The 113,901-nt window shown below is 70.2% G+C and carries 106 protein-coding genes, 1 tRNA gene and 3 pseudogenes (2 of these 110 running past the window's edge); 47 read left to right on the top strand and 63 right to left on the bottom strand.

Going from position 1 to position 113,901, the window contains the following annotated elements; genetic code table 11:
* Positions 1-1,061, top strand: the 3' portion of a protein-coding gene (locus CSR00_RS01715) for a cytochrome P450 (RefSeq protein WP_099020656.1). The gene continues 145 nt to the left of window position 1, outside the view; 1,061 of the gene's 1,206 nt are visible here — the last part of the coding sequence; its start codon lies beyond the left edge, outside the window; its stop codon occupies positions 1,059-1,061.
* A 10-nt stretch (positions 1,062-1,071) separates the two neighbouring features.
* Here CSR00_RS01715 and CSR00_RS01710 read toward each other — a convergent pair whose 3' ends face one another.
* Positions 1,072-2,712, bottom strand: coding sequence for an FAD-binding dehydrogenase (locus tag CSR00_RS01710; RefSeq protein ID WP_099020655.1), 1,641 nt, complete (start codon positions 2,710-2,712; stop codon positions 1,072-1,074).
* Between the two features lie 82 nt (positions 2,713-2,794).
* Complete coding sequence (locus CSR00_RS01705; protein ID WP_099020654.1) at positions 2,795-3,877, bottom strand: aldo/keto reductase; 1,083 nt, start codon at positions 3,875-3,877, stop codon at positions 2,795-2,797.
* A 160-nt stretch (positions 3,878-4,037) separates the two neighbouring features.
* Here CSR00_RS01705 and CSR00_RS01700 point away from each other — a divergent pair, with 160 nt between their 5' ends.
* Entirely contained in the window at positions 4,038-4,964 is a 927-nt protein-coding gene (locus tag CSR00_RS01700) for an AraC family transcriptional regulator (RefSeq protein ID WP_099020653.1), read from the top strand.
* A 188-nt stretch (positions 4,965-5,152) separates the two neighbouring features.
* Here the strand turns inward: CSR00_RS01700 and CSR00_RS01695 are convergent, their stop codons facing one another.
* The 4 genes and pseudogenes from CSR00_RS01695 to CSR00_RS31705 all read right to left on the bottom strand — a co-directional run.
* The gene (locus CSR00_RS01695) at positions 5,153-5,725 is read right to left on the bottom strand and encodes a hypothetical protein (protein ID WP_245905771.1); all 573 of its coding nucleotides are present in this window, start codon (positions 5,723-5,725) and stop codon (positions 5,153-5,155) included.
* Between the two features lie 109 nt (positions 5,726-5,834).
* Positions 5,835-6,539 (bottom strand): DUF2334 domain-containing protein, encoded by a 705-nt coding sequence (locus CSR00_RS01690; protein WP_099020651.1) that lies wholly within the window; start codon positions 6,537-6,539, stop codon positions 5,835-5,837.
* A gap of 73 nt (positions 6,540-6,612) precedes the next feature.
* Positions 6,613-7,101, bottom strand: a complete 489-nt coding sequence (locus CSR00_RS01685; RefSeq protein ID WP_099020684.1) for a glutathione peroxidase — start codon at positions 7,099-7,101, stop codon at positions 6,613-6,615.
* Positions 7,098-7,283: pseudogene (locus tag CSR00_RS31705) on the bottom strand (hypothetical protein); the annotation flags it as partial. The pseudogene CSR00_RS31705 and the gene CSR00_RS01685, both read right to left, overlap by 4 nt.
* Here CSR00_RS31705 and CSR00_RS01675 point away from each other — a divergent pair.
* On the top strand, positions 7,222-7,614 hold the full coding sequence (locus CSR00_RS01675; RefSeq protein WP_281259654.1) for a DoxX-related protein: 393 nt from the start codon (positions 7,222-7,224) through the stop codon (positions 7,612-7,614). The pseudogene CSR00_RS31705 and the gene CSR00_RS01675 sit on opposite strands and share 62 nt — an antisense overlap.
* Here the strand turns inward: CSR00_RS01675 and CSR00_RS01670 are convergent.
* Together CSR00_RS01670 and CSR00_RS01665 are read right to left on the bottom strand one after the other, a co-directional pair.
* Complete coding sequence (locus CSR00_RS01670; RefSeq protein ID WP_099020649.1) at positions 7,552-9,693, bottom strand: S9 family peptidase; 2,142 nt, start codon at positions 9,691-9,693, stop codon at positions 7,552-7,554. The genes CSR00_RS01675 and CSR00_RS01670 overlap by 63 nt on opposite strands.
* Positions 9,690-10,583 (bottom strand): phosphoribosylaminoimidazolesuccinocarboxamide synthase, encoded by an 894-nt coding sequence (locus tag CSR00_RS01665; RefSeq protein WP_099020683.1) that lies wholly within the window; start codon positions 10,581-10,583, stop codon positions 9,690-9,692. The genes CSR00_RS01670 and CSR00_RS01665 overlap by 4 nt, the downstream gene beginning before the upstream one ends.
* Before the next feature lie 52 nt (positions 10,584-10,635).
* Here CSR00_RS01665 and CSR00_RS01660 point away from each other — a divergent pair, with 52 nt between their 5' ends.
* Together CSR00_RS01660 and CSR00_RS01655 are read left to right on the top strand one after the other, a co-directional pair.
* Positions 10,636-11,259 carry a hypothetical protein gene (locus CSR00_RS01660; RefSeq protein WP_099020648.1) on the top strand — a complete coding sequence of 208 codons (624 nt, stop codon included), beginning with the start codon at positions 10,636-10,638 and terminating at the stop codon, positions 11,257-11,259.
* Between the two features lie 87 nt (positions 11,260-11,346).
* The gene (locus CSR00_RS01655) at positions 11,347-12,189 is read left to right on the top strand and encodes a type IV toxin-antitoxin system AbiEi family antitoxin domain-containing protein (protein ID WP_099020647.1); all 843 of its coding nucleotides are present in this window, start codon (positions 11,347-11,349) and stop codon (positions 12,187-12,189) included.
* A 31-nt stretch (positions 12,190-12,220) separates the two neighbouring features.
* Here CSR00_RS01655 and CSR00_RS01650 read toward each other — a convergent pair.
* A pseudogene (locus CSR00_RS01650) lies at positions 12,221-13,455 on the bottom strand (cytochrome P450).
* The gene (gene purB / locus CSR00_RS01645) at positions 13,452-14,873 is read right to left on the bottom strand and encodes an adenylosuccinate lyase (protein ID WP_099020682.1); all 1,422 of its coding nucleotides are present in this window, start codon (positions 14,871-14,873) and stop codon (positions 13,452-13,454) included. The pseudogene CSR00_RS01650 and the gene purB overlap by 4 nt, the downstream one beginning before the upstream one ends.
* Positions 14,874-14,969: 96 nt before the next feature.
* Between purB and relZ the strand changes: the two genes are divergently transcribed.
* On the top strand, positions 14,970-16,685 hold the full coding sequence (relZ, locus tag CSR00_RS01640; protein WP_099020646.1) for a bifunctional ribonuclease/(p)ppGpp synthase: 1,716 nt from the start codon (positions 14,970-14,972) through the stop codon (positions 16,683-16,685).
* A 26-nt stretch (positions 16,686-16,711) separates the two neighbouring features.
* Here the strand turns inward: relZ and CSR00_RS01635 are convergent, their stop codons facing one another.
* Both CSR00_RS01635 and CSR00_RS01630 read right to left on the bottom strand, forming a co-directional pair.
* Positions 16,712-17,680: an SDR family NAD(P)-dependent oxidoreductase gene (locus CSR00_RS01635; RefSeq protein ID WP_328514681.1), complete on the bottom strand. Its 969-nt coding sequence runs from the start codon at positions 17,678-17,680 to the stop codon at positions 16,712-16,714.
* A 30-nt stretch (positions 17,681-17,710) separates the two neighbouring features.
* The gene (locus CSR00_RS01630) at positions 17,711-18,328 is read right to left on the bottom strand and encodes a TetR/AcrR family transcriptional regulator (protein WP_099020644.1); all 618 of its coding nucleotides are present in this window, start codon (positions 18,326-18,328) and stop codon (positions 17,711-17,713) included.
* Positions 18,329-18,451: 123 nt separating this feature from the next.
* On the opposite strand from CSR00_RS01630, the gene CSR00_RS01625 reads away from it, so the two are divergent.
* Both CSR00_RS01625 and CSR00_RS01620 read left to right on the top strand, forming a co-directional pair.
* Positions 18,452-19,351: an alpha/beta hydrolase gene (locus CSR00_RS01625; protein ID WP_099020643.1), complete on the top strand. Its 900-nt coding sequence runs from the start codon at positions 18,452-18,454 to the stop codon at positions 19,349-19,351.
* Positions 19,352-19,452: 101 nt separating this feature from the next.
* Positions 19,453-20,751: an amidohydrolase family protein gene (locus tag CSR00_RS01620; RefSeq protein ID WP_099020642.1), complete on the top strand. Its 1,299-nt coding sequence runs from the start codon at positions 19,453-19,455 to the stop codon at positions 20,749-20,751.
* A gap of 21 nt (positions 20,752-20,772) precedes the next feature.
* On the opposite strand, the gene CSR00_RS01615 is transcribed toward CSR00_RS01620, so the two are convergent.
* The 3 genes from CSR00_RS01615 to CSR00_RS01605 all read right to left on the bottom strand — a co-directional run bounded on the left by CSR00_RS01615 (position 20,773) and on the right by CSR00_RS01605 (position 24,036).
* Entirely contained in the window at positions 20,773-22,008 is a 1,236-nt protein-coding gene (locus CSR00_RS01615) for a cytochrome P450 (protein ID WP_099020641.1), read from the bottom strand.
* A gap of 73 nt (positions 22,009-22,081) precedes the next feature.
* Complete coding sequence (locus CSR00_RS01610) at positions 22,082-22,957, bottom strand: SDR family oxidoreductase (protein WP_099020640.1); 876 nt, start codon at positions 22,955-22,957, stop codon at positions 22,082-22,084.
* A 53-nt stretch (positions 22,958-23,010) separates the two neighbouring features.
* Positions 23,011-24,036 (bottom strand): LLM class F420-dependent oxidoreductase, encoded by a 1,026-nt coding sequence (locus CSR00_RS01605; RefSeq protein ID WP_099020639.1) that lies wholly within the window; start codon positions 24,034-24,036, stop codon positions 23,011-23,013.
* 102 nt (positions 24,037-24,138) lie between these two features.
* On the opposite strand from CSR00_RS01605, the gene CSR00_RS01600 reads away from it, so the two are divergent.
* Genes CSR00_RS01600 through CSR00_RS01590 form a run of 3 tightly spaced genes read left to right on the top strand, consistent with a single transcriptional unit; the run spans position 24,139 to position 26,971 of the window.
* Complete coding sequence (locus tag CSR00_RS01600; protein ID WP_099020638.1) at positions 24,139-25,653, top strand: acyl-CoA carboxylase subunit beta; 1,515 nt, start codon at positions 24,139-24,141, stop codon at positions 25,651-25,653.
* Between the two features lie 51 nt (positions 25,654-25,704).
* Positions 25,705-26,109 (top strand): lipocalin-like domain-containing protein, encoded by a 405-nt coding sequence (locus tag CSR00_RS01595; protein WP_099020637.1) that lies wholly within the window; start codon positions 25,705-25,707, stop codon positions 26,107-26,109.
* Positions 26,110-26,116: 7 nt separating this feature from the next.
* Complete coding sequence (locus CSR00_RS01590) at positions 26,117-26,971, top strand: hypothetical protein (protein WP_099020636.1); 855 nt, start codon at positions 26,117-26,119, stop codon at positions 26,969-26,971.
* 10 nt (positions 26,972-26,981) lie between these two features.
* Here CSR00_RS01590 and CSR00_RS01585 read toward each other — a convergent pair whose 3' ends face one another.
* The 3 genes from CSR00_RS01585 to CSR00_RS01575 are packed head-to-tail and all read right to left on the bottom strand — an operon-like array spanning position 26,982 to position 29,499.
* Positions 26,982-28,052 (bottom strand): TIGR03857 family LLM class F420-dependent oxidoreductase, encoded by a 1,071-nt coding sequence (locus CSR00_RS01585; protein WP_176561855.1) that lies wholly within the window; start codon positions 28,050-28,052, stop codon positions 26,982-26,984.
* Positions 28,049-28,423 carry an ester cyclase gene (locus tag CSR00_RS01580; protein WP_099020634.1) on the bottom strand — a complete coding sequence of 125 codons (375 nt, stop codon included), beginning with the start codon at positions 28,421-28,423 and terminating at the stop codon, positions 28,049-28,051. Before CSR00_RS01580 ends, CSR00_RS01585 begins: the two co-directional genes overlap by 4 nt.
* On the bottom strand, positions 28,420-29,499 hold the full coding sequence (locus CSR00_RS01575) for a phosphotransferase (RefSeq protein WP_176561854.1): 1,080 nt from the start codon (positions 29,497-29,499) through the stop codon (positions 28,420-28,422). Before CSR00_RS01575 ends, CSR00_RS01580 begins: the two co-directional genes overlap by 4 nt.
* 69 nt (positions 29,500-29,568) lie before the next feature.
* Between CSR00_RS01575 and CSR00_RS01570 the strand changes: the two genes are divergently transcribed.
* On the top strand, positions 29,569-30,183 hold the full coding sequence (locus CSR00_RS01570; protein WP_099020633.1) for a TetR/AcrR family transcriptional regulator: 615 nt from the start codon (positions 29,569-29,571) through the stop codon (positions 30,181-30,183).
* A gap of 16 nt (positions 30,184-30,199) precedes the next feature.
* Here the strand turns inward: CSR00_RS01570 and CSR00_RS01565 are convergent, their stop codons facing one another.
* The 4 genes from CSR00_RS01565 to CSR00_RS01550 are packed head-to-tail and all read right to left on the bottom strand — an operon-like array spanning position 30,200 to position 34,393.
* Positions 30,200-31,306, bottom strand: coding sequence for a PHB depolymerase family esterase (locus CSR00_RS01565; protein ID WP_099020632.1), 1,107 nt, complete (start codon positions 31,304-31,306; stop codon positions 30,200-30,202).
* A 5-nt stretch (positions 31,307-31,311) separates the two neighbouring features.
* Entirely contained in the window at positions 31,312-32,928 is a 1,617-nt protein-coding gene (locus tag CSR00_RS01560) for a flavin-containing monooxygenase (protein ID WP_099020631.1), read from the bottom strand.
* Positions 32,925-33,938, bottom strand: coding sequence for an NAD-dependent epimerase/dehydratase family protein (locus CSR00_RS01555; RefSeq protein WP_099020630.1), 1,014 nt, complete (start codon positions 33,936-33,938; stop codon positions 32,925-32,927). The genes CSR00_RS01560 and CSR00_RS01555 overlap by 4 nt, the downstream gene beginning before the upstream one ends.
* Positions 33,935-34,393 (bottom strand): nuclear transport factor 2 family protein, encoded by a 459-nt coding sequence (locus CSR00_RS01550; RefSeq protein ID WP_099020629.1) that lies wholly within the window; start codon positions 34,391-34,393, stop codon positions 33,935-33,937. Before CSR00_RS01550 ends, CSR00_RS01555 begins: the two co-directional genes overlap by 4 nt.
* Before the next feature lie 90 nt (positions 34,394-34,483).
* Between CSR00_RS01550 and CSR00_RS01545 the strand changes: the two genes are divergently transcribed.
* Positions 34,484-35,494, top strand: a complete 1,011-nt coding sequence (locus CSR00_RS01545) for an aromatic ring-hydroxylating oxygenase subunit alpha (protein WP_099020628.1) — start codon at positions 34,484-34,486, stop codon at positions 35,492-35,494.
* Complete coding sequence (locus CSR00_RS01540) at positions 35,491-36,123, top strand: cysteine hydrolase family protein (RefSeq protein ID WP_099020627.1); 633 nt, start codon at positions 35,491-35,493, stop codon at positions 36,121-36,123. The genes CSR00_RS01545 and CSR00_RS01540 overlap by 4 nt, the downstream gene beginning before the upstream one ends.
* Positions 36,124-36,144: 21 nt before the next feature.
* On the opposite strand, the gene CSR00_RS01535 is transcribed toward CSR00_RS01540, so the two are convergent.
* The 3 genes from CSR00_RS01535 to CSR00_RS01525 all read right to left on the bottom strand — a co-directional run bounded on the left by CSR00_RS01535 (position 36,145) and on the right by CSR00_RS01525 (position 41,171).
* Positions 36,145-37,350: a cytochrome P450 gene (locus CSR00_RS01535; RefSeq protein WP_099020626.1), complete on the bottom strand. Its 1,206-nt coding sequence runs from the start codon at positions 37,348-37,350 to the stop codon at positions 36,145-36,147.
* Positions 37,347-38,882 carry an aldehyde dehydrogenase family protein gene (locus CSR00_RS01530; RefSeq protein ID WP_407662389.1) on the bottom strand — a complete coding sequence of 512 codons (1,536 nt, stop codon included), beginning with the start codon at positions 38,880-38,882 and terminating at the stop codon, positions 37,347-37,349. The genes CSR00_RS01535 and CSR00_RS01530 overlap by 4 nt, the downstream gene beginning before the upstream one ends.
* Before the next feature lie 102 nt (positions 38,883-38,984).
* Positions 38,985-41,171: a molybdopterin-dependent oxidoreductase gene (locus tag CSR00_RS01525; RefSeq protein WP_099020679.1), complete on the bottom strand. Its 2,187-nt coding sequence runs from the start codon at positions 41,169-41,171 to the stop codon at positions 38,985-38,987.
* A 248-nt stretch (positions 41,172-41,419) separates the two neighbouring features.
* On the opposite strand from CSR00_RS01525, the gene CSR00_RS01520 reads away from it, so the two are divergent.
* The 4 genes from CSR00_RS01520 to CSR00_RS01505 are packed head-to-tail and all read left to right on the top strand — an operon-like array spanning position 41,420 to position 46,634.
* Positions 41,420-42,577, top strand: coding sequence for a thiolase family protein (locus tag CSR00_RS01520; protein WP_099020625.1), 1,158 nt, complete (start codon positions 41,420-41,422; stop codon positions 42,575-42,577).
* 14 nt (positions 42,578-42,591) lie between these two features.
* On the top strand, positions 42,592-43,845 hold the full coding sequence (locus CSR00_RS01515) for an amidohydrolase family protein (RefSeq protein ID WP_099020624.1): 1,254 nt from the start codon (positions 42,592-42,594) through the stop codon (positions 43,843-43,845).
* 7 nt (positions 43,846-43,852) lie between these two features.
* Entirely contained in the window at positions 43,853-45,373 is a 1,521-nt protein-coding gene (locus CSR00_RS01510) for an aldehyde dehydrogenase family protein (protein ID WP_099020623.1), read from the top strand.
* A 46-nt stretch (positions 45,374-45,419) separates the two neighbouring features.
* On the top strand, positions 45,420-46,634 hold the full coding sequence (locus tag CSR00_RS01505; RefSeq protein WP_099020678.1) for a CaiB/BaiF CoA transferase family protein: 1,215 nt from the start codon (positions 45,420-45,422) through the stop codon (positions 46,632-46,634).
* 88 nt (positions 46,635-46,722) lie between these two features.
* On the opposite strand, the gene CSR00_RS01500 is transcribed toward CSR00_RS01505, so the two are convergent.
* From CSR00_RS01500 to CSR00_RS01465, 8 genes are all read right to left on the bottom strand, one after another.
* Complete coding sequence (locus CSR00_RS01500) at positions 46,723-47,910, bottom strand: acyl-CoA dehydrogenase family protein (RefSeq protein ID WP_099020622.1); 1,188 nt, start codon at positions 47,908-47,910, stop codon at positions 46,723-46,725.
* Positions 47,911-47,924: 14 nt separating this feature from the next.
* Positions 47,925-48,992, bottom strand: coding sequence for an acyl-CoA dehydrogenase family protein (locus CSR00_RS01495; protein ID WP_099020621.1), 1,068 nt, complete (start codon positions 48,990-48,992; stop codon positions 47,925-47,927).
* Positions 48,992-49,876 (bottom strand): amidohydrolase family protein, encoded by an 885-nt coding sequence (locus tag CSR00_RS01490; protein WP_099020620.1) that lies wholly within the window; start codon positions 49,874-49,876, stop codon positions 48,992-48,994. The genes CSR00_RS01495 and CSR00_RS01490 overlap by 1 nt, the downstream gene beginning before the upstream one ends.
* Positions 49,877-49,882: 6 nt before the next feature.
* Positions 49,883-51,592 carry an acyl-CoA synthetase gene (locus CSR00_RS01485; protein ID WP_099020619.1) on the bottom strand — a complete coding sequence of 570 codons (1,710 nt, stop codon included), beginning with the start codon at positions 51,590-51,592 and terminating at the stop codon, positions 49,883-49,885.
* 66 nt (positions 51,593-51,658) lie between these two features.
* Positions 51,659-52,870, bottom strand: coding sequence for an amidohydrolase family protein (locus CSR00_RS01480; RefSeq protein WP_099020618.1), 1,212 nt, complete (start codon positions 52,868-52,870; stop codon positions 51,659-51,661).
* Between the two features lie 28 nt (positions 52,871-52,898).
* Entirely contained in the window at positions 52,899-53,765 is an 867-nt protein-coding gene (locus CSR00_RS01475; protein ID WP_099020617.1) for an enoyl-CoA hydratase, read from the bottom strand.
* A gap of 178 nt (positions 53,766-53,943) precedes the next feature.
* Entirely contained in the window at positions 53,944-54,954 is a 1,011-nt protein-coding gene (locus tag CSR00_RS01470; RefSeq protein WP_099020616.1) for a dihydrodipicolinate synthase family protein, read from the bottom strand.
* A gap of 38 nt (positions 54,955-54,992) precedes the next feature.
* On the bottom strand, positions 54,993-55,790 hold the full coding sequence (locus tag CSR00_RS01465; protein ID WP_099020615.1) for an SDR family NAD(P)-dependent oxidoreductase: 798 nt from the start codon (positions 55,788-55,790) through the stop codon (positions 54,993-54,995).
* A gap of 405 nt (positions 55,791-56,195) precedes the next feature.
* On the opposite strand from CSR00_RS01465, the gene CSR00_RS01460 reads away from it, so the two are divergent.
* A complete protein-coding gene (locus tag CSR00_RS01460) occupies positions 56,196-56,969 on the top strand; it encodes a TetR family transcriptional regulator (protein ID WP_099020677.1) in 774 nt (257 codons plus the stop codon).
* A gap of 52 nt (positions 56,970-57,021) precedes the next feature.
* Here the strand turns inward: CSR00_RS01460 and CSR00_RS01455 are convergent, their stop codons facing one another.
* Positions 57,022-57,933: an enoyl-CoA hydratase/isomerase family protein gene (locus CSR00_RS01455; protein ID WP_099020614.1), complete on the bottom strand. Its 912-nt coding sequence runs from the start codon at positions 57,931-57,933 to the stop codon at positions 57,022-57,024.
* On the bottom strand, positions 57,930-58,787 hold the full coding sequence (locus CSR00_RS01450; protein ID WP_099020613.1) for a FadR/GntR family transcriptional regulator: 858 nt from the start codon (positions 58,785-58,787) through the stop codon (positions 57,930-57,932). The genes CSR00_RS01455 and CSR00_RS01450 overlap by 4 nt, the downstream gene beginning before the upstream one ends.
* 114 nt (positions 58,788-58,901) lie before the next feature.
* Here CSR00_RS01450 and CSR00_RS01445 point away from each other — a divergent pair, with 114 nt between their 5' ends.
* The 9 genes from CSR00_RS01445 (at position 58,902) to CSR00_RS01405 (ending at position 69,218) form a co-directional block, all read left to right on the top strand.
* The gene (locus tag CSR00_RS01445) at positions 58,902-59,735 is read left to right on the top strand and encodes an enoyl-CoA hydratase/isomerase family protein (protein WP_099020612.1); all 834 of its coding nucleotides are present in this window, start codon (positions 58,902-58,904) and stop codon (positions 59,733-59,735) included.
* Positions 59,736-59,766: 31 nt separating this feature from the next.
* Positions 59,767-60,588: an enoyl-CoA hydratase/isomerase family protein gene (locus CSR00_RS01440; RefSeq protein ID WP_099020611.1), complete on the top strand. Its 822-nt coding sequence runs from the start codon at positions 59,767-59,769 to the stop codon at positions 60,586-60,588.
* A gap of 29 nt (positions 60,589-60,617) precedes the next feature.
* The gene (locus tag CSR00_RS01435) at positions 60,618-61,409 is read left to right on the top strand and encodes an enoyl-CoA hydratase/isomerase family protein (RefSeq protein ID WP_099020610.1); all 792 of its coding nucleotides are present in this window, start codon (positions 60,618-60,620) and stop codon (positions 61,407-61,409) included.
* Between the two features lie 13 nt (positions 61,410-61,422).
* Positions 61,423-62,925, top strand: coding sequence for a class I adenylate-forming enzyme family protein (locus CSR00_RS01430; protein WP_099020609.1), 1,503 nt, complete (start codon positions 61,423-61,425; stop codon positions 62,923-62,925).
* Positions 62,915-64,579, top strand: coding sequence for a class I adenylate-forming enzyme family protein (locus CSR00_RS01425; RefSeq protein WP_099020676.1), 1,665 nt, complete (start codon positions 62,915-62,917; stop codon positions 64,577-64,579). The genes CSR00_RS01430 and CSR00_RS01425 overlap by 11 nt, the downstream gene beginning before the upstream one ends.
* A gap of 106 nt (positions 64,580-64,685) precedes the next feature.
* The gene (locus CSR00_RS01420) at positions 64,686-66,203 is read left to right on the top strand and encodes a class I adenylate-forming enzyme family protein (RefSeq protein WP_245905777.1); all 1,518 of its coding nucleotides are present in this window, start codon (positions 64,686-64,688) and stop codon (positions 66,201-66,203) included.
* A complete protein-coding gene (locus CSR00_RS01415; RefSeq protein WP_099020607.1) occupies positions 66,200-67,327 on the top strand; it encodes an NDMA-dependent alcohol dehydrogenase in 1,128 nt (375 codons plus the stop codon). Before CSR00_RS01420 ends, CSR00_RS01415 begins: the two co-directional genes overlap by 4 nt.
* Positions 67,324-68,817, top strand: coding sequence for a flavin-containing monooxygenase (locus CSR00_RS01410; RefSeq protein WP_245905769.1), 1,494 nt, complete (start codon positions 67,324-67,326; stop codon positions 68,815-68,817). The genes CSR00_RS01415 and CSR00_RS01410 overlap by 4 nt, the downstream gene beginning before the upstream one ends.
* Positions 68,814-69,218, top strand: a complete 405-nt coding sequence (locus tag CSR00_RS01405; protein ID WP_099020606.1) for a PaaI family thioesterase — start codon at positions 68,814-68,816, stop codon at positions 69,216-69,218. Before CSR00_RS01410 ends, CSR00_RS01405 begins: the two co-directional genes overlap by 4 nt.
* Before the next feature lie 27 nt (positions 69,219-69,245).
* On the opposite strand, the gene CSR00_RS01400 is transcribed toward CSR00_RS01405, so the two are convergent.
* From CSR00_RS01400 to fabG, 5 genes are all read right to left on the bottom strand, one after another.
* Complete coding sequence (locus tag CSR00_RS01400; RefSeq protein WP_099020674.1) at positions 69,246-70,448, bottom strand: CaiB/BaiF CoA transferase family protein; 1,203 nt, start codon at positions 70,446-70,448, stop codon at positions 69,246-69,248.
* Positions 70,449-70,569: 121 nt separating this feature from the next.
* Complete coding sequence (locus CSR00_RS01395) at positions 70,570-71,265, bottom strand: GntR family transcriptional regulator (protein ID WP_099020605.1); 696 nt, start codon at positions 71,263-71,265, stop codon at positions 70,570-70,572.
* Positions 71,266-71,289: 24 nt separating this feature from the next.
* Complete coding sequence (locus CSR00_RS01390) at positions 71,290-72,483, bottom strand: acyl-CoA dehydrogenase family protein (protein WP_099020604.1); 1,194 nt, start codon at positions 72,481-72,483, stop codon at positions 71,290-71,292.
* Positions 72,480-73,733, bottom strand: a complete 1,254-nt coding sequence (locus tag CSR00_RS01385) for an acetyl-CoA C-acetyltransferase (protein WP_281259653.1) — start codon at positions 73,731-73,733, stop codon at positions 72,480-72,482. Before CSR00_RS01385 ends, CSR00_RS01390 begins: the two co-directional genes overlap by 4 nt.
* A complete protein-coding gene (fabG, locus tag CSR00_RS01380; protein WP_407662388.1) occupies positions 73,730-74,479 on the bottom strand; it encodes a 3-oxoacyl-ACP reductase FabG in 750 nt (249 codons plus the stop codon). The genes CSR00_RS01385 and fabG overlap by 4 nt, the downstream gene beginning before the upstream one ends.
* A 124-nt stretch (positions 74,480-74,603) precedes the next feature.
* On the opposite strand from fabG, the gene CSR00_RS01375 reads away from it, so the two are divergent.
* The 3 genes from CSR00_RS01375 to CSR00_RS01365 all read left to right on the top strand — a co-directional run bounded on the left by CSR00_RS01375 (position 74,604) and on the right by CSR00_RS01365 (position 77,307).
* Positions 74,604-75,770 carry an acyl-CoA dehydrogenase family protein gene (locus tag CSR00_RS01375; RefSeq protein WP_099020602.1) on the top strand — a complete coding sequence of 389 codons (1,167 nt, stop codon included), beginning with the start codon at positions 74,604-74,606 and terminating at the stop codon, positions 75,768-75,770.
* Between the two features lie 32 nt (positions 75,771-75,802).
* Positions 75,803-76,624 carry a mycofactocin-coupled SDR family oxidoreductase gene (locus CSR00_RS01370; RefSeq protein ID WP_099020601.1) on the top strand — a complete coding sequence of 274 codons (822 nt, stop codon included), beginning with the start codon at positions 75,803-75,805 and terminating at the stop codon, positions 76,622-76,624.
* A 113-nt stretch (positions 76,625-76,737) separates the two neighbouring features.
* Positions 76,738-77,307 carry a DM13 domain-containing protein gene (locus tag CSR00_RS01365; RefSeq protein WP_099020600.1) on the top strand — a complete coding sequence of 190 codons (570 nt, stop codon included), beginning with the start codon at positions 76,738-76,740 and terminating at the stop codon, positions 77,305-77,307.
* 4 nt (positions 77,308-77,311) lie between these two features.
* Here CSR00_RS01365 and CSR00_RS01360 read toward each other — a convergent pair whose 3' ends face one another.
* From CSR00_RS01360 to CSR00_RS01340, 5 genes are read right to left on the bottom strand one after another with little or no spacing between them, the layout of a single operon-like run.
* Positions 77,312-78,280, bottom strand: coding sequence for an alpha/beta hydrolase (locus tag CSR00_RS01360; protein ID WP_099020599.1), 969 nt, complete (start codon positions 78,278-78,280; stop codon positions 77,312-77,314).
* On the bottom strand, positions 78,277-79,632 hold the full coding sequence (locus tag CSR00_RS01355) for a flavin-containing monooxygenase (protein ID WP_099020672.1): 1,356 nt from the start codon (positions 79,630-79,632) through the stop codon (positions 78,277-78,279). Before CSR00_RS01355 ends, CSR00_RS01360 begins: the two co-directional genes overlap by 4 nt.
* Before the next feature lie 34 nt (positions 79,633-79,666).
* Positions 79,667-80,743 carry a phosphotransferase family protein gene (locus tag CSR00_RS01350; RefSeq protein ID WP_099020598.1) on the bottom strand — a complete coding sequence of 359 codons (1,077 nt, stop codon included), beginning with the start codon at positions 80,741-80,743 and terminating at the stop codon, positions 79,667-79,669.
* Positions 80,740-81,609 (bottom strand): SDR family NAD(P)-dependent oxidoreductase, encoded by an 870-nt coding sequence (locus CSR00_RS01345; protein WP_099020597.1) that lies wholly within the window; start codon positions 81,607-81,609, stop codon positions 80,740-80,742. Before CSR00_RS01345 ends, CSR00_RS01350 begins: the two co-directional genes overlap by 4 nt.
* Complete coding sequence (locus CSR00_RS01340) at positions 81,606-82,385, bottom strand: SDR family NAD(P)-dependent oxidoreductase (RefSeq protein ID WP_099020671.1); 780 nt, start codon at positions 82,383-82,385, stop codon at positions 81,606-81,608. The genes CSR00_RS01345 and CSR00_RS01340 overlap by 4 nt, the downstream gene beginning before the upstream one ends.
* Before the next feature lie 212 nt (positions 82,386-82,597).
* On the opposite strand from CSR00_RS01340, the pseudogene CSR00_RS01335 reads away from it, so the two are divergent.
* Positions 82,598-82,777: pseudogene (locus CSR00_RS01335) on the top strand ((2Fe-2S)-binding protein); the annotation flags it as partial.
* Here the strand turns inward: CSR00_RS01335 and purD are convergent.
* The 6 genes from purD to CSR00_RS01305 form a co-directional block, all read right to left on the bottom strand.
* On the bottom strand, positions 82,760-84,028 hold the full coding sequence (gene purD / locus CSR00_RS01330; protein WP_099020596.1) for a phosphoribosylamine--glycine ligase: 1,269 nt from the start codon (positions 84,026-84,028) through the stop codon (positions 82,760-82,762). The pseudogene CSR00_RS01335 and the gene purD sit on opposite strands and share 18 nt — an antisense overlap.
* A 30-nt stretch (positions 84,029-84,058) precedes the next feature.
* Positions 84,059-85,105 (bottom strand): NAD(P)H-dependent amine dehydrogenase family protein, encoded by a 1,047-nt coding sequence (locus CSR00_RS01325; protein WP_099020595.1) that lies wholly within the window; start codon positions 85,103-85,105, stop codon positions 84,059-84,061.
* Between the two features lie 30 nt (positions 85,106-85,135).
* On the bottom strand, positions 85,136-85,579 hold the full coding sequence (locus CSR00_RS01320; RefSeq protein WP_099020594.1) for a carboxymuconolactone decarboxylase family protein: 444 nt from the start codon (positions 85,577-85,579) through the stop codon (positions 85,136-85,138).
* 2 nt (positions 85,580-85,581) lie between these two features.
* Positions 85,582-86,457 (bottom strand): NAD(P)-dependent oxidoreductase, encoded by an 876-nt coding sequence (locus CSR00_RS01315; protein ID WP_407662387.1) that lies wholly within the window; start codon positions 86,455-86,457, stop codon positions 85,582-85,584.
* Positions 86,458-86,467: 10 nt separating this feature from the next.
* On the bottom strand, positions 86,468-87,220 hold the full coding sequence (locus tag CSR00_RS01310; protein ID WP_099020593.1) for an SDR family oxidoreductase: 753 nt from the start codon (positions 87,218-87,220) through the stop codon (positions 86,468-86,470).
* Positions 87,221-87,336: 116 nt separating this feature from the next.
* Positions 87,337-88,806, bottom strand: coding sequence for an aldehyde dehydrogenase (locus CSR00_RS01305; protein ID WP_099020669.1), 1,470 nt, complete (start codon positions 88,804-88,806; stop codon positions 87,337-87,339).
* Positions 88,807-89,004: 198 nt separating this feature from the next.
* Here CSR00_RS01305 and CSR00_RS01300 point away from each other — a divergent pair, with 198 nt between their 5' ends.
* The 8 genes from CSR00_RS01300 (at position 89,005) to CSR00_RS01265 (ending at position 95,617) form a co-directional block, all read left to right on the top strand.
* Positions 89,005-89,607 carry a TetR/AcrR family transcriptional regulator gene (locus CSR00_RS01300; protein WP_099020592.1) on the top strand — a complete coding sequence of 201 codons (603 nt, stop codon included), beginning with the start codon at positions 89,005-89,007 and terminating at the stop codon, positions 89,605-89,607.
* Between the two features lie 12 nt (positions 89,608-89,619).
* On the top strand, positions 89,620-90,831 hold the full coding sequence (locus tag CSR00_RS01295; RefSeq protein WP_099020591.1) for a cytochrome P450: 1,212 nt from the start codon (positions 89,620-89,622) through the stop codon (positions 90,829-90,831).
* Between the two features lie 22 nt (positions 90,832-90,853).
* On the top strand, positions 90,854-91,678 hold the full coding sequence (locus CSR00_RS01290; RefSeq protein WP_099020590.1) for an SDR family oxidoreductase: 825 nt from the start codon (positions 90,854-90,856) through the stop codon (positions 91,676-91,678).
* A gap of 29 nt (positions 91,679-91,707) precedes the next feature.
* Positions 91,708-93,063 carry a lanosterol 14-alpha demethylase gene (locus tag CSR00_RS01285; protein WP_099020589.1) on the top strand — a complete coding sequence of 452 codons (1,356 nt, stop codon included), beginning with the start codon at positions 91,708-91,710 and terminating at the stop codon, positions 93,061-93,063.
* 16 nt (positions 93,064-93,079) lie between these two features.
* The gene (locus tag CSR00_RS01280) at positions 93,080-93,286 is read left to right on the top strand and encodes a ferredoxin (RefSeq protein WP_099020588.1); all 207 of its coding nucleotides are present in this window, start codon (positions 93,080-93,082) and stop codon (positions 93,284-93,286) included.
* 24 nt (positions 93,287-93,310) lie between these two features.
* Positions 93,311-93,850, top strand: a complete 540-nt coding sequence (locus CSR00_RS01275; protein WP_099020587.1) for a nuclear transport factor 2-like protein — start codon at positions 93,311-93,313, stop codon at positions 93,848-93,850.
* 151 nt (positions 93,851-94,001) lie between these two features.
* Positions 94,002-95,129, top strand: a complete 1,128-nt coding sequence (locus tag CSR00_RS01270) for an NDMA-dependent alcohol dehydrogenase (protein ID WP_099020586.1) — start codon at positions 94,002-94,004, stop codon at positions 95,127-95,129.
* Positions 95,130-95,212: 83 nt separating this feature from the next.
* Positions 95,213-95,617 (top strand): HIT family protein, encoded by a 405-nt coding sequence (locus CSR00_RS01265; protein ID WP_099020585.1) that lies wholly within the window; start codon positions 95,213-95,215, stop codon positions 95,615-95,617.
* 62 nt (positions 95,618-95,679) lie between these two features.
* Here the strand turns inward: CSR00_RS01265 and CSR00_RS01260 are convergent, their stop codons facing one another.
* Positions 95,680-97,272 carry a sensor histidine kinase gene (locus tag CSR00_RS01260; protein ID WP_099020584.1) on the bottom strand — a complete coding sequence of 531 codons (1,593 nt, stop codon included), beginning with the start codon at positions 97,270-97,272 and terminating at the stop codon, positions 95,680-95,682.
* A gap of 14 nt (positions 97,273-97,286) precedes the next feature.
* A complete protein-coding gene (locus CSR00_RS01255; RefSeq protein ID WP_099020583.1) occupies positions 97,287-98,006 on the bottom strand; it encodes a response regulator transcription factor in 720 nt (239 codons plus the stop codon).
* A 163-nt stretch (positions 98,007-98,169) separates the two neighbouring features.
* On the opposite strand from CSR00_RS01255, the gene CSR00_RS01250 reads away from it, so the two are divergent.
* Together CSR00_RS01250 and CSR00_RS01245 are read left to right on the top strand one after the other, a co-directional pair.
* On the top strand, positions 98,170-98,925 hold the full coding sequence (locus tag CSR00_RS01250) for a hypothetical protein (RefSeq protein WP_099020582.1): 756 nt from the start codon (positions 98,170-98,172) through the stop codon (positions 98,923-98,925).
* Positions 98,926-98,964: 39 nt separating this feature from the next.
* Positions 98,965-99,039: transfer RNA gene (locus tag CSR00_RS01245), tRNA-Thr, on the top strand.
* A gap of 39 nt (positions 99,040-99,078) precedes the next feature.
* Here the strand turns inward: CSR00_RS01245 and CSR00_RS01240 are convergent.
* From CSR00_RS01240 to CSR00_RS01230, 3 genes are all read right to left on the bottom strand, one after another.
* A complete protein-coding gene (locus CSR00_RS01240; protein WP_099020581.1) occupies positions 99,079-101,655 on the bottom strand; it encodes a beta-1,3-glucanase family protein in 2,577 nt (858 codons plus the stop codon).
* 252 nt (positions 101,656-101,907) lie between these two features.
* Positions 101,908-102,798 (bottom strand): LLM class flavin-dependent oxidoreductase, encoded by an 891-nt coding sequence (locus CSR00_RS01235; RefSeq protein WP_099020580.1) that lies wholly within the window; start codon positions 102,796-102,798, stop codon positions 101,908-101,910.
* Positions 102,799-102,890: 92 nt separating this feature from the next.
* The gene (locus tag CSR00_RS01230) at positions 102,891-103,370 is read right to left on the bottom strand and encodes a MarR family winged helix-turn-helix transcriptional regulator (protein WP_245905768.1); all 480 of its coding nucleotides are present in this window, start codon (positions 103,368-103,370) and stop codon (positions 102,891-102,893) included.
* A 344-nt stretch (positions 103,371-103,714) separates the two neighbouring features.
* Here CSR00_RS01230 and CSR00_RS01220 point away from each other — a divergent pair, with 344 nt between their 5' ends.
* On the top strand, positions 103,715-104,236 hold the full coding sequence (locus CSR00_RS01220) for a hypothetical protein (protein ID WP_176561858.1): 522 nt from the start codon (positions 103,715-103,717) through the stop codon (positions 104,234-104,236).
* A gap of 119 nt (positions 104,237-104,355) precedes the next feature.
* Here the strand turns inward: CSR00_RS01220 and CSR00_RS01215 are convergent, their stop codons facing one another.
* On the bottom strand, positions 104,356-105,051 hold the full coding sequence (locus CSR00_RS01215; protein WP_099020578.1) for a M15 family metallopeptidase: 696 nt from the start codon (positions 105,049-105,051) through the stop codon (positions 104,356-104,358).
* Positions 105,052-105,107: 56 nt separating this feature from the next.
* Here CSR00_RS01215 and CSR00_RS01210 point away from each other — a divergent pair, with 56 nt between their 5' ends.
* On the top strand, positions 105,108-105,998 hold the full coding sequence (locus tag CSR00_RS01210; RefSeq protein ID WP_099020577.1) for an NAD(P)-dependent oxidoreductase: 891 nt from the start codon (positions 105,108-105,110) through the stop codon (positions 105,996-105,998).
* A 44-nt stretch (positions 105,999-106,042) separates the two neighbouring features.
* On the opposite strand, the gene CSR00_RS01205 is transcribed toward CSR00_RS01210, so the two are convergent.
* Positions 106,043-106,879, bottom strand: coding sequence for an SDR family oxidoreductase (locus CSR00_RS01205; protein ID WP_099020576.1), 837 nt, complete (start codon positions 106,877-106,879; stop codon positions 106,043-106,045).
* A gap of 73 nt (positions 106,880-106,952) precedes the next feature.
* Positions 106,953-107,888 carry an enoyl-CoA hydratase gene (locus CSR00_RS01200; RefSeq protein ID WP_099020575.1) on the bottom strand — a complete coding sequence of 312 codons (936 nt, stop codon included), beginning with the start codon at positions 107,886-107,888 and terminating at the stop codon, positions 106,953-106,955.
* A 179-nt stretch (positions 107,889-108,067) separates the two neighbouring features.
* Between CSR00_RS01200 and CSR00_RS01195 the strand changes: the two genes are divergently transcribed.
* From CSR00_RS01195 to CSR00_RS01185, 3 genes are all read left to right on the top strand, one after another.
* The gene (locus CSR00_RS01195) at positions 108,068-108,403 is read left to right on the top strand and encodes an intersectin-EH binding protein Ibp1 (RefSeq protein WP_099020574.1); all 336 of its coding nucleotides are present in this window, start codon (positions 108,068-108,070) and stop codon (positions 108,401-108,403) included.
* A gap of 182 nt (positions 108,404-108,585) precedes the next feature.
* Entirely contained in the window at positions 108,586-108,750 is a 165-nt protein-coding gene (locus CSR00_RS01190) for a hypothetical protein (RefSeq protein WP_099020573.1), read from the top strand.
* The gene (locus CSR00_RS01185; RefSeq protein ID WP_099020572.1) at positions 108,751-110,238 is read left to right on the top strand and encodes an alpha,alpha-trehalose-phosphate synthase (UDP-forming); all 1,488 of its coding nucleotides are present in this window, start codon (positions 108,751-108,753) and stop codon (positions 110,236-110,238) included.
* A gap of 7 nt (positions 110,239-110,245) precedes the next feature.
* On the opposite strand, the gene CSR00_RS01180 is transcribed toward CSR00_RS01185, so the two are convergent.
* The 4 genes in view from CSR00_RS01180 to CSR00_RS01165 are tightly spaced (each overlapping or abutting the next) and all read right to left on the bottom strand, a layout consistent with a single transcriptional unit that may run on beyond the window.
* Entirely contained in the window at positions 110,246-110,740 is a 495-nt protein-coding gene (locus CSR00_RS01180) for a mammalian cell entry protein (protein WP_099020571.1), read from the bottom strand.
* Complete coding sequence (locus tag CSR00_RS01175; protein WP_099020570.1) at positions 110,740-111,480, bottom strand: Rv1363c family protein; 741 nt, start codon at positions 111,478-111,480, stop codon at positions 110,740-110,742. Before CSR00_RS01175 ends, CSR00_RS01180 begins: the two co-directional genes overlap by 1 nt.
* Positions 111,480-113,189 carry an MCE family protein gene (locus CSR00_RS01170; RefSeq protein WP_099020569.1) on the bottom strand — a complete coding sequence of 570 codons (1,710 nt, stop codon included), beginning with the start codon at positions 113,187-113,189 and terminating at the stop codon, positions 111,480-111,482. Before CSR00_RS01170 ends, CSR00_RS01175 begins: the two co-directional genes overlap by 1 nt.
* Positions 113,189-113,901, bottom strand: the 3' portion of a protein-coding gene (locus CSR00_RS01165) for an MCE family protein (RefSeq protein WP_099020568.1). It continues 475 nt past the right edge of the window; the window shows 713 of its 1,188 coding nt (coding positions 476-1,188); its start codon lies off the right edge, out of view; the stop codon is at positions 113,189-113,191. Before CSR00_RS01165 ends, CSR00_RS01170 begins: the two co-directional genes overlap by 1 nt.

The raw sequence follows: 113,901 nt of genomic DNA, 5'->3' as shown, positions 1-113,901 counted from the left end.
GCCACGCCGATGTGGAGAAGGCGCTGGCCGACTGGCGGACCTTCTCCAGTTCGCGCAGCGACATCCTGGAGCTCGTCCAGTCCGATTTCGACATGCCCCAGGGCGTCATGATGTTCGAGGACCCGCCGGTGCACACGATGCTGCGCGGATTGATGTCACGGGTGTTCACGCCGCGCCGGATGGCCGCGATCGAGGACCAGATCCGCCGCTACTGCATCGGCTGCCTGGATCCGCACGTCGGCAGCGACGGCTTCGACATCATCGCCGAGCTGGCCTCGATGATGCCGATGCGGGTGATCGGGATGCTGCTGGGAATCCCGGAGTCCGAGCAGGTTTCGGTGCGCGATGCCAACGACGCCAACCTGCGCACCAGGCCGGGCGCGCCGATGAAGGTGGCCCGCGCCGACGCCATCGCCGACGGCAGCATCTACGCCGACTACGTGTCCTGGCGTGCCGAGAACCCGTCGGATGACCTGATGACGGCGCTGCTCAACGTCGAGTTCACCGACGAGCTCGGCGTCACCCGCACGCTGACCCGCAAAGAGGTGCTGCATTACACGCAGGTCGTCGCCGGGGCCGGCAACGAGACCACGGGCAGGCTGATCGGCTGGCTGGCCAAGGTGCTCGCCGAGCACCCCGACCAGCGCCGGGCGATCGCCGCCGACCGCTCGCTGCTCAACCGCGCGATCGACGAGACATTGCGCTACGAGCCCACCGGCCCGCACGTCGCGCGGTACATGACAACCGATTTCGAGTGTTACGGCACCACGGTGCCGGCCGGGGCCGCGATGCTGCTGCTGTTCGGCGCGGCCAACCGCGACCCCCGCCGCTACACCGACCCCGACACCTTCGACATCTTCCGCGACAACATCTCCCACGTCACGTTCGGCAAGGGCACGCACTACTGCCTGGGCGCCAATCTGGCCCGGCTGGAGGGCCGGGTCGCCCTCGACGAGCTGCTCAACCGCTGGCCGGACTGGGACATCGACCGCGACACCATGCAGCTCGCGCCGACCTCGACGGTGCGCGGCTGGGAGCGGCTGCGGCTCGTGCTGCCCTGACCGGATACGGTCAGGCGATGTCGCGGGCGGCGGCCCGGCCGGCGGCGCGCCCGGAGAAGATGCAGCCGCCGAGGAAGGTGCCCTCCAGGGCGCGGTAGCCGTGCACGCCGCCGCCGCCGAACCCGGCCACCTCACCGGCGGCGTAGAGGCCGGGCAGTGCCGACCCGTTGTCGCCGAGCACCCGGGAGTCGAGGTCGGTCTCCAAACCGCCCAACGTCTTTCGGGTCAGGATGTGCAGTTTGACGGCGATCATCGGGCCGGCCTTCGGGTCGGTCAGCCGGTGCGGAGCCACGACCCGCGCGATACGGTCGGCGAGGTAGGCCCGGGCCCCGTGGATCGCGGTGATCTGACCGTCCTTGCTGTACCGGTTGGCGACCTCCCGGTCCCGTGCGGTCACCTCGGCCTCGACCGTGGCGAAGTCCAGGGGTGCCACCTCGGGCAGCGCATTCATGCCAGCCACCAGCTCCCGCAGGGAGCCGGCGCTGACGAAGTCGATCCCGCGGTCGACGAACGCCTGCACCGGCCCCGGCGGGCCGGGCCGCACCCGGGCCAGCACCTCGCGGATGCTGCGGCCGGTCAGGTCGGGGTTCTGCTCCTGCCCGGAGAGCCCGAACTCCTTCTCGATGATGCGGGCGTTGAGGACGAACCAGGTGTAGTCGTGGCCGGAGGCGCAGATGTGTTCCAGGGTGCCCAGGGTGTCGAAGCCGGGGTAGAGCGGGCCGGGCAGGCGTTTCCCGGTGGCGTCCAGCCACAGCGACGAGGGCCCCGGCAGGATGCGGATGCCGTGGTTGGGCCAGATCGGGTCGTAGTTGGTGATGCCCTCGGTGTAGTGCCACATCCGGTCCCGGTTGATCACCCTGGCCCCGGCGGACTCGGTGATCGCGATCATCCGGCCGTCGACGTGGGCGGGCACCCCGGTGAGCAACTGGCCAGGGACCCGGCCCATCCGGGCCGGCCAGTTCTGCCGAACCAGGTCCGGGTTCCCACCGATCCCACCGCTGGTGACGATGACCGCTGAGGATCGGAATTCGAAGTCGCCCAACGTCTCCCGTGACGATGCGACGGCCCGCGCCGCCGTGGACGGGGCCAGCACCGCGCCGCGCACACCGACGACGGCACCGTCGTCGACGATCAGCTCGTCGACGCGATGACGAAACGAGAACCGCACCAGCGGGTCGTCCCGCAGGCGGCGGGCGAAGATGTCGACCAACGCCGGACCCGTACCCCAGGTGATGTGGAACCGGGGCACCGAGTTGCCGTGTCCGCGCGCGTCGTAGCCGCCGCGCTCGGCCCAGCCGACGAGCGGGAACACCTTGAGACCACGCTCACCGAGCCAGCTGCGCTTCTCGCCGGCGGCGAAGTCGACGTAGGCGTGGGCCCACTGGCGCGGCCAGTAGTCCTCCTCCCGGTCGAACCCCGCGGTGCCCAGCCAGTCCTGCAGGGCGAGTTCGTGGCTGTCGTGGATGCCCATCCGGCGCTGCTCGGGGCTGTCGACGAAGAACAGCCCCCCGAACGACCAGTAGGCCTGTCCACCCAGGTTCGCCGCGTTCTCCTGCTCGACGATCAGCACCCGCCGGCCACGTTCCACGGCCTCGCCGGCGGCGACCAGCCCGGCCAGCCCGGCCCCAACCACAATGACGTCAGCGTCCATAGCTCCTCACGCTAGCCGCAGTCGGTCGGGCGAACCCCGCGGTCCGCCGATGTGCGCGAACGGGCCGTCACCGTGCCCGGACTCAGTACACGGTGTCCCGCTGCAGCAGCGGCGGGTACACCTCGGAGGATTGCCCGTCGACCGTCGTGCCCGCGAACTGCAGCGTCGATCGGATGTCGGCGTTGACCGACGCCGGGTAGTCCAGGTCCGGGGCCGACACCGCGTCGAGCGCGCGCACCTGCGCGGCGCCGAGTGCGACGTCCAGGCCGGCGAGGTTGTCCTCGAGGTGCTGCAGCCGCCTGGCTCCCAGGATCGGCACGACCGTTCCGGGCCGGCTTCGCAGCCACGCCAGCGCGACCGCCGACGACGAGGTCTCGAGTTCGTCGGCGATGGTGGCGACGGTGTCGATGACCGCGAACTCGGCCTCGCTCGGGCCGCCGACGAAGGCCGCGCGGGCCGAATCGGTGACCATGCCGTCGCGGCGGTACTTCCCGGACAGGTAGCCGTTCTTCAGCGGGCTCCAGGGCACCAGCGCCATTCCCTGATCGAGTGCCAGCGGGGAGATTTCACCCTCGACGGTGCGAGCCAGCAGCGAATACTCGACCTGCAGGGCGATCAGCGGGGTCCACCCCTTCAGCAATGCGGTGGTCTGGGCCTGGCTGGTCACCCATGCGGGGGTGTTGGAGAACCCGATGTAGCGGATCTTCCCGGCCCGCACCAGGTCGTCGAGCGTCCGCATCGTCTCCTCGATCGGGGTGTGGCGGTCCCAGTTGTGCAGCCAGTACACGTCGAGGTGGTCGGTCCGGAGCCGGCGCAGCGACTCGTGGCACTGGGCGATGATCGCGGAGCGGCCCGCACCACCGCCGTTGGGGTCGCCCGGGAACATGTTGGCGAAGAACTTCGAGGCCAGCACGATGTGCTCGCGACGCCCGGGCCGGCGGGAGAAGAAGTCGCCGAGAATCTTCTCCGAGTGTCCGTTGGTGTAGAAATTGGCCGTGTCGATGAAGTTTCCACCGCGGTCCAGGTAGGCGTCGAGGATCCGTTCGGACTCCTCGACGGTGCACCCGGCACCGCCGGGATCTTGTCCGAAAGTCATCGCTCCGAGTGCGAACGGGCTCACCCGCAGACCCGAGCGGCCCAGCGTGCGGTAGTGATCCAATGGCATTGTGATTCTCCGATTCCGTGGTCTGTGTTGCTGTTCCATCGAATCGCCGCACGGCTCCTGGCGGTAGACCAATCCGGCCAGCCTCTTGCATAATCCTGCTCGATTCGGCTGAATACTGGTGAATCCGTGCCACGACCAGCTCCGGAGGTGTTCCGTCGCAATGGTGCACACCGCCGAGGATCTGCTGACCGAGATCCGTGACCTCATCGCCGCCCATGCCCGTCCCGATCTGCGGACACCCATCGACGGGCTGCTGCTCTCCCGCGTCGCCGTTCCCTCGGCCGGACCCGACTACTCGCTGACCGAGCCGTTGCTGGTGGTGATGGCCCAGGGCGGCAAGCGACTGATGCTCGGCGAGACGGTTCACGAGTACCGGGCCGGCCAGTGCCTGGTCGTCACGGCGAGCCTGCCGGTCACCGGCTACTACCTCGACACCGCCGCGGACACACCCGCGTTGGGGATGGCCCTGGTCCTGCACCCCGCCGCGGTGGCCGGTCTGGCACTGCGGGCCCGCCTCGCGCGCGCGCCCCGCCCGGCACCCGACCCGATGGCGATCGCGACCGCCCCCGCCGGTGCGGACCTGCTCGACGCCGTCGCGCGGATGCTGCGACTGCTCGACCGCCCGCAGGACGCGGCGGTGCTGGGACCGCTGGTCGAGCAGGAGATCCTCTGGCGGCTCATCACCGGACCGCTGGGCGGCACCGTGCGCCAGATCGGGATCGCCGACAGCAACCTCACCCACATCGACGCGGCGATCGGATGGATCCGCGACCACTACGCCGAGCCGCTCCGCATCGACGAACTCGCGCGGCTGGCCGGCATGAGCAGTTCGGCCTTCCACCGCAGGTTCCGCGCGATCACGGCGATGAGCCCGCTGCAGTTTCAGAAGCGGATCCGGCTGCAGCAGGCACGTTCGCTGCTGGTGGCCCATCCCGGGGACGTGGCCGGCGTCGGCCACTCCGTGGGCTACGACAGTCCCTCGCAGTTCAACCGCGAGTACCGCCGGCTCTTCGGCAACCCGCCGGGTCAGGACGCGTCACGACTGCGCGGAAGCGCCGAACCGCCGGAACTGGCGGCATTGGCCTGAGCCCTCCCGGGCATCGGACCTTCGGCTGCGCCTCAGGATCCGAAGGTCGGCTCCGCCTCAGGATCCGATTGTCGGCTCCGCCTCAGGAGCCCGACGTTCGGCTCCGCCTCAGGAGCCCGACGTTCGGCTCCGCCTCAGGAGCCCGACGTTCGGCTCCGCCTCACAGGAGCCCGACGTTCGGCTCCGCCTCACAGGGGCTCGACGACCAGGCGCGCGAAGGCGTGATTCGTCGACACCGACCCGTCGGGCATCGTGGCGTCGGGATCGTGCACCTGGAGGTGGATGCCGGCGACATTTCTGCCGTTCTGGTGTGCGAGGTAGTACCGGGTGCTCGCCGGGACCTCGACAATGCCGTCGAGAATGCTCGGCTGCCCGTACAACGGGTCCTGCATGGATCCGAGCAGTTCGATGCGCTCCGTGTCCACGTTCCACAGGAAGGCGTACCCGGGGGCCGAGAACGTCTGCGCCTGCTCGTCTTTGGTCAACTCGTAGCCGAATGTCGTCAGCGACCAGCCGTCGACCCGATAGGTCCCCGGCTGCAGCGTGAGATACCCCGTGGCCGTGTCGTAGTCGACGAGACCCCGGGCGTTGAGATCAACCTCGTTGAAGAGGCGGACGTTGGCGCCCGGGCGCATGGGCACGTCGTCGCGCCCGAGCTCGGTCAGCACCGCCCACGCCGGCCGGGCGGTGTCGGCGCCGCACCCGGCGGCACACAGTGCGACGACGACCAGCGCTGCGGCTGGATGCACTCTGGATGTCACGGCGTCCTCCACGGCTGGGCGAGTCGGGCCCGGGGCCCGCCGGCCGGGAGCGTCCCGGCAGCGACGGTAAGGGTAGCCGCCGACGGGGCCGGCGCTGGGGCTCAACGAGTCAGGCGGCGGATTCCAGCGCCGGTTTCGGCAACCAGCGGTACACCGTCGGAGTGCAACCGTGCAGCAACGAGAGATCGACGGCGTCGAGCACCGCCTGGCGGGGGCCGGGCTTGCCCAGCGCCCGGGCACTGACCGCGACCCGCACGATTCCACCGCGGCGGGCGGTGCGTTCGCCGGCGAGCACCAGGGTCCGGCACCACCAGGGCTCGGCGAGAAAACCCGCCCCGATGCCCAGCACCCGGGTGCGCACGCTGCTGCCGCGCACCAGGTCGGTGATCCCGGTCAGACCCGCGATCAAACGAAAACCGTTGCGGGGCAGCACGGTGACCGCGCCCGCAGAGACCGTCCACCCGGGCGCGGCGAACAGCCGGGTGCGCAGCCCGAGGTGCCCGAGCACCCGGTCGGCGGCCATCAGGCGCAGATTGGCCTCGTGTGCGGGCAGGCTGGCGAATTCGCTGCGGCGCCGTTTGGTGGCGGCCTCGTCGTAGCCGTGCAGGACGATCGCCGCACCGCCGGCGCGGCGATCGGTCAGCCAGTCCACGGTGGCATCGTCGCGGTCGAGGCGGTAGCCACCCTTGAGACGCGGGGCGATCAACAGCGACAGCGGGACCGCCCGGGACGCCAGCTCGGCAGCGAATGCGTCGACGTCGGCCACCGTCCGGTCGCTGATCCCGGACACCGAGACGATCAGTTGCCCAGCCACGCCCTCAGTGTGTCAAGCGCAGGTGTCCAGACGGTGTCGGACACCCGGACGTGCGGTGACAAGTCCCGGCGATTCAGCCGGGCAGCACCGCCTCGATGGCCGCGACCACGTCCGGTGCATCCGGCTCGGTGCGCGGGCGGAACCGCCCGACGACCCGGGCCCCGGGTGCCAGCAGGAACTTCTCGAAGTTCCACTGGATGTCCCCGGCCGCACCCTCGGCGTCGGCGGTCTTGGTCAGCTCCGCATACAGCGGGTGCCGACCGGGACCGTTGACCTCGGCCTTCTCCAGCAGCGGGAACGTGACCCCGTAGGTGGTGGAGCAGAAGGTGGCGATCTCCTCGGGGCTGCCGGGCTCCTGGCCCATGAACTGGTTGCACGGCACCCCGATCACCACGAGCCCCCGGTCCCGGTAGTCCCGGGCAAGCTGCTCGAGGGCACCGTATTGCGGTGTCAGGCCGCACTTGGAGGCGACGTTGACGAGCAGCACCGCCTTGTCGGAGTACTCCGCCAGCGAGGTGGGCTTGCCGTCCAGGGTCGTCAGGGGGATATCGGTGAGACTCACGGGCGCCACGCTAACACCGCGGCCCGCAGAGCAGGCCGCTCATTCGTCGAAGAGCATCGCCCCAGGGTTTCCGCGGCCGCGGCCGGGTCGTCGACGACGACGGCCTCGTTGAGGCACAGTGTGGCGAACCCGTGCACCAGCGACCACGCGGCCAGCCGGGCCGTGGCCGGATCGGCGCGGGCCACGCTCACCGGCATCGCGCATTTCGTCCCGCCGCGGCGGGCCGAAATGATCGCCATCGTGCCGCCCGGACTGCCGGCCCCGGCATTGCTGGTGACCGTCACCGGCGTGCTGGAACTGCTGGGCGCCGCCGGGCTGCTCTTCCCGGTGACGCGGGTCGGCGCGGCGGCGGGGCTGGCCGTGTTGCTGCTGGTGATGTTCCCCGCCAACGTGCACGCCGCGCGGATGCCCAACCCGCCGGCCTCGATGACGACGCGGCTGTGGCTGCGCTCAGCCCAGCAGGTCGCCTACCTGGCCGCTGCCGTAGTGGTCGCGGTCGGCGGTGGCCAGTAGCCAGGCGTACTGAAACGCCGTCTCCCGCCAGCGCTCGTAGCGCCCACTGATGCCTCCATGACCGGCGGCCATCTGCGTCTTCAACAGCACCGGATGACCGTCGGTCTTGGTGTGACGCAGCGCGGCAACCCATTTGGCCGGCTCGACGTAGAGCACCCGGGTGTCGTTGAGCGAGGTCATCGCCAGGATCTCCGGATAGTCGTGCGCCCCGACGTTCTCATAGGGCGAATAGGACTTCATGTAGGCATAGACCTCGCTGTCGCTCAACGGGTTTCCCCACTCGTCCCATTCGGTGATGGTCAGCGGCAACGACGGGTCCAGGATCGAGGTGAGCGGGTCCACGAAGGGCACCTGGGCCAGGATCCCGGCGAACAGATCCGGGGCCATGTTGGCCACCGCGCCCATCAGCAGACCGCCCGCGCTGCCACCGAGTGCGACGAGGTTCTGCGGCTGGGTCAGGCCCGAGTCGATCAGGTGCCCGGCGGCGGCCACGAAGTCGGTGAAGGTGTTCTTCTTCATCAACATCTTGCCGTGCTCGTACCACAGCCGCCCCAGTTCCCCGCCGCCGCGGACGTGGGCCACGGCGAACACCACCCCACGGTCCAGCAGCGACAGCCGCGCGATCGAGAACCTCGGGTCCTCGCAGGACTCGTAGGCCCCGTAGCCGTAGAGCAGCGCGGGACCGGGGTGCTCGATCCCCTTGCGGTACACCAGAGAAATCGGCACCCGCACCCCGTCGGGGGCGGTCGCCCAGTCCCGGCGCTCGACATAGTCCTCGGGCCGATAGTCGCCCAGGACCGGCTGTTCGCGCAGCAGAATCCGCTCGTTGGTGGCCAGGTCGAGGTCGTAGACCCGCGCGGGAACCACGAACGACGTCGCCGCGATCCGCAACCGGGGGGCGTCCCAGTTCGGGTTGCCGCTCAGCCCGGAGGCCATCAACTCCGAATCGAAGAAGATCTCGTGGGGCGGTTCGTAACCGCCCGTGTCGCCGATCGGCCACAGCTGGATGCGCGGCAGCGCCTCGCGGCGGTAGCTGACCACCAGATGACCGGCGAACGCGTCGACCCCCTCGAGCCGGACGTCGTCGCGGCCCGCGATCAGGGTGCGCTGAGCGCTCGGATCGGCGGCGGGCGCCTCGTTCAGCTCGAAGTTCACCGCGCCGTCGTTGTGCAGGATCAGGAACCGGTCCTCACCCCCGACGACGGCGTGCTCGACGGAGTACTCCACTCCCTCGCGCCGGGGCAGCACGCTGGTGAACTCCGCGTCCGGGTCGGTGGCGTCGGCGTAGAAGAACTCCGAGGTGATGCCCGATCCGGCCCCGATCAGCACGTAGGCGTTGCTGCGGGTGCGCCCCACCACGATCCAGAAGCGCTCGTCGGGCTCGTGGTAGACCTTCACGTCGGGAAGCCCGCTGCCCAGCCGGTGCCGCCAGACCGTGTCGGGCCGCCACGCGTCGTCGACGGTGCAGTAGTACACCGTCTCGTTGTCGGCGGCCCAGGTCACCCCCGCGCTGATACCGGCGATCTCGTCGGGATAGAGCTCGCCGGTCTGCAGGTTCTTGAACTGCAGGGTGTAGCGCTCGTCCCCGAGCACGTCGACGGAGAACGCCAGCACGCTGCCGTCGGTGCTCACCGCGGCCGCGCCGAGCGCGAAGTAGTCGTGCCCCTCGGCCAACAGGTTCTCGTCGAGCAAGACCTGCTCGCCGGGGATCTCGGTGTGCTCGTCGAGGATCGGCGGGCTCCAGTCGTCGGGATGACCGATCGGACAACGACAATGCACCGCGTACTGCTTGCCCTCGAAACTGCGCGAGTAGTACCAGTACTCGCCGCGCCGGGTCGGCACCGAGAGGTCGGTCTCCTTGGTCCTGGCCTTGATCTCGTCGAAGATGCGCTGGCGCAACGGTTCCAGGCGTGCGGTCACCGCGTCGGTGTAGGCGTTCTCGGCCTCCAGGTAGGCGATGACCTCCGGATCGGACTTGTCCCGCAACCACTCGTAGGGGTCGTTGAACACATCGCCGTGGAACTCCCTGCGGGAGTCCACCCGCTTGGCCACCGGCGGAGTCGGCTGTGGGGCGCTCACGCGGCCGGTCCGATCCAGTCGGCGAAGCGAAGACCCGAGATACGCTCGTAGGCCTCGATATAGCGGTCGCGGGTGGCGTCGACGATATCCGGCGGCAGCGGCGGCGGGGGTTGCGAACCGTGGCGGTCCCACCCCGACTCCGGTCCGGTCAGCCAGTTGCGCACGAACTGCTTGTCGTAGCTGGGCTGCACCACTCCCTGCCGATAGGAGTCGGCGGGCCAGTACCGCGACGAGTCGGGGGTGAACACCTCGTCGGCCAGCCGCAGGTTGCCGTCCGGATCGACACCGAACTCGAACTTGGTGTCGGCGATGATGATGCCCTTGGTCAGGGCGTGATCGGCGGCCTGAATGTAGGTCTGCAACGTCCGCTCCCGCAATTGATTGGCGCGCACCGGCCCGACCAGGTCGATGACGTCGTCGAAGGAGATGTTCTCGTCGTGGGCGCCGAGTTCGGCCTTGGTCGCCGGGGTGAACAGTGGCTCGGCGAACCGGCTGGCCTCCCCCAGCCCCGGCGGCAGCGCGATCCCGCACACCGAGCCGGTCTTCTCGTAGTCGATCAGCCCGGACCCCGTCAGATAGCCCCGTGCCACACACTCGACGGGCACCATCTCCAGCCTGCGCACCACCAGCGCCCGGCCGAGCACCTCGGCGGGAATGCGCGGATCGTCGGGCGGGCCGGCCAGATGGTTGGGCGCGCTGACCAGATCGAAGAAGAACACGCTCATCGCCGTCAGGATCCGGCCCTTGTCCGGGATCTCGCTGTCGAGGATGTAGTCGAAGGCCGAGATCCGGTCCGAGGCGACGAAGAGCAGATGCTCGTCGTCCACACGGTAGAGCTCGCGAACCTTGCCGCTGGCCAGGTGTTGGTAGTCAGACAGAGGGGGGCGCACCACGTCACCCTATCGACCACGGCGCCGCGCGCGGCGTGCTGGGATCGACCCCATGAGATCGAAGTTCCTGCCCTACGCCACCACCCCGCACCGGCTGCTGCTGCAGCTGCTCAGTGATGTGGCGGTAGTGGCGTGGACCGCCATCTGGGTGATGGTGGGCATGGCGGTGCACGCCGCGGTGTCGATCATTGCCGAGGTGGGCCGGCAGGTCGAGCGCGGCGCCAACGGCGTCTCCGACGGTCTGGACTCGGCCGGCAACGGCATCGACAACGTCCCGTTCATCGGTGACGACCTGCGCAAACCGCTGACCTCGGCCAGCGAGGCCGCCCTCGACATCGCCGGGGCCGGACACAACCTGGACACCACCGCCAGCTGGCTGGCCTGGGTGCTGGCCCTGGCGGTGGCCGCGCCGCCCATCCTGGCCGCCGCGATGCCCTGGTTGTTCCTGCGGATCCGGTTCTTCCGGCGCAAGTGGACCGCGATCACGCTGGCCGCCACACCGGCCGGCGAACAGCTGCTGGCCCTGCGGGCCCTGGCCAACCGCCCGCTATCCCGGCTGGCCGCGGTCAGCATCGACCCGGTCGGGGCCTGGCGGCGCGAGGACCCCATCGCGGTGCGCGGCCTGGCCACCCTCGAACTGCGCGCGGCGGGCATCGCCACCCCCTGGAAATCGTGATTTCGGTGCACTGAGTCCCGCCCAGCGGGACCAGCTGCACCGAAATCGCGGGGGAACCGGTCGTGCGGCCCGGCAGTCGAACTTGTCGTGATCGATGATTTCCTGCGGCGCCATGACGGCGTCATCACGTTGGAACAGGCGCAGCGCGCGGGCATGGACAGACGTGCGGTGCACCGCCGCGTGCAGTCGGGGCACTGGCGCCGGTGCGCGCGGGGCGTCTACTTCGTCGCCGACCGTCCCTTCACCGACTCCGCACGCGTCCGGGCGTCGGTGTGGGGCTACGGCCCGCACGCGGCGGCCAGCGGACTGTCCGCCGCCTGGTGGCACCGCCTGGTCGACCGGGCTCCCGAGATCGTCGAGGTGACGGTGCCGCGGGTGTCGACCGGCCGCCGGCACCCGGGGACGCGCACGCGACGGCGCGACCTCGGCCCGCACGACACCGTCGAGCGGCAGGGACTGCGGGTGACGTCGCTGGCACTGACCGCGGTGGAGACCCCGGCGTTCGTCATGGACCGTGCGCTGCAGCGGCACGCCGACCTGCCCGAGCTGTGGCAGGCACATCTGCGCAACAAGGGACGCTATGGGTCGCCGCGGGCGCGGATGCTGCTGCACGGCGCCGGCGACGGAGCCCGTTCGCACGCCGAGCGGCTGCTGATCACCCTGCTGAGGTCCGCCGGCATCACGGGATGGGTGGCCAATCTCGCGGTGGGCGGGTACCTGGTCGACGTCGGGTTTCCCGACCTGAAGGTGGCGCTGGAGGTCGACGGCTGGGCGTTTCACAGCGATGTCGCGGATTTCCAGAACGACCGGACCAGGCAGAACACGCTGTCACTGCTGGGCTGGCAGGTCCTGCGCTTCACCTGGTGGCATCTCACCGAGCGGCCGGACCGGGTCATCGCCGAGATCCGTCGCGTGATTTCGGTGCACTGAGTCCCGCCCAGCGGGACCAGGTGCACCGAAATCACGGGGTGAGGGTGACGTAGAGGTGTCGGATGCCGGTGTGGCGGTTGCTGCGGGCCCACTCGACGGGCGCGGCCACCTCGACCCGCCCGAACCGGTTCAGCAGCTCCTCGAAGAGCACCCGCAGCTCCAGCCGGGCCAGGTTGGCGCCCAGGCAGTAGTGCACACCCTGCCCGAACCCCAGGTGCGGGTTGGGCCGGCGGCCGACGTCGAAGCGGTCCGGGTCGGCGAACACCGCGGGGTCGCGGTTGGCCGACCCCTCCCACACCTGCACCTTCTGGCCGGCGGCGATCGTATGCCCGCCCAGCACCGTGTCGCGGGTGGCGGTGCGGCGCTTCGACGGCGAGGGCGTGGTCCAGCGGACCATCTCCTCGACGGCGGTGGGCAGCAGCGTGGGATCGGCACGCAGGGCGTCGTACTGGTCGGGGTGCTCGGCCAGCGCCAGCAGGCCCCCGGCCACGGCGTTGCGGGTGGTCTCCGCGCCCGCGGAGAACAACAGATTGAAGAACAGGTAGAGCTCCAGATCCGACAGCGTGGGCGCCTCCGGGTCGTCCACCTGCGCGTTGACCACCACCGAGAGCATGTCGTCGGTGGGCCGGTCCCGTTTGGCGGCGATCAGGTCCATGCCGTAGCCGTAGATCCGCGAACCGGCCTCCTCGACCGAGAGCCGGCTGATCGACGCCGAGCGGGAGCCGCCGAAGTCGAAGTTCGGCTCGATCGCCTCGAACAGCCAGTGCCGCTCGGTCTCGGGCACCCCAGCAGGATGCAGATCATCTGCATCGGCAGCTCGGCGGCGACGTCCACCAGGAAGTCGAAGGACCGGCCCGATCCGGCGTCGAGCAGCCGGGCGGTGCGGGCCCGCAGATCGTCCTCGACACGCCCGATCATCCGGGGGGTCAGCCCGGAACTGACCAGCCGCCGGATCAGGCCGTGCCGTGGATCGTCCATCATGTTGAGCACCTGGCCCGCGATCGGCAGGTCCTGCAGCAGGGTGCCGCCGAAGGGGCGTGACCCGCCGGTCACCGAGGAGAAGGTCTCCGGATCACGCAGCACGGCCAGGGTGTCGGCGTAGCCGGCGACGGACCAGAAACCCTCGCCGTCGGGGGTGTGCGCGGTGGGTTCGTGCCAGAACACCGGCGCCTGCGCGCGGTGCAGCGCGAACAGCTCGTGCGGGAACCCGGCGGCGAAGTTGTCGAGGTCGGTGAGGTCGACCGCGGCCAGGTTCCCGGTGGTCACAGGATCGCGCCGGGCGTGTAGCCCGCCGCCTCCGGATACTGCTCGAGGAGTTTCTGCACCGCCGCGACCACCTGGTCGACCTGGTCCCCGGCGGCCCCGGTGAACGCCTGCCTGTCGGCCAGCGCGGCCTCCAGGGCGGCGCGGTCGAGCGGCAGGCGCGGGTCGGCGGCCAGCCGGTCCAGCAGGTCGGGTTCGCGGCCCTGCTCCCGCATGGCCAGCGCGACGGCCACGGCGTGCTCCTTGATCACCTCGTGCGCGGTCTCGCGGCCCACCCCGGCGCGCACCGCGGCGATCAGGATCCGGGTGGTGGCCAGGAACGGCAGATAGCGGTCGAGCTCGCGCTGGATGACCGCCGGGTAGGCACCGAACTCGTCGAGCACCGTCAGGAAGGTCTCGGTCTGCCCGTCGATGGCGAAGAAGGCGTCCGGCAGTGCCACCCGGCGCACCACCGAGCAGAACACATCGCCCTCGTTCCACTGCGCCCCGGCCAGCTCCGCGGCCATCGAGGCGTAGCCGCGCAGCACCACCTGCAGACCGTTGACCCGCTCGCAGCTGCGGGTGTTCATCTTGTGCGGCATGGCCGAGGAACCCACCTGGCCCGGCGCGAACCCCTCGGTGACCAGCTCGTGGCCCGCCATCAGCCGCACGGTGTGCGCGAACGAGGAAGGCCCCGCGCCCAGCTGCACCAGGGCCGAGAGCACGTCGTGGTCCAGCGACCGCGGGTAGACCTGCCCGACGCTGGTGAGCACCGTCGAGAACCCCAGGAACGACGCGGTGCGGCGCTCCAGCTCGGCCAACCGGGCGGTGTCGCCGTCGAACAGGTCGAGCATGTCCTGGGCGGTACCCATCGGGCCCTTGATCCCGCGCAACGGGTAGCGGTCGAGCAGGTCGCGGACGCGCGCCAGCGCCAGCAGTGTCTCCTGGGCCGCCGAGGCGAACCGCTTGCCCAGGGTGGTGGCCTGCGCGGCGACGTTGTGGCTGCGGCCGGCCATCACCAGGTCGCGGTAGGCCGCGGCCCGGTCGGCCAGCCGGGCGGCCACCGCCACACCGTGGGCGAACACCAGCTCCAGTGACCGGCGGATCTGCAGTTGTTCGACGTTCTCGGTCAGGTCACGGCTGGTCATCCCCTTGTGGATGTGCTCGTGGCCGGCCAGCGCGTTGAACTCCTCGATGCGGGCCTTGACATCGTGGCGGGTCACCCGCTCGCGGGCGGCGATGGAGTCCAGGTCGACGTCGGAGAGCACCCGTTCGTAGTCGTCGACGGCGGCGGCGGGCACGCTGCCCACCCCCAGCTCCAGTTGGGCCCGCAGGACGGCCAGCCACAGCCGGCGCTCGGCGACGATCTTGGCCTCCGGAGACCAGATCCGGACCATCTCAGCGCTGGCGTAGCGCGCTGCCAGGACGTTGGGAATGCTCACGAACACACAGCTTACGGGCCGCCCGCGGGCGAAACGCCGGGGGAAACGGGTGGGGTGAGGACACCTGGAGCCGGTGTGTGCGCCAGAGTTGAGGCCATGTTCTTCGTCGGTGTGGACCTGGCCTGGGGGCAGCGTCGGCCCAGCGGTGTCGCCGCGGTCGACGCCGAGTCGGGCCGGCTGGTGCACGTCGGGGCCGCCGGAGACGACGACAGCATCCGGGCCGCCCTGCGCCCGTACACCGCCGAGGGGTGCCTGGTCGCCATCGACGCGCCGCTGATCGTCACCAACCCGACCGGGCAGCGGCCGGCCGAACGCGCACTCAACGCCGACTTCGGCCGGTTCCAGGCCGGGGCGCACCCGGCCAACACCGGCAAGCCCGAATTCGCCGGCACCCCACGGGCGGCGGTGCTGGCCGACGCGCTGGACCTCGACATGGATCCCGGGTCGACCGCGGCCCGCCGGGCGATCGAGGTCTACCCGCACCCGGCGACCATCGCGCTGTTCCGGCTGGGCCGCACCCTGAAATACAAGGCGAAGCCGGGACGCAGCGTCGCCCAGCTGCGTTCGGAGCTGCTGCGGCTGATGGACCTCATCGAGGGCCTGGCCACGGCGACGCCAGCGCTGCGCGTCGACGACAATCCCGACTGGCAGCGGCTGCGGGCCGGCGTGGAACGCGCCGACCGCAAGAGTGAGCTGCGCCGCGCCGAGGATCCCGTCGACGCGGTGATCTGCGCCTACGTCGCGATGTACGCCGCCGCCCGGCCCGAGGATGTGACCGTCTACGGGGACTTCCAGACCGGCTACATCGTGACCCCGACGCTGCCGGCCGATCTTCACCCGGCGCCCCCGGAGACGACGCCGGGGGCGGTGCAGGACGCCATCGCCACCTACACCGAACGCCGCCCGGCGCTCAAGCACAGCACCGAGCGCTACCTGGGCAGGGTGACCGCCCTGCTCGACGAGGCCGGCATCAACTACCTCAGTGTCACCGCGCGCACCAAGACGGTGGCGTCCTTCGCCGCCAAGGCCGAACGCATCGTCGACGGGCAGCGGCTCTACAGCGACCCCCTCTCGGAGATCACCGACCAGATCGGTCTGCGGGTGATCACCTACCTGCGCGACGACGTCGACGCGGTGGCCACCCTGCTCGGCGACGAGATGCAGTTGCTCGACGACCGGGACATGGGACTGGAGACGGCCAGCGCCGGCCGCTGGGGTTACGCCAGCCGGCATCTGCTGGTCGCCGTCGAGGGCGAGCAGCAACCGGCGTCGATTCAGGTGCGCACCATCCTGCAGCACGCCTGGGCGGAGTTCGAACACGAAATCCGGTACAAGGGTTCAATTCCCGAGGAGGACGCGCCGGACCTGGACCGGCGGTTCACGCTGGCCGCCGGTCTGCTGGAGCTGGCCGACCTGGAGTTCTCGGCGATCCGGGAACGGCTGCGGTCCTCGGCTCCGCCGGTGGACACCCGCAGCGAGGGGGAGCCCCGCATCCCGACCCCGGTGCTGGCCACGTATCTGGGCAACCGGTTCCCCGACGCCGGCTGGTCGCGCACCGACCGCTACGCGTGGATCTCCGGTCTGCTCGCCGATCTGGGGGTGCGTTCACTGGAGGAGCTGGACGCGGTGTTGGCCGGTGTCGACGCCGACGCCGTGAACGCCGCGATGGACTACCGCTTCCCGCCGGGGGCGGTGCGCCGCCTCGACGACGTACTGCTGATGGCGTTCGGGCGCCGCTACCTGGAGCTACCGGGCAACGCCCACCGAATCGGTCTGCTGCAGAACCGGCTCCAGCGCGGCTCCGGTGAATGAGCCGCATGAGCCGTGTGCGCCGGGCCTCAGCGCGGCCAGGGGTCGGGTGTGCCGGTCAGCTCCGTGACCTGCGCCAGGAACCGTGCCACCCGCTGCGGGTCCGTGCCGCGCTGCCAGCCGAAGGTCGTCGGGCGCTGGGCCCGGTCATGCCAGAAATGGCCCGGCCGAGACGGCGGGCGGGTGGCCACCAGCCAGACCGCGGTGTCCGCGCCGTCGGCGGCGTCGCGCAACAGCGGTCCGGTGACCCGGTCGAACAGGGGCAGGTACTCGGTGACGCCGGGCGTCCGGACCCAGCCGGGATGCATGCTCTCCACCCGCACGTCGGTACCGGCCAGCCGGTCGGCCCACGCGTCGGCGAGCACCACCTGCATGCGTTTGGTCCGCGCGTAGGTCCGGATCCCGCTGTAGTCCTCCCGGGATTCCAGGTCGTCGTCGACGAGCGGTGCGGTGTACATCCCGCCCGAGGACATCCAGACCACCGAGGCCCCGCCGGCGGCCCGCAGCAGCGGCAGCAGCTCCTCGGTCATCAGATGGGGTCCCAGCACGTGGGCGGCCAGTTGGGTCTCGTGGCCCTGCGCCGTCTCGGCGCGTTCCGGCGGCATCGACCCGGCATTGTGCACCAGCCCGTGCAGTGCGGGAATCCGCGACCGCAGGTCGGCCGTCCACGCCCGCACCGCGTCCAGATCGGAGACGTCGCAGATCTCCTCGACGACCTGTGCGCCGGGCAGCGCGCCGCGGATCCTGCCGGCCGAGGCGGCGACCTTCTGCGGGTTACGTCCCAGTAGATGCACGGTGGCGCCGAGCTCGGCGAAGGACCGTGCCATCGCCTCCCCGATACCCGAGGTGGCCCCGGTGACCACCACCCGCTTGCCCGCCATCGACCCCCTCCGGGGCCCCTCGGGCCACCACCGGCGGCGCAGCCGCGAACCCACCTTGGTGTAGCCGAGGAAGACCGAGCGGTCCAGAGCGGCGTCGACGAGGGTGGCAACACTCACGCCCGGGTTCATTGCCGTCCCCGGGCGGGATCAAACCCGTGCGACGCGTTCGAACGGCGCGAGCACGTCGATCACGTCGATCAGGGTGGCGCGTGCGGTGGCCCGCACACGGTCGATGTCGTCGACCAGCGCGGCCATCACCGCCCCGTCGATGGTGCAGACCAGCGCCGCGAGCATGGCGGGCCGGACCGTGCGCCCGCATCGCACCACCGCCTCACCGACCGCCTCCGCGCGTTGTTGCAGGACCCCCCGCTGGATCTCGCGCAGCTCGGGCTGGCGCGCGCACGCGATGTAGCGCTCGTAGCGCGACACGAGCTGCTCGATGCCCACGGCGCCGGGGGCACCGTCGACGAGCAGGTCGACCAACAGGTCTGCGGTGGATTCGGCGCCGCGCCGGCGTCGTGACAGCCGGGCGACCCGGCCGCGCAGCTCGGCGACCTCGCGCAGTCCGGCGTATTCGACCGCGGCCGCGATCAGTTCGTCCAGCGACGAGAAGTAGTAGGTGGTCGACGCCAGCGGCAGGCCGGCCCGGCGCGCGACGGCCCGATGCCGGACCGCCTCGAATCCGCCTTCGCACAGCAAGTCGGCGGCGGCGCTGACCAATGCGCACCGTCGCCGTTCTCCCTTCGGAGTGACTGCTGCCGTCACGATTAGTCATGCTGCCAGTCACCCCGGTCACGCTGGGCGTTTTCCGTCAAACCCGGTCCGGACCCTGGCCGCCGGGCGAGGAGCCGGCAGACCCCGGGAGGAAACCGGTGGCAAGATGACGGCATGCCCGAGCTGAGCCGACGGACCCTGCTGCGCCTGGGTGCCGGGGCGGCGGCGGGCGCCGCCGGCGCCTCGGTTCTGGGCGGGATGCTCGACGCGGGCACCCCGGCCGGCAAACCGTCGGTCGCGATGACGGGCCTCGGCGCGCCGCTGGGCCCGCCCGCACCGCTGGAGCCCGCGGCGGCCGCACCGGCCCCGACGATGGTCACCGGTTCGTTCGTCTCGGCGGCCCGCGGGGGCGTGAACACCAACTGGGCCATCGCCCGCCCGCCCGGGCAGACGGCGCCGCTGCGACCGGTGATCGCGCTGCACGGCAAGGGCAGCGACGCGGCCACCGTGATGGCCGGCGGCGTCGAGCAGGGCCTGGCGCAGGCCGTCGCGGCCGGGCTGCCCCCGTTCGCCGTGGTGGCCGTCGACGGCGGCGGCAGCTACTGGCACCAGCGCAGCTCCGGCGAGGACTCGGGCGCGATGGTGCTCGACGAGCTGATCCCGATGCTGGGCTCGCAGGGTCTGGACACCTCCCGGGTGGCGTTCCTGGGCTGGTCGATGGGTGGTTACGGCGCCCTGCTGCTCGGCGCGCGACTGGGTCCGGCGCGTACCGCCGCGATCTGCGCGGTCAGCCCCGCACTGTGGTTGTCCTCGGGCGCGACGGCGCCGGGGGCCTTCGACGGGCCCGGCGACTTCGACGCGAACAGCGTCTTCGGGCTGCCCGCGCTGGCGCAGATCCCGATCCGGATCGACTGTGGAACCTCGGACCCGTTCTACGCGGCGACCCGGGAGTTCGTCGCCCAGCTGCCCACCCCGCCGGCCGGCGGGTTCTCCCCGGGCGGGCACAACGCGTCGTTCTGGAGCGCGCAGCTGCCCGGCGAGCTCGAGTGGCTCGCCCCGCTGCTGACGGCCTGACACCTTCGGCTCGATCTGTAAACCTCGACCAGGCTTCGCGTGGTCGGCGATGTCGCTATTGTGGTGGCATACCGTTGCGCTATCGGGAGAGGATCCTCGCCGTGAACAAAGACGACATGATTTTGATCAGCGTGGATGATCACATCATCGAGCCGCCGGACATGTTCGCCAATCATCTGCCGGAGCGTTACCGCAACGAGGCGCCGCGGCTGGTGCACAACGCCGACGGCAGTGACACCTGGCAGTTCCGCGACGTGGTGATCCCCAACGTGGCGCTCAACGCGGTGGCCGGCCGGCCCAAGGAGGAGTACGGCCTGGAACCCCAGGGCCTCGACGAGATCCGCAAGGGCTGCTACGACCCGGCCGAGCGGGTCAAGGACATGTCCGCCGGCGGGGTGCTGGCGACGCTGAACTTCCCGTCGTTTCCCGGGTTCGCGGCGCGGCTGTTCGCCACCGAGGACTCCGAGTTCTCCCTGGCCCTGGTGCAGGCCTACAACGACTGGCACATCGACGAGTGGTGCGCCAGCGCGCCGGGGCGGTTCATCCCGATGGCGCTGCCGGTGATCTGGGACCCTCAGCTGTGTGCCGAGGAGGTGCGCCGGGTCGCCGACAAGGGCGTGCACGCACTGACCTTCACCGAGAACCCCGCCGCCATGGGTTACCCCAGCTTTCACGACCTGGACTTCTGGCGACCGATGTGGCAGGCGCTGGTGGACACCGAGACGGTGATGAACGTGCACATCGGCTCGTCGGGCAAGCTGGCCATCACGGCCCCGGACGCGCCGATGGACGTGATGATCACCCTGCAGCCGATGAACATCGTCCAGGCCGCCGCCGACCTGCTGTGGTCGGCGCCCATCAAGGCCTATCCCGATCTCAAGATCGCCCTGAGCGAGGGCGGCACGGGCTGGATCCCGTACTTCCTGGACCGGGTGGACCGCACCTATGAGATGCACTCGACGTGGACGCATCAGAATTTCGGCGGCAGGCTGCCCTCGGAGGTGTTCCGGGAGCACTTCATGACCTGTTTCATCTCCGATCCGGTCGGGGTCAAGAACCGCCACCTGATCGGCATCGACAACATCTGCTGGGAGATGGACTACCCGCACAGTGACTCGATGTGGCCGGGGGCGCCCGAGGAACTGTGGGCGGTGTTCGACACCTACGGGGTTCCCGACGACGAGATCAACAAGATCACCCACGAGAACGCCATGCGCTGGTATCAGTTCGACCCGTTCAAGGACGTCCCGAGGGAGCAGGCCACCGTCGGCGCCCTGCGCGGCAGCGTCACCGGCCACGATGTGTCGATCCGGGCCCTGTCCGCCCACAAGGAGCGGGCGGGCTCGGACTACACCGACTTCAAGGCCCGCCTGGACGACGCCACGGCGATGCAGCGCTGACCCGGCGGGTCCGGTGCCGGCTCAGCCGAGCCGGTACCGGATCGGCAGGTGTTTGAGACCGCCGACGAAGGTGGTCGCCATGTGCTGGGGCGCTCCGGCCGGCTGCACGGACTCCAGCCGGGGCAGCAGCTCGCTGAAGAAGCTGTTGACCTCCAGGCGCGCCAGGGCCGCCCCCAGGCAGAAGTGCACGCCGTAGCCGAAGGAGATGTGCCGGTTGGGATCCCGGCCGACGTCGAAGGTGAACGGGTCGTCGAACACCTCTTCGTCCCGGTTGCCCGACACGTAGGACAGCAGCACCGAGTCACCGGCGGGGATGCGAACCCCCCGAATCTCGTAGTCCCGCTGGGCGGTACGCATGAACTCCTTGACCGGGGTGCTCCACCGGATCATCTCCTCCACCGCCAGCGGCATCAGGCTCATGTCGGCCCGCAGCCGGGTCAGCTGGTCGGGGTGCTCCACCAGGGCGTGCATCCCCCCGGAGATACTGGCGCTGGTGGTGTCGTGGCCCGCGGCGGCGATGATCGCGTAGTAGGACACCGTGTCGATGTCGGACAGCGGCTCGCCGTTGATCCGGGCGTTGGCGATGGTCGACGCCAGATCGTCGGTCGGATGTTCGCGCCGTGACGCCGTCAGCGCGGTGAAGTACTGGAACATCTCCACCAGGGCCGTCATCTGTTCGGCGGCGTCGGCGCCCCGCTTGAACTCGTCGTCGTCGCTGCCGAACAGCTCCTGGGTCAGCTTGAGCATCAGCGCGAAGTCCGATTCCGGGACGCCCAGCAGGGTCATGATCATGTAGAGCGGATAGTTGACCGCCACCTGCTGGACGAAGTCGCACTCGGGCCCCTCGGCGGCCATCTTGTCGACGAAGATCCTGGCCAGCTCGTCGGCGCGGTCCTTCAGGGCGCGCATCGCCTTGGGGCGGAACCAGTCCGCGCCGATGGCACGCAGGTCGCGATGCTCGGGATCGTCGGTGTGGATCAGTGTGCGGATCCCCACGCCGGCCTGCGCCTCGTCGCCCGCCTTGGTCACCAGCACCGGCCTCGGCGAGTTGGTGAACACGTCGTTGGCCCGCTCGATCTCCATGATGTCGGCGTGCCTGGTGATCGCCCAGAACGGGGCGTAGTTCGGCACGTCGACGTAGGACACGGGCGCGGTGGCCCGCAGGTGGGCCAGCCCCTCGTGGAGTCGGGCCTCGTCGGTGTAGGCCTGCGGATCGGCCAGCATCGCGGCCGCCGAATCGATCGCCGGATTGCCCATGTACAGCTCCCCCTGAGGTCCGCGCCGGGTCGCCGGCGTCGTGGGTGTGGCCAACTGTATCAGTTGCGGTAAGTCACTCAGTAAGGGTCGGCGGCGCGGGCGCGGCCACCACACCGGTGGCCGACTCGGCGCGCTGGTGATAGGCGTGGCGCGCCGCGGTGTCGAAGTCCAGGAACAGCCGGTCCGAACCCATCCGGCGGTGCAGCCACCGACGCGCACGGGGCCCGAGCATCGAGAGGACCGGGGAGACGAAACGCATCGGGTAGGGCACGGCCACATGGGTTCTGGGCCGGTCGAGCACCCCGACGACCGCGCCGGCGATCACCTCCGGGGCCACCGGTCTGCTGGCCCCGGTGCTCTTCGTCCCGGCGATCAGCTCGGTCGCGGTGAAGGGTGGCATCACCACGCTGACCTCCACCCCGTGCGGGGAGAACTCGTCGGCCATGGCGGTGGACAGCCCCACGACGGCGAACTTCGTTCCCGCATAGACCACCTGACCCGGAACCGGCACCACGCCGGCCAGCGAGGCGATGTTGACGATGTGCCCGCCACGGCGGGCCACCATCTCGGGCAGCACCAGGCGCGACCCGGTCAGCACCCCGCACACGTTGACCTCGATCGCGGTGCGCACGGCCTGCTCGGACTGCTCCAGAAAGTGCCCGACGGGCATGACGCCGGCGTTGTTGACCAGTACGTCGATCCGCCCGCCACCGTCGGTGCGGGCCCGGGCGACGAACTCCGCGAACGACGCCGGATCGGTGACGTCGAGCGGATGACCCGACACCGGCCCCGCGCCGGCCAGTGATTCGACCGCGGCCTCCAGCCGCGGCACGTCCCGGTCGCCGATGACCACGCGGGCGCCGCGGGCCAGCAGCGCCCCGGCGGTGGCATATCCGATCCCCCGGGCGGCCCCGGTGATGACGACGGTCCTGCCGGCGATCCTGTCCACTGCTCTCCCTTCGGAATCCCCCGAACGCCCACCCGGCCGTCCCGGCAGCCCGCTCAACACGCGGCTCGCACCTCGGCGAGCACCGCCTCGACCACCGGCTCCGGAGTGCCGGGCGCGAACCCGGGCAGCACCCGGTCGATCACCCCGGCACAGCGCTGCCGCAGTGCGGCGCCCGCCCGCTCGACCGGAGCCACCACCGCGAAGGCCGCGAGGATCTCGTCGTCGATCAGGTCGGCCATCGCATCCCAGCGTCCCTGCAGCGACAGGGCGCGCAACTCGGGCTGCAACGCCTCCCAGCCGTGCAGTTCGAGCACCCCCCGGTAGGCCGGGGTCGAGGCGTAGAACGCGATCTGCTTGCGGAACGCCGCTGCGGCGGTGGCCATCTCACCCTCGTCGCGACCGGTCACCACGAAGACCGGACTGGACACCTCGAACTCGGCGCGGCGACGTCCGCTGCTCGCCATCCCGCGCAGCAGCGCCGGGACGGTCACCTGGTCGAGATAACGCCGGGTGGTGAAGGCGTGGACGAGCAGGCCGTCGGCACGCGCTCCGCACATCTCGGTCATCGCGGCGCCGACCGCGGCGAGGAACACCTTCGGCGGTGGGCAGCCGGTCGGCTCCGGGGTGAACATCGGGGTCATCAACGTGTGCGTGTAGAACTCGCCCCGGAAGTCGAGGCGGTCGCCGGTCTGCCAGCAGGACCAGATCTGTCTCAGCGCGGCAACGAATTCCGCCATCCGACCCACCGGGTGACTCCACGGCATACCGAATCTGTTCTCGATGTGGGCGCGAACCTGCGTGCCGAGTCCGAGGATGAATCGGCCACCGGAATACGACTGCAGATCCCAGCCGAGCTGGGCGACCGTCATGGGGTTTCGCGCGAAGGCCACCGCGATGCTGGTTCCCACCTCGATGGTGGCGGTGTGCTCGGCGGCCAGCAGCAGCGGCAGGAAGGGGTCGTGGTTGATCTCGCCGGTCCAGCACCCGTCATAACCCGCGGCCTCGTGGGAACGCGCGGTCTCGGGGACCCGGTCGAGACGGCTGGGGATCCCGCGGTCGATCTTCAGGCTCCCGACCATGCCGGGGACGCTACAGTAAGTCATTCGGTACGGTCAACGCCGCCTCGGGGACCGCGCCGGGCCGACGCTAGACTCGGCGCAGTCGATCCACCGAGGAGGCTCATGACCGAGGCCGAACGGGGCCCCGCCGGCCGGTCCGCCTGGGACGACACCCGCGCCGACCTCGAACGCCGGCGGCTTCGCGCGCGGGCGATGGGCGGCGCCGAGCGACTCGCGGCCCACCACGCCGGGGGCAAGCTGGACGCACGCACCAGGATCGGGGAACTGCTGGACGCCGGCACCTTCCGCGAGCTGGGCACCTTGACCGGCGGCGACGTGGCCGCCGACGGGATCGTCGCGGGGTCGGGTCTGATCGGCGGCAGACCCGTGATGGTCGGTGCCGAGGACTTCACCACAGTGGCGGGCACCATCGGCGCGGGCAGCAACGCCAAGCGCTACCGGCTCGCCGAACTGGCGATCCGCAACCGCATCCCGTTGGTGATGCTGCTCGAGGGGGCCGGGTTCCGGCCCGGTAAGCACGGCGGGCGCTCCCCCACCGACCTGATCGCGCAGGCGCGCTGCTCGGGACTGGTGCCGACACTCGCCGCGGTGCTCGGCCCGTCGGCCGGCCACGGCGCGCTGGTGGCACCGGTGTGCGACTTCCGGGTGATGACCAGGCGGGGCGCGATCTTCACCGCCGGCCCGCCGGTGGTCAAAGAGTCGACGGGCGAGGAGATCTCGAAGGAGGACCTGGGCGGCCCGGCCGTCGCGGTGCCCAGCGGGGTCGTGCACAACGTGGCGGCCGACGACGCGGCCGCCCTGGCCGAGATACGGCGCTACCTGTCCTACTTCCCCTCCAGCGCCTGGTCATATCCGGCACCGCGGGCGGACGGCCCGGCCACCCGAGCCCGCGCCACGCCCGAACTTCTCGAGATCGTCCCCCGCGACAACCGGCGCGTCTACGACATCCGCGCAGTGCTCGACGTCGTCTTCGACACCGCCGACTGGTTCGAGGTGCAGCCGCGCTTCGGCCGCGGGATCGTCTGCGCGCTGGCCCACCTCGGCGGCCATCCCGTGGCGGTCGTCGCCAATCAGCCGCGGGTGATGGCGGGTTCCATCGACGCCGACGCCGCCGACAAGGCCGCCCACTTCATCATGGTCGCCGACTCGTTCCATCTGCCGATCGTCTTCCTGGCCGACAACCCGGGCATGCTTCCGGGCAGCCGCTCCGAACGGGCGGGGGTGCTGCGCGCCGGCGCGCGGATGTTCGCCGCCCAGACCGCCGCCACCACCGTCAAACTGCATCTCACCCTGCGCAAGGCGTACGGATTCGGTTCCATGGTGATGTCGCTGCTCGGGTTCGACGGCCAGGTCGCCACCTTCGGCTATCCCGGTGCCACCATGGGGGCGATGAGCGCCGCGGCACTGACCCGGGCGGCACACACCGACGCCGACACCTCCGAGCAGCTCCGCGAGGCCGAACTACAGGCGTCGTTCAACTCGGCGGAGAGCCTGGGCTTCGATGAACTCATCGACCCGGCCGAGACCCGCGATGCGCTGCTCACCGCCCTGCTGCGCGGCCTCTACAGCCGCCAGGCCGCCGCCGCACCGGTCACCCGGACGGCGATCCTGCCATGAAGCCCACCCGGAGGTCACTGGTCAATGTCATCAATGTCATCAATGTCATCAATGTCATTGCTGCGTAACGCCATCCTCGGCGGCTGGCGGCTTTCGTCGTTCCACAGCCGGGACACGGCGACCGGCGAGGTCCGCCAACCGCTCGGGGCGCATCCCCGCGGTCTGATCCTCTACACCGACGACGGCTGGATGTCGGCTCAGCTGGCCCCGGACCCCGCCGGCGCCGAACTCGGCCACTACATCGCCTACGGGGGCCGCTTCCATCTCGACGAGGACGCCGCGGTGGTGCACCACCGGGTGGAAATGTCGACCATCCCGGAGCTGCTGGAAAGCCCGCAGCTGCGTGACGTCCGCGTCGAGGGCGACCGGCTGGTCCTGGCGGCGGACAGCATCTCCGACGGGGCGACCACACGCAGCACCCTGGTGTGGCGACGTGACCCGACCCGGGAGGGCTGAACGTCGCATGCCGCAGGATATCCGCAACCTCGCCGAGGATCCCGAGGCCTACGCCGCCGAGCTGCGGGCCCGCTGGGGTGGGCTGTTGAGCTACCGCTACATCGGCCGAACCTACGACTCGATGGACCTGGGTCCCACCGACGACACCGTCGCGGTCCGGCACGACATGCGCAACACCACCGGCGGGCTGCTGCTGGCGGTGCTGGGCATCGCCTCCCCCGAGGGCGGCGGGATGTCCGACCTCGAGGCCGTCCCCAACCCGGTGGTGCACTCGTGTCAGATTCTCGACCCCGGTCGCGACGTGACCCGGTTCGAGGTACGCGGGGAGACCCTCAAGCGCGGGAGGCAGATGGGCTACAGCCGCTCGGTGATCGTCGAGGCGGGGCGCCCACAGCGCGTCCTGGCCGTGACGGAGGGCCAGGGGATCAGCATCGGCACGCCACCGCGGGGGCTGCAGAAGATGCCGGTGGATCCGATCGAGGTGGTCGACTCACCCGATCTGCCGCCGCTGTGGCAGGTGTTCGGCGGTTCCCGCCGCGCGGACGGTGGCTGGGCCCTGCCCGAACTGGCGGCCGAGGTCGCCTCCCCGGACGCGGCCCTGCACATCGGGCCCCAGTTCGTCATCCTGGAGACGGCGGCACTGGACGCGGTGGCCGCCCGGACCGGCTCGGATCGCCTGCAGGGGGTGTCCTCACACGTGATGTTCATGGCCCGCGGCAAGGTGGGACCGTTCCGCACCGAGACCGATACCGTGGCGGTCGCCGACGGCGCGGCACTGGTGCGGGTGCGGCTGTTCGACGAGGGCAACGGCGACCGCGCCGTCACGGCGGGCTCCTACCAGTTCCGCACCGACCCCCGCTGAGGGGTCCGGTTCAGGCGCGGGCCCGGTACGCCGACACGATGGGTTCCAGTTCGTCGGGCGTGGCACCGTGCATGATGAGCGCATCGGCGCCGTAGTCGAATTCCTTGCGGATCCGGTCCACACACTGCCGGGCGCTCCCGGTGGCCGCGGGTTCCAGCCACTCGTCGGGGATCAGGGTGGCGATGTGCTCGATCTGATCGGCGGAGGCCTTGTGGTCGATGCCGCCCGGGATCGAGGTCACCACCGAGTCGGCCCGGAAACGCTCCAGCACAGCGGGATCCCAGCCGTTGGTGTTCACCAGCAGGTCTCCGTAGCCCTGCAGGTAGGTGGCCAGCCGGGCGACGGTCTTCTTCATCCGCAGCTCCTCGGGCAGATGGTCGCCGACGGTGGCGAAACACGACCACACCCGCACCGCTTCGGGATCGCGGCCGGCCTGCTCGGCGGCGTCCTTGACCGTCCGGACGCAGCGCTGCACCGTCTCCGGGGTGAAGTAGGTGTGCAGGATGACGTCGTCGAATGCCCGGCCGCCGAGTTTCAGGGTGTTGGGCCCGAACGCCACCAGGGCCAGCCGGATGTCCTCGTCGAAGTCGGGATCCAGGAACAGCACCGGGTACTTGCCGATGGGTCCGTCGTGGTTGAAGATCAGTTCGCCCCGCCACAGCCGCCGCATGACCTGCGCGAAATCCTCCATCTCCGCGGTCGTCACCGCCGGGATCCCGAAGGCCGAGTACATCGCCGCGACACCGCGCCCGATCCCGAGGGTGAACCGGCCGCCGGAGAGCCGGTGCATGGTGGTCGCCCAGGATCCGGTGATCAACGGGTGGCGGGTGTTGTGATTGGTGGCGGCGGTGGCGATCTGCATCCGCGTGGTGACCGCGCAAGCGGCGCCGGTCAGCGAGGACGCCTCCTTGACGTTCCACCGCTCCGAGATGAACGCCGTTCCGAAGCCGAGCTCCTCCCCACGGCGGGCCTCGTCCATCAGGGTGGCCGGCCCCGTTCCGCCCGCGCCGGCCAACAGGTAGTAGCCCAGCTCGTCCAGGGGCGCCGGCTGGGTCGCCGGCTGGGTCGTCGTATCGGTCACTGCCAGACTCCTTGCTTGTAGCCGCAATTCCAGACTTCGACGATCCGGCCGTCGACCACGCGGAAGATCTCCATGCTCGATATCGTCAACGTGTCGCCCTGCTTGGGCGTCATCGGCGACTCGTACACGATCGCCACATGCTCGCCGTCGGGTTCGGCGACCACGAGCTTGAGGTCGAAGCGGATCCGGTCGAAGAGTGCGCAGTTGTCCACCACCCGAGCGACGGCCTGCTCGTGGGTGAGCACCTGCACCTCTCCGACGTCGTGGCGAATGACGTTGTCGCCCAGTAGCTCATCGGCCAGGGCGAAGTCGCGTTCGTTCCATACCACCAGGTTGTAGAGTTCGACCACCTCACGTGCGGTGCGCGTCATCCGAAGACCTCCGGTGCGTCGATGTCGTCGATCGCGGCCACCGCGCGATCGGTCAGGGTCAGGCACAGCTCGCGGGACCGCCCGGGCAGCGCGTCCCACCCGTTGAGGATGATCACCGGCAGGTGGATCAGATACGCGACGGCGAAGCGGTAGTCCCGCCAGGCGGTGTCGAAGGGGTAGTCGGTGACCCCGCCCGCGGCCAGCAGGTCCACGTACTCGCCCACCAGCTCCTCGTCATGTCCGCGGCGGACCTCGGTCGGCAACCCCTGGCTGACCAGGTAGGCGATATCGGTGGCACCGGCGCCGCGGACGGCCATCTGGAAGTCGACGACCTTCAGGCGCCCACCCGAGAAGAACATGTTGTCGGCCCGAATGTCGCCGTGCAGCAATACCGGACGCTCCGAGAGCGCACGCAACGCCGTGGGCGCCAGCTCGGCGAACCGCTCGGCGAAGCCGGCCACCGAGGCGGGGACCGGGCCGTCGCGGTGCGCCAGGTAGACCTGCCAGCCCGGCGCGAATGCGGGCAGGAACAGCTCTCGGGCCACCGCAGAGTCGACACCGGGGAACTCCCCCGGCGCTGCGGTATCGGCGGCCCGGACCGACCAGGCGTGCAGGCCCGCCAGCTGGCCCAGACACGACCGGACCTGTCCCAGCGACAGCCCGGCGAGGTGGTCGGCGTTGTGCCAGTCCCGCAGATCCTCGAGCAGCAGCACGAAATCCTCTGTGCCGTCGGCGTCGAGCGCGGCCAGGCACCGCGCGGTGCCCAGCGGTGCGACACCGGCGACGTGACGGTAGAACGCCAGCTCCCTGCGGTAGCCGCCCAGCAGCTCCATCGCAGCCCGGGCCGCCGGTTCACCGGGCAGTTTCGCGATCACCGTCGCGGGGACACCGCCGGTTCCGGTGAGGTGCAACCGGTACAGCAGCGCCGAGAACCCGGTGTCCTCGGCGATCCGCTCGGCCGCGACCCCGGTGACCGTCGCGGCCGGCGCCGCCCCGCCGGCGCGCAGCGCCCGCGTCAGCCACGCCGGTGTCAGGTCGTCGATCCCGGACGGGATCGTCAGGCCGGCGGCGGTCATCGTCGACCTGCACCCAGGAAATTTGTCACTGAACAAATAAGCTAGTTCCCGGGTGGCTAACATGCAAGGGTGCCGTCGCCTTCCCGGGGGCTGACCCAACCTCAGCGCGTCGAGCTCTCGTCGCGGCGTTTGCTGCGGGCCGCCGCGGACCTGATCGTCGAAAAGGGCTGGGAGGCAACCACCGCTGCGGAGATCGGCCGCCGAGCCGGCTACAGCCGGGCGATGGTGCACGCCCGCTTCGGGAGCAAGGACGCCATCCTGGAGGCGTTCCTGCACGAGTACGTCAAGCGGCTCAACCCCGATCCGGACCCGGCCTCCACCGGCCTGACCCAGGTGCTGGCGCACTTCGACCGGATCGAGGAACTCCACACCGAGAACCGCGATGTCCTGCGAGCGATGTTCGTGGCGATGTTCGAGGCGGCCAAGACGTCCTCGCCGCTGCGCCGGCGGGTGCGAACCCAGCTGAGCGGCGGCGCCGAGAAGGTCGCGGCGGCACTGCGCGCCGGCATCGCCGACGGCTCGGTGCGCGCCGACGTCGACCTCGAGCCGGCCGTCAGCGAGATCACCGCCGTGGTGTTCGGGATCGCCTTCCAGTGGGTGGTGGTGCCCGGGCACGACCTGCGGAAGGAACTGCGGGCCGCGCGTGCGCGGATCGTCGCGGACTACGGGACGGGCACACCGTAAGGGGCGTGCCGGGCTCTCAGGTCCGTCCGGCGACGGTGCGCAGAAACCGCTCCGTCTCGGTGTGCACCCTGGCCGAGAGCAGGTGTCCGACGTGCCCGCCGTCGTGCCACAGCAGTTCGCCGCCCCACCGTTCGTGCAGGTCCAGCGCCGGGTTGCGCATCGCCATCTGGTCGTGCCAGGCCCCCACGATCAGGCGCCGCTGCGGCGGGGGCAGCGGCTCCACCGCCAGTGGGTCGATGACCGACGTCAGGTCGGCGACCACGTCGGAGTTGAGCACGGCCAGCACCTCGTCGGCGGCGCCGCCCCAGCGGTGCAGGTGGTTGGCGATCATCGCGTTGAGGCCGCGGATCGGGGTGTAGACCGCCACCCCCTCCAGTCCGTCCTCCAGCCCGGCGACCAGCGCAGCCACCCCGCTGCCCAGTGACAGCCCGGACAGCGCGATCGCCGTCGCCTCGGGCTGCAGCCAGCGGATCACCGCCCGCACCTCGGAGACCGCGCGCATCATGCCGGCCACGTTGGCCAGCGGGTCGGTGTCGGGATAGGTCGGCCACCACCGCCGCCGCACCCCGTGCCCCGGCTGGACGGGGAGCGCGACGTTGAAACCCAGCCGGTTGTGGATCCGGCCCACCCGGGCGACCGCGAAATCCGACAGTCCCCCCTGCCCGGCGCCGTGCACCCATACCAGCCAGGGGCGGGGGCCGTCGTCGTGGCGGACGATATGGCACACCGCGGTTGCCGGGGCGCCCAGCGGACCGAACCCCGCCGGCAGTCCCGGATCGTGCTCGAAGGTGATCTCCTCGAACGCCAACGGCCCGGCGAGGCGCCGTCGGGTAGCACCCAGCTGCAGGGGTTTCGGTGCGCTGTGGGCGCCCAGCACGCCGAGCTCGCGCAGCTCGGCGGCCACCGGGCCGTACCGGGCGATGTCGGTGTGCACCTGCGGGGGCGGCGCGGTGAGCGTCATGCCGGTGACCACCAGCTCGTCGAGGGCCACCTCACCGAGCTGGCGCAGCCCGCGCACCGACCTGCCGTCCCAGGCCGGTGTCTCCGAGAGCGCGTCCAGCGAGCGCGGCAGCACACCGCCGAGCTCGCGGGCGATCCGGCGGAAGCGGTCCTGGGCACGCACGGTTTTCAGCCTAGATCGAAGCCGGGATAGCCGGAACCGGCGACCTCGTCGCAACGCCGCCGGTACTCGGGGATGCCCGCGGTGTAGGCCATGTAGCGGCGCTTCTTGCCGGGCACGTTGGCGCCGTTGTACCAGGAGTTGCAGCTGGGATGGGCCAGCACCGTGGGCTCGACCAGTGCGGTGGTGTGCTCGATCCAGTCGCGTTGGGCCTGCGGTTGCGCCTCGATGGTGCGGTGGCCGTGCGCGCGCAGATAGCCGATGCAGTCGCCGATCCACTCCACGTGCTGTTCCATGGCGGCGATGAAGTTGGTGGCCGCCGAGGGGCTTCCGGGAGCCTGGATGATGAACAGGTTCGGGAAACCGGCGACGGCCAGACCGAGATACGAAGTCGGTCCCTCGGTGTCCCAGACCTCCCGCAGGCTCACCCCGTCGCGGCCCTTGATGTCGATGCGCGAGAGCGCCCCGGTCATGGCGTCGAACCCGGTGGCGTAGATGATCACGTCGAGTTCGTAGTCGCCCTGTTCGGTGGCGATGCCGGTCGGGGTGACCGCACGGATGGGTCCCTGCCGCAGGTCCACCAGCGTGACGTTGTCCCGATTGAACGTCTCGTAGTAGCCCTGGTCGATGATCGGGCGCTTGCACCCGAAGGGGTGGCTGGGCACCAGTGCCGCCGCGGTGTCGGGATCGTTGACGATGCGGGCCACGGCCTCCCCGTAGAGCCGGGCGGCCATCCGGTTGGCCTCGATGTCGAAGAAGACGTCGCCCCAGTTCAACGCGCCCATCACGCCGTGGGTGTCGATGGCGCGCAACTGCTCCTGCCGGGTGGCCGACGTCAGCGGTGGCGCCGTGAGCATGTCCAGCAGCACCGAGAACGCGCTCAACCGCGCGGCGCCGACGGGGTGCTCACGCTGGGCGGCGCGGATCTGCGGATAGGACGCCTTGAGCTCGTCGAGCTCGTCCTCCCCCAGTCGGCGCACCTCCCACGGCAACGTGTAGGCCGCCGACCGCTGGAACACCGTGAGCTGACCGGCTTCCCGGGCGATGACCGGGATCAGCTGCACCCCGGTGGATCCGGTGCCGATGACACCCACCCGCTTGCCGCCGAGATCGACTCCCTCCCGGGGCCAGGAGCTGGTGTACACCGAGGTGCCCTCGAAGGTGTCCATCCCCGCGATGTCGGGTTCCAGCGGAACGGACAGGATCCCCGAGGCCGCCACCACATACGACGCGACCAGCCGCTCACCGGTGTCGGTGGCCACCACCCAGGCGGCCTCGTCGGCATCGAAGGTCATCGCCTCGACCCGGGTGTCGAAGCGGATGTCGCGGCGCAGGTCCAGCCGGTCGGCGACGAAGTTCAGGTAGGCCTCGATCTCCGGCTGGGCGGGCATGGTCTCGGTCCACACCCACTCCTGCTGGATCTCCTCGGAGAAGCTGTAGGAGTACTCGATGCTCTCGATATCGCAGCGGGCCCCCGGATAGCGGTTGACCAGCCAGGTGCCCCCGACATCGTGCGCCGCCTCGACGGCGAGGACCGACACACCCAGCTCGCGCAGGCGGTGCAGCATGTAGAGCCCGGAGAAGCCCGCGCCGATGACCAGCGCGTCGAACCGGTTGTCGGTCATGTTCGCACCTCCTGACCGCGGACACGCTCGGCGTGGAACCGGGCGGCCCGCCGTATCGCCTCGGTGGCGGGCCGCGGATACCAGCCGAGCTCGCGGGTGGCCTTCCCGTGGTCGGCCGGCGAGGTCAGACGCATCAGGCGCACCACCGTGAGCAACGCCGGGATCCGGTTCGGCAGCAGCCTGCGCAGCGGCTCGACGGCATGGGCGCCGACGGACAGGGCGGCCAGCGGAACGCCCAGTCGTGGTGGTGGGGCGCCGGTTTCCCGCGCCGCGACCGAGAACAGCTCGCGATTGGACAGGAACGACTCGGACACGATGTAGCGCTCACCGACCCGCCCCTTCTCCGCGGCGAGCAGCATCGCCCGCGCGGTGTCCTCGACACCGACCACCTCGGTGCTCCACCCGCTGATGTAGGCCGGCATCCGGCCGCGCGCGGCCAGGCCGACCAGTCCACCGTGCGGGGTGGGTTGCCAGTCCCGGGGACCGTAGGGAAAGGACACGCACATCGCGACCGCGGGCAGCCCACGCTGTCGGGCATAGGACAGCACCAGGTCCTCGGCGGCCCGGCGGGACTCGATATAGGCCCCGCCCTTGTCGGCCCAGTTGAACGGGGTCTGTTCGGTGACCGCCGAGCCGTCGTCGCTGACCGCGATCGTGCCGATCGTGCTCAGGAACACGAACCGGCCCAGATCCGCGCCCACCGCGATGTCGAGCACGCGACGCAGGCCCTCGACGTTGGTCCGGAACAACGGCGTCGGGTCGGCGAGGCCGGCCCGGGCGTCGACCACGCAGTAGAAGACCGCCTCGCAGCCGGCCATGGCCCCGCGCACCGCCGCGTCGTCGAAGATGTCGCCGTAGTGGCGCTCGACGTCGAGGTCGTCGATACCGCGGGTGGAACTGGTCCTGCGCAGCAGCACCCGCACCCGGTCGCCGCGCTCGACCAGCTGCCGGGTCACGTGAGAGCCCACGAATCCACTGGCCCCCATGACCAGAACGGTCCGCGGCATCATCCGCCGCCCTTGAATCGCAGCAGGGTACGGGTCAGGTGCAGTGAGGTGATCCGCCAGCGCCCGTCGTGCTTGGCGTAGGTCTCGTGGTAGTGCCCGGCGCCGTGCACCTCGGCCCCGTCCGGGAAGACCAGCAGATCCTCCATCGCCCAGATCCCGGTGGCCGTCGTCGGCGAGGTCAGGTCGATCTCCGGGGTGTGGCAGTGGTGCATGGTCGCGGCATCGCCGATGCCGCCCAGCACCACCGGGACGAACGCGTCGAGGCCCTCCAGCGGTGGCATGGTCTGCGGGTCGGCGCCACCGGTCGAGACCGCCACGTCCAGCCGCACCACCACGTCGGGACTGAACAACGCCTTCCAGGCCTCGATGTCGCGGGTGTCGAGGAACCGGCAGTACTGCGCCTTCAACCTCCGGATCGCCTCGATCTCGTCGGCGGGACCGGTTGGTGGGATCGGCATGCTCTCCTGCTTTCGGCTGCGGTCTGGCCTCACCTGAAATAGCTACAGTAATCTATTCCGTATCAGCCCGCGAAGAAGATTGGCAACCCGATGAAAGTACCGTTCACCTGGAAGGTCACCGGCTGGTTCATGGTGGGCTGGTCCGCCGAGTTCCGGTCCGGCGACGTCAGGGCGCTCAAGTACTTCGGCGAGGATCTGGCCGCCTACCGCGACGAGTCCGGCCAGTTGCACGTCCTGGAGGCGCACTGCAAACACCTGGGTGCCCACATCGGCCACGGCGGCACGGTGGTGGGCGACTGCATCGAATGCCCGTTCCACGGCTGGCGCTGGGGACCCGACGGCACCAACCGCTACATCCCCTACCAGCCCGACCGGCCCAACCGCGGGCTGACGCTGCGGTCCTACCCCGTCGCCGAGCAGTACGGCTGCGTCTTCGTCTGGCACCAGCCCGAGGGCAAGGAACCCCAGTGGGAACTGCCCGACATCTTCTTGAAGTTCCCCCAGTTCGACACCGACCCGCACGCCTACTACCGGCCCTACCCGGAGTTCTCCAGCCGCGCCGACGCGATCCCGGTGCATCCCCAGATCGTCGCCGAGAACGGGCCCGACAGCTCGCACTTCCGCTACGTGCACGGCGCCACGGTCACACCGGTGTGCCTGCACTGGGAGAACGTCGGCGAGGAGTGGCGGTTCCTGACCGGCTGGCCCGACGCCCGCAGCGACGACCCCGACAGGATGGCGCTGCGCATCCACAGCCACTTCTCCGGGCTCGGCTTCGCGATGAGCGCGTTCGAGGGCGCCTCGAACCACCGCCTGATCTTCGCCTGCACGCCCGTCGACGACGAGGTCTCGGACATGTTCTACTCCATCTGGTGGCCCAAGGAGCCCGGTGAGACCTCCGACGTGCCGCCACCGCACGTACGCGCGCAGGTCGAGAAGCAGTTCCTCAAGACCGTGTGGGAGGACTGCGACATCTGGCGCTACCAGAAGTACGTCGAGAATCCGCCGCTGGCCAAGGTGGACGCCAAACCCTATATGGCCCTGCGGAAGTGGGCCACACAGTTCTACGAGGTTCCGCCCGTGGGCGCGGGCACGCCGTGACGGGCCTACTCGCGGACCTGGTGTCCCCCGGCCACACCGTCGTGGTCACCCAGGAGCTGCAGGGCGCGGTGGTCGGCCCGAACGCGGGCCTGGGCGCACTCGCCGAGGAGGCCCGCCGCGAGGCGCTGCCGAACATCGCCCGCCTGCTGCCCGTGGCCCGCGCCGCCGGCGTCACGGTGGTGCACTGCCTGGTGCAGCGCCGCCCCGACGGGCTGGGCTCCAACCACAACGCCCGGCTGTTCACCATGGGGCAGCGCAGCGTCGACATCTCTCCGGGCAGCGAGGGCGCCACGCTGCTGACGGAGTTCGGTCCCGAGCCCGAGGATCTCGTGCTGCACCGCTGGCACGGCCTGGGCCCGATGGGCGGCACCGACCTGGACGCCGTGCTGCGCAACCTCGGCGCCACCACCGTCGTGGCGGTCGGGGTGTCGCTGAACGTGGCGATCCCCAATCTGGTGATGGACGCCGTCAACGCCGGCTACCGGGTGGTGCTGCCGCGCGACGGCGTCGCGGGCATCCCGACCGACTACGGCGCCGCGATCATCGACAACACGCTGGCCCTGCTGGCGACGGTGACGACCACCGACGCGCTGGCCGACGTGTGGGCCGACGCTGCGCGCCGAAGGTAACCCCGAGGTTCGGGGTCCGTCCTACGGCAGCACCCGCACCGGCACGTTGCTCCATCCCGCGACGTTCTGCATGTTGACGCGCCTGCAGCCGGCCCAGTCCACCTCGTAGCGCGGCATGAAGTCCAGCATCCGGTCCAGCGCGGTCGCACTCTCCATGCGGGCCAGCGCGGCGCCCAGACAGCTGTGGATGCCGTAGCCCAGGCCCAGGTTCTGGGCCTGGGTCCGGTCCCGGTCAATGTCGAACCGGTCCGGGTCGGTCCACGCCTGAGGATCCCGATTGGCCGACCCGCCGACCAGGAAGACCGGCTTGCCCTTGGGGATCGTCACCCCGTGCAGGGTCACGTCGCGCAGGGAACACCGCACGTTGTACTGGGCCGGAGCCTCGTAGCGCAGCAGTTCCTCGACGGCCAGCGGGATCTTCCCGCGGTCCCGCTGCAGCAGCTGCCACTGATCGGGGTTGCGCGCGAACACCACCGCCGCGTTGCCGAGCAGTTTGGTGACGGTTTCGGCGCCCGCGCCGCCCAGCAACGTGGCGAACTCGGTGATCTCGACGTTGTCCAACGGCTCCATCTCGCCGTTCTCGCGTTCGATCTCCGATTCGATGAGCCGGCTCAGCAGGTCGTCTCCGAGCTCGTTGCGGCGCTTCTTGACCAGCCGGAAGTAGTAGACGGCCATGTCCACCGCCGATTTCAGGCCGGCCTCGCTCATCTCGACCTCGCCGGCGTCGCGGTGCAGCAGGTCGTCGATCCACAGCCGGATCTGCTGGTGGTCCTCGTCCGGCACACCCTGCAGCGTGGTCATCACGTCGACGGGGAACAGCGCCGAGAAGTCCTGGACGAAATCGAAACCCCCGGGGTCCACGGCCGCGAGGTGTTTGTCGATCAGCCTGGTCACCAGGGACTGGTGCGACTGGATGGCACGCGGGGTGAAGACCCGGTTCAACAGGCTGCGCATCCGCCGGTGGGCGGGGGGATCCATCGCGATGATGGAGCCGTGTTCGGTGACGTGCCCCTTGCGCACCTGGGCCAGGTCGACCCCGTAGGCCGAGGAGAAGGTCTCGTGGTCCTTGAACGCGGCCGCCACATCCTCATGGCGGGTCAGGGCATAGAAGTCGTACTCCCGGCTGTAGTAGACCGGCGCCTCCTCGCGCATCCGCCGGTACGTCTCGTAGGGACTGTTGAAGAAGTCCTCGGAGAACGGGTCGAACACCACCGTGGCCGTCGTCATGGCTTCCCCCACTTCTGCATCGGCTCTGCTCGTTTGATCCGCCGGCGGGTCCGGTTGCGGGCCAGCCGGAGCTGGGCGGCGGCGTAGAGCTTCATCGATCGGCGGAACGGTGGTGCCGCGCTGCCGGTGATGCTGAACGGCAGGTCGGATCCGACCACCGTCCGGTAGTGGGTGAAGGCGTCGAACCCGGCCTTGCCGTGGTAGGCCCCCATTCCGCTGTGGCCCACCCCGCCGAACGGCGCCGCGGAGGGAATCATCTGAGCCGCGAAGTCGTTTCGCGCCACGCCGCCGCTGCGGGTGCTGGCGACGAACCGCCGGAACGCCTCCCCGTCGGGTCCGTACCAGTAGGCCACCAGCGGCGCCGGGCGCGCGTTGACGGCACCGATCGCCTCGTCCAGCGTCGCGTAGCCCAGCACCACCAGCACCGGACCGAAGATCTCCTCCCGGGCGATCCTCATCTGCTCGGTCACCCCGCGCACAATCGTCGGGGCGATCTTGCGGGTGGCCCGGTCCGGTAGCAGCTCCCCCGCCGGGGCAACGGGTTCCACCGATGCTCCCCTGGCATGCGCGTCGTCGAGCAGGCCGAGGACCCGGTCGAAGTTCGGCTCGTTGACGCTGGAGCAGTAGTCCGGGTTGGCGACGATCGTCGGGAACATGCGGCGCAGCTCCGCGCGCGCCCGGTCCACGAAGGCGTCCAGCTGCCCCTCGGGCACCAGGACGTAGTCCGGGCACACGCACACCTGGCCCCCGTTGACCATCCGCGCCGACGCGATGCGCGCCGCGGCCCGGTCGAGCTCGGCCGGGCCCTGGCCGGGGGCGACCACCACCGGGTTCTTGCCGCCGAGCTCCAGGGTGACCGGAACCAGATGCTGCGCCGCGGCCCGCTGCACCAGCACGCCGATGTCGGGCGATCCGGTGAAGAACAGGTGGTCGAACGGCAGGGTGGCGAAGGCCGCGGCGACGTCCGGGCCCCCGGTCACCACCGCGAGTTCGGTGGGGTCGAAGAATCGCGGTGCCAGCTCCTTCATCAGCGCCGCGGTGCGGGCGGTGATCTCCGACATCTTGACCATGACGCGGTTACCGGCGGCGAACGCCGCCGCGGCCGGCAGGACGACGAGGTTGAGCGGGAAGTTCCACGGCCCGATGACGCCGACGACCCCCAGCGGGGCCGGCTCCACCACCGCCTTCAACCCGGCCAGCCGCGCCGCCGGGATCAGGGTGGTGGGCTTCATCCATTGGCCCACATGGGCTCTGGTGTGCTCGATCACCGGGATCATGCCGACGACCTCGGTGAACAGTGTCGCCGCGCGGGACCGGGTGCCGAAATCGGCCGCCATCGCCTCGACGAAGGCGTCGGTGTTGTCGAGGACCAGCGCCAGCAGCCGGTCGATGCGTTGCCGCCGCACGGCGGCGGTGGGCGGCCCGTCGGCGAGGAACGACCGCCGCTGCCGTTCCAGGAGCGCCGCCGGCTCATCGCGGGGGTCGGCCCCGGGGCCGGCGACCGCGGCGGCCTTCTCGTCCAGCGTGCCCACTCGACCCGCCTCTCTGCCTTGTCGCGCACCGTTCGGCACGGCCAACGGTAATGGTTACAGTAGTATAGTCAGACGGCGCCCGCGGGGCGCACCCCGCGTTGGTCACGCCGGTGCGACGCTGACCGGAACCCCGGTCAGCCAGGCCATCCCGGCCAGCGCCTCCAGGTCCCGGGGATCGCTGGACGTCAGCCGGTTGACGTTCACGCCGCCGGCCTTGTTGGCCAGCCGCCACCCGCCGGTGCCGCCGTGGCCCCAGCCGTGCGGGACCGCGACGGTGCCGCGCATCAGCCCGTCGGTCAGGGTGACCGGGATGTCGATGGATCCCGCCGGGGAACTGATCCGGACGGTGTCCCCGTCGGCGATGTGCAGTTCGGCGGCGTCCTCGGCGTGCATCAACGCGCCGTGGGTGGTGTCACCGCGCCTGAGCACGGGCTCCACCAGCGACGGGGCGTTGTGCATCCAGGAGTTCTCCGACCTCGGCTGGCGCATGCCGATCAACCGGAACGGAAACTCCGCCGGGACGGGGCGCCGTGCCACCGCGGCGATCTCGGCGGCGATCTCGTCGTGCCGCAGCCGCAGCCGCCCGCCCCGGTACACCACGATGCGATCCAGCACACCGGTGGCCACATGGTCGTCGAGCACCACGCCGTGCGGGTGCTCGTCGACCAACCGCCGGAAGTTGAGCCCGCCGCGGCGCAGCCCGAACCGGTCTCCGCCGTGCGACATCCGGATCATCAGGTCGACGAGGGGCCGCGGCCCCGCCCCCCGCAACAGCCGGCGCAGCAGCACGGCGGCACCGAACACCGCTGTGCGCGGCCCCGCCCCCCGCAACAGCCGGCGCAGCAGCACGGCGGCACCGAACACCGCTGTGCGGCGCGACATCCTGGACATCAGGTCGCCGACGATGTCCCACTCGGTGCGGACCTGACCGCGCGGGGCCACGACCGCCTCGGTGGCCTGCCGGAACGGGGTGGTCTGGAAGCTCTGGAACACCACCGGGAAATCGTCGCGTTCGTACATGGTGGTGACGGGCAGCACGTAGTCGCAGTGCGCGGTCGTCTCGTTGACGTAGAGGTCCAGACCCACCATCAGCTCGAGCCCGTCCAGGGCCGCCTCGAGCTCGTCGCCGTTGGGCACCGAGAGCACCGGGTTGCCCGCGCTGACGAACAGTGCCCGGATCTGGCCCTCCCCCGGGGTGCCGATCTCCTTGGCCATCAGCGTGGCGGGTTCGGCGCCGATGACCGATCCGAAACCGCCGACCCGGGAGCGTTTGCGTCGGTAGGTCCGCCGCATGACCGCCCCGAGTGCGGCATAGACCAGCCGCTGACCCGGGGCGCCCATCGTGGCGAAGACGCTACCCCCGGGAGTGTCCAGATTGCCGGCGACCAGATTCACCACGTCGATCAGGTAGGCCGTGAGCGTGCCGTTGCGCCCGACACAGGTGCCGAAGCGGCCGTACACCGTCGCGCGCGGTGTCCCGACCAGATCGCGGGCCAGCGTCCGCACGGTCTGCGCGGCGATCCCGGTGCGCTCTTCGGTGGCCTCGGGGGTGAACCCCGCGCACTGCACCCGCAGCCAGTCCAGACCCTCGGCCCGGGCCGCCGCCGCGGTGACGTCGACGAGGCCCTCGTCGAACATCACCTGCAGCAGCGACAGCAGCAGATAGGCGTCTCCGTCGGCGGCGATGCCCAGCCACTCGAACTGTGCGGCGGTCTCGGTCCGGCGCGGATCGACGACGACGACCCGCCCGCCACGCTTGACGATGTCGTGCATGCGGTCGCGGATCCGCGGCGTGGTCAGAAAACTTCCGTGGGAGACAACCGGATTGGAGCCGAGCATGACGAGAAGATCGGTGCGCAGCAGATCCGGGATGGGCACCGAGACGGGGGTGCCGTAGAGGAACTGGCTGGCCAGCATCCGGTTGCTGGTGTCCTGCGAGGACGCGGTGAACAGGTGCGAGCGCCGGCCAAGACCCTTGATGAAGGGAAACACGGCCATCAGATGGGCGTAGCTGAACGCCGTCGGATTGCCGAAGTACCACCCGACCGCTCCGGAGCCGCGGCGGCGGTGGATGACCGACAGCCGGTCGGCGATGTCGTCGAGGGCGGTGTCCCAGTCGACCGGCTCGAAACCCCCGGGCCCGTTCCGCAGCGGGGTGACGACCCGGTCGGGGTCGTTGACCACCTCGGCGAACGCGATGCCCTTCTGGCAGGCGAACCCGGAGGACAGCGGGTGGTCGCGGTCGGGGCGCAGCGCGGTCAGCCGACCGTCCTCGACGGTGGCGATCATGCCGCACAGCGGCTCGCAGATGCGGCAGAACGTCACCTTCTGCTCGACGGTGGACGTGGCCGGCGCCGGGCCGCTGACCTCGCCGTTCGCCTCGGTGTGAGGTGTGCCGGGCTGGGCCACGGTCCGGGCCTTCCTGTCGGTCGTCACGGGACACTAGATAAGCTACTGTAAGTGTTACGGTTGGGCGGCCGAATGGCTCGGGATTCGACACAGGGCGTCCGTACGGGGGCCACGAAAGAAGGGGTGCAGTGAACACCGCAGTCAACGACGTGGCCATCATCGGTGTGGGCCTCCACCCGTTCGGGCGGTTCGAGGGCAAGTCGGCCATGCAGATGGGCGTCGACGCCATCTTCGCGGCCGTGGCCGACGCGGGGGTGCAGTGGGGCGACATCCAGGCGGCCACCGGCGGGAGCTGGACGGTGGCCAACCCCGACGCGATCGTCGGCATGGTGGGTCTGTCGGGCATCCCGTTCACCAACGTGTTTAACGCCTGCGCGACCGCCGCCAGCGCCGCCAAGGCGTGCGCCGACGGAATCAGGTTGGGCGACTACGACATCGGCATCGCCGTGGGGCTCGACAAACACCCCAAGGGCGCCTTCACCGAGGATCCCGCGCTGGTCGGGATGCCCCGCTGGTACGCCGAGAACGGCCAGTACCTCACCACGAAGTTCTTCGGCATGAAGGCCAACCGCTACCTGCACGACCACGGTATCTCGCAGGCCACGCTGGCCAAGGTCGCCGCCAAGAACTTCCGCAACGGCGCGCTGAACCCGAACGCGTTCCGGCGCAAGCCGATCGGCGAGGAGGAGATCCTCAACTCGGCGATGCTGAACTATCCGCTGACCCAGTACATGTTCTGCGCCCCGGACGAGGGCGCGGCGGCGGTGGTGATGTGCCGGGCCGACATCGCCCACCGCTACACCGACAAGCCGGTGTATCTGCGGGCGGTCGAGGTGCGCACCCGCAGCTACGGCGCCTACGAGGTCAACACCACCTTCGCTCCCGTCGACGAGGACGTCGCCCCCACCGTGTACGCCGCGCGCGCCGCGTTCGAGAGGGCCGGCATCGAGCCCTCGGACGTCGACGTCATCCAGCTCCAGGACACCGACGCCGGAGCCGAGATCATCCACATGGCCGAGTGCGGCTTCTGCGACCACGGCGACCAGGAGAAACTGCTGGCCGACGGCGCCACCGAGATCGGCGGGCCGATGCCGGTCAACACCGACGGCGGGCTGATCGCCAACGGCGAGCCCATCGGCGCCTCGGGGCTGCGGCAGATCCACGAAATCGTCCGGCAGTTGCGCGGACAGGCCGGTGACCGCCAGGTGCCCGGCGAGCCCAAGGTCGGTTTCACCCAGCTCTACGGAGCACCGGGCACCGCCGCCGCCAGCATTCTGACCACCTGAACGAGGAGCCAGTCATGACCCCGACCGCGTCCGACGGCGCCTTCCGCGACGCCCCGATCTTCGACGCCGACCAGCACATGTACGAGACGGTCGACGCGCTGACGAAGTACCTGCCCGAGCGCTACCGCCGCGCGGTGCAGTACGCGCAGATCGGCCGGCAGACCCGCATCGTGATCAACAACAAGGTCACCGACTTCATCCCCAACCCGACGTTCGAACGTGTCGCGGCTCCCGGTGCGCACGAGAAGTTCTTCGCCGGGGAGAACACCGAGGGCCTGACGCTGCGCGAGATGCAGGGGGCCCCGATCGATGCGCCCGCCGCCACCCGCAACCCCGAGGACCGGGTCGCCGAGCTCGACCGCCAGGGCGTGGTGGAGGCCCTGAACTATCCGACGCTGGCCAGCCTGGTGGAGCACTCCAGCGCCGACGACCCCCAGCTGACGCTGGCCATCATCCACGCGCTGAACCAGTGGATGGCCGAACACTGGACCTACGACTACGCCGGGCGGGTGTTCTCCACCCCAATCCTCAACCTGTCCGAGGTCGACGCCGCCCAGCGTGAACTGGAGTACATCCTCGACCACGGCGCCCGGGTGGCGCTGATCAAACCCGGGCCGGTCAACGGTGTGCAGGGCTGGCGTTCACCGGCGCTGGGCGAGTTCGACCCGTTCTGGCGCGACGTCGAGGCCGCGGGGCTGCCGATCGTGCTGCACGCCAGCTATCCCCCGCTCGACGACTACGTGGGCCGGTGGGAGCCGCCGCACACCCAGAACTTCATGGCGATGAGCGCCTTCCGGTGGATGGTGCTGGGCCACCGCGAGATCGCCGACATGATCACCAGCCTGATCTGCCACGGCACCCTGACCCGGTTCCCGAAGCTGCGCATCGCCAGCGTCGAGAACGGCAGTTCGTGGATCTTCCCGCTGTTCAACGACTTCGAGGATCTGGCCAAGAAGATGCCGCAGAACTTCCCGGAGCACCCCCACGAGGTGTTCCGCCGCAACATCTGGGTCAGCCCGTTCTGGGAAGGCTGCGTCTCGGACGTGGTGAACACCGTGGGCTGGGACAAGGTGATGTTCGGCTCGGACTACCCGCACCCGGAGGGGCTGGCCGAGCCGAAGGGGTTCTGGAAGTACGCCGAGGGCATGGACGTGCGGCGCACCTACGACTTCATGGGCGACAACGCCCGCCGGTTCATGGGGCTGCCGATCGCCAACCCCGACCCGGACGCCGTCAATCCGCCCCAGCTGGTCGCCCCGGGGAGCTGACACCACCATGACCGACACCGACACCGACACCCAGACCGACACCGGACCGGCCGCCGACGCGGGCACCGGAATCCTCGCCGGCGAGCAGCGGATGCTCATCGACGGCGAACTGCGCCACACCGGCAGTGGCGCCCTGTTCGACGTCGTGCACCCGGGCAACGAGCAGGTCATCGGGCAGGCCACCGACGGCACCGTCGCCGACATGGAGCAGGCCATCGGCGCGGCACGGCGCGCCTTCGACACCGGCCGGTGGGCCACCGACGTGGAGTTCCGCCACCACTGCCTGATGCAGCTGCACGCGGCACTGGACCGGCACAAGGAGCGGCTGCGGCGCATCGTGGTCAGCGAGGTCGGCTGCCCGGTCAGTGTCACCGGCAGTCAGGTCGAGGACCCCATCGACGAGGTGCGGCACTGGGCGCAGTACGGCCTGGACTTCGCCTACCTGCAGGACACCGGCGTCCACAAGGCCGTCATGGGCACCGCCCGGCGCACGCTGCAGTTCGACCCGGTGGGCGTCGTCGGGGCGATCACCCCGTGGAACGTGCCGCTGTATCTCAACATCGCCGAGAGCACCCCGGCGTTGATGGCCGGGAACACGGTGGTGCTCAAGCCCGCGCAGCTCACCCCGTGGTCGGGCACCGAGCTGGGCCGCATCGTCGCCGAGGAGACCGACATCCCCGCCGGGGTGTTCAACGTGGTGTGCTCCAACGCCAACGAGGTGGGCGCGGCACTGTCGGCCGATCCGCGCGTGGACATGGTGACGTTCACCGGGTCGACGGCCACCGGGCGCGCCATCCTGGCCGCGGCGGCTCCGACGGTGAAGAAGACGATGATGGAGCTCGGCGGGAAGTCGGCCCACGTGGTGCTCGACGACGCCAAGCTGGAGAAGTGCCTGCCGATGGCGGCGATGGTCGCCTGCGTCATGTCCGGGCAGGCCTGCATCATGGCCAGCCGGATCCTGCTGCCCCGCAGCCGCTACGACGAGGGCATCGACATCCTCAGGGCCGCCATGGAGGCCACCCCGGTCGGCGACCCGTGGGATCCCGGCGTCATGCAGGGTCCGCAGATCAGCGAGACGCAGCGGCAGAAGGTGCTGGGGCTCGTCGCGTCGGGAATCGAGTCGGGCGCGCGGCTGGTCACCGGCGGCGGCATCCCGGAGAACCTGCCCGTCGGCTACTTCACCCAGCCCACCCTGCTGGCCGACGTCGACCCCGACTCCCGGATCGCCCAGGAGGAGATCTTCGGGCCGGTGCTGACCGTGATCCCCTACGACACCGACGACGAGGCCGTGGCGATCGCCAACAACTCCATCTACGGGTTGTCCGGTGAGGTCAGCAGCGCCGACCCGGACCGGGCGTTCGGAATCGCCCGCCGGCTGCGCACCGGTAACGTGACAGTCAACGGCCGCAGCCACTTCGGCATCACCAGCCCGTTCGGCGGCACCAAGCAGAGCGGGCTCGGCCGGCGCAACGGTGACGAGGGTTTCAGGGAGTACCTGGAACTCAAGACCATCGGGCACCCGGGCTGACCCTGCCCGGACCCGGCGACAGGAGAGGATCGACGTGTTCAAGCCGATGCAGGGAGTCCGGGTTCTGGAGGTTGCACAGTTCACCTTCGTGCCCGCAGCGGGCGCCATTCTCGCCGATTGGGGCGCCGACGTCATCAAGGTCGAACATCCGGTGCGCGGAGACACCCAGCGCGGCTTCATCAACATGGGCGGATTCCAGCTCGATCCCGACCGGCACCCGCTGATCGAGCATCCCAACCGCGGCAAGCGCAGCGTGGGAATCGACGTGTCGACCCCCGGCGGCCAGGAGATGCTCTACGAGCTCGCCAAGACCGCCGACGTCTTCCTGACCAATTACATGCCGGCCCAACGGCAGAAGAACAAGTTCGATCTCGAGCACATCCGGGCGGCCAATCCCGACATCATCTATGCCCGCGGCAGCGCCTACGGCGACAAGGGCCCGGAACGCAACACCGGCGGTTTCGACGGCACCGCCTTCTGGACCCGCAGCGGCATCGGCCACGCGCTGACCCCGGAGGAGCTCGGTGGGGCACTCTCGCAGGGCATCCCGGCCTTCGGCGACTCGATCGGCGGGATGAACATCGCCGGGGGCATCTCGGCGGCCCTGTTCCACCGGGAGCGCACCGGCGAGACCGCCGAGATCGACGTCTCGCTGCTGAGCACCGCGTGGTGGGCCGCCGGCGCCAGCGTCACCCAGGGCATGGAGACCGGCGAGACCATGCGTTCGCAGATGCCGAACGCGTCGGGCCCGTCGGTCAACCCGTTCATGGCCAACTACGAGACCTCCGACGGCGGCACCATCAACCTGTGCATCGTCAGCCCGACCGGCTACATCCGGGACACCTTCGAGCATCTGGGCCTGCCCGAACTGGCCGACGACCCCCGGTTCTCCGACGTGATGCCGCTGATCGAGAACGCCACCGAGGGCGGGGCACTGATCGCCGAGGCGATCCGCAGCAAGCCGTTCGAGTACTGGCGCCAGCACCTCAAGACGATGCGGGGCCAGTGGGCGCCGTTCCAGAGCCTGATGGACCTGAGCACCGACGAACAGGCGATCGCCAACGACATGATCGTCGAGGTCGAGGCCGCCGACGGGGGCGAGCCGTTCAAGGTGGTGCGCGGGCCGGTGCAGTTCAACCACGAGGCGCTGGAGACCACCCGGGCGCCGCAGGCCTCCGAGCACACCGAGCTGGTGTTGATGGAGCTCGGCATCGACTGGGACCGGATCGAGGAGCTGAAGAAGACCGGCGCCATCGCCTGACGCCGGCGACTCCCGCGCCGAGACTGCATCTTGTGAACGCTCCACTTGCGCGTTGCGTGCAGAAGATGCAGTTTCGGCGGGAAGGCGACTACTTGTTGGCCGGGGCGGCGTAGGCGGGCTTACCCAGCCCCAGGACGTGCTGGGCGATCATGTTCCGGAACACCTCCAGGGTGCCCCCGTAGATCCCGGCCAGCGGCGCGAAGCGGTACAGGTACTCCGAGGCGCCGTCGTCGGCGGCACCGTCGGTCTCGATCGGCAGCACCGAGGCCGGCCCGGCGATGTCCATCAGGTCCGCGCTGATGTCGCGCATGGTCTGCGCCTGCGAGACCCGGCCGAAGATGCTCGGCGTGGACAGGGCGGCCTCCAGCCGCGCGGTGCTGCGCCCGAGCCGATAGGCCACCGAACCGTCATCGACCGGCCGCCGGCCGTCGGGCCCGGGCCGGGCGACCCGGGCCGCCACGGCGTCGACGGCCGCGGACATGAACCCGGCCTGGTGGGCCATGATGGTCACGTCCTGCAGCCCGTCGGGCGCCGAGGCCACCGCGCCGTGCTCGGCGTCCAGCGGGCCGCGCAGCACCGTCCAGCCGCCGTTGACCTCCCCGAGCAGGTACTTGTCGTCGACCCGCACATCGCTGTAGTAGACGATGTTGGTCCGGTCCCCGTCGACGGTGCGGATACCCTGGATCTCGATTCCCGGCAGGTCCAACGGCACCAGGAACATGCTCAGGCTCTTGTGTTTGCGCGCGCCCGGATCGGTGTTGGTGATGAGGAAGACGTACTGGCAGTTGTGCGCACCCGTGGTGAACATCTTCGAGCCGTTGATCACCCACTGGTCGCCGTCGCGCACGGCCCTGGTCTTGCAGGTGGCGATGTCCGAGCCGCCCTCGGGTTCGGTGTAGCCCAGACACATCCGGACATGCCCGCTGAAGACCTTCGGCAGCACCTCGTCCACCAGCTCGGGCTTCCCGAACGCCGCCACCGCCCGCGCCACCATCGAGGTGGTCCCCCACGTCACCCACGGGACGTGCACGCGCCGCTTCTCCAGCTCCCAGATGCGGCGCCGGACCCGGGTGAAGCCGCCCTCGGACTCCGGCCTCCACTCCTTCTCCAGATAGCCCGCGGCGCCGATCGCCAGGTGCACACCCTCGTCGAAGTTGTCGCCGGTGTCGCGGTCACGGCGACGGACCTCGTCGGTCACGTGTTCGGCGAGGAAGTCCCGCACCTCGGTCAGGAATGCCCGGTCATCGTCGTCCAGGTCTACCAGGGTGAAATCCATTGTGGGAAATTCCTTTACACCGTCTCGGCGACGGACTCGGGGGTGTGCGCGCCCTCGCGCCGGGCGACGATCTCGGCGATGTGCTTGGCGGTGAGCCCGGGATCGCCCCCGGCCAGCGCCCAACCACGGGCGCGCACGAGATAGGCGGTCGCCGCGGCCTCGGTGGACACCCCCAGACCGCCCTGCACGTGCACCGCCATCGTGGCCGCCTTCGGCGCCTCCTCGGCCATGAACACGAACGCACAGCCCGGCAGTTCGGGCCGCTCCTCGGGCTCGTTGTCGAGGAACCAGGCCGCGCGCCGGGCCAGGTTGCGCCCGCCCTGCACGACGATGGCCATGTTCGCCAGCGGGTGGGAGATCGCCTGCAGCGTGGAGATCGGGACACCGAGGGTGTAGCGGGTCTTGGCGAACTCCGCGGCGATGGTCATCGTCTGCTCGACCAGACCGCACAGCGCGGCGGCCGTGAGCACCTGCCACTCGTCGAGGGCGCGCCGGTAGGCCGCGAGCGCATCCGGGCCCGAACCGAGGACCGTGCGGGTGTCGGCGGACGCCGGATCCACCCACCCCATGGGCAGTTGACCGAGGTTGGCCACCCGTGCGGGCCTGGTGGCGTAGGTCAGCAGGACGACGTCCGCACCGTCACACACGACGATCCCGTCGGCGATCGACGCCGACCCGACGAGCCGGGGGCCGGCCTGAGCCTGCGGGGACGCATCCAGGGCCAGGAGACGACTGCCCTCGATCACGTCCGACTCGACGACACCCAGGCGCTCGGCCAGCCGTGCGGCGCAGACGTGATCGATCCACGGCACCGGAGCCAGGGCGCGGCCCAGTTCCTCGGCGACGAGCACCAGGTCCACCAGTGTCGCCCCGTCGCCGCCGGCCTGCTCACCCACCGCCATCGACGTGGCACCCATGGCGCACAGGCGTTCCCACAGGCTCTTGTCGAACCCGGTCTCCTGGGCGGCCCACACCGTCTCGATCGGGCAGTGCGCCTCCAGCAGCTGACGGTAGGCGGCCTGCAGGTCGGTGTGGTCCTCGGTCAGGCTGTAGTCCAGCCGGCGCAACTCGTAACGATCCATCACCGCTCCTGATCTCGGTCGGACTGTCCGCCGAAGAAGAACTCGTCGGCATTGTGGTACAGATAGCTTTCCAGCGCCTCGGCGGGCAGGTCGAGAGCCTTGGCCTCCGGCACCACCCGATGCTGGCGCAGCACCGGCCAGTCGGAGGCGAAGATGATCTTCTTGGGCCCACGGGTCCGCATGTAGTGCAGCAGGGCGTCCGGCAACCGCTTCGGCGACCATGCCGAGGTCATCAACCGCAGGTTCCGGTATTTGATCAACATCCGGATCGCGATGTCCCACCAGGGATCCGCGCCGTGAATCATGCACAGTTTGAGCTCGGGGAAACGTACGCACACCCGGTCCAGGTGGATCGGGTTCTGCACCTCACCGGGGATCGGGGGCCCCGGGATCCCGGTGTTGACGCACAGCGGCAGCTCGATCTCGGCGCACTTGGCGTACAGCGGGTAGTAGACCGCGTCGCTGGGCGGGTACTGGCCGTCGGCCCAGAAGCTGGGCCCGACCACCGCGTAGGCCACCGGCAGGTCGGCCACCGTCGCGGACAGCTCCCGCAGCGAGGCCACCGGGCGCAGCAGGTTGACCCCGCCCATCGCGAGCGCGAAGCGGTCGGGGCGGGCCTCGACGAACTTGCGGGCCGTGACCGACGGCTTGGCCAGGTTGTCCATCAGGATGGCCTTGGCCACACCGTGCTCGTCCATCTCGTCGAGCAACTCGGACAGGTCCACCGGGTCGAACATCGACTTGGGGCCCTTGAAGTAGTCGTCGCGGACCTTCGTCATGAACTGGGGCTGGTGTTCGGTCTCGCCGAAGTGCACGTTGACCAGGCAGTCGATCACCGGTGGTGCCGCAGACGACGCTGCAGCTGGGGTCTCGGGTCGGGTCATCTGGGCCTATCCTCGGCTTCCCTCGGCGCCGGCGACGTCCCGGATTGTGGAGACATGCTGCGCCGCTTGCTGTTTTGCCCATCGGTAGTCGGCCTTCCCGTTGCCCAGCCGGCGTACCCGGTCGACGACGATGAAGGCCTTGGGCACCTTGAAACCCGCCAGGTCCGCCGCGCAGTGGGCATGCAGGGCATCGGCGAGCTCACCGCGCTCCTCGGCGCCGTCGCGCAGCGCGATCAGGGCCACCACCTCCTGCCCCCAACGCTCGCTGTCGCGGCCGACCACCAGGGCATCGGTCACGGCCGGGTGCGCACGCAGCACCTCCTCGACCTCCTCGACGAAGACCTTCTCCCCGCCGGTGTTGATGACCAGCGAGTCCCGGCCGAACAACCGCAGTGTCCCGTCGGCGTCCACCGCGGCCCGGTCGCCGGAGATCACCACCCGCCGTCCCTGTACCACCGGGAAGGTCTTGACGGTCGCGGCCCTGTCTTCGAAGTAGCCCAGGGGGATGCGACCGGAGCGGGCCACCCAGCCCACCTCGTCGTCTCCCGCGGCGAGGAAACGACTGTAGTCCTCGGAGAGCACCAGGCCGCCGGCACGGAAGGTGAACGTGTCGGCGTGGGTGCCGCGCTGGCTGTGGCCGAAGCCCATGTTGCCCGTCTCCGAGGAGCCGAACCCGTTGATCAGCGTGATGTGCGGGAGGTACTCCAGCAACGCCCGCTGATGCTTGAGATTGGTGGCCGCCCCACCGGTTCCGATGGCGAACAGCGACGACAGGTCGTAGCTGCGCCGGCTCAGTTCCTCGACCAGCGGCGCCGCGTAGGCGTCGCCGACCATCGTCATCAGTCCGACCTTCTCGCGCTCGGCGGTCTCGAGCACCGCGGCCGGGTCGAACCCGCGCATCGTGTCGTAGAGCACGACGGTCTGGCCGGACAGGATCGCCGAGAACGCCGTCCACAGGCCGGCGGCGTGCATGAGCGGGGAGACGGCGAACCAGGGTGGGCCGGCATTGGCGACCTTGTCGTGGATCTGTCCGGCGTGCTCGTGGTCGTCGCCGTTCATCGACGCCACGTACATGTCGGACTGCCGCCACAGCACGCCCTTGGGGCGGCCGGTGGTGCCGCCGGTACAGATCATCAGCAGGTCGTCCGGCGAGGGGACACTGCGATAGTCGCTGAGATAGTCGTTGCCATCGACGTTGCCATCGACGTTGCCATCGTCGTTGCCACCCTGCGCGAGCGCCTCGTCGAGGGTGACCGCGCCGGCCAGCTCGGGATAGTCGCTGCCGTCGTCGACGGACACCAGCAGTTCAGCACCCTCGCTGGGCAGCACGTCGGCGAATTTCGCCCCCAGGGAGCGGTGGTAGATGATGCCCCGCGGCCTGACGTAGGCCAGCAATTCGGCGACCTCGCGCGGCGTGTAGTGGTGGTTGACGTTGACCGGCACCACGCGCGCCTTCAAACAGCCGATGACCATGTCCGGGTACAGGTCGTTGTGCATGATCAGGGCCACGCGGTCCTGGCCGCATTCCCAGTTGCCGAGCTCGTCACGTTCGGTATGCGCCCCGAAACCCCGGCCCGCCAGGTAGTTCGACAGCCGGCGGGTTCGTTCGGCGGACTCGGCGAATGTGCTGCGGCGGTCCCCGCACACCGTCATCACCCGGTCGGGCACGGCCTCGGCGACGGCGTCGAGTACCGCCCCGATCGTCCACTCGCTCATCGGCAGACCCCGGCGGGCCCGGCGCCCGGGACCGTCGCGCGGTGATGCCACGTCACGGTGCGCCGCCTACACCGCTGCGTGGACGTTGACGCCCAGCAGATCGAGTGCGTTGTCGCGCATCACCTTTCGGGTGTCCTCGGCACTGAACTCGGGAAACTGAGGAATGTCGGCGGTGAAACTCATCGGGTCCGCCAGGCCCTCGCCGTGCGGCCAGTCGGAGCCGAACAGGATCTTGTCGACGCCGATGGTGTCCGCCAGTTGTTTGACGTCGTCCTCGTAGTACGGCGCGATCCAGACGTTGTTCCTGAGCTGCTCCACCGGGTCTTCCTTGAAATGGTAGGGAGCGTTGTTGGCGGACTTCCGGAGCCGCTTGATCAGCCGGTAGACGAAATACGAGCCGTTCTCGATGCTGGCGACCTTCAGCTTCGGGTGCCGGGTGAACACCTGGTGCACGATCATCGAGGCCATGGTGTCGTGGATCGCGCGATCGTCCATCAGCACCATGTCGAGCGGATCCCGCTTGCCGAACCCCTTGAACACCCCGCTGCCGCCCCACAGTGCCGGGACCGCCATGTATCCCGAGTCCGACAGGTGGAAGACGACCGGGATGCCGGCCTCGGCCAGCCGCGCCCACACCGGGTCGTGCAGCGGGTCGCCCAGCGACCGCGGCCTGACCGCACCCGGCACCGGCGCGGGCCGCACGCACACCAGCTTCGCGTCCCGGGCCAGGACGAATTCGACCTCCTCGACCGCCTTGTCCGGGTCGGCCAGCGAGATGATGGGGGCGGACAGGATCCGATGGTCCGGCCGGTCGAAACCCCAGTCCTCGTCGAGCCACAGGTTGAAGGCGTGCACCGCGGCCATCGTCGCCTCGATGTCATGCTTGAGCCCCTCTTCGACGCCACAGGCGAAGGTGGGCAGCATGAAGACCGTTTCGAGGTTCTGCTTGTCCAGGATCTGCACGCGGGCATCCCGGTTCTGGTATTCGGGATGGTCGGCGAGCCGGTCCACCTTCATCAGGGAGGCCGGATCGACACCCTCGGGAATCTCGCCGCGGAACAACAGATCCAGACAGCCCGGCTCGATGATCGGGTCGAAGGTCGGGTTGGGGATGAAGTGGTTGACCACGCCACCGAACACCGCGAGCGTGCGCCTGCCGTCCTGCACCATCTGCACACCGCGACTGCGGAATTCCTTGGGCTGGTGGCGGGTGAAGGCGTCGACGGGTTCGTAGTAGTGGTTGTCGACGTCGATCGCCCGATAATCCAGTTTCGTCATGATGGGACGTCCTCTCGGTCCTGTGCGGTCAGCTCTGTTCGCCGTGCGAAGTCAGCGGCGGGAAGTTCGGTGCGCGCTTCTCGAAGAAGGCCGTGATGCCCTCGATGAAGTCGGGGCGGGTCATCGACTCGTGCATCAACTTCTCGGCCCTGGTGCTGGTCTCGACGATCGGCAGGCCGGCGTCGGCATAGAGCTGGCGCTTCATCACGGCCAGGGAGCTGGGTGCGCAGTTGCGGGCCATGTCCTCGGCGTAGGCCAGGGTCCGCTCCATCAGCTGTTCACCGGGTACCACTTCTTTGACCAGGCCGAGTTCGGCGGCCTCCTCGGCGAAGAAGGTGCGTCCCGACAGCAGCAGGTCCGTGGCGGCCCCCCAGCCGGCCAGTCGCGGCAGAATCCAGGAGATGCCGTACTCGGCGATCAGGCCTCGCCGAGCGAACGAGGTGGTGAATTTCGCTCCGGCCGCGGCGAAGCGGATGTCGGCCATCAGGGCCTGCGACAGCCCCATCCCGGCGATCGAGCCGTTGATCGCCGCGATCACCGGCTTGGACAGCTGGGTCAGGAAGTACGGATGCTTCTCGGCCACCAGCGCGCTGACATCGGTCTTGCCGGCCGACTCCACCGTGGTGGTCGAGATCGAGTCGAGGTTGCCCATGTCGGCACCCGCGCAGAACGCCCGCCCACTGCCGGTCATCACGATGACGCGCACCGCGGGGTCGGCCTCGGCGGCCTCGACGCAGCGGTAGAAGCCGGTGGCCAGCGCCCCACCCCAGGCGTTCATCCGCTCCGGGCGGTTGAACGTGATGACCGCGACGCCGGAGTCCCGGACCTCGTAGAGCACCGCGCCGCCGGACGCGCCGGACTGCTCGGCGACCGCGCTGTCGTCGGCGACGCTCATCGGGCCTGTCCCCCTTCATCTGCGTACCGGCCCCGCTCGGCGCCGGCGGACCGCAGGATCGACGTTGCTGTCCACGTGCGTTCCCAGTGCTGTTCCAGGTACATACTGTATACCTATCGGTACTGCATTCCGCAACGCGTCCGCCGACGCCCGCCGGGGACGGTGAAGACCTGATCAGCTAGCACTTTTCGACCAGCCCGAGCCGCGTGTAGGCGGCCTCGATCTGCGCCTTCGCCGCGTCGGGCAGCAGCGCCTGCGGAGGACGGGAATGCGGGTAGTCGCCGATGGGCAGTCCCAGCACCGACGCGGCGTGCTTGAAGGCCGCTCCCCAGTGCGTGAAGTAGTCGGACCGGCCCGGGTAGCACACGAACCACGAGCCCATGTCGGACTCGAACCGGTCCATCCCGGACTCGGCCGCGTAGTCCATCGCCTCGACGAGCTTGTCGTTGTAGACCAGTTCCCAGTATTCGCTCACGATCCGCCGCTGCGGGGTCTCGTGCAGGTAACCGACGGTGCCCAGCTGCGCCGGGCACACGATCCCGGCGCGCAGCCACCCCGCCCGGTAGACCGTCAGGTCGCACTCCCAGATGACCAGCCCGGGGGCCAGCGCGTGCAGGGCCCGGCTGTTGCGCGGCCGGAACGCCCCCTCCTTGGTGGCACACACCGCCGGGATCTCGTCATAGATCCGTGCGCTCTCGGCCGCACTGAGCACGTAGCCCGACGACGGCGAATTGAACATGCCCAACGCGATGTCGGTGCGCTCGGCGACATGGGCGAAGTAGCGCAGCACCCCTTCCCCGCCGTGGGTCTCCATCATCGGTGTCTGGATGTAGGCGATGTCGGCGCCGGACTGCTCGGCGTGGCGGGTCAGCTCCACACAGTCCTTGACCGACGTCGCCGCGGTGCACGCCTGGACCACCAGGTCCGGGTTGTGTGCGCGACCGACCTCGATCGCCAACTCCAGCAGCCGTTTCCGCTCGTCGATCGTCAGGGACCAGAACTCGGCGACCCCGCTGGTGCACCACAGCATTGGGTGGCCCAGATCGGCGACACAGTAGCGAACCAGTTCGGTGTAGGCGTCCCAGTCGATGTCGTCGCCGCCGGGGCCCGAGAACGGGGTGTACAGCGAATCGCCGATGCCCCGCAACGCACTCCGCGCCCAGGACCGGGCCTGCTGTGCCGTCGCCACGATGGTGCTCCTCTCGCCGGGCGAACGTGAGCCGAGACTCAGGTGAAGTCGGTGCCGCCGTCGACGTTGACGTTGGCACCGGTCATGTAGGAGTTGCGCCGCGACGCCAGGAAGGCCACGACCGGCCCGATCTCCTCGGGCAGCCCGGCCCTCGGGAGGTGCGCGGGGTGGCCGAAGTGCTCGGTGATGGCCTCCATCAACCGATAGGGGTCCTCGGCGTCGACCCCCACCGACCGGGCCCAGCCGACCAGGGCCTCGGAGGCCACGCTGCCCGGTGAGATCACGTTGACCAGAATCTCGTCGGGCGCCAGGGCCAGCGCCAGGTTCTTCGACACGCTGACCACCATCGCCTTGGCGGCGGTGTACGCGGCCAGGGTGACCCCCTGGCGTTGGGTGGAGGCGGCCGAGAAGTTCACGATCCGCGCCCACCGCGCGTGGCGCAGTAGCGGCAGCGCGGCGCGCACGCAGTGCACCATCGTCATGGCTCCGCCGCCGACGGCCAGGTGCCACTGTTCGTCGTCGAGGTCCTCGAAGCGGCCCTGGACGCTGGGACCGACGGCGTTGACCAGAATGTTGAGTTCGCCACCCCAACGCCGTGCCAGCCCGTCGAAGGCCTCGGCCACCTGTGTCTCGTCGGCGGCGTCGGCCACCAGCCCGACCGCGTCGGGACTGCCGCGACCGGACAGATCGGCGACCGTCTCGTCGAGCCCGGCCGCGCTGCGCGCGATCACCGCCACCCGGGCGCCGTCGTCGGCCAGGCACCGCGCGGTGGCGCGGCCCATTCCGCGGCTGCCGCCCACCACGACCGCCTTGGCGTCACCGAGCCCCAGATCCACCGCGCTACCTCCCCGCCGGTCGGGCGGCCGGGGCGACGCGGGAAAACCCACGCGGGAGTACCGTTTCGGAGCGGTACCGCGGTGTGACCTCGAGGTGTGGCACCGCCATCGCGTTCCCTTTCCCCGATCCCGCACGGGCACTCCCGGAAGTCATTACCATACCCATTACGGTAAATACCTGTCGACGGGCTCACAGCCGCCGCGTTGCTGTGGCACTCGTCTCACGGACGCACCGGGCGGCCCTACAACCGGATGGCTACCGGTAAGGTTGACCGGAACGTCCGGCGGTGACACGCGCGCTGTACACGCAGTAAGCGGGCACACTGCCGGTAGATTTCCCGGAGGGGACCGGCGCGGATCGCCGGGTCCACGGAACGCGGGAACGATTCTTTGGAGGTGCCCGTCGTGGCGAAGCAAGCGACCGCCGAGAAACGCCAACGGCGGGAGCGCGGCTCGATCAATCCCGACGACATCATCAAGGGCGCGTTCGAGCTCGCCGAACAGGTCGGCATCGACAACCTGAGCATGCCCCTGCTCGGGAAGCATCTCGGGGTGGGCGTCACCAGCATCTACTGGTACTTCCGCAAGAAGGACGACCTGCTCAACGCGATGACCGACCGCGCGCTGCGCCAGTACGTGTTCGCCACCCCGTACGTCGAGTCCCGCGACTGGCGCGAGACCCTGCGCAACCATGCCCGGATCATGCGGGAAACCTTCCTGGGCAATCCGATCCTGTGCGACCTGATCCTGATCCGCTCGGCGTTGAGCCCGCGCGCGGCCCAGCTCGGTGTGCTCGAGGTGGAGAAAGCGATCGCCAGCCTGGTCGAGGCCGGGCTGTCCCCCGAGGACGCCTTCGACACCTACTCGGCCATGTCGGTGCATGTTCGGGGATCGGTGGTGCTGCAACGGCTTTACGAGAAGAACGCCGCGGCCGACGACGGCGCGCCGGCCCTGCAGGACGCCATGGTCATCGACGCGGACAACGCCCCGCTGCTGGCACGGGTGAGCGCGGCCGGCCATCACCTCATCGCCACCGACGACGCGAATTTCGAGTTCACGCTCGAGTGCATCCTGGACAACGCCGAACGCCGGATCGGCACCGCCAAGGCGGCCGGCCGGACGGCCAGACCGCGGGCGAAGAAGACCGCCGCCAAGGCCCCGCGGTCCCCGAAGCGCTAGATTCCGCACCCGTCACCCCCCGGCCGTTCCGGGGATGCGTGCCGTCGCACACTCACTCGGGCTCCGGGACGTGGAAGTGCTCGTCACGCAGCCGGAACGCCTCCCTGGTCCCGTGCTGGGCACGGGTCTTGACGAAATTGAACTCCCCCGGGGCGAACTGCAGGTTCGTCCCGTAGGCGTGGAACAGGTAGCTGCAGACCTCCTCGCCCTGGTAGGCCTGGCTCTGCTCGACGAGCCGGAACGCCTCCTTGGCGATCACCACGCCGTCGGCGGGCATCTTGGCCGCCTTCTGGGCCCAGTAACGGGCGCGCCCCGCAACGGATCCGGGCGCACAGGTCTCGGTGAAGACCCCCAGGTGCTCGATCTCCGAGGCCTCGATGATGTCGCCGGTCAGCAGCATCCGGCGGGCCAGCACCGGACCGAGACGGTGGAAGAACATGTGCAGACTGCCCAGGGCGGGCCCCAGAAACCTGGTGGCCGGCATGCCGATTCGGGTGTCGCGCCCGATCACGGCGATGTCCGTCATCAACGCCATCTCGAAGCCGCCGCCCAGCGCGTATCCGCTCACCTCACCGACGGTGACCTTCGGAAAGCCCATCAGGTTGTGGTAGAAGCCGAACGACTTTCGGTCGACGGTGAGGCGGCGGCGCTGGCTGGGCCGGCTCTTGGCGGGCGGGCGAGTGGACTCGGCACCGTCGGCGCCGCCCTTGCGCTCACCCCCGTACCAGCCGTAGGCGTTGTTCATGTCGGCGCCCGTGCTGAACACCCCGTCGGCACCGCGCAGCAGCACCACGGTCAGATCGTCGTCCTCGGCCACCGCGTCGAGGCAGCGCGCCAGACTGTCCCGCATACTCGCGTCGTAGGAGTTGCGCTGCGCCGGGTTGTTCAGCGTGATCGTGGCGATCCGGCTGTCGCGGTCGACGTCGAAGAGCACGCGGTCGTCTGTCGTGTCCGAAGCGGTCACTGCCCGGACTCCTTTCTGTGGATGCTTCCGTTGCGGGCACCGAACCAGCGGTCGGTGTCCGATATCAGACGGGCCTCGATGGTTCGCTTCGATCCGGCGGCCAGGGTGTTGCTGCGCGCCGCCGCCAGATGGGCGCCGGCGATCCGCACCGCCCGGGCCGCGTCGCCGTCGCGGATGGCCTCCAGCAGGCGCTGATGGTCGCGCAGCGCGGCCCGTCTGGTCTGCCGGGCGAGGTGCGCGTCGGGCGGTGCCGACTCCCCGGACGGTCCGTCCGCCGGTGCCTCGCCGTCCCCCCAGACGGCCGACTCGTGGGCCGACCAGATGAGCTCCAGCGACCCGATGAGCAGGATCATCGGCTCGTTGCCGCACCGGGAGACCAGTTCCTCGTGGAATCGCCGGGCGTTGGGAACGTAGCGGGCGGCGTCGTCGAATTGTTCGGTCTGGACGGCTATCTCGGCCTCCAGGAAGGGGAGCACCTCGGTGTGCCGGTCGGTGCGCGAGGCGCACATTCCCGCACAGATCGGCTCCAGCTGGATCAGCGCCCCGCTGACGTCGGCCGGCCGGGCCCCGCGCGACTGCAGCACCATTCCGATCATGTGCGCGGTCCTGGCCGCCGACGGCGCCTGGACCACGGCCCCACCCATGTTTCCCCGCCGCACCGAGACCAGGCCGTCGGTCTCCAGGAGATGCACGGCCTCCCGCACGGCGGGCGGGCTGACCCCGAATTCGGTGAACAGGTTCTCCTGGGACGGCAGCACGTCGCCCTCCCGCAGCCGGCCGGTCAGGATGTCCTCCCGCAGGCGCGCGGCCACAATCTCGGCCACCCGGGGCTGGCGGATCCGTTGGCCGGTCACCCGTCGCGCCTCCCCTGTTCCATCGGCGGCCTTTCCTTGCTAACTTGTACAGGATAGTAACCGAAGCACGTACCGTATGGCTATCCATATCGCTCTCGAAGGGACCCGCTGCAGGTGAGTGCCGACACCGGATCCGACACCGGATCCACCGCCCCGCCCGACGGGTCGGTGACGGCGGTGCGCGACGGCGCCGTCCTGCGCATCACCCTCGATCGACCGCAGCGCCGCAATTCCCTGAGCCGGCCGATGGTGGACAGCCTGGTCCGCCTACTCACCGACGCCGCCACCGACGACACGCTGCGTGCGATCGGCATCACCGGGGCCGGTGGACACTTCTGCACCGGGGCGGACTGGGTGTCCACCAATGCGGGGGGTCAGCGCCCGCGCAGCGGCGATCTGGTTCGGCGCATTCCACTGACCGCCAACCGCGCGATCGAACTGGTGACCACCATCCACCTGCCGGTGGTGTGCACGGTCCGTGGTTGGGCGGTCGGTCTGGGCGCGAACCTGGCACTGGCGGCCGACTTCACCTTCGCCGACACCGGGGCCACCTTCTGGGAGCCGTTCCTGGACCGCGGCTTCAGCCCGGACTCGGGGGCCAGCTGGCTGTTGCCGCGGCTGGCCGGTGTGGCCCGGGCACGCCGGATGCTGCTGCTCGGCGAGAAGGTGTCCGGAACCGAGGCCGCCGAGTGGGGGCTGATCCACGCGGCGGCCTCCGCCGGGGACCTCGACGATCAGGCCGACGCCCTGTTGACCCGGCTGGCGGGCGGCCCCACCGTGGCTCTGGGCCTGGCCAAACAGGCCCTGGCCTACGGCGCGCACGCCACCCTGGCCCAGACCATGGCCCAGGAACTGTCCAACCTCGAACTGTCCTGCCGTACCGGCGATTTCAAGGAGGGCCTGGCGGCGTTCACGCAACGGCGACCGCCGGACTTCCAGGGCCGCTAGACACCGGCAGCCACCACCGAAGGGAAACCACATGTCCGCTCCGTCCGCGGGGCCGTTCGACACCATCACCTACGAGCTGGACGGCCACACGGCCACCATCACCCTCAACCGCCCCGAGGCACTGAATGCGCTCTCGCCGCACATGATCAACGAGCTGCGCGCCGCCTACGAGGAGGCCGAGAGCGACGAGAACGTCTGGCTGATGATCGTCACCGGCACCGGCCGCGCCTTCTGCACCGGAGCCGACGTCAAGGAGATCCCCGAGGACGGCAAGGTCATCTACGAGAGGCCCTACCTGTCCACCTACGACCAGTGGGAGGCACCGCAGGAGGGCACCCCGCCGTTTCGCCGGATGGCCAAGCCCGTCCTGGCCGCCATCAACGGGATCTGCTGCGGCGCCGGGCTGGACTGGGTCACCACCGGCGACATCGTGATCGCCTCGGACCGGGCCAGCTTCTTCGATCCGCACGTCAGCATCGGGCTGGTGGCCGCCCGCGAGATGGTGCGGTTGGCCCGGGCGCTGCCGCGGTCGGTGGCGCTGCGCATGGCGCTGATGGGCAAGCACGAACGGATGACTCCGCAGCGGGCCTACGAACTGGGCATGATCACCGAGGTCGTCGAACACGACCGGCTGCTCGAACGCGCACACGAGATCGCCGCCGTCGTCAACTCCAATGCGCCGCTGGCGGTCCGCGGAACCCGGCTGGCCATCCACAAGACCCTCGACCTGCCGCTGCTGGAGGGCGAGATCCTCGCCGAGACGTTCCGGGAGCGCGTGGTGCGCACCGAGGACGCCGCCGAGGGACCGCGGGCCTTCGTCGAGAAGCGCGCGCCGAACTGGCAGTGCCGCTAGGAAACCAGGGAATCGAGTAGGAAATCGCGATGACGACCAGCCCCTTCGAGACCATCCTGGTGGAGTTCGACCGTGCAAGCCACGTCGCGACCATCACCCTGAACCGGCCCGAGGCGCTCAACGCGTTCAACCGCACCATGTGCGAGGAGATGCTCGCGGCCTGGCGGATCGTCAAACACGACGAGGCCACCCACGCCGTGGTGTTGCGGGCCGCCGGAGAGCGGGCCTTCAGCGCCGGTCTGGACGTCAAGTCCGACTACGGCCAGCCCGACAACGTCTGGAACCACGAGGATCCCGGCGAGCTGCTCAGCCCCAAGTGGCAGAAGATGTGGAAGCCGGTGGTCTGCGCCGTGCAGGGCATGTGCACCGCCGGCGCGCTGTATTTCGTCAACGAGTCCGACGTGGTGGTGTGCTCGGAGGACGCCACCTTCTTCGACTCGCACGTCACCGCCGGTCTGGTCTCGGCACTCGAGCCGATCGGGTTGATGCGCCGGGTCGGCCTGGGCGAGACGCTGCGGATGGCGCTGATGGGCAACGACGAACGCGTCAGCGCCCGGACCGCGCTGCGGATCGGGCTGGTCACCGAGGTGGTGAGCACCGACGAACTGTGGTCGCGGGCCCACGAGATCGCGACCACCATCGCCGCCAAACCGCCGTCGGCGACCCAGGGCACGGTCAAGGCCATCTGGGAGTCACTGGACAAGCCCTACCGCGCGGCGCTGGACCAGGGCCTGATCTACACCCGGCTCGGCAACCCGCTGGGCAAGGCCGAGCTGGCCGCACGGCCCGCCGGCGACCGACCCGCCCCCCGCATCCGGTGAGGACGGCGCCCCGATGACCCACCCGCTGCGCCGGCGGATCGCCGCCGTGCTCGACCTGGATCCGCGGGCATCCGCCATCCAGTACGAGCACCGCTGGTCGACCTGGGGTCAGGTCGGCGAGTTCGCCCGCACGATCGCCGAGCTGGCCGCCCGGCACGGCCGCAGCGAGCACCCGCGGGTGGGCATCCTGCTGCGCAATCAGCCCGTCCACGTCGCCGCGCTACTCGGGGTGCTGTTGGCCGGCGGCACCGTCGTGGTCGTCAACCCGGCGCGCGGGGATCAGCGCACCCGGGCCGACCTCGACGCCCTGGCCCTGCCCGTCATCATCGGGCTACCCGACGACCTGGCCGCGGTGGTGACGCCCACCCCGGCCACCACCGTGATCTCGGTGACCGATCTGGACAGCGCGCCAGGGGTTCGACCCGCCGAGTCCGGCAGCCCGGACCCGGGCCGGCCGGGAGTGGCGGTGTGGATGCTCACCAGCGGCACGACCGGCCCACCCAAGCGCGTCGACCTGACCTACGACATGCTGGCCCGCAGCGTGATCGGCGCCGACCCAGCAGCCGCCCCGGACCCGACGCGGCTGCGGCACGGGGTCGCCATCGTGAACTCGCCGCTGGTGCACGTGGGCGGCGTGTTCCGGGTGCTGCTGTGCCTCGCCGAGGCGCGCCCCTTCGTCCTGCTGCCCAAGTTCGACCTGCGCCTGTGGGCCGACGCGGTGCGCGAGCACCGCCCCCGCGCGGTGTCGCTGGTGCCGGCCGCACTGCGCATGGTGCTGCACTCCGACCTCACCCGCGAGGATCTCGCCGGTGTCCGGGCGGTCACCTCCGGCACCGCCCCGCTGTCGGCCGACGACGCCGAGGCGTTCACCGAGAAGTTCGGCATCCCGGTGCTGACGTCCTACGCGGCAACCGAGTTCGGCGGTGGTGTGGCGGCCTGGACGCTGGCCGACCACCAGAAGTACTGGCAGGCCAAGCGCGGCAGCGTCGGCCGGGCCAATCCGGGAGCCCGGCTGCGGGTGGTCGACGATGCCGGCGCGCCGCTGCCCGCGGGCCGGGCCGGGCTGCTCGAGGTCAAACCCGCCCAGCTGGGCACCGACGCCGACTGGATCCGCACCACCGACCTGGCCCGACTCGACGACGACGGCTTCCTGTGGCTCCTGGGCCGGGCCGACCAGGCCATCATCCGCGGCGGGTTCAAGGTGATGCCCGACGATGTGCGCACCGCACTGGAATCGCACCCCGCGGTCCGGGGCGCCTCGGTGATCGGCCGCACCGACCCGAGGCTGGGCGAGACACCGGTGGCCGCGGTCGAACTCCGCGACGGTGCCGGCGCGGATGCCGCCGAACTGACCGAGTTTCTCCGTACCAGGCTGGCCCGCTACGAGATACCGACGGAGATCGCCGTCGTCGACGCGATCCCGCGAACTCCGTCGGGAAAGCCCGACCTGACCGCCGTACGTGAGCTGCTGGAGCAGCACCTGGCTCGCACCGCCGCGGGGGACCATGCCCCCTGACACCGCGCCCGGGCCCTTCCCCGAAACCCGGGCCGGGATCGACACCGTGCCCGCACTGCTGCGTTGGAGGCGTGAGCGCGGCGGGCATCCCCTGCTGATCTGTGACGACCAGCGGCTCGGTTACGCCGAGGCCGATCGGAGTTCGGCGGCCCTGGCGCGCACCCTGATCGGGCTGGGCGCGGGCAAGGGGACGCACGTCGGGCTGCTGTACCCCAACGGCGCCGGGTTCGTCACCGCGATGCTGGCCGCGGCGCGCATCGGCGCCGTCGTCGTCCCGTTCTCCACCTTCTCCACCGCCGCCGAGCTGCGCACCCAACTCCTCGACAGCGACGTGGAGATCATGCTCACCGCGGCGAGCTACCGGGGGCACGACTACCGGCAGAAGCTGGCCGAGGCCCTCGACGTTCCACCGGCGGACACGACCGCAACGCTGTTCACCGAGAACGCCCCCCGGTTGCGTCGGGTGCTGGTCGGCGACCGACCCGGCGGCACGCCCGAGCAGGCCGGCGACGCGGACCTGCTGACCGCGCTCGAGGACGACGTCGACCCCGGCGACACCCTGGCCGTCATCTACACCTCCGGTTCCACCGGTGCACCCAAGGGCGCGGTGCACACCCACGGCGGGTTGCTGGAACACCAGCGCAACCTCAACCGGATCCGCCGGCTCGACGCCGACGACAGGCTGTTCTGCAACTCACCGTTCTTCTGGATCGGCGGATTCGCCTTCGGCCTGCTGGCCACGATGACCGCCGGAGCCACCCTGGTGTGTTCGGTCACCACCGACGCGGGTGCGACGCTGGACCTGCTGGAACGCGAGAAGCCCACCGTCACCAACGGATTCGCCGCCGGCGTGGCGGCGCTGAGCCGCCACCCCAGCTTCCCGACGCGCGATCTGTCCTTCCTGCGCCGCGGGAATCTGTACCCGATCATGGCCCCCGACGCCCGGCCGGCGGACCCCGAGCTGCGGCACAACATGCTGGGCATGACCGAGGCCGGCAGCGTGGTGCTGCTCGACGGCGACGACACCGACCAGCCCGAGCATCGGCGCGGATCGTTCGGGCGGCCGGCCCCGGGTTTCGGGACCAAGGTCGTCGACCCCGACACCGGCGCGCCGGTGGACACCGGTGAGATCGGCGAACTGTGCCTGCGCGGGCCCTACCTCATGCAGCGCTACTACGGCCGCAGCCGCGAGGACTGCTTCGACGGCGACGGCTGGTTCCACACCGGCGACCTGGTCCGCACCGATCCCGAGGGCTTCGTGTACTTCATCACCCGGGCGGGTTCGATGATCAAGACCGCCGGAGCCAACGTCACCCCGGCCGAGGTGGCCGCCGCGCTGACCACGGTGCTCGGCGACCGCATCCACGACGCCGCGGTGCACGTGTTCGGGCTGCCCGATCCCGAGCGCGGCCAGGTGGTGGCCGCGGTGATCGCCACCGACACCGGCAGCATCATCGAGCATGGCGCCGAGAACGGCATCGGCACCAACATCGAGGCCCTCATCGACGACGGCGAGCTGCGCACCGCGCTGCGCACGCACCTGTCCGCCTACAAGGTGCCGCGGCGGTTCGCCGTGTGCCGCCACGCCGAGGTGCCGCTGCTGTCCAGCGGAAAGGTCGACCTGCCCCGGCTCGCGGAGCTCTTCGATGGCTGAGCGGTCCGTCGATCCGCACACCCCCGATGCCACGCGCGAGGACACTCCCGGGGACACCGTCGACGCCGTGCTGCGCGCCCGGGCCGCCCGGCTCGGCGACAAGACCATGGTGGTCGACCCCGAGAACACCCTGAGCTACGCCGAACTCGACCGCAGCACCCGCCGCCTGGCCACCGGCCTGCTCGCCGCCGGCATCGGCAAGGGGACGCGGGTGGGCCTGCTCATGCCCAACGGGGTCGGCTGGGTGCGCCTGGCGCTCGCGCTGACCCGGATCGGCGCGGTGCTGGTCCCGCTGAGCACGCTGCTGCGGCCCCGGGAGCTGGCCGCCCAGCTACGGGTGGCCTCGGTGCAGCACCTGATCTGCGTCGAGGAGTTCCGCGGGCATCGCTACCGTGCCGAACTGGCCGGCGAACTCGGCCGCCCGGTCCACACCGGCCGGGAGCTGCGGCTGCCCGCGCTGCCCGCCCTGCGGCGGGTCTGGACCGGCACCGGCGCACCGGACGGCGCGGCGGCACCGCCATCCGGCTCGTTGCTGACCGCGCTGTGCGCCACCGTACGGCCCGCGGACCCACTGGCGATCATGTTCACCTCCGGCAGCAGCGGCAGCCCCAAGGGCGTGTGGCACTCCCACGGCAACGCGTTGGCCGCGGTGCGCTCGGGCCTGGAGGCACGCTGCATCGACGAGGACACCAGGCTGTACCTGCCGATGCCGTTCTTCTGGGTCGGCGGTTTCGCCGCCGGTGTGCTGACGGCGCTGCTGGCCGGCGCCACGCTGGTCACCGAACCCGCACCCGGACCGGACACCACCCTGGGGCTGCTGCACCGCGAGCGGGTCAACCTGTTCCGCGGGTGGCCCGAGCAGGCCGAGGCCCTGGCGGGCCAGGCGCAGGCCAACGGGCAGGCGCTGCCCGAGCTGCGGGCCGGCAGCCTGGAGGCCGTCCTGCCGCCCGGCCGGCGGGCCCGCCCCGGCGCGCGGGCCCGGTTGTTCGGCATGACGGAGTCCTTCGGCCCCTACTGCGGCTACCGGGCCGACACCGATATGCCGACCGAAGCCTGGGGCAGTTGCGGTCAGCCGTTCCCGGGCATGCAGATCCGCATCGTCGACACCGACACCGGGGAACCCGTGGACGCGGGCACGGTCGGGATGATCCAGATCCGCGGACGCCACGTCCTGCGCGGGTTGTGCCGGCGTTCCCGCGAGCAGGTGTTCACCGCCGACGGCTTCTACCCCACGGGCGATCTCGGGCACCTCGACGCCCGGGGCTTCCTGTTCTACCACGGGCGCAGCGACGACATGTTCAAGGTCAACGGCGCCACCGTGTTCCCCGTCGAGGTGGAATCGGCGTTGCGCACCGTGCCCGGGGTCGCCGCGGTCTACGCCACCGACGTCCCCGGACCTCGTGGACCCCGCGTGGGCGCCGCCGTCGTCTGCGACCACTCCACGACCGCGGAGTCGTTGCGCACCGCCGCGCGGGAACTGTTGAGCGCATTCAAGGTTCCCGCGGTGTGGGCGCTGTTCGACGACGACGGCGCCATTCCCCGGGGCGCGACCGGCAAGGTCGACACCGCCCGGCTGCGCGCACTTCTGCTGGAGACGACCGCCGCCGAGAGGAGCCACCGATGAAGACGAAGGGCGCCCTGGTCTGGGACTTCCACCAGCCGTGGTCGATCGAGGAGATCGAGATCGGCGATCCACGCCACGGCGAGGTGTTGATCGAGCTGCAGACCGCGGGCCTGTGTCACTCCGATCACCACCTGCTCACCGGCGACATCCCGATGGCCGCCTTCCCCATCCTCGGCGGCCACGAGGGGGCCGGCGTGATCACCGAGGTCGGTCCCGGCGTCGAGGGCCTGCGGGCCGGCGACCACGTGGTGCTGTCGTTCATCCCGTCGTGCGGCCGCTGCCCGGCCTGCCAGACCGGTCTGCGCAACCTGTGCGACCTGGGGGCCGGCCTGCTCTCGGGCGCCTCGGTCTCCGACGGCTCGTTCCGGGTGCACACCGGCGGTCGCGAGGTCATTCCGATGTCCCTGCTCGGAACCTTCTCGCCCTACCTCGTCGTCCACCACACCTCGGTGGTCAAGGTCGACCCGGACATCCCGTTCGAGGTCGCCTGCATCGTGGGCTGCGGGGTGACCACCGGCTACGGCTCGGCGGTCCGCAGCGCCGGGGTCCGACCCGGCGAGGACGTCGCGATCATCGGTATCGGCGGCGTGGGAGTCGCGGCACTGCAGGGCGCGGCCATCGCCGGGGCACGCAGGATCGTCGCGGTGGACCCGGTGCCCTGGAAACGCGACCGAGCCATCACGTTCGGGGCCACCGAGGCCCACCCCGACATCGCCTCGGCACTGGCCGCGGTCGGCGAGGCCACCGGCGGTCGGATGTGCCAGAAGGTCATCGTCACCGTCGGGCGCACCGACGGGGCCGACATCGAAGCCTACCTGCAGCTGACCGCGAAAGGAGGCAGCTGCGTGATCACCGCCATGGGCGGGTTCGCCGACACCGCGGTCACGCTCAACCTGGCCGGGCTCACGCTGATGCAGAAGAACCTGCAGGGCTCCCTGTTCGGCGGCGGCAACCCGCAGTTCGACATCCCCGAGCTGCTCACGCTCTACCGGCTCGGTGAACTCAACCTCGACGACATGGTCACCCGGGAGTACCGCCTGGAGGAGATCAACGACGCCTACCGCGACATGCTGGAGGGCCGCATCCTGCGCGGTGTCATCCGCTACACCGACGCGGACCGGTGAGCACCCTGGACCGCCCCGGCCCGGCCCGCACCGTGCGGGTTGCGATCATCGGCGCGGGATTCGGCGGGCTCGGCGTGGCGATGCGGCTGCGGGCGGCCGGATTCCACGACATCACCGTCTTCGAGCGCGAGCCCGCTGTCGGTGGCACGTGGCTGGTCAACACCTATCCCGGCGCGGCCTGCGACGCCCCGTCGCACCTGTACAGCTATTCGTTCGCCCAGGACGTCGAATGGTCGCGGCGATTCGCCACGGCGGCGGAGATCCAGCGCTATCTGCACCGGTGCGTGCGGGCGTCCGGTATCGCCGAGATGATCCGGACCGGCACCGAGGTCCGTTCCGCGCACTGGGACGGCGCCGAATGGGTGATCGACCTCGCCGACGGGCGCCGTAGCCGCGCCGATGTCCTGGTGCCCGCCGTGGGCCAGCTCAGCGTCCCGGCCGTCCCCCCGATCCCCGGACTGGAATCCTTTGCGGGGCCGGCCTTCCACACCGCGCGCTGGCGCCACGACGTCGACCTGTCGGGAAAGCGGGTGGCCGTGGTCGGTACCGGGGCCAGCGCCATCCAGGTGGTGCCGGCGATCGCCCCCACCGCCGGGCACGTCGTGGTCCTGCAGCGCACGGCGCCCTACGTCTTCACCAAGGGCGACGTCGTGTACACGCCGCGAACGCACCGGCGCAACGGGCGGCTGCCGTGGCTGAAACGAGCCCAGCGGCTGGCGATCTGGTCCTACTTCGAGGCGGTCACCCTGGCCTTCACCCGCACGCCGGCCGCGTTGACGGTGTTGCGTCGCCTGCACGAGCGGATTCTGCGCCGCGAGGTCGCCGACCCGGTGCTGCGGGACCGGCTGCGGCCCCGCTCGCGTGCGGGCTGCAAGCGCATCCTCATCTCCGACGACTACTACGCGACGCTGTGCCGGCCCGACGTGAGCGTGGAGACCGGCCCCATCGAGGCGATCACGCCGAGGGGGCTCCGCGCCGGGGGCCGCGACATCCCGGTCGACGCCATCGTGTTCGGCACCGGTTTCGCGACGTCGTCGTTCGTCTCGGGCGTGGAGATCGTGGGCAGCCACGGCACCTCGCTGGCGCAGGCGTGGTCCCGGCGCGCCGGGGCGTTCCTGGGCCTGTCGGTTCCGGGGTTTCCCAACATGTTCCTCGTGTACGGCCCCAACACCAACCTGGGGTCGGGGTCGATCGTGTACATGCTCGAATCGCAGGCCGCGCACATCGTGGCCGCGGTGCGCATGCTGGCCGCCGGCGGCGCGCAGAGCCTGGAGGTGACCGAGCGGGCCTACCGGGGTTTTCAGGCCGCGTTGACCCGCCGGCAGCCACACACGGTGTGGCAGGGCTGCCGGAGCTGGTATCTGGACGAGCGGGGCCACGACACCCACAACTGGCCGTGGCTGATGAGCACCTACCGCAGACGCACCCGGCGGCTGCGCCGGTCGGACTACCGGATCACCACCGCCGCCGGCCGGGAGAGTGTGGGATGACCGCCGCGCAGAACATCTTCGAACTGTTCGACCAGATCGGCTACCGCCACACCGTCGTCAGCGACGACGAGGTGGTGGTCGAGTTGCCGGTGGCCCCGCACGCGGTCAACACCAACGGCGGACTGCAGGGCGGCCTGCTGGCCACCCTGGTCGACATCGCCGCCGGCCAGCTCGCGATCCGCCGGTTGCCTCCGGGGCACAGCGTGGTGACCTCCGATTTGAACCTGCGGTACCTGCGGCCGGTCACCGAGGGCGCGGCCCGGGCCGTCGCGCGGGTGGTGCACGCCGGCAACCGCACCCTGGTCGTGCAGGTCGAGATCACCGCGCTGCCCGGTGACCGGCTGGCCGCGATCGCCACGGTCAGCTTCGCGGTCATTCGGCGGCCGGGCGGGCGGCCCTGACCGGCCGCCGGCCCGCAGACCCGCCCCTTAGACGATGCCGCGGTCGCGCAGGCCGGCGATGTCCGGCTCGCCGTAGCCCAGTTCGCCGAGCACCTCGTCGGTGTGCTCGCCGAGCAGCGGGGCGCGGCTGCGGATGCTGCCCGGGGTCGCCGACATCCGAAACGGCGTCTCGATGATCGGAACGTCGCGCGGGGCGCCCGGGAAGGCGACGTGGCGGAGGTATCCCATCGCCCGCACGTGCGGGTCGTCGAGGACGTCCTGTGTCGAATGCATGGGCGCGGCCGGCAGTTTGGCGCCCTCCAGCAGCCCCAGCACCTCGGCCTTGGTCTTGTCGGCACACCAGTCGGCCATGATGTCGTTGAGGACGTCGCCGTGCCGCCAGCGCAGGTCGTCGTCGGCGAAGCGGGGGTCGGCGATCAGATCCTCCCGGCCCACCAGCCGGCACCAACGACGGAACATCGGAGCCCCGGCCACCTGCAGCAGCACCCATCCGTCGTCGCTGGTGCGGTAGAGGTCGCAGGGCGCCACCGAGGTGCCGCGGTTACCCATCCGAGGCTTGTCGACCCCGAGCAGTTCCCGTTCGATCAGGAAGGCATTGGACAGCATCATCGCGGTCGGCAGCAGCGCCCCCTCGACATGCTGTCCCTGCCCCGTGCGGTCACGGTGGTACAGGGCCATCATCACCCCGATGGTCAGGGTCAGCGCGGTGCCGAAATCCGCGTAGGGAACCACCGTGCGGATCGGCTGCTCCGGCAGGCCCTGACGGTAGGTGGCACCGGACATCACCTGCCCCGCACCGTCGAAACCGATCCTGCCGCTATAGGGCCCGCCCTCGCCGTAGGCGGTCGCGCTGGCCAGGATGATGTCGGGCTTGACGGCGCGCAGGCTCTCGTAGTCCAGTCCGCTGGCCCGCATGCCGGCGGCGGGCATGTTGGCGACGACGATGTCGGAGCGGGCGACCAACCGCCTGGTGATCTCGGCGCCCTCCGGCGTGGTCGAGTCCAGGGTCAGCGAGCGCTTGTTACGGTTGCACTGCAGAAAGGTTCCGCCCTCACCCCCGGCGGTCACCGACTGCACCCAGCGGTCCTCCCCGCCCTCCCGTTTCTCCACGCGCAACACGTCGGCCCCCATGTCGGCCAGCAGGGCGCTGCACCACGGTGCCGCGATGAACCGGCCGTAGTCGAGCACCCGCACCCCGTCGAGGACGCCCCCGGTCGCCGGTCCGGTCACGGTCCGACCGGTCCCGTGTGTCCGGTCGTCCACCGGAGGATGCCCATCGCCATTCCCGACCTCCCAAATACCGTCGCACTTACAGTACAAGTGTCGGTAGCCGCGCGCGGGTTCGGGTGGGTCACCGCGCCCGAGGACGGCCCGGGGCGGCCTCGATGACCCCGCGGGAGACCAGGTGCGCGATCAGCGGGTCCGCACCGGCGGCCAGGTGTTGCGACATCGCGGCCCTGGCCATCTCCTCGTCCCCCTTGGCCAGCGCCGCGAGCACCCGGCGGTGGTCGCGCGTCGACTTCGCCGGCCACCCGGTGATGGTGGGAAACACCGATTCCGGCGCGTACCGGGTGATCTGGGACATCAGCTGGGCCAGTTTGGGCGAATCCGCGGCCACGTTGATGGCCCGGTGGAACTCGTGGTTGAGCCGCACCACCAGCTCCTCGTCGTCGCCGGCGTAGGCCTTCTCCAGGCGCGCCTGCAGCTCGCGCAGCTCGGCCAGCTGATCCGCGCTGATGGCGGCCGCGGCGCGGGCGGCCAGTTCGCCACCGATGTGCGCCTGGACGTCGGAGACATCGGCGATGTCGCGCCGCGTCACCGGGAGCACGACGAACCCGCGGCGCGGCTGCTGGGCCAGGAGCCCCTCGGCCCGCAGCTCGAACAGCGCCTCGCGCACCGGGGTGACGCTGATGCCCAGTTCGGCCGCCAGCTGGTCCAGCCGGATGTAGCGGCCCGCGGTGTAGACGCCGTCGAAGATCCGCCGGCGCACCAGGCGTGCGACGTCCTCGGACAGCTGCGGCCGGGCGGCGAAGTCTGCTGTGGTCATCGGCGGACGGTCAATCGCTCGGCGCTAGATCCGGTACTCGGCCAGCAGCCGCCGGGAGATGATCTGCTTCTGGATCTCGCTGGTGCCCTCGCCGATCAGCAGGAACGGGGCGTCGCGCATCAGCCGCTCGATCTCGTACTCCTTGGAGTAGCCGTAGCCACCGTGGATCCGGAAGCTCTGCTGGGTGACCTCCGAACAGAACTCGCTGGCCAGATACTTGGCCATCCCGGCGGCGACGTCGTTGCGTTCCCCGGAGTCCTTCAGGCGCGCGGCGTTGACCATCATCAGATGGGCCGCCTCGACCTTGGTGGCCATCTCGGCGAGCTGGAACGCGACGGCCTGGTGCTCGGCGATCGGCTTGCCGAACGTCGAGCGCTGCTGGGCGTACCGCACCGCCAGCTCGAAAGCCCGGATACCCACCCCGCACGCCCGCGCCGAGACGTTCACGCGGCCCACCTCGACGCCGTCCATCATCTGGACGAAACCCTCACCCGGACGCTCGCCCAGGACGTCGCCGGCGGCGGCCCGGTAGCCGTCGAAGACCAGTTCGGTGGTGTCGATGCCCTTGTAGCCGAGCTTGTCGATCTTGCCCGGGATGGTCAGTCCGGGAACGACTTCGCCGAATCCGGCCGGCTTTTCGATCAGGAAGGCGGTCAGGTTCCGGTGCGGCTTGTCGGCCCCCTCATCGGTGCGCACCAGGGCCGCGACCAGGGTCGAGCTGCCGCCGTTGGTGAGCCACATCTTCTGGCCGTCGATGGTGTAGCCGCCGTCGGCCTCGCGGCGGGCCCGGGTGCGGATGGCGGCGACGTCGGAGCCCAGCTCGGGCTCCGACATCGAGAAAGCCCCGCGGGACTCCCCGGTGGCCATCCTGGTCAGGTGGTAGCGCTTCTGGGCGTCGGTGCCGTGCTGCCGGATCATGTACGCCACGATGAAATGCGTGTTGATCACCCCGGAGATGCTCATCCACCCCCGGGCCAGTTCCTCCACACACAGCGCGTAGGTCAGCAGCGATTCCCCGAGGCCGCCGTACTCCTCGGGGATCATCAGGCCGAACAGACCCATCTGCTTCATCTGGTCCACGATGGCCTGGGGGTACGTGTCGGCGTGCTCGAGTTCCTGGGCGACCGGAATGATCTCCTTGTCGACGAACTGCCGCACGGTCGCCACGATCTCGGTCTGGAACTCGGTCAGCCCGAGCGTCTGCGCCAGCCTGGTCATCCGCGTTCTCCCTCCGACACTCTTTCGAAGACGGCGGCCAGGCCCTGCCCGCCGCCGATGCACATGGTCTCCAGGCCGTAGCGGGCCTGCCGGCGGTCCAGCTCCCGGGCCAGTGTGGCCAGCATCCGTCCGCCGGTCGCGCCGACCGGATGGCCCAGCGATATCCCCGAGCCGTGCACGTTGGTACGTTCCAGATCGGCTGCGGTGAAGCCCCACTCGCGCATCACGGCCAGCGCCTGGGCGGCGAACGCCTCGTTCAGCTCGATCAGGTCCATGTCGGCCAGCCGCAGATCCGCGCGGGCCAGCGCCGCGGCCGTGGCGGGCACGGGACCGATGCCCATCACCTCGGGCCCCACCCCCGCCGAGGCCCAGGACACCAGCCGGACCAGCGGCTTCAGGCCCAGTTCGGCGGCCCTGTCCGGGGTGGTCACCACGCACATCGATGCCGCGTCGTTCTGGCCGCTGGAGTTGCCCGCGGTCACCGTCGCTTCCGGATCGCTCTTGCCCAGTACCGGTTTCAGCCTGGCCAGGGCCTCCACGGTGGTGTCGGCACGGGGGTGTTCGTCGACGCCGACGACGGTCGCGTCCTCCGCGTCGGCGCGACCGGAGCGGCCGGGCACCGCCACCTCGATGATCTCCTCGGCCAGGATGCCGTTTCGCTGCGCCGCGACCGCGCGCCGGTGCGAGGTCACCGCGAGCTCGTCCTGCTCGGCGCGCGCAATGCCGTACTGCCGGCGCAGATTCTCGGCGGTCTCCAGCATTCCGCCGGGCACCGGGTGGTGCCGGCCGCCGGCCGTGGTGCGCCCGCGGGCCAGCGCGTCGTGCACCTTCACCCCGGTGCGCGCGCCGCCCCAGCGCATGTCGCTGGAGTGGAACACCACGTTGCTCATGCTCTCCGCGCCACCGGCGAGCACCAGCTCGTTGGCGCCGGAGGACACCTGCATCACGGCCTGGATCACCGCCTGCAACCCGGAGCCGCAGCGGCGGTCCAGCTGCATGCCCGGCACGGTGACGGGCAGTCCCGCATCCAGGGCCACCACCCGGCCGATGGCCGGGGCCTCCATGCTCGGGTAGCAGTGCCCGAGGATCACGTCGCTGACGCTGTCGGCGGGGATCCCGGTGCGCTCCAACAGCCCCCGCAGGACGGCCACACCCAGGTCCACGGCCGTCAACGCCTTGAACATGCCGCCGTAGCGCCCGATCGGGGTACGGACGGGTTCACAGATCACCGCGTCCACTGCACTGCTCACATGAACCTCCCGCCGGTCACTTCCAGCACCGTGCCGGTCATGTAGGACGACAGGTCCGAGGCCAGGAACAGGGCCACCTTGGCGACCTCGGCGGGCTCGCCGGCACGGCCCATCGGCACCTCGGCGAGCTTCTGCTCCCAGATCCGTTCCGGCATCGCCTCGGTCATCGCCGAGCGGATCAGGCCCGGCTGGATGGCGTTGACCCGCACCCCGAGGTGCGCCAGCTCCTTGGCCGCCGCCTTGGTCATGCCGACGATGCCGGCCTTGGCCGCCGAGTAGTTGGTCTGACCCACCAGACCGACCTTGCCCGACAGCGAGGACATGTTGACGATCGCGCCCCGCTTGTTCTCGCGCATGATCGCCGCCGCGGCGCGCAGACCGTGCCAGGTCCCCTTCAGATGCACGGCGATCACCTGGTCGAACTGGTCCTCGGTCATCCTGCGCAGGGTGGCGTCGCGGGTGATGCCGGCGTTGTTCACCATGACGTCCAGGGACCCGAAGGACTCGACCGCGGCCCCCACCAGCGCGTCGACATCGCCGGCGTCGGTGACGTCGCACCGCACCGCGCGCGCGACGTCGGCGCCGGCGCCCTCACAGAGCCCACGCGCGGCCGCCTCGGTCGCCTCGGGGTTGATGTCGCCCAGCACCACCCGGGCCCCCTCGGCGATGAATCGCTGGGCGATGGCCAAGCCGAGCCCCTGCGCCCCGCCCGTGACGACGGCGGTCTGGCCGGACAGCAATGTCACCAGCACACTCCATTCGTGTCGCACCCCGACGGTGGCCGCCGGGTTTCATCCATCATATTTCGTATATGATGTTACAAAAATCGCCTCGGGTGCAAGGTCGCAGGGCGGCCGGAGGAGCGAAGCAATGAGTAGCGAAGTCAGTGACGAGGACTTCCGGGAGATCCTGAGCCAGACCCGCCACTTCGTGCGGACCGCGGTGGTCCCCCGCGAGGCCGAGATCCTCGCCGACGACAAGGTCCCCGACGACATCCGCGACCAGGCCAAGAAGATGGGCCTCTTCGGCTACGCCATCCCCCAGCAGTGGGGCGGACTGGGCCTCGACCTCACCCAGGATGTCGAGCTGGCGATGGAATTCGGGTACACGTCGCTGGCTCTGCGTTCCATGTTCGGCACCAACAACGGCATCGCCGGCCAGGTGCTGGTCGGCTTCGGCACCGACGAACAGAAGGCGCGCTGGCTGGAGGGCATCGCCTCCGGCGAGGTCGTCGCGTCGTTCGCGTTGACCGAGCCGGGCGCCGGCTCCAACCCCTCGGGACTGCGCACCAAGGCCGTCCGCGACGGCGAACACTGGGTCATCACCGGCCAGAAGCAGTTCATCACCAACGCGCCCGTGGCGACCCTGTTCGTGGTGTTCGCCCGCACCCGTCCCGCCGACGCCCAGGGCGCCGGCATCGCGGTCTTCCTGGTCCCGGCCGACACCGCCGGCGTCGAGGTGGGCGCCAAGGACGCCAAGATGGGCCAGGAGGGGGCCTGGACCTCCGACGTCACGTTCAACGACGTCCGGGTTCCCGACAGCGCGCTGGTGGGCGGCGCCGAGGACATCGGCTACCGCGCCGCGATGATCTCGCTGGCCCGCGGCCGGGTGCACATCGCCGCCCTGGCCGTCGGCGCCGCCCAGCGGGCCCTGGACGAATCGGTCGCCTACGCGGCCACCGCCACCCAGGGCGGCACCCCGATCGGCAGCTTCCAGCTGGTGCAGGCCATGCTGGCCGACCAGCAGACCCAGGTGATGGCGGGGCGCGCGCTGGTACGCGACGCCGCCCGCGCATGGGTCGAGGGCACCGACCGCCGCATCGCCCCGTCGGTGGCCAAGCTGTTCTGTACCGAGATGGCCGGCACCGTGGCCGATCTGGCCGTCCAGGTGCACGGGGGCGCCGGCTACATGCGCGGCGTCACCGTGGAGCGCATCTACCGCGACGTTCGGCTGCTGCGGCTCTACGAGGGCACCAGCGAGATTCAGCGTCTGATCATCGGTTCCAATCTGGTCAAGGCCGCGCAGCGGCAGCAGTAGCTTCGCCAGTCACCAGGCACGAGGGAGAGCACATGGGCCAACGGCTCACGGACAAGGTTGTTTTCATCACCGGGGCCGCCCGGGGTCAGGGCCGCGCGCACGCGGTCCGGATGGCATCGGAGGGCGCCGACATCATCGCCGTCGATATCGCCGGCCCGTTGCCGCCGAGCGTGCCCTACGACTCGGCGACCCCGGCGGATCTCGCCGAGACGGTGAAGCTGGTGGAGGCGACGGGCCGGGGCATCCTCGCCGAGGCCGCCGACACCCGCGACCTCGAGGCGCTGCGAGCCGTGGTGGAACGCGGGGTCGACCGCTTCGGCCGGCTGGACGCGATCGTGGCCAATGCCGGTATCACCGTGCCCGAACCCTGGAACGAGACCACCCCCGAGTCATTCCGCGACGTCATGGACATCAACGTGACCGGCACCTGGAACACCGTGATGGCGGGCGCGCAGAAGATCGTCGACGGCGGGCGGGGCGGGTCGATCGTCCTGATCAGCTCCGCCGCGGGTATCAAGATGCAGCCGTTCATGGTGCACTACACCGCCAGCAAGCACGCGGTCACCGGGATGGCGCGGGCGTTCGCCGCGGAGCTGGGCAAGCACTCGATCCGGGTCAACAGCCTGCATCCCGGCGCCGTCAACACCCCGATGGGCACCGGGGACATGATGGCCGCCCTCACCCGCGCGAACGAGACCAACCCGGCCCTGATGAACATGGTTACCCCGTTCCTGCCGGACTACATCGCCGAGCCCGAGGACATCGCCGACGCCGCCTGCTGGCTGGTCAGCGACGAGTCCCGGCTGGTCACCGCGGCACGCATCGCGGTCGACCTGGGCGCCACGGTGTTCTGACGGGCCGGTGTTCTGACGGGCCGGTGTTCTGACGGGCCGGTGTTCTGACGGGAGGCGGCCCCGGCCACGTCCCGGGGCTTCCTCCCAGCCGGCTCACAGGCGATAATCGGCACATGTCCGGACCGACGCGGCCGTCGCGGCTGCGGTTCCTGCGTCACCCGCTGGTGCTGGTCGGCTCGGTGCTCGGCGTGGTGGTTGTGGTGGTCGCCGCCGCGGTGGGCGCCTACTGGTTCCAGCCCTGGAAGTTGTTCACCAACACCACCGTCGACGAGCCGCTACCGGCGTCGGTCGCGGGGCCCTCGGCTGCCGACCCGGGCCTGCAGGGACCGGTGGTGCTGTCGCAGGGCGAGTTCGTCGGCCAGGAACACGACACCTCCGGCACCGCGCAACTTCTGCGGCTGCCCGACGATTCGATGCTGGTGCGCATCGACGACCTCGACACCAGTGACGGCCCCGAGCTCAAGGTGTGGCTCACCGACGCACCGGTCACACCCGGCACCGGCCGGGCCGGTGTCTTCGACGACGGCCGCTGGGTCGATCTCGGTGCCCTCAAGGGCAACAGGGGCAGCGCCAACTATCCGGTCCCGGCCGGCACCGACGTGACCGGGCTGGACAGCGTGAGCATCTGGTGCGACCGGTTCAACGTGTCGTTCGGCGCGGCCGAACTCGTCCCCGTCGCGTGAGCGGCTAGCCCGATTCCGGCTGCCGCAGCACTCTTTTCAGGAACGACACCTGGTCGGCGGCGGCACGCTCGAACCAGTCGTGCTCGGGCCACACGTCGAAGTGGTCGCAGGGGTAGTGATGCACCTGGGCTCGCCCGGCCACCGCGGTGCGCAGCACCGCGTCGGCGGGGACGAACCGGTCGAAGTCGGCGATCTGCACCAGAAGCGGGCTGCGCAGCCGCCTGGCATACGACTTCGTCCGGATCTTGAGCAGCTCCATCCCCACCGACGAGTCGACCTCGTTGCGCCAGGTGGGGCCGGCCAGCGACAGATAGCTGTCGTAGGCGCCGTCGAGGGCCAGTGCCCCGGGTTGACCGGGATACGCGACCAGCGGCATGTAGATCGGGTCGCGGCCCACCGAGCCGCCGAGCCGGCTGGCCGCCCCGGCGAACGCCGAACGCAGCATCGGCGCCGCACGGTACTGCCGGACCACCGCCCGCCCGGTGGCCAGGGCATCGGTCAGGGGCGTCATGGCGATCACGGCGGCGACGTCGTCGCGGTCGGCGGCGACGCGGAGGACATGCCCGCCCGACAGCGACGAGCCCCACAGCACCACACGGTCGGGACGGACCCCGGGCAGCGCCCGGGCGGCCGCGATCGCGGCGCGGTAGTCGGCCAGTTGCGCGTCGATCGACACCACCTGGCGTGGTTCGCCTTCCGATGTACCGAACCCGCGGTAGTCGAAGGCCAGCACGTCCATTCCCGCCGCGGCGAACCGCTCGGCGAAGGGCCGCAACCCCGAGTCCTTGGTCCCGCCCACCCCGTGGGCCATCACCACCACCGCGCGCCCTGCTCCGCCCCCGGTCTCCGGGCCCGCGGCGGGGAAGTGCCAGGCGCTGCAGTTCACTCCCGAGGACCAGAACGTGACGTCGCGGCACGGCGATCCGGCGTCGTCGGGGGCATCGGTGCACCCACCGGTGACGGCGGCACTCACCGGACCCCCACCGGGATCCGGTCCCCACCTCGCCCCGTGGCGGCGCGGGCCGCGCCGGCAGGCAGCTCCCGGGTACGGATGTCGTGCTCGTAGTAGAAGTAGTCGACCTGCTGGGTGTGCCGCGGCCGGTCGACGCAATGGCCGGCGTGCAGCTGCTGGTCGGCGTCGATCACCCGCTCCATCTCCTCGGGCGGCGGCAGCGCGTAGCGGCCCACCGCGTAGGCCGCCAGCAGCCGCGACTGGCATTCGACGAACGGAAACAGCGTCGGGATGGCCTGGGCGAAGCCGATGAACACCAGGTTGTCGACGCCCGGCTTGAACATGCGTTTGTAGAGCCGGATGTGGTTGTCCGGAGCGCTGATGAACTCCGGGTCGAAGAACGGGAAGGTGATGTTGTAGCCGGTGGCGTACACGATCGCGTCGAAGACGCCGCTGGTGCCGTCCTCGAACACCACGGTGTCCCCGTCCAGCAGGGTGACATTGGGCTTGGGGATCACGTCGCCGGATCCCAGCCGCAGCGGCAACTCGACCGACTGGGTCGGATGAGCTTCGAAGAGCCGGTGATTGGCCGGCGGCAGGCCGTATCTCGTCGGGTCGGCGCCGACCATCGGGGCGAACCACTGCGCCGCCCTGCGCTGCCAGGACAGCGGCAGGTAGGGCGTGGTCCGGAAGAACTTGTCGCCCGGTTGTCCGGCAAGATACTTCGGCACGATCCAGGCGCTGGACCGGGTCGACAACGTCACCGTGTTCTGCAGCGACCTCGACGACAGTTCGACGGTGATGTCGGCGGCGCTGTTGCCGATGCCGACGACCAGGATGCGTTTGCCGGTCAACTCCAGCGGCGTGTGGGGGTCGATGTAGTGGTGCGAGTGGATCGTCTCACCGGTGAAGGTCCCCGGGAACTCGGCGAACCGCGGGTCCCAGTGGTGGCCGTTGCCGACGACCAGCAGGTCGAACTCGCGGACGGCTCCGGCACCGTCGTGGATCTCCCACCCGGATGAGGTCGGGCGGGCATGCGCCACGCCGTTGCCGAATTCGATGTGCTCCAGGAGGCCGAACGCCTCGGCGTAGTCGTCGAGGTACCGCTTGATCTCGGTGTGGTGCGGGAACGCCGGGAAATGCTCGGGGACCGGAAAGTCCTTGAAGGACAACCGGTGTTTGGACGTGTCGATGTGCAGCGACCGGTAGGCGCTGCTGTGGCCGTTGGGATTGCCGAAAGCCCAGTTGCCGCCGATCCGGTCGGAGGTCTCGAAGGTGGTGTAGGGCACGCCGTAGTCCTTGAGCATCTTGCCGGCGGTCAGTCCGCTGATCCCGGCGCCGATGATCGCGGTACGGGGATTCGACCGGCTCACGCTGCCCACCCTTTCTTCTCGACTCGCTGCCCGCTCACAGGCCCGCGACGTCGCGGATGAGCGCCACCGTGTCCAGCTCCCGGATCGCCTGGCAGGAGCGCCGCAGCATGGTGGCGACCATGTCGTCGCCGCGATCGGTGCCCACCGCGAACGCGAACCCGAGCCCGGAGATCAGCAGCGCCTGCACCATGCCGTACCGGTAGTCCTGCCAACAGCTCTGCTCGTCGTAGCCCTCGACGCCGGTGTCCAGCAGGGCGCGGTGGTAGACGGCGACCAGATCCTTCTCGATGCGGGCGCGCAGCCCGGGTTCGAGGCTGGTCGCGGCGAAGTAGGACAGGTCCCGGGCCGGCAGGCCCACGCCGAGGGTCTGCCAGTCCACCACCCACATCCGCTTTCCGTCGGGGTGGAACAGCATGTTGTCCAGCCGGTAGTCGCCGTGGATCAGACTGAATCGGCCGAAGTCGTTGTGCAGCCAGGGCGTCACCAGGCCCATCGCCTCGACGAAGGTCGCGCGGTCGGCGGGGCTGAGTTTGTCCCCCAGCTTGTCGACGGTGATGTCCGCGCTCATCACCGCGACGTCACCGAGACCCTTCTTGGCGTCGTCCTCCAGCAGCGACATCGCCAGCCCGGGGAAGGACAGCCACTCCCGCCGGCCCCACGTCGGCCCGTGCAGGCCGGCGATGGCCGCGGCCGCCAGCCGCGCCTGCTCCTCCCCGCACCCGGCGATCTGATCGCCCTGGACCGCGGGCGCCTGGTCGGTCAACAGCAACGCGTACTCGGCCGCGTCCTCGGAGATGGTGCAGTGGAAGCACTGCGGGATCGGCACGCTCACCCGATCGGCGACGGCGTCGTAGAACGCGCACTCGCTGCGATACCCCGGGATCACCCGGTCGCGGACGGTGTCGTCTCCGGCGGGCAGCTTGACGATGAAGGTCTCGGGCAGCCCGCCGGGGCCGGACACGTAGCGCACCGCGACGCGGTAGGTGGCGCCGGTCTGTCCGGTCCCGACCGCGGTCACCTCGGCGGCGGCGACCTCACGACCCAGCGCCGAGCCCAGCCACTGTGCGGTGACGTCGTCGGGATAGCGGGGAATGGGCACCGGCACCGTCATCGTGTTGCTCCTTCCGAAGGCGCGGCGGCATCGCGCTGGGCCGCGCGCTGCCTGGCCACGAAGCGGATGGACATCCGCTGCATCAGGCCCGGCGCGTAACGGGCCAGCAGCCAGCCCGGGTAGGCCTTGCGGGGCGCCACCAGCACGGCGCGGTTGCGCCGGATCGCCCGCAGGGTGTCCCGGGCCAGCCGGTCGGGATCGTAGAACCGACTGCTGCGCTGGCCCATTCGATAGAACTCGCGGCCGTTGATGCCGGTGATCAGACCCTTGTCCAGGATCGGCGTCTCGACCGCCGCCGGGCAGATGGCCAGCACCCCGATGTTGTGGGCGGCGGCCTCGGAACGCAGCGCCAACGACAGCCCGACCACGGCGTGTTTGGACATCACGTAGCTGGTGATCTGTCCGGCGGCGGCCAGACCGGCCATCGAGGCGGTGTTGACCAGGAAGCCGTGGCCCTGGCGCACCATCTGCGGGTAGGCGGCCGCGACCCCGTGCACCACGCCCCGGATGTTGACGTCGATGATCGCGTTCCAGTGCTCGAGGGTCAGCAGTTCGGTGTCGGCGGCCCAGGTGATGCCGGCGTTGTTGAACATCAGGTCGAGCCGGCCCGACCGCTCGACCACCTCGTCGACGGCCGCCTGCACCGCCGCGGCGTCGGTGACGTCCACCCGCGCGCTGCGGGCCCGCGGGCTCAGGGCGGCGGCGGTGCGCTGGGCGGCCACCGCGTCGACGTCGGTGCACAGCACGTCGGCGCCGGCGGCGTCCAGCGCGCGGCACAACGCGGCGCCGATTCCCGAGCCGGCGCCGGTGACCACGGCCTGCTTGCCGGCGAAGCCGCCGGCACGCGATGCCGTCCCGGAGCTCACTGCGCGACCGGGGAGGTCTCGGCCATCCGCGAGATGTATCCCAGCACGTCCGGGTAGCGCTTGAGATGGGCACCGCCGTTGAGGTCGATCACCTCACCGGTCATCCAGGCCGCCTTGTCCGAGCACACGAACAGCACCGCGTCGGCGACGTCCTGCGCGGTACCCACCCGGCCCAGCGGGGTGTTCTCCACGTAGTCCTCCAGCACCCCCGGCGCCATCGTCACCAGTTCGGTCAGCGGGGTGTGGACGAACCCGGGCGAGACCGCGTTGACCCGGATGCCCCTCGGGGCGAATTCGAGTGCCGCGCATTGGGTCAGCATCGCCAGGCCGGCCTTGGCCGAGCAGTAGGCGCTCATCCCCGGTGCGGCCAGCCGCGCGTTCAGCGAGGTGATCGACACCAGGCAGCCCCCTTCACGCAGGTGCCGTCCGGCGTGCTTGGCCACCAGGAACCCGCCGGTGAGACAGCAGTCCACGACGGCGCGGAAGCGCTCGGCCTCCAGATCGGTGATGGCCCCGAAGTCGCCGAATCCGGCCGTGTTGACCACGACGTCGACGGTGCCCAGCTCGTCGAAGAGGGCGGCGAGGGTGTCCTCCTCGGTCACGTCGACGGTCGCCGAGGTGTGCGGGTCGCCCAGTTCGGCGGCACGCTCGGCGGCCCCGTCGCCGTTGCGGTCGGCCACCACCACCCGGGAGCCCTCGGCGGCCAGTCCCTGCGCGACCGCCCAGCCGATCCCGGATGCTCCGCCGACGACCACCGCGAGCCTCTCGCCATTCATTCCGGGATGTACCTCCGCGTCGACCGGTGTGAACGTGTCCGCGATCACATGGATGGCTCAACTGTAAGCCATTCGACAAGGGTTCGGAATTCGGGCCGGCAGGGGTTGACACAATCTTGTAAGGTTAGGGTTACCTTCAGATCGATTCGCGGGGCGGAGACGACAGTGCACATGCGGATGCGGGCACGGCGAGCCTTGAACGGGGCCGGCTGATGTACGTGTGCCTGTGCACCGGGGCCACCCACGAGTCGATCTGCCGCGCGATCTCGAGCGGCGCGTCGACCTCCGGGCAGGTCGCGGCGGCCTGCGGAGCGGGCAGCGACTGCGGCCGGTGCCGACGGACCGTGCGCGCGATCATCGACGCGCACGCGCCCTCAGAGCCGGATCCGGCCCTCTGCGGCGGCGAGCCCGATGTCGGTGCGAAAGTGGCTGCCGGTCAACCGAATCGAATCGGCGATCGCATATGCGGCGGCTCGTGCCGATTCCAGGTCGGCGCCGGTGCCCACCACCGACAGCACCCGGCCGCCGGAGGAGACGACCGCACCGTCGTCGCGGCGCGAGGTACCCGCGTGTAGCACCCCATCGGCCTCCGCACCGGTGATGACGTCACCGAGGCGGGGCCGTCCGGGGTAGTTCTCCGCGGCGATCACGACGGTCACCGCGGCCCCGTCGCGCCAGGCGAGCGGCCCGAATTCGGCCAGGTCACCGGTGGCCGCGGCGCCCAGCAGCTGCCCCAGCGGCGACTCGAGCAACGCGAGCACCGCCTGGGTCTCCGGATCACCGAACCGGCAGTTGAACTCGACCACGGCCGGGCCCTGGGAGGTGATCGCCAGGCCGGCGTAGAGCAGCCCCGTGAAGGGGCAGCCCCGCCGTACCAGTTCGGCCGCCACCGGTCTCACGATCTCGTCGACGATCTGGGTGGTCACCGATTCGGGGAGCCACGGCAGCGGCGCGTAGGCGCCCATCCCGCCGGTGTTCGGGCCGGCGTCGCCGTCGCCGACGCGCTTGAAATCCTGCGCCGGCAGCAACGGCACCACCGTCTCGCCGTCCACCACACAGAACAGCGAGACCTCGGGTCCGTCGAGGAAGGACTCCAGCAGCACCGGGTGCCCACCCTCCAGCAGGGTGGCCGCGTGGGCCCGGGCGACATCGCGGTCGGGGGTCACCACCACGCCCTTGCCGGCGGCCAGCCCGTCATCCTTGACGACCCACGCCGGCTGACCGGCCGCGGGACCGAAGCGGTCCAGCGCGGCGTCGAGGTGCGCGGGATTGTCCACCGTCTCGCTGGTGGCCGTGCGGACCCCCGCGGCGGCCATCACGTCCTTGGCGAAGGCCTTGGACCCCTCGATGCGCGCCGCGTCCTTCGACGGTCCGAAGCAGGCGATACCCGCCGCGCGCAGCGCGTCGGCGACGCCGAGCACCAGGGGAACCTCCGGCCCGATCACCACCAGATCGGCACCGACGGTTCGGGCCAGCTCGACCACCTTGTCCGCCGAGGTGGCATCGACGTCGTACTGGTCGGCGATCGACGCCGTGCCGGCGTTGCCGGGTGCCACCGCGAGCGCCTCGACCTGCGGGTCACGCCGCAGCGCCAGCAGCAGGGCATGCTCACGGGCACCGGATCCGATCACGAGGACACGCACAGGCATCCACCCTAGCGGCCCCGACCGGCGCTACAGGATCCGACGCCCGGCGATGATGGGCAGGTCGAGGAACGTGCGGATGCCCGGAGCGGCCGCGCACACCGGGGCGATGGCATGCACCGCGTGCATGGCGGTGCCCAGGCAGCCCTGGTCGGTCTCGTCCTCGCCGTGGGTGGCGATCCGCGATTCCAGCGTCATCGACGGCTCACCCTCGACGTCGACCGTCCATCCGCGCCCGGTGGGCCACTGCGGGGCCTGGTCGGGTGCCAGCCGCGTGATGTGTTCGACGGTCAGCGCCGCGCGCCCGTCGACGATGGCGCTGTAGCCGAACCGCTGGGCCGAGACGGTGCCGGGCTCCACCCGGCCCGCCGCGACGTCGATGACCCGGTCGGCCAGCACCACCTCCCGGTGATGGGCGAAGTCCTCGATGTCGGCGCCCAGGCCGTCGGCCAGCAGCATCAGAGGCGCGCGGAACGTCATGCCCAGCGCGGCCGGGTCGGCCATCGGCACCGGCTCCTCGGGCCGCCTGCCGAAGCCCATGATGTCGAAGAGCATGGGTGCGCTGTCGTAGGTCGAGTAGTCCATCAGCTCGCGCACCACCAGCGAGTCGATGCGGGCGAACAGCGCCGACATGGTCAGGGGAAGCACCTCGGCGGCCCAGCCGGGTTCGATGCCGGTGGCGTGGAACGTGGTGCCGCCCGCGGCGCACGCCTGCTCCAGCGCATCCACCACCTGCTCTCCGCAACTGCGCGGGTAGATGAACGCCGTCACGGCGGTGGAGACGACGTTCTTCCCGGAGGCCAGCAACGCGCAGATGTCCCGCAGGGCCCCCATCGGGTCGGCCTCGCCCTGCGGCATGTACAGCACGCAGTCGGCCTCCAGCTCCAGGATCGCCTCGCGGTCGTCGGTGGCGGTCACCCCGATCGGGGGCAGGCCGCAGATCTCGCCGACGTCGCGGCCGGCCTTCCCGGGGCTGTAGACGAAGGCGCCCACCAGCTCCAGCTCGGGATGCCGGTGCACGGCGCGCACCGCATGCGCTCCGACACTGCCGGTGGCCCACTGCACGGTACGGATCACGGCTCAACTGTAATCCATACGGTAGTGATATCAGCTCTCGTCGAGCGTCTTTCCGCTGTGCATCTTGACCGCGGCGTTGACGTTGGCCTTCTTGTCCTCGCCGGCCCCCTTGGCCGCGGCCTTGCGGCGTTTGGCCACCACCGTCTCGACGGCGCCGTTGAGCGCCGATCCGAGCGGGAAGCCCAGATAGTGGGTGAGGAAGACCGCCATCTCCTTCAGTTCGGTCTCGGTGAGTTCACCGTTGAGCAGCGCGGCGTTGATCTGGATCTCGGCCAGCTCGCGTTGTCCGACCGCCGTCACCGCCGCCAGCGTCATGATGCGTTTGTCCCGCATCGACAGTCCGGGCCGGGTCCAGATGCTGCCGAACAGGTGGTCGACGGTCAGGTCGAAGTACGGATCGCCCTCGATGTCGGGCATCTCCCAGCCGTAGACCTCGTTCATCTTGTCGAGGCCCTTCTTGCGCAGCTCGTCCATCGTCATTCCCTCGTTGTCGGTGCGTCGTGCGGTACGCCGAGTCCGGCGGCCAGGTTCTGCAGCGCGACCTGCGCCAGCGGCAGCTCGACGTCGAGCTCCTCGCCGAGCGCGAGCGCCAGACCCAGGTCCTTCTCCCCCAGCCCGCGGGCGTGCAGGAACGGCTGGTACAGGAAGCTCTCGGGATCAAGGGGTTTCATGTCGTCACGAATCATGATGTTTCCGGCACCGGTGGCGGCCTCGGTGTGCCGCACCACCCTGCCCAGCGCCTGCAGGTCCAGCCCGGCGGCCTCGGCCAGCCGCAGCGCCTCGCAGCCGGCGGCGTAGTAGGTGAACGTCAACATGTTGCGGGCGAGCTTCATCCGGGTTCCGGCGCCGGGCTCGCCGGCGTGGATCACCATCGATGCCCACCGCTTGAAGACCGGTTTGACCCGTTCGTAGACGGCGCGGTCGGCGCCGACCATGGTGGCCAGCTCCCCCTTCTCCGCGGCGGCCCCGCCGCCGGTGACCGGTGCGTCGACGACGTGGATCCCCTGCGGCCGCAGCTTCTCGGCCAGTTCGACGGCGGTCTCCGGGCGGATGGTGGAGTGGATCGCGATCACGGTGCCGGGTGCGGCGTGGGCGGCCAGTTCGCCGACGACCTCGCGCACCTGCTCGTCGTTGAGGACCGTCACGCTGATGATGTCCCCGGTGGCGACCTCGGCCAGCGAGCCGGCGGCGGCCGCACCGGCCTCGGCGAACGGCGTCATCGCCTCCGCCCGCACGTCGAACACGGTCAGGCCGCCGGGCCAGTCCAGCCACCGCCTGGCCATCGGGGCACCCATGTTCCCCAGCCCGATATAGCCCAATCGTGCTGTCTGTGATTCAGTTTCCGCCATCATGCACCTTCCGTCAGGACCGGATGATCTGGCCGCCGTCGACGTTGAAGATCTGTCCGGTGATCCACGACGCCTCGTCGGAGAGCAGGAACAGACACATGCCCACCAGGTCCTCGGGGGTGCCCATCCGGCTCAGCGGCAGGCCCTTGACGATGTCGGCCACGATCTCCTGCGGGGTGGTGGAACGGTTGGCCTCGGTGTCGATCGGGCCCGGGGCGATCGCGTTGATGCGGATGTTGCGACCGCCCAGCTCACGGGACAGCTGCTGGGTCAGCCCGTTGACGCCCGCCTTGGCCAGGCCGTAGAAGTTCGAATACAGCCAGGCGGCCGTGGAGGACTGGTTGACGATCGCCCCGCCCCCGCGCTTGGACATCTTCTTGTACACCGCGCGGGTGCACCACAGTGCACCGTCGAGGTTGACGCTCATGAACTTCCTGTAGTACTCGGGGTCGACGGTCACCAGGAAGTCCAGCTTCATGCCGCCGAAGATCGCGGCGTTGTTCACCAGGTAGTCGATGCCGCCGAACTCGGCCAGCGTGCGGTCGGCCATCTCCTTGGCCGACACCGGATCGGAGACGTCGACGGGCACACCGATCGCCGTGCCCCCTTCGGCCACGATCTGCTTGGCCACCGCCTCGGCGCCCTCGGTGTTGATGTCGGCGACCGCCACCGCGGCCCCCTCGCGCGCCAGCGCCTCGGCATAGGCCTGGCCGATGCCGCCGCCCGCCCCGGTGACGATGGCCACCTTGTTGTCGAACCGTCCCATGATGCTCGCTTTCCCTGATCCAGCTGTGGTCTCCGACCGCCGAACGTCCACTTCCTGCACGCTTTTCGCCGATATCCGTGCCACAACCGGACGTTCGGCGGATGCATGGCGGCCATCTAAGTCGCCATCGTGGCGATCACCTTGATCTCGGTGTACTCCTCGAACCCGGCCAGGCCCATCTCCCGGCCGATGCCCGACTGCTTGTAGCCCCCGAACGGGGCGTCGGCGGAGTACCAGATCCCGCCGTTGACGTTGACGGTGCCGACCCGCATCCGCGCCGCCGCGGACGCCGCCCGCTCGGGGTCCCCGCTGAACACCGTGCCGGACAGGCCGTAGGGCGAGTCGTTGGCGATCCGAACCGCGTCGTCGTCGCCGTCGTGGGCGATCACCGTGAGCACCGGCCCGAAGATCTCCTCCCGCGCGACGCGGGCGTCGTTGGTCAGCCCGGCCACCACCGTCGGCTCGATGAAGAACCCGGTGTCGCGGTCGGCGGGCCGGCCACCGCCGCAGGCGAACCGGCCGCCCTCGGCCACCGCCAGATCCAGATAACCCTGCACACGGTCGCGCTGGCGGGCGGAGATCACCGGCCCGCAGATGGTGCGCTTGCTGTTGGGATCGCCCGGCTGGAGCCCGGACATGGTGTCCGCGGCGGCCTCGACGGCCTCGTCGTAGTGGGCCCGGGGCACCACCAGCCGGGTGGTGATGGCGCAGCCCTGCCCCGCGTGCATCGCCGCGGTGAACGCCGACATCGAGCAGGCCGCGGCCAGGTCGGCGTCGTCGAGCACCAGGAACGCCGACTTGCCGCCGAGTTCCAGGAACACCTTCTTGATGGTGGCCGCGGCGTCGGTCATCACCGACCGTCCCGTGGCCGTCGATCCGGTGAACGACACCATGTCGACCCGCGGGTCCCGCGAGAGCAGCGCGCCCACGGCGTGGTCACTGGAGGTGACGATGTTGACCACGCCGGGCGGGAAATCGGTGTGCCCGGCGATGAGTTCACCGAGCACCGCTGCGGCCCACGGGGTGTCGGGGGCGGGCTTGAGTACCAGCGTGTTGCCGGCGGCCAGCGCGGGCCCGATCTTGGCGAGGTTGATCTGGTGGGGGAAGTTCCACGGGGTGATGGCCCCGACCACGCCGACGGCCTCGCGCGCGATGGTCCGGTTGGTGGGAATCCCCTGCGGCGTGGCGTAACCCAGCTCGGTGCTCCAGGGGTAGGACTCCGCGGTGTCCGCACAGAAGGACAGGTCCTCCAGCGGGGTCTCCAGCTGCCCGCCGGAGGTGAGCATCCGCGGGGCACCGACCTCGGCGATCGTCAGTTCCCGCAGCTCTTCGAGGTGGTCGCGCATGGCCTGCTGCAGTTGCCGCAGGCACCGCACCCGCAGTTCGGTGTCGCGTGACCAATCGGTGTCGTCGAAGGCGCGCCGGGCGGCCCCGATGGCCCGGCCCATGTCCTCGGCGTCGGCGTCGGCGGCGGTGCCCAGCACCTCCTCGGTGGCGGGGTTCAGGGTCGGGAAGGCACCCGCGCCGCCCGGGACCAGCTTGCCGTCGATCAGCAGCTCACTCGTTGCATCAGCCAACAAGGCCATCAGCGACTCCCACGTTGTGTACCGGACACCCACTGGACAACTGTCCGGGTTGGCTCAGTCCGAACATAGCCCTCCCGCCATCCGACTGGCAAGACCATGGCGCTCCGGCAACCGAGGGCACGCGAGATAACGCACTGTGCAATGGCTTTTCGCCGCTCCCTCTTGCTGAAGGCCGCACGGCTCGGATACGTTGGACATGTGTCCAGCGAATCGGTGGTCGCCGCCACGCCGGCGGACGACGGCATGCCCCGCAACCGCCGCCAGGAGGAGACCTTCCGCAAGGTGCTGGCTGCGGGTGTGGCGATGCTGCGCGAAACGTCGTACGCCGACCTGACGGTGCGGGCCGTCGCCAAGCGGGCGCAGGTGGCCCCGGCCACCGCCTACACCTACTTCTCGTCGAAGAACCACCTCATCGCCGAGGTCTACCTCGATCTGATCCGCCAGGTGCCCTTCTTCACCGACGTCAACGACAGCACCGAAACGCGGGTGGGCAACGCCGTGCGCCATCTGGCACTGGTCGTGGCCGACGAGCCCGAGGTGGCCGCGGCCTGCACCACCGCGCTGATGTCGGGGCGCGACCCGGCGGTGGTCACGGTGCGCGAACGCATCGGCGGTGAGATCCACCGGCGGATCACCTCGGCCATCGGCCCGGACGCCGATCCGCGGACCGCCTCCGCCCTGGAGATGGCGTTCTTCGGCGCCCTGGTGCAGGCCGGCAGCGGCGCCTTCACCTACCACCAGATCGCCGACCGCCTGACCTACGTCGTGCACCTGATCCTGTCCCCCGACCGCGACGGCTGACCGAGGAGACCCATGACGCTGCAGACCGACCAGCCCGTCCTCGACCCCTACGACTACGACTTCCACGAGGACCCCTACCCCTACTACCGGCGGCTGCGTGACGAGGCACCGCTGTACCACAACCCCGAGCTCGGATTCTGGGCCGTCTCGCGGCACCACGACGTGCTGCAGGGCTTTCGCAACAGCGCCACGTTGTCCAACCGCGACGGGGTCTCGCTGGACCCGGTCTCACGCGGACCGCACGCCTCCAAGACGATGTCGTTCCTGGCGATGGACGACCCGGCGCACCTGCGGCTGCGCACGCTGGTATCCAAGGGCTTCACACCGCGGCGCATCCGCGAGCTGGAGCCGAGGGTGACCGAACTGACCCGCAAGCATCTCGACGTCATGCTGGACAAGGCCGGCTCCGGCCCGGTCGACTACGTCGCCGAATTCGCCGGCAAGCTGCCAATGGACGTCATCTCCGAGCTGATGGGTGTGCCCGAGCCGGACCGCGACCGCATCCGTGCGATGGCCGACGGGGTGATGCACCGCGAGGACGGCGTCAACGACGTGCCCGCCTCGGCGATCGAGGCCTCGCTCAACCTGATCGTCTACTACCAGGAGATGGTCGCCGAACGGCGCAGGAAGCCGACCGACGACCTCACCTCGGCGCTGCTGTCCGCCGAGATCGACGGCGACCGGCTCACCGACGACGAGGTCCTGGGTTTCATGTTCCTGATGGTGATCGCCGGCAACGAGACCACCACCAAACTGCTTGCCAACGCGGCCTTCTGGGGGCACCGCAACCCCGACCAACTGGCACCGGTCTACGACGACCTGGACCGGGTTCCGCTGTGGGTCGAGGAAACCCTGCGCTACGACACCTCCAGCCAGATCCTGGCCCGCACCGTGGCCGGCGACGTGGAGTTCTACGGCACCCGGATACCCCAGGGTGCGGTCCTGCTGCTGCTTCCCGGCTCGGCGCACCGCGACGAGCGGGTGTTCGACAACCCCGACGACTTCGTCATCGGACGCGATATCGGCTCCAGGCTGGTCAGTTTCGGCAGCGGCGCGCACTTCTGCCTCGGCGCCCACCTGGCCCGGATGGAGGCACGGGTGGCCCTGACCGAATTGTTCACCCGGATCCGCGGCTTCGACGTCGACGAGGACAACGCGGTGCGCGTGCACTCCAGCAACGTCCGCGGATTCGCCCACCTGCCCATCACCGTCCAGGTCCGCTGACCGGTCCCCGAAAGGTCCATCCATGCCCCGGTTCGAACCACTCCCCGCACGCCGACCGGCACTCGTGGCCGGCGCCTCCTCGGGCATCGGCGCCGCGACGGCCATCGAGCTCGCCGCCCACGGCTTCCCGGTGGCACTCGGGGCCCGGCGTGTCGAGAAATGCCAGGAGCTCGCGGAGAAGATCCGCGCCGACGGCGGTGAGGCCATCGCCGTGTCACTCGACGTCACCGACGCCGGTTCGGTCCGCGACGCCGTCGAGCGGGTCGGCGCCGAGCTCGGCGAGATCGAGGTGCTGGTGGCCGGTGCCGGGGACACCTACTTCGGCAAGCTCGCCGACATCGGCACCGAGGACTTCGAATCCCAGATACAGATCCACCTCGTCGGCGCCAACCGGGTGGCCACGGCGGTGCTGCCCGGGATGCTGCAGCGCCAGCGCGGCGACCTCATCTTCGTGGGCTCCGACGTCGCGCTGCGCCAGCGCCCCCACATGGGCGCCTACGGCGCGGCCAAGGCCGGGCTGGTGGCCATGGTGACCAACCTGCAGATGGAACTCGAGGGCACCGGGGTGCGCGCCTCGATCGTGCACCCGGGGCCGACCAAGACCGCGATGGGCTGGAGCCTGCCCGCCGAGCTGATCGGCCCGGCGCTTCAGGACTGGGCCAAATGGGGCCAGGCCCGCCACGACTACTTCCTGCGCGCCGCCGACCTGGCCCGCGCCATCACGTTCGTCGCGGAGACTCCGCGCGGCGGATTCATCGCCAACATGGAACTCCAACCCGAGGCCCCGTTGACGACGACCACCGAACGCCAGCAGCTGAAGGTCGACGAGAAAGCCCTGAACTCATGACGGCACGAGCGCCGAGGAGGAGTGAGCAGATGACGACGACCATTGTGCCCCGGGTGTCCGGTGGCGAAGCCGAACACGGCCACCTCGAGGAGTTCCGCACCGACCCGATCGGGCTGATGACGCGGATCCGTGAGGAGTGCGGCGACGTGGGCTGGTTCCAGCTCGCCGACAAGCACGTGATCCTGCTGTCGGGCGCCGAGGCCAACGAGTTCTTCTTCCGTTCCGCCGACGAGGATCTCGACCAGGCCGAGGCCTATCCGTTCATGACGCCCATCTTCGGCAAGGGTGTGGTCTTCGACGCCAGCCCCGAACGGCGCAAGGAGATGCTGCACAACTCTGCGCTGCGCGGTGACCAGATGAAGGGTCACGCGGCCACGATCGAGCACGAAGTGCGCCGGATGATCGAGAACTGGGGCGACGAGGGCGAGATCGACCTGCTCAAGTTCTTCGCCGAACTGACCATCTACACCTCGACCGCCTGCCTGATCGGGGTGAAGTTCCGCAACCAGCTCGACCACCGCTTCGCCGAGTACTACCACCTGCTCGAGCGGGGTACCGATCCGCTGTGCTACGTCGACCCCTACCTCGACATCGAGAGCTTCCGGATCCGCGACGAGGCCCGCGCCGGCCTGGTCGAGCTGGTCCAGGAGGTGATGAACGGCCGGATCGCCGATCCGCCCAGGGACAAGGCCGACCGCGACATGCTCGACGTGCTGGTCTCCATCAAGGACGAGGACGGCAACCCCCGGTTCTCCGCCGACGAGGTCACCGGCATGTTCATCTCGCTGATGTTCGCCGGGCACCACACCAGTTCGGGCACGTCGTCGTGGACGCTGATCGAGCTGCTGCGCCACCCCGAGGTCTACGCCCAGGTGCAGCAGGAGCTCGATGACCTCTACGCCGACGGGCAGGAGGTCAGTTTCCATGCGCTGCGCCAGATCCCGAAGCTGGACGACGTGCTCAAGGAGACCCTGCGGCTGCATCCGCCGCTGATCATCCTGATGCGGGTCGCCCAGGGCGAGTTCGAGGTGGAGGGCTACCCGATCCACAAGGGCGACTTCGTGGCCGCCTCACCGGCGATCTCCAACCGCATCCCCGAGGACTTCCCGAATCCGGATTCCTTCGACCCGGACCGCTACGAGAAACCCCGTCAGGAGGATCTGGTCAACCGCTGGACCTGGATCCCGTTCGGCGCCGGTCGGCACCGCTGCGTCGGCGCGGCGTTCGCGCAGATGCAAATCAAGGCGATCTTCTCGGTGCTGTTGCGCGAGTATGAGTTCGAGATGGTGCAACCAGCCGATTCCTATCGCAACGATCACTCGAAGATGGTGGTCCAGCTGGCCCGCCCGGCCAGGGTCCGCTACCGCAGGCGGGCGAGGAACTGACGGGTGAGGAACTGACATGGGCAGCTACCGCATCGAGGTCGACGCCGACCTGTGCCAGGGCCACGCCATGTGCGAGATGGAGGCCCCGGACGTGTTCACGGTGCCCAGACGGGGCACGGTCGAGATCATCGACCCCGAGCCGTCCGACGACCTGCGCGCCGATGTGGAGCGGGCCGTCGAGATGTGTCCCACCCAGGCTCTTCTCATCCGCGAGAAGAACTGAGAAACGGTCCAGAAAGGTAAGACAATGGCGTCACGCGAACAACTCGAGGACTGGGTCGACCGCTGGCTGAAGGCCAATCGGGAGGCCGAGCAGGCCGGCGACTGGAAGCCGCTGGCCGACTTCTACACCGACGACGCGACCTACGGCTGGAACATCGGCCCCAAGGAAGACGTCATGTGCCTGAACAAGGACGAGATCCGCGACGTCGCCCTGGGCCTGGAGATGGAGGGCCTGGAGAACTGGGTCTACGAGTACCAGAAGGTGCTCATCGACGAGAAGCAGAACGAGGTCGTCGGCTTCTGGAAGCAGATCGCCAACAAGAGCGACGGCACCCGCGACGAGATCTATGGCATCGGCGGCAGCTGGTTCCGGTTGAACGACCAACTGTTGATCGAGTGGCAGCGCGACTTCTTCGACTTCGGGCATGTGCAGAAGGCGTTCATGAAGTTGATCGAGTCCGGCGACCTGACCCCGACGATGCAGAAACGCATCGAGCGGTCGCTGGCCGGCGAACGGCTGCCCGGCTACTACCCGCTGGGACAGGCGCCGGTGCCGATCTGGTGAACCGGCTCGGGTGCCGCCCCGGCTGTCCCCGCACCGGTGATGCAGGTCATAATGGCGTAGAACAGGAACACGTTCTAAATCGTCGTCCGGAGCCGGTGCTCCCCTCCCCGGGATGCGAACCGACCAGGACATGTGATGTGGAGGGTCCATCGTGAAGACAAAAGGCGCCCTGATCTGGGAGTTCAACCAACCGTGGCAGATCGAGGAGATCGAGATCGGCGACCCCGTCAAGGACGAGGTCAAGATCCAGATGGAAGCCTCGGGCATGTGCCACTCCGACCACCACCTGGTCACCGGTGACATCCCGATGTCCGGTTTTCCGGTGCTGGGCGGCCACGAGGGTGCGGGCGTGGTCACCGAGGTCGGCCCCGGCGTCGAGCACATCGCCCCCGGCGATCACGTGGTGCTGTCGTTCATCCCGTCCTGCGGCGAGTGCCCGGCCTGCCAGGAGGGTCTGCGCAACCTGTGCGACCTGGGCGCGGGGCTGCTGGGCGGCACCGCGGTGTCCGACGGCACCTACCGGATCCACGCCAAGGGCCAGCCCGTCATCCCGATGACGCTGCTGGGCACGTTCAGCCCGTACATGGTGGTGCACAAGAGCTCGGTGGTGAAGATCGACCCGTCGATCCCGTTCGAGGTCGCCTGCCTGGTCGGCTGCGGCGTGACCACCGGCTACGGCTCGGCGGTGCGCAGCGGCAACGTCCGCCCGGGCGAGGACGTGGTGATCGTCGGCGTCGGCGGCGTGGGCACCGGGGCGCTGCAGGGCGCCCTGACCGCCGGGGCACGCAACGTCTTCGTCGTCGATCCCGTTGACTTCAAGCGTGATTCGGCGCTGAAGTTCGGCGCCACCCATGCCTATCCCGACATCTACGCCGCCATGGCCGGGGTCGCCGAGGTCACTCAGGGACGGATGGCGCACAAGACCATCGTCACCGTCGGCGAACTCAAGGGCGAGGACATCGACGACTACATGAACATCACCGCCAAGGGTGGGACCGTGGTGGCCACCGCCGTGGCCAACATGGCCAGCAACGACGTCAAGCTGAACCTCTCGATGCTGACGCTGCTGCAGAAGAATCTGCAGGGCACCATCTTCGGCGGCGGCAACCCGCACTACGACATTCCCCAGCTGCTGTCGATGTACAAGGCGGGCAAGCTCAACCTCGACGACATGGTCACGCGGCAGTACAAGCTGGAGCAGATCAACGAGGGCTACCGGGACATGCTGGAGGGCCGCAACATCCGCGGCGTGATCCGCTACACCGACGAGGACCGGTAGACCGACACCTCGCCGGACGACCATGGAACCGCCCCACCCCCGTCGGGGGTGGGGCGGTTCCGCGTCTTGCCTATGCTGCAAGCATGGCCACTGTCTTCACCAAGATCATCAACGGCGAGCTGCCCGGCCGGTTCGTCTACTCCGATGACGAGGTCGTCGCGTTCCTGACCATCGAGCCGATGACCCCGGGCCACACGCTGGTGGTGCCGCGGGCCGAGGTCGACAACTGGCAGAACCTGGACCCGGCGGTGTTCGGGCGGGTCATGGAGGTCTCCCAGCGCATCGGCAAGGGCGTGTGCGCGGCGTTCGGTGCGCAGCGCGCCGGGCTGATCATCGCCGGGCTGGAGGTTCCGCACCTGCACGTGCACGTCTTCCCGGCCTATAACCTGACCGATTTCGGTTTCGCCAACGTCGACCGCAACCCGTCGCCGCAGTCGCTGGACGAGGCGCAGGCCAAGATCAAGGCCGCGCTGGCCGACCTGGCCTGACGGGGCGGCTCGGGCGCGCCCACCGCACCGAGTGTGCGTCCCGCCGCCCTCAGCGCACGCCCTCAGCGCACCGAGTGTGCGTCCTGATCGACGTTCTGCGCCGCGGGACGTCCTGAGCGCACGTTCGGTGCGCCGTCGGGGCGCGGGGGTGCCTCCTGGTCGTCCTCATTCTCGTCCTCGTTGTCGTCCTCGTTGTCGTCGGCGCTGTCCTGGTCGGCGGCGTCCTGGTCGGCGTGCTCGTCCTGGTCGGTGATCCGTGGCAGCGCGACCCGGAACCGGCAGCCCTGACCCGGCGCGGTGGTGACCCGCACCGTGCCGCCGTGCGCGTGTACCAGTGAGTCGACGATCGACAGTCCCAGGCCGGTGCCGCCGCTGGAGCGGGTGCGCGAGGAATCGGTCCGGTAGAACCGCTCGAACACCCGGCGGGCGTCCTCCTCGGTCATCCCGGCGCCCTCGTCGGCGACCTCGAGCACGGCACTGTCGTCGACGGTGCCGACCCGCACCGTGACGCCGGTGTTCTCCGGGGTGTGCTGCAGGGCGTTGGCCACCAGGTTGCCCAGCACCTGCCGCAGCCGGGCCTCGTCGCCGGTGACCTCCGGGGTGCCCGGGCCGTCGAGGACCTCCAGGGCGATCGTGCGCTGCGGGGCGATCGACTGCGCGTCGTGCACGGCGTCGGTGGCCAGTGCCAGCAGGTCCACCCGCCGCTGTTCGAGCGGTCGCTGCGCGTCCAGGCGGGCCAACAGCAGCAGGTCCTCGACCAGCAGCCCCATCCGCCTCGACTCGCTCTCGATCCGCGACATCAGCATCTCGACGTCGCGGGCCGCGCCCTGGCGGTAGAGCTCGGCGAAGCCGCGGATGGTGGTCAGCGGGGTCCGCAGTTCGTGGCTGGCGTCGGTGATGAACCGGCGCATGCGTTCCTCGGAGGTACGCGCCTGCTCGGCCGAGGCCTCCGAGGAGGCCACCGCGCGCTGGATCTGGGCGAGCATGCCGTTCAGGGCCAGCGACAGCCGACCGACCTCGGTCCGCGGGTCGCGCTGCGGGACGCGGCGCTCCAGTTCCCCGGCGGCGATGGCCGCGGCGGTCTCCTCGACCTCGTCGAGTGGCCGCAGGCTGCGGATGACGACCACGTAGCCGACCACGCCGAGCACGAGCAGCACCGCCACCCCGATCCCGACCTGGGCATACACCAGCGCCCGCACCGTCGACTGGACGTCGGAGAGGTCGATGGCCACCGTGGTCAGCTCGCCGTGGGGCCCGCGCACCGAGACCGCCCGCCACTGCACGTGGGAGCCGTCGACCGAACCGACCGTGGTCGGCACGGGACCGACGTCGTTGCTGTCGGGCAGCTTGGGGTCGGCGTCGCGGTCGTTGACGGCCATCCAGACCCGGCCGTCCTCGTCGACCCCGCGCACGTAGAAGTCCGACGGCGGCCGGCCCGGGTTCGGGCCCACCTCCGGGGAGGCCGGCATGCGCCGCGGCGCCTGCGCCCAGCCGTTGGAGGCGTCGACCAGCGTCTGATCGACGCGGTTCATCAGGCTGTGCCGCAGGATGGTGGTGACGGCCACCCCCGAGGCCAGCAGCCCGAACGCCACGAGCACCAGGGTGGCGGCCACGAGGCCGACCCGGAGCGGCACTCCGCGGGCGTGTTCGGCCATCCGCCTATTCTCCGCTACCGCGGCTCCCGCAGCACATACCCGACTCCGCGCAGGGTGTGCAGCAGCCGCTTCTCACCGGTGTCGATCTTGCGGCGCAGGTAGGACACGTAGGACTCCACCACGTTGACGTCGCCGCCGAAGTCGTAGCGCCAGACGTGGTCGAGGATCTTCGGCTTGCTCAGCACCGTGCCGGCGTTGATGACGAAGTAGCGCAGCAGGGTGAACTCCGTCGGCGACAGCGACACCGGTTCGCCGGCCTTCCACACCTCGTGGGTGTCCTCGTCGAGCTCGATGTCGGCGAAGGTCAGCCGGGAGGTGCGCGGCTCCTGCACGCCCCGCCCGGTGCGGCGCAGGATGACGCGCAGCCGCGCGACGACCTCTTCGAGGCTGAACGGCTTGGTGACGTAGTCGTCGCCGCCGAGGGTCAGCCCGGTGAGCTTGTCCTGCAGGGTGTCGCGCGCGGTCAGGAACAACGCGGGCGCGTCGATGCCGTCGGCGCGCAGCCGGCGCAGCACCCCGAACCCGTCCATGCCGGGCATCATCACGTCCAGGATGACCGCGTCGGGTTTGACCTCGCGGGCGCGGTCCAGCGCCGAGGGCCCGTTGACCGCGGTATGGACCTCGAAACCCTGGAACTTCAGACTCACGGACAGCAGTTCGACGATATTGGTCTCGTCATCGACCACCAGGACGCGCGCTTCGGGTAAGGCCTCGGTTGTCGCGGGTGCTCCCATACCGATAATCTCCCCTAGATTGCTTGTAACTATCCTGCCAGCAGCCTGTACGTTTCCTGTGAGTTCCATGGGCGGCGGCTGCGACCGGGGCCCATAGGGCCCGCGCGGGTGGGATCCGCGCAGTTCGTCCTGCGACACCCGCGGCACTCATACACTGGCCCGCATGGACCTCGGCAAAAACCTGGTCGCCCTGGCGACCGCCCCCGTGCGGGTCGGGCTGGCCGCCGCCGAGACGGGCATCGACATCGCCGCCGGCGCGCTGGACCTGACCAAACGCTCCCTCGGCGACGCGACCGCCCAGACCACCTCCCCGTCGGTGGCCCACCTGCTCGGCCTCGACGACACCATCGCGCGGGCGAACCGCATCGCCCGGCTCATGGACGACGACGCCCCCCTGGGCCGCGCGCTGGCCACCGACGGCCCGATCGACCGGCTGCTGCGCCCGGGCGGGCTGGTGGACCGGCTGACCGCCCCCGGCGGGGTGCTCGACCGCGTGACCGCCGACGAGGGCCTGCTGGACAAGCTGACCGCCGAGGGCGGTGGACTGGAACGCGCGCTGGCCCCCGGCGGCCTGGTGGACCGGCTGCTCGACGAGGAGGGCCTGGTGGAGCGGGTCCTGGCCGAGGACGGGCTGGCCGACCGGCTGCTGGCCGAGGACGGCCTGATCGACAAGCTGACCGCGCGCAACGGCCCGCTGGAGCAGCTGGCCGACGTGGCCGACACCCTCAACCGGCTCGCGCCCGGGCTGGAGGCCCTGGCCCCGACCATCGAGACGCTGCGCGAGGCCGTGATCACGCTGAGTTCGGTGGTCAACCCGCTGAGCAACATCGCCGACCGCATCCCGCTGCCGCGCCGCCCGGCGCGGCGCGCACCCACCCGCCCCGTGCGGTCGCAGCGCATCATCGACTACGACGAGTGACCCGTTAGGCTGTGGGGGTCCGCCGACGGGCGGACCCCCGCCTCCTTAGCTCAGTGGTAGAGCACTCGCCTTGTAAGCGAAAGGTCGTCAGTTCAATCCTGACAGGGGGCTCCACGCGCGCGCCGCGGCTCGCTCCGGCGGGCGCCTCGCGCGCTACGACGCCGACCCGCCGGTAGGCGCGAGGCGCAGCCTCAGATCACTCAGTGGGTCGGGGTTACCCAGGATCAGCACCGAGCTCTGGCTGTTGACGTCGTCGTAGGGGAAACCGTAGGCGTAGCCCTCGACGCTGTTGGCGTGGAAGAACTGAGCCCAGTCGTTCCAGCGCTGCCCGGCCGGGTAGTACGCCGAGGCGTCGTCCCAGTCCTCCGGTGAGGTCGCCACCCCGCGGTTGAACGCGGCGTCGAGGGCGGCCAGGAAGGCGCCCTGCAGGCCGGTGCCGACGAACGGGCCGTCGGCGCGGAAGACGTCGCGGGTGGTCGGCTTGTCCATGGTGTGGGAGGTGGCACCACCGCCGGCGCCGGTCACGGTGTAGGCGAACCGGCCCTGGCCGTCGATGCCGCCGGTCACGGTGAAACCCGGTCCGGCGTAGGCGAACTGCTCGTGGGCGTACTTGGTCCAGAACGCCTCGACCGGTTCGTCCAGCCACGTCGCCAGGTCGCCGGGGAGCTGCGAGCGCGGCGCCAGGATCCGCAACGGGTCACCGTCGGCGTCGCGGATGACCAGCGCCTGGAATTCGGCCGGCGCGGTGTCCTCGAACCGCCGGAACAGTTCGTCGCGGGAGAGCGCGATGCCGCGGGTGCCCGAGAAGCCGCTGGCGTCCTGGGTCACGGTGAAGGTGAACGGGAAACCGAACTGGTCGACCTGAGTGGTGTTGCCGCCGAAGGGAACCGAGCCGTTCTTGAAGCTCAGCTCATACCAGTCGTAGACGGTGTCGTAGTTCGGGTCGGTGGGGTTGGCCGGGTCCGGTGAGGCCCAGCCGGTGTTATCGACGCTGACCGCGACGTAGAGCGGCTGGCCCAGCGACAGGTAGATGCGCCCGCCGAGCAGCTCCGGTGGAACCCGGAAGCTGTCCGCCTCGGCGAGAGTGAACGACATGTCGGCGTAGTTCACCCCGTTCTTCTCCAGATGGCCGGGGGCCTCGGCGGCGGCGTGGTCGATCGCGTGGGCCGTGCCATCACGGTCGACCCAGGACCACTGCCCCGGGGTGACCTGGCCGATGACCATCACGTGGACCGCGTCGTCGCCGTAGGTCCCGGTGTCGTTGGAGAACGAGACCGGGAACGAGCCCGCGGTCACCGGCACCTCGGGTGGGTCCGGCTCCGGTTCGGGCTCGGGGCCCGCGACCGGCAACACGGTCACGGTCACCGTGCTGGTGGCGGTGTGACCGGCGGTGCCGAACAAGCCGAAGGTCAGCCGGTAGACCAGGCCGGCGAACCCGTGGACGTGAAAACCCCCGTCGTCATCGGAGGCCGTGACGGTGAACGCGTCGGCGTAGGGGGTCACGCCGTCCCAGCCGGGCGCGGCGGTGTAGGTGGCCGACTCGCCGGCGATGGTCAAGGTGCCCGCCGCGGTGCCGCCGGCCGCCCCGGCGAGGGTGTAGGTCAACGTCGCGGTGTCGGCGTCCTCGGCGCCCAGCGCGAACGGCGTGCTGCTGGCACCCGGCGCCAGGTTCACCGACAACGCCTGCGGCGCGAAGGTCGGTGACGCCGCGAAAAACGTTCGCTGGAACCAGTTCCTGGTCGGGTTCGCCGCCACACCGGGCTGTGCCGTACTGCCCTCGGCGCTCCGGTCCAGCAGCGCCTGCTCGGTCTCGCGCCGGGTCCAGGCGTACATGGCCAACGGCGCTGGCGAGGGCGCCGGGGCGGCCGGCGCGCGGGGAACCACCAGCGGCGTCAACGCGGCCGGCGCGATCGGCGGCTGGGCGGCGGGCGCGGTCTCCGCGGTCGTGGCCCCCTGGGCTGCCGGAGGCAGCGATGAGGCCTGGGCTGCCGGAGGCAGCGATGAGGCCTGGGCCGCCGGAGGCAGCGATACAGCTTGGGCCGCCGGAGGCAGCGATACAGCTTGGGCCGCCGCGGGCAGCGATGCAGCCACAACCGCCGCGGCCGCATCGACCGCGGGCTCCTCGTCGGCATCTGCTGCGGTGGAGTCGGCGACGATCGGATCGGCGCTCACCGGCACCGGCGTCGGGTCGGCGTCGGCATCGGTGCTCGAGGGTTCGCGCTGGCCGTCGCCTGGCGAGGCCGTGATGAGACCGCCCCGACGCTCACGCTCGGGCGCCGCGGGCGGGCCGGAGACCTCGATGTTCTCGTCGTCGGGGAGGTCTTCGTCGGGGAGGCCCTCGACGATCGCGGTGGTCTCGTCCACCGGCTCTTCGGCGGCGGCGACCTCCTCTCCCGCCTCGTCGAGCGCCGCATCCACCGCCTCCACAACCAGGTCGGCGTCGTCGCCCTCGGTCGCCTCGGCCGGATCGGTGTCGTCGGCGGAACGGTCGCCGCTCCCGGGCCCGTCATCGCCGGCGTCGCCGCCGGTTCGCCGGTCAGCACCGGCCGCCCGGTCGGCGCCGGGTGACGTTCCCGCGCCCGGTCCGGGGCCCGAGGACTCCGAGGTCGCGCCGGCACCGGACCCCGTCGGCTGGGCCCAGCCGATCGCCGGTGGGAGGACCCCGACACCGGCCACCCCCAGCGCCACCGTCAGCGATCCGGCCCAGCCGATGTACCTGGCACCGTCCATCACGAACTCCTCGGCGCGTCCGGGTGGGAGCGTCGACGCCCGTCGGCGTCCAGCAAACCACTCCCTGGCCTAGGACTAGCACGCCGCCGCGGGCTTCGGGGGCATATCGACCAGACTTCGGGGCCCAACAGCCAGCGGGAAAGTCCTCGTGCGCTACCCCGGCCGGGTCACGATCGGGAACCACAGCCCGAAGCTCGTCCGCAGCGACAACGGCCTCAGCGGGGCACTACACCCGGGCCGCGCCGGCCGCGGTCATCGCCGGCGGCGGTCGACACCGTCGCGCACCGCCGGCACGACCTCGCGAGCGAAGCGGCGCACCTGATCGACGTCGTCGTCGGGTGCGGCGAAGATGAAGGTGTCCATCCCGGTCTCGACGACCAGGCCGACCAAGGTCTCGACCCACTGCTCGACCGTGCCGTTGAACCGCTCGTCGGTGGGAACGTCGACTATCCGGCCGAAGACGTTGTACACGCGGGCGATCTCCGCGGGATCCCGGCCGGCCTCCAGGGCGCCCGCGTCGATCTGCCGCTGCATCTGCGGCAGCACATCCGGCGGAAAATAGCTGTTCGACGGGATCCACCCGTCGGCGTGACCGCCGAGATAGCGCAGCAGCTTCGGTCCGCCCACGCCCAGCCAGACCTGCATGTCGTGGACCGGCTGCGGCCCCGGATGCAGCCCCTTCAGACGGTAGAACTCTCCGTCGTAGCTGACCGCGCGCTCCCCCGACCACATCAGCCGCGTGACCTCGACGGCCTCGCGCAGCGCCTGCGCGGCCTGTCTCGGTGAGCGGCGGGGACCACCCATCGCGACGATCGGATCCCAGAAGGCGCCGGCGCCGAGCGCCAGTTCCATCCGGCCGCCGGACAGCACGTCCAGGCTTGCGGCCATCTTGGCCATCACCGCGGGCTCGCGCAGCGGAACATTGGCCACGTCGGGCACCACCCGCACCCGCTCGGTGCGCAGGAGCAGGTTCGACATGAACGCCCATGCGTCGAGGAAACGTCGCTGATACGGATGATCCTGTACGCCAATGAAATCGAGGGACTCGTCGGCCAGCGCGGCCAGGGCCAGGCCGTTGTCCAACCGGTCCGATCTCGGCGTGATGAACACACCGAACTGCACCACCCTGCCGTAATCAGCCACCAGATCTCCTCCGCCGGATCCGTTCGGGCCCGCGGGCCGACACACGGGGCACCGGCCGGGACGGGACCCCGGACACTGTGGTCGCCCACAAGCTACCGCACAGAGCGCCGTTCGGCGTCGCCCCGGCCGGGCGCCACGGCGGCGAGCCCGGCGTCGTGCATTCCGGCCTTGCGCAGCAGCCCCTTGAGCCTGCGCTGTTCGGTGGGCGTCAACCCGTCCAGCACGCGCTGATCGGCGCGGTGCACGGCACGTTCCGCGCGTGTGAGCAACCGCTTGCCCGCTCCGGTCAGTTCGGCGGGCCGGGCCCGGCCCGCCGGCGCGGTGGGCGGGCGGGTCACCGCACCCATGGATTCCAGTCGGTGCAGCACCTGGTTCATCGCCTGGGCCGACACGTGGGTGTCGCGGGCCAGTTCGGCGCCACTGCGCCCCGGGCACGTCGCGAGTATTCGCAGGCAGACGAACTCGGGCAATCCCAGCCCGAGTTCGCCGAGTTCGGCGGCCATCTGCGGACGCAGGACCGCGGCCAGCCGGTGCAGCAGGTAACCCAGCGGCTCGGCCACGGATTCACTCACCCCGTCATCCTCACACGAGTTCGGGCCGGCACAACCGCACGCGGAGGATCCGCATTCGGATCCGGGCGCCGAGCCGGCCACACGCCGGCCGCGACGACGCTCGGCCGCCACGCATCGCGATTGACGGATATCAACCTCGTTGGTATCAAGGAAGTTGATATAGGTAGCGCGTCCCCTCTGGACGCGGACCACGAATCAAAGGAGTAGCAATGAACTTCAGTGGATTTCCGGGCGGACCCGGCTGTGGAGGAAACGCCCCCGGGCCCTGGGGACCGGGCGGTTTCGGACCGGGCGGCGGGTTCGGCGGGGGCCCGGGATTCGGCCCCGGATTCGGCGGCCCCGGCATGGGCCCGGGCTTCGGACCGGGATTCGGTGGTCCCGGCATGGGCCCGGGATTCGGGCCCGGATTCGGTGGGGGCCTCAAGCCGGCAGCGTTCGGTACCGCGGTGCTGCTGCTCGACGGTCCCGCCGACGCCACCCAGATCGTGCAGCGCGCCACCGAGGCCACCAACGGCGCCTTCACCCCGCCACAGGACGTCGTCGACCTCGCCATCGGACTGCTGGCCGGCCGCGGGCTGGTCAGCGTCGACAACGGCGTGGCCACGCTGACCGAACTGGGCAACAACCTCCTGGCCTGGCGCGGCGTCAACAGCGACACCGCGCATGCGTTCTTCGCCAAGTTCGAGAAGTTCGCCGACCTGTTGAAGATCCGCGGCGATCTCCGCGAGTTCGTCGGCCTGGCACGCACCATCGCGTGGAAGGGCACCGACGAGCAGAAGGAGTCGCTGGCCGAGGCCCGGACGAAACTGGCTGCCGCCGTCTCCGAGGCCAAGAAGTCGCTGCACGCCGCACTCGCCGCCGACTGAGGCCGTCGGCGGCGGTCGCCGACACCCGGGGCCTCCGCCCGCCCCACCCGGGCCCGCACCGGGGTCAGGTGGGTGGGCGCGGGGCCTCGGGTCGGCGGCCCGGGCCGTTTCCGCACACGCTAGTCCACCGGCACGTCCAGGATCGGCCGGCGCACGCCGGCGCCCGGACCGTCGAAATGCCACCACTCGCCCGCATAGACGGCCAGCCCGCCGGTCTGCATGGCCGCGCGCAACCGGGCCCGGTTGGCCCGCGCCGCCGCACTGACACCCGAGGTCGCATACGCCTGGGCGCGGGGAGTGAAGTCGTCGAAGCCCGTCCCCATCTCGACCGGCCCATCGGGGCCGGCGAGCGTCACGTCCACCGACCTGCCGGCCTCATGGCTGCGCGCATAGTCGCCCGGGCGCGCCACCCAGTTCGGGTCTGGCACCTCCTCGAACATCCGCACCTGCACGTCGTGGGGCCGGTAGCAGTCCCAGAAGACCAGGACCTCACCGCCGCGGCGCAGCTCGGCCGCGGCGGTGGCCAGGCCCGCGGCCAGGGATTCGTGCACCAGGCAGCGCGCATCGGGCGGATACAACGGCATCCCGACGAAATTGTCGGCGCTCGCATAGCGCAGGTCGATGACCGCGTCGGGCACCACGCCGAGAACATCGACCAGCCCGGCCGCGGCGGCCTGCGCAGACACCGGCGGCACCGGCGACACCGGCGACACCGGCGCGGCACCGGCGGCACCGGCGCCGGACACCGCGGCGCCCGCCGCCAGCACCGCCGACATCACCACACGCACCAGTGCCACGGGACCCACGGGACCCATTGTGGTCCGTCCCGCCGAAACGGCGCGCCGGACCCGGCCGGAGTAGATGTGGAGGCATGCGAATCGGATTCATCGGCCTCGGCAACATGGGCCGCGCCATGGCCACCAACCTGCTCGCCGACGGCCACCAGGTCACGGTCTTCAACCGGACCCCGGCGCGGGCGGATGCCCTGGTCGAGGCCGGGGCCGAGCGGGCGGCGACCGTCGCCGAGGCCTGCCGGGCCGAGGTGGTGTTCACGATGCTGGCCGACGACCAGGCGGTGCACCAGGTGGTCTTCGGCGATGACGAGTTCGGCGACGGCATTCTCGATGCCCTGCCCGAGGGCGGCGTCCACGTCTCGTCGAGCACCATCGGAGTGGATCTGGCCCGGCAGCTGGCCGCCGCGCACGCCGACGCCGGACAGCGGTTCGTCTCCGCGCCCGTGTTCGGCCGCCCCGAGGCCGCCGCGGCCGCCAAACTGTTCGTCGTGGCCGCCGGCGCGCCCGGCACCGTCGAGGCGGTCTCACCCCTGCTGGCCGCGGTCGGTCAGCGCACGTTCGTACTCTCCGAGCGGCCCGAGGCGGCCAACCTCGTCAAGCTCAGCGGCAACTTCCTGATCGGTTCGGTGCTGGAGTCCCTCGGCGAGGCGATGGCGCTGGTCGGCAAGGGCGGCGTCGACCGGAAGGACTACCTGGAAGTCCTGACGTCCACCCTGTTCGACGCGCCCGTCTACCACACCTACGGCGGGCTCATCGCCGAGGAACGCTTCACCCCGGCGGGATTCGCCGCCCCACTCGGGCTCAAGGACGTCCGCCTGGTGCTGGAGGCCGGCGAACAGCTGCAGGTGCCGCTGCCGATCGCCGGGCTGCTGCGTGACCGGTTTCTGACCCTGCTGGCCAACGGCGGCGCCGACCTCGACTGGTCGGCGATCGCCACACTGTCCGACCGCGACGCCGGCCGGGGCTGACACCGGGGCTCAGGCCGGGCTCAAACCGGGGCTCAGACCGGGGCTCAGACGACGCCCCGTAACGCCTCGGCGCCGAAGACGGGTTCGATCAGCGGGGAGATGTCGGGGCCGCGGCGCAGTCCGTGCCCACCGTCGACATTGATGACCTGCCCGGTGACATGGGCGGCCGCGTCGGACAACAGGAACAGGGCCACGTTGGCGATGTCGGAGACCTCACCGACCCGGGGCAGCGGGGTGCACGCCTGATAGTCGGCGGTGATCTGCGGGGAGCTCATGAGCGGCTCGACCATCTCGGTGCGGGTCAGGCCGGGGCGGATGCCGTTGACCCGGACCTCGGAGGGGCCGAGTTCGTCGGCGGCCAGCTGCAGCAGATGATCCAGCGCCGCCTTGGCCGGCCCGTAGGCACCGAACCAGCGGTGGGTGTTACTGGAGGCGATCGAGGAGATGCCGACGAACGAGCCGCCGCCCGCGCGGACCATCTCCCGGGCCGAGTGCTTGATCAGGTACATGGTGCCGTTGACGTTCAGATCGATGGTGCTGCGCCACAATTCGGAATCGATCTGGGTGATCGGCCCGATCGTGTGGCTGCCGCCGGCACTGTGCACCACACCGTGCAGCCGACCGTTCCAGGCCGTCGCCGCCGCGACGGCGTTGACCACCTCGTCCTCGTGGGTGACGTCGGCGGGTTCGAAGGCGATCGACCCGGATTCGGCGGTGGCCTGTCCCTTGATCTCGTCCACGGTGGCGGCCAGCTTGTCGGCGTTGCGGCCGATGATCATCACGTCGGCGCCGGAGCCGACGAGCGCCTCGGCTACCCCCTTGCCGATTCCGCTGCCACCGCCGGTGACGAGATAGGTCCGATCCTCAAACGACAGCTCCATTGCCGGCCTCTCACACAGTTAGAACACGTTCTAATGATGCAATCATGCCGAACGGCCGACGCCGGCACCGCGCTTACGGCGTATCGCGGCGCGCCGGTTTCGTCGGCGCGGCGCTACGCCAGTCCGGCACGTCGGGCGGCTGCCCCACCGGGAACCGGTTCTCGTTGTGGGCCGCCCAGTGCGCATGGCCGAGTTCGTGGATGTGGAACGCGTGGCGCAGCGCCTCGGTGAAGCCCATCGCATCCGAGGCCGCGTTGACCGAGTCCTTGACCAGCATGGCCGCCATGGTGGGGCGCTCGGCGATCCGGCGCGCGAACTGCAGCGTCTTCTCCTCGAGCTCGTCGACCGGGAAGATCTTGGACACCATGCCCAGCCGGTAGGCCTCCTCGGCGTCCAGCGAGTCCCCGGTGAGCAGCAGCTCCTTGGCCTTGCGGGGGCCGAACTCCCACGGGTGGGCGAAGTACTCGACGCCGGGCATCCCCAGCCGGGCTGCCACCACGTCGCTGAACTTGGCGTTGTCGGCGGCCACGATCAGGTCGCAGGCCCAGATCAGCATCAGGCCCGCCGAGATGGCGTTGCCCTGCACCTGGGCGATGGTGATCTTGCGCAGCTCGCGCCACCGGGAGGTGTTCTCGAAGAAGTAGTGCCACTCCTGCAGCAGGAGCTTCTCGACGATCGCGTCGCGGGCACCGCCGTCGATGGTGAAGCTGGGATGCAGACCCGGCCCGGGAGTGCGTTCGGCGATCGCCGCCTCCGAACCCAGATCGTGCCCGGCCGAGAAGTTCTTGCCGACGGCCGCCAGGATGATGACCCGGACGGTGTCGTCGGCCTCGGCGCGGCGCAGCGCGTTGTCGAGCTGCACCAGCAGCGTCCGGTTCTGCGCGTTGTGCTCGGCCGGCCGATTGAGCGAGATGCGGGCGATGCGGCCCTCGTCAAGGGTTTCGTACGTCACGAACTCCGGGGCGCCGGAGGCGTCCGCCACGGTGTCCGCATAGTCAGGCTTGGCCATGTGCACACATTACATCTGAGGGTATCGGTGTCACGTTCAGGGGTTCGCCGGCACCGCCGGTGGGAGCCCGCTATCAGCAGGCAGTTGGCCACATCCAGTGCGCGAACGTCGCCGCCTTAATAAGATGCCCGTGCAGCATCGGTTCACACTTCCACTCCAGACCAGGAGAAAGCCTGACGATGGCCACACTGACCACGCCCGTACGTCGACTGCTCGCCGCGGGAGGGTTCACCATTGCCTTAGCCGCGACCCCGTTCGCCATTTCCGCGGCCACGGCCGATCCCGATAGTGCGTGCCCTCTCGGCGAGCGTGAGGACGCCTTCATCGCCAACTGCGTGCCGGAACTGGCACCGAACGTTCCGGGCGGCAACTGGCCGACGGCACCGCGCACCACCCCGGAAGTGACCCAGGAGTCCACCCCGCCCTGCGACGACACCGTCGGAGGCACCGTGTGCACCCCGGACAGCGCCGATGAAACCGGCGGCGGCTACATGGCGCCGACCGTCACGCCGTAGCTCATCCCCGGGGGTCCTGACCAGGGCCCGACCGGCCGGGCGCCGCCGCGGCACCCGGCCGGTTTTGCCGTGGTTGACCCGGGCCCGAACCCCGTCCGATTCGGGCCCGATCCACCCCCTGCCCAGCGGCCCGGCCCGCCGGCACGGTCCGGAACACCGCGGTCTTCGCATATTGTTGAACCATGCCTGCAAAATCTGATCCCGCCGATCTCGGCGAAGTCGAACCGTTGGCCGACAGCACCGCCAGCCAGGCGCGCCGCGTCGTAGCGGCGTACGCCAACGACGCCGACGAGTGCCGGGTGTTCCTGTCGATGCTCGGTATCGCGCCGTCGAAAAACGAGGCGTAGGTGGTTCCCGGGGAGGGCGAAGAGGTCCGCTCCGGGGGCTCTGACTTCGTGGTCGTGGCCAATCGGCTGCCGATCGACATGGAGCGGCACCCCGACGGATCCGTGACGTGGAAACGCAGCCCGGGTGGACTGGTCACCGCGCTGGAACCGCTGCTGCGCCGCCGCCGGGGCGCCTGGATCGGCTGGCCCGGCATCATCGACGAGGACACCAGCGGCGACGTCGAGCCGCTGGACGCCGAGGGCATGCAACTGTTCCCGGTGAAGCTCAGCAGCGACGACGTCGCCGAATACTACGAGGGCTTCTCCAACGGCACGCTGTGGCCGCTGTATCACGACGTCATCGTCAAACCGCTCTACCACCGCAGCTGGTGGGACCGCTATGTCGAGGTGAACCGCCGATTCGCCGAGGTCACCGCCCAGGCCGCGGCCCCCAACGCCACGGTGTGGGTCCAGGACTACCAGCTGCAGCTGGTGCCGAAGATGCTGCGGATGCTGCGTCCCGACCTGACGATCGGCTTCTTCCTGCACATCCCGTTCCCACCGGTGGAACTGTTCATGCAGATGCCGTGGCGAACGGAGATCACCGAGGGCCTGCTGGGCGCCGACCTGGTCGGCTTCCACCTGCCCGGCGGCGCGCAGAACTTCCTGGTCCTGGCCCGCCGCCTGATCGGTGCGAACACCTCGCGGGCCTCCATCGGGGTGCGTTCACGCTTCGGCGAGGTCCAGTTCGGTTTCCGGACGGTCAAGGTGGGCGCCTTCCCGATCTCCATCGATTCCGCGGATCTGGACCACAAGGCGCGCAACCGCGACGTGCGGCGCCGGGCCCGCGAGATCCGCGCGGAACTGGGCAACCCGCGCAAGATCCTGCTCGGTGTGGACAGGCTGGACTACACCAAGGGCATCGACGTACGGCTCAAGGCCTTCGCCGAGCTGCTGGAGGAGGGGCGGGTCAAGAGCGAGGACACCGTGCTGGTGCAGCTCGCCACCCCCAGCCGCGAACGGGTGGAGAGCTACCGGGCGCTGCGCGAGGACATCGAACGCCAGGTCGGGCACATCAACGGCGAATACGGCGATGTCGGCCGCCCCGCCGTGCAGTACCTGCACCGGCCGGTGCCGCGTGACGAGCTGATCGCGTTCTTCGTCGCCGCCGACGTCATGCTGGTCACCCCGCTGCGCGACGGGATGAACCTGGTCGCCAAGGAGTACGTGGCCTGCCGCAGCGACCTGGGCGGCGCGCTGGTGCTCAGCGAATTCACCGGCGCATCCGCCGAACTGCGCCAGGCATACCTGGTCAACCCGCACGATCTCGACGGCGTCAAGGACGCCATCGAGGCCGCGATCAACCAGGAGCCCGAGGAGGGCCGCCGCCGGATGCGGGCGCTGCGCCGCCAGGTGCTGGCCCACGACGTCGACCGGTGGGCCCGTTCGTTCCTCAACGCGCTCACCGGCCGGCCCACCGGGACCGATCCCGGCGCCCCGTCCTCCTGAACGGCAGCTAGATCGGGTCGATCCCGTCGATCAGCCACCGGCCGTCGACCTTCTGGTATTCGACGCGCAACCGGCTGCCCACGTAGGTGGGCTGCTCGGACTTGTCGGTCACGGTCTGGTTCAGGTACACCATCACCGAGCCCGAATTGCGCAGCGCCTCCAGGACTCCCACCCCCACCACATTGGGCTGGCTGATCACGTGCCGTTCGCGCGCCTCCGGGATGATCTGCTTGTTGGCCTGGTCCTCGAACTCCCTGCGGAACCGCGGGGTCAGCAGCGTGGACGCCTCGGTGATGCTGCGCTCGACGGTCTGGTAGTCGTAGCCGAACACCTTGGGCAGCTGCTCACGGGCCAGCGGCGCCAGCTCGGCGCGGGTGGCCTGCTCGGCCCTCTGCTGCACCCGGTCCCAGTACAGCCAGCCGCCCGCGCCGGCCAGCCCCACGATGCCCACGACGGAAAGCCCGACGAGCAGACCCGCCAGCACGGTGGTCAGCCGCCGCATCAGTTCCCCCCGTCCGGGTACTTCAGGTCGTAGCCGGTCATCCGGCCGTTGTCGTCCTCGTGCACGATCACCCGTAGCCGATAGGGCTGCGACGGCTTGTTGACCCCGTCGATGTCGGTGACGGTCACACGGACCGCAACCAGCACCGAACCGTTGTCGCTGATCTCGTCGATGCCCTCCAGGGCCGCCCCGTTGACGACGGCCTCCGAACTGGCGTTGGTGTCGCGGAAGATGGCCTTGAGGTTCTCCACGTTGTTGTTCTGGCTGAGCATGTCGCGCAGCGGCCCGCTGGTGCCCTCGACGAAGCGGTTCACGCTGTCGTTGATGTTGTCCTGGGTGTAGCTGAACATGTTGACGACGGTCTGCGTCGCGGTGTCGACGAACCGCTGTTCGCGCGCGGCGGCGGCGTCGGCGGTGCGCTGCTGGTCGGCCAGCACCCACACGCCCGAGCCCAGCAGCGCGGCCAGCACCACCACCGCGGCCGCGGCGATCCAGCCGACGCGACGCCGGTTCGGCCGGCGCCGGGGCGGGGGCGCGACACCCGTCGGCGGCGGGACGACGGGCGGCTTGGTCAGCGTCGCCACGCCGCCGGCGCGTTCGGCGCCTCCCGGGTCTGCGGCGCTTCCGGTGGGGTGGGCCACCGTCACCGCGGGGCTGCCGGCCGGGCCGGCCGCCCGGGACGCGCGACGACGCCTCGGCTTCGTCGCCTCATCCGGCGTCGAAGCGGAAGTGTCAGCCATTACGCCTGCCTCGGACTGAGCATCAGATCCACCCAATTCTCGGCCGGCGACTGTTCGGCGTTCCCCCCGGCGAAGACGCCGGTACCGCCGGCCGGGTCCACGAAGACCCCGTTCTCATCGTACGTACCGTAGGCGGCCCCGCTGGCCTGCGGCAGGGGCGCCTCGGCCGGCAGCGGCGACCCGTCGGGAGCAGGTGCGGCCGGGGCGGGCGGCGGCGGGGCCGGTGCCGGGGCGCCGGGCGGCGGGCCCTGGCGCGCATACGGCGGGGCGTAGTGGTCCTGCGGCGGGAAGTACGGCCACGGCGGCGGGGCGCCGTTGTCGTTCGGCGGCACCGGCAGCGGGAACGGCGCGTTGGGCGCGGGCCCCACGGCGGGCGGGACACCCGGGGGCAGCTGCGCCACCGGCGGACCCGGGTCGTAGTCGGCGTTCGGCGGGATGTTCGGGAACTTGTTGGGCGGCAGGATGTTGCGACCGTCCTCGACCGGCGTGCCGTACGGCACCGGCGGGCCGCGCCACGGGTTGCTGCCGATCGGAACGAAGCCCTTGGGGTCGCGACACAGCTGCACCGTGGGCGCCCGCTTGCCGGGGAACTCCTGGCACGGGTAGTTGCGCGCCCCGCGCACCGCCGTCGGGTCGTTCTGGGCGGCCTTGCAGTACAGATCGGTGGGCAGGTTGCGCACCGTCTCGTCGGCGGGCGAGCGGATCTGGGTGGCCGGGATGAAGCCGACCGAGCACGGCGGAGGATCACCCAGGTCGATCTTGAAGTCCAGCTTGCCGCCCTCGTCGGTGGGTACGCCGCCGGCCACCGTCGTCAGCGCGGCGATCAGGGCCGGGAAGATCACCAGCGCCTGTTCGAGCGACTTGTGGTAGATGACCCCGATCCGGCCCAGGTTGGCCAGGTTCGCCGCCAGCATCGGGAAATTGGGCCGGATGCCGCTGAACGCCGTGTTGGCCGCGTCGGCGCTGCCGGGGGCGGTGGCAAGCAGGGTGCGCACCTGGGGGTCGGCCCCGTTCACCTCGGTGGTGAGGCGGGCCAGCCCGTCGGCCAGCGACCGGATGTTGTCGCCGCTGCGGATCTGCGCCTCCAGGAACGGGCCCGCCTGGTCGATCAACGCCGCGGTCTGGGGGTAGTCGTTGTTGGCCGCGTCGACCAGCAGCCGGGCCGACTGGATCAGCCGGGCCAGCTCGGGACCGGATCCGCTGAATGCCTTGAACGTCTCCTTGAGCAGATCCTGCAGCCGGGCGTTGTTGATGCTGCTGACCAGCCGGTCGGCCTGTTTGAGCAGTCCGGCGACGTCCTGACCGATCGCCGTGCGGCTCTGCGGGATCACCGCACCGTTGTCCAGCATCGACGTCGACGCGTCGGCCGGGGGCACCAGGTCGACGTACTGCTCGCCGACCGCCGAGACACTCTTGACGGTGGCGCTGACGTTGTCGGGCACCGGGGTGTTGCTGTTGAGCCGCATGTGCGCCACCACGCCGTCGTGGCTCAGATCGACCGACTCGACGCGCCCGACGGTCACGCCGCGGTAGGTCACGTTCGCGTTCTCGTACAGGCCGCCGGCAGCGGCGAAGTCGGCCTGAACCTGGTAGGAGCCCAGCCCCAGCTGGGCGGGCACGTGCAGGTAGAACAGGGCGATGGCACCGACGCTGAGCACGGTGATCACCGAGAAGATCCCGAGCTGAATCCGGGACAGCCTGTCGAGCATCAGCCCCCCTCCCCGTGTTGGGTCGCGGTGCCCGGCGGGATCTTGAACGGATCGGCCGCCTGACCGGACAGGTTGGCCATCTGCCCGGTGACGAAGTCGGGCGGGTTGAGGATCTCGCTCATGTGCTTCATGTTCGGGTCCAGGGCGTTGTTGGTCGTGAAGACCGACTCACCGAGGCGCCGGACGGTCAGGTCGAAGGTGACGAACACGTTGAGGTAGTCGCCGCGGACGGCCTGGCGCAGATACTTGTAGTGGAACGGGAACGTCGGCAGGAACTCGAGGTCCTTGATGAAGACGTCGGCGTTGTCGTTGAGCGCCTTGATCGCCGGGTAGAGGTCCTTGAGGTCGGCGGCGAAATCGTCCTTGGTCTTGGCCAGGATGTCGGCGGCCACGGTGGCGAAGGACCGCAGGGCCGCGAAGGCGTCGACGATGTTGGTGCGGTTCTCGTTGAGCACCCGCAGCGCGTTGGGCAGGGTGTCCAGCGTGCGCCCCAGGCTGTCCTTGTTGGCCGCCAGCAGCGCGGCGAACCGGTCCAGCCCCTCGGTGGCGGTAATGATGTCCTCGGTCTGACGGGCCAGCGAGTCGGTCAGCTCGGCCAGCCGGGGCACCAGGTCGGTGAAGGCCTCGGCGCGCCCCGCCACCGCGGTGTACAGCTCGTCGGTGATGTCCTGCAGCGCACCCAGATTGCCCTTGTTGACCACCACGCCCAGCG

The sequence above is a fragment of the Mycolicibacterium palauense genome (assembly GCF_002592005.1).
GTDB classification, from domain to species: domain Bacteria; phylum Actinomycetota; class Actinomycetes; order Mycobacteriales; family Mycobacteriaceae; genus Mycobacterium; species Mycobacterium palauense.
The sequence above is the reverse complement of the archived record's forward strand: the minus strand, read 5'-3'. Positions and strand labels throughout refer to the sequence as shown.

Excerpts from the sequence above, each read along its gene's own strand:
- CSR00_RS01515 (WP_099020624.1), top strand. The coding sequence starts at position 42,592 with ATGACCCCGACCGCGTCCGACGGCGCCTTCCGCGACGCCCCGATCTTC.
- CSR00_RS01205 (WP_099020576.1), bottom strand. The coding sequence starts at position 106,879 with ATGGAGCTGTCGTTTGAGGATCGGACCTATCTCGTCACCGGCGGTGGC.
- CSR00_RS01615 (WP_099020641.1), bottom strand. The coding sequence starts at position 22,008 with ATGGGCAATCCGGCGATCGATTCGGCGGCCGCGATGCTGGCCGATCCG.
- CSR00_RS01290 (WP_099020590.1), top strand. The coding sequence starts at position 90,854 with ATGCCCCGGTTCGAACCACTCCCCGCACGCCGACCGGCACTCGTGGCC.
- CSR00_RS01275 (WP_099020587.1), top strand. The coding sequence starts at position 93,311 with ATGGCGTCACGCGAACAACTCGAGGACTGGGTCGACCGCTGGCTGAAG.
- CSR00_RS01525 (WP_099020679.1), bottom strand. The coding sequence starts at position 41,171 with ATGATCGCCACCGTCGAGGACGGTCGGCTGACCGCGCTGCGCCCCGAC.
- CSR00_RS01350 (WP_099020598.1), bottom strand. The coding sequence starts at position 80,743 with ATGACGGTGCCGGTGCCCATTCCCCGCTATCCCGACGACGTCACCGCA.
- CSR00_RS01320 (WP_099020594.1), bottom strand. The coding sequence starts at position 85,579 with ATGGACGAGCTGCGCAAGAAGGGCCTCGACAAGATGAACGAGGTCTAC.
- CSR00_RS01395 (WP_099020605.1), bottom strand. The coding sequence starts at position 71,265 with ATGACCACAGCAGACTTCGCCGCCCGGCCGCAGCTGTCCGAGGACGTC.
- CSR00_RS01175 (WP_099020570.1), bottom strand. The coding sequence starts at position 111,480 with ATGGCTGACACTTCCGCTTCGACGCCGGATGAGGCGACGAAGCCGAGG.
- CSR00_RS01560 (WP_099020631.1), bottom strand. The coding sequence starts at position 32,928 with ATGACCGACAACCGGTTCGACGCGCTGGTCATCGGCGCGGGCTTCTCC.
- CSR00_RS01295 (WP_099020591.1), top strand. The coding sequence starts at position 89,620 with ATGACGCTGCAGACCGACCAGCCCGTCCTCGACCCCTACGACTACGAC.
- CSR00_RS01260 (WP_099020584.1), bottom strand. The coding sequence starts at position 97,272 with ATGGCCGAACACGCCCGCGGAGTGCCGCTCCGGGTCGGCCTCGTGGCC.
- CSR00_RS01390 (WP_099020604.1), bottom strand. The coding sequence starts at position 72,483 with ATGACCAGGCTGGCGCAGACGCTCGGGCTGACCGAGTTCCAGACCGAG.
- CSR00_RS01710 (WP_099020655.1), bottom strand. The coding sequence starts at position 2,712 with ATGGACGCTGACGTCATTGTGGTTGGGGCCGGGCTGGCCGGGCTGGTC.
- CSR00_RS01550 (WP_099020629.1), bottom strand. The coding sequence starts at position 34,393 with ATGCCGATCCCACCAACCGGTCCCGCCGACGAGATCGAGGCGATCCGG.
- CSR00_RS01555 (WP_099020630.1), bottom strand. The coding sequence starts at position 33,938 with ATGATGCCGCGGACCGTTCTGGTCATGGGGGCCAGTGGATTCGTGGGC.
- CSR00_RS01420 (WP_245905777.1), top strand. The coding sequence starts at position 64,686 with ATGGTGGTCGACCCCGAGAACACCCTGAGCTACGCCGAACTCGACCGC.
- CSR00_RS01215 (WP_099020578.1), bottom strand. The coding sequence starts at position 105,051 with ATGGGTCCCGTGGGTCCCGTGGCACTGGTGCGTGTGGTGATGTCGGCG.
- CSR00_RS01580 (WP_099020634.1), bottom strand. The coding sequence starts at position 28,423 with ATGACGCGCACCGCACGTGAGGTGGTCGAACTCTACAACCTGGTGGTA.
- relZ (WP_099020646.1), top strand. The coding sequence starts at position 14,970 with ATGTTCTTCGTCGGTGTGGACCTGGCCTGGGGGCAGCGTCGGCCCAGC.
- CSR00_RS01265 (WP_099020585.1), top strand. The coding sequence starts at position 95,213 with ATGGCCACTGTCTTCACCAAGATCATCAACGGCGAGCTGCCCGGCCGG.
- CSR00_RS01625 (WP_099020643.1), top strand. The coding sequence starts at position 18,452 with ATGCCCGAGCTGAGCCGACGGACCCTGCTGCGCCTGGGTGCCGGGGCG.
- CSR00_RS01250 (WP_099020582.1), top strand. The coding sequence starts at position 98,170 with ATGGACCTCGGCAAAAACCTGGTCGCCCTGGCGACCGCCCCCGTGCGG.
- CSR00_RS01510 (WP_099020623.1), top strand. The coding sequence starts at position 43,853 with ATGACCGACACCGACACCGACACCCAGACCGACACCGGACCGGCCGCC.
- CSR00_RS01490 (WP_099020620.1), bottom strand. The coding sequence starts at position 49,876 with ATGACCCGACCCGAGACCCCAGCTGCAGCGTCGTCTGCGGCACCACCG.
- CSR00_RS01435 (WP_099020610.1), top strand. The coding sequence starts at position 60,618 with ATGACGACCAGCCCCTTCGAGACCATCCTGGTGGAGTTCGACCGTGCA.
- CSR00_RS01430 (WP_099020609.1), top strand. The coding sequence starts at position 61,423 with ATGACCCACCCGCTGCGCCGGCGGATCGCCGCCGTGCTCGACCTGGAT.
- CSR00_RS01495 (WP_099020621.1), bottom strand. The coding sequence starts at position 48,992 with ATGGATCGTTACGAGTTGCGCCGGCTGGACTACAGCCTGACCGAGGAC.
- CSR00_RS01315 (WP_407662387.1), bottom strand. The coding sequence starts at position 86,457 with ATGATGGCGGAAACTGAATCACAGACAGCACGATTGGGCTATATCGGG.
- CSR00_RS01210 (WP_099020577.1), top strand. The coding sequence starts at position 105,108 with ATGCGAATCGGATTCATCGGCCTCGGCAACATGGGCCGCGCCATGGCC.
- CSR00_RS01365 (WP_099020600.1), top strand. The coding sequence starts at position 76,738 with ATGTCCGGACCGACGCGGCCGTCGCGGCTGCGGTTCCTGCGTCACCCG.
- CSR00_RS01425 (WP_099020676.1), top strand. The coding sequence starts at position 62,915 with ATGCCCCCTGACACCGCGCCCGGGCCCTTCCCCGAAACCCGGGCCGGG.
- CSR00_RS01575 (WP_176561854.1), bottom strand. The coding sequence starts at position 29,499 with ATGACCGCCGCCGGCCTGACGATCCCGTCCGGGATCGACGACCTGACA.
- CSR00_RS01170 (WP_099020569.1), bottom strand. The coding sequence starts at position 113,189 with ATGCTCGACAGGCTGTCCCGGATTCAGCTCGGGATCTTCTCGGTGATC.
- CSR00_RS01200 (WP_099020575.1), bottom strand. The coding sequence starts at position 107,888 with ATGGCCAAGCCTGACTATGCGGACACCGTGGCGGACGCCTCCGGCGCC.
- CSR00_RS01605 (WP_099020639.1), bottom strand. The coding sequence starts at position 24,036 with ATGGTCGGGAGCCTGAAGATCGACCGCGGGATCCCCAGCCGTCTCGAC.
- CSR00_RS01485 (WP_099020619.1), bottom strand. The coding sequence starts at position 51,592 with ATGAGCGAGTGGACGATCGGGGCGGTACTCGACGCCGTCGCCGAGGCC.
- CSR00_RS01480 (WP_099020618.1), bottom strand. The coding sequence starts at position 52,870 with ATGACGAAACTGGATTATCGGGCGATCGACGTCGACAACCACTACTAC.
- CSR00_RS01375 (WP_099020602.1), top strand. The coding sequence starts at position 74,604 with ATGAGTAGCGAAGTCAGTGACGAGGACTTCCGGGAGATCCTGAGCCAG.
- CSR00_RS01255 (WP_099020583.1), bottom strand. The coding sequence starts at position 98,006 with ATGGGAGCACCCGCGACAACCGAGGCCTTACCCGAAGCGCGCGTCCTG.
- CSR00_RS01280 (WP_099020588.1), top strand. The coding sequence starts at position 93,080 with ATGGGCAGCTACCGCATCGAGGTCGACGCCGACCTGTGCCAGGGCCAC.
- CSR00_RS01195 (WP_099020574.1), top strand. The coding sequence starts at position 108,068 with ATGGCCACACTGACCACGCCCGTACGTCGACTGCTCGCCGCGGGAGGG.
- CSR00_RS01370 (WP_099020601.1), top strand. The coding sequence starts at position 75,803 with ATGGGCCAACGGCTCACGGACAAGGTTGTTTTCATCACCGGGGCCGCC.
- CSR00_RS01220 (WP_176561858.1), top strand. The coding sequence starts at position 103,715 with ATGGGCCCGGGCTTCGGACCGGGATTCGGTGGTCCCGGCATGGGCCCG.
- CSR00_RS01475 (WP_099020617.1), bottom strand. The coding sequence starts at position 53,765 with ATGAGCGTCGCCGACGACAGCGCGGTCGCCGAGCAGTCCGGCGCGTCC.
- CSR00_RS01505 (WP_099020678.1), top strand. The coding sequence starts at position 45,420 with ATGCAGGGAGTCCGGGTTCTGGAGGTTGCACAGTTCACCTTCGTGCCC.
- CSR00_RS01500 (WP_099020622.1), bottom strand. The coding sequence starts at position 47,910 with ATGGATTTCACCCTGGTAGACCTGGACGACGATGACCGGGCATTCCTG.
- CSR00_RS01660 (WP_099020648.1), top strand. The coding sequence starts at position 10,636 with ATGAGATCGAAGTTCCTGCCCTACGCCACCACCCCGCACCGGCTGCTG.
- CSR00_RS01405 (WP_099020606.1), top strand. The coding sequence starts at position 68,814 with ATGACCGCCGCGCAGAACATCTTCGAACTGTTCGACCAGATCGGCTAC.
- CSR00_RS01180 (WP_099020571.1), bottom strand. The coding sequence starts at position 110,740 with ATGCGGCGGCTGACCACCGTGCTGGCGGGTCTGCTCGTCGGGCTTTCC.
- CSR00_RS01285 (WP_099020589.1), top strand. The coding sequence starts at position 91,708 with ATGACGACGACCATTGTGCCCCGGGTGTCCGGTGGCGAAGCCGAACAC.
- CSR00_RS01705 (WP_099020654.1), bottom strand. The coding sequence starts at position 3,877 with ATGCCATTGGATCACTACCGCACGCTGGGCCGCTCGGGTCTGCGGGTG.
- CSR00_RS01240 (WP_099020581.1), bottom strand. The coding sequence starts at position 101,655 with ATGGACGGTGCCAGGTACATCGGCTGGGCCGGATCGCTGACGGTGGCG.
- CSR00_RS01590 (WP_099020636.1), top strand. The coding sequence starts at position 26,117 with ATGCCGCAGGATATCCGCAACCTCGCCGAGGATCCCGAGGCCTACGCC.
- CSR00_RS01535 (WP_099020626.1), bottom strand. The coding sequence starts at position 37,350 with ATGACGACGGCCACGGTGGTGTTCGACCCGTTCTCCGAGGACTTCTTC.
- CSR00_RS01545 (WP_099020628.1), top strand. The coding sequence starts at position 34,484 with ATGAAAGTACCGTTCACCTGGAAGGTCACCGGCTGGTTCATGGTGGGC.
- CSR00_RS01440 (WP_099020611.1), top strand. The coding sequence starts at position 59,767 with ATGTCCGCTCCGTCCGCGGGGCCGTTCGACACCATCACCTACGAGCTG.
- CSR00_RS01700 (WP_099020653.1), top strand. The coding sequence starts at position 4,038 with ATGGTGCACACCGCCGAGGATCTGCTGACCGAGATCCGTGACCTCATC.
- CSR00_RS01595 (WP_099020637.1), top strand. The coding sequence starts at position 25,705 with ATGTCATTGCTGCGTAACGCCATCCTCGGCGGCTGGCGGCTTTCGTCG.
- CSR00_RS01310 (WP_099020593.1), bottom strand. The coding sequence starts at position 87,220 with ATGGGACGGTTCGACAACAAGGTGGCCATCGTCACCGGGGCGGGCGGC.
- CSR00_RS01190 (WP_099020573.1), top strand. The coding sequence starts at position 108,586 with ATGCCTGCAAAATCTGATCCCGCCGATCTCGGCGAAGTCGAACCGTTG.
- CSR00_RS01600 (WP_099020638.1), top strand. The coding sequence starts at position 24,139 with ATGACCGAGGCCGAACGGGGCCCCGCCGGCCGGTCCGCCTGGGACGAC.
- CSR00_RS01415 (WP_099020607.1), top strand. The coding sequence starts at position 66,200 with ATGAAGACGAAGGGCGCCCTGGTCTGGGACTTCCACCAGCCGTGGTCG.
- CSR00_RS01340 (WP_099020671.1), bottom strand. The coding sequence starts at position 82,385 with ATGAATGGCGAGAGGCTCGCGGTGGTCGTCGGCGGAGCATCCGGGATC.
- CSR00_RS01305 (WP_099020669.1), bottom strand. The coding sequence starts at position 88,806 with ATGGCCTTGTTGGCTGATGCAACGAGTGAGCTGCTGATCGACGGCAAG.